Source organism: Pseudomonas sp. Eqa60, assembly GCF_018326405.1.
Lineage (GTDB): Bacteria > Pseudomonadota > Gammaproteobacteria > Pseudomonadales > Pseudomonadaceae > Aquipseudomonas > Aquipseudomonas protegens.
This window is the reverse complement of sequence record NZ_AP024342.1, coordinates 1,598,234-1,710,326: the sequence shown is the minus strand read 5'-3', so window position 1 is coordinate 1,710,326 and position 112,093 is coordinate 1,598,234. Positions and strand designations below refer to the sequence as shown.

Sequence of the window (112,093 nt, the reverse complement as noted above, 5' to 3'; positions counted from 1 at the left end):
TCTTGCTGTAGGACAGGCGCACGCTTTGGCCCTGCATGCTGCCGCCCCGGGGCAGCTCGGTTCTGGCCTGGGTCAGGTCCAGGCCAAAAGCCCCGAGGGAAGTATTCAGTGCGCTGCCGATCAGCGCCGACATGTAGCTGCCGGTGAGGGCCGTGCCGGCATAACCGGTCAATTGGTTATCCAGGCCGTAGTGCAGGGTGCCCTGGGCCACATATTGCTCGCTGCCACCGAGCCCGGGGTTCGCCACCTTGCCCGCCGTCAGGCTGTAGCGTGATGTGCCGGGGCGCAGGGTTTGCACGGTGGTGGCAAAAGGTACGGTAAAGCGGCTGGTCTGGCCGTTGGCCTCGGTGACCGTCACGTCCAGATCACCACCAAAGCTTGCCGCTTGCAGATCGGAAATCTCGAACGGCCCCGGTGCAACGGAGGTTTCATAGATCATGTAGCCGCGCTGATAGACCGAGACCTTGGCATTGGTGCTGGCCGTGCCGCGGATCTGCGGTGCGTAATAGCGCTGGCTCTCGGGCAACATGCGCGGGTCGCTGGCCAGCCGGACACCGCGAAACGATACCGAGTCGAACAGATCGGCTTCGGTCACGCTCTCTCCCACCAGCAACTGCGAGTGCCAGGCCGGCAGGTCGGTCTGGGCATAGATGTAACCGCGCTGATAATGGCCGCCCACCTCCGGCGACCAGGTGGCGGTGCCGCTGTGACGCAGACGCCAGTCACCCAGGTTGAGCCCCAGGTTGAGCCCGGCATAGCCATCGGTCTGGCTTCGCCCATTGCTCTGGGAACTGAACAGGCTGGTGTTGTAGTTGAGCGTGGCCGCGGACACGCCGTAATCCCAGCTCGCCGGATCGACATAGGTTTTCGACAGGTTCTGCTGCAGGAAAAGCTGCGGCACCGACAACTCGATCTTCTGTTCCGCAATTTTGACGCGGGTGGTCGCGCCAGGGATGTAGCTGCCCAGGTCGCCGCAAAACAGCCCATCGCCCATGAGAGGGTGAGAGGAATGGGTGCCCAGGCTCGCATCGGTCTTTTTCAAGTCGATACCCAACTGCTGCAACAACGAACGGTCGTAGCACGGCTGGCTGCCCTGGGGGTCATCGCTGGCGCGGAACTGGATTTCCTGCAACGCCCGCCACTGACTGCTCACCAGCACATCAAGCAAGTATGTGCCGGGCGCGACATAGCCCAATTGTTGAAAGCGCGAGGTATCGATGGGAGTGCCCTTACCTTGAAATAGCATCTGGCTGTCGAACAACACATCCTGGCTGGAGCCCGTATCCGCAGCCTCTGCCGTCGCCGGCGCGATGCCGTCCTGGTCGGCCACCAGCACCATGGAATTGCTCATCAGCACCGCCGCCAGACACAGTGACTGCGTCGCCGGAACCCGTCTGCGGCCGGATGAAGGCCCAGAACAGCTCGCACGCAAATGCCGATGGCACGGAATACGCGACATAACGAAGCCCCTGCCCCTCAAGAAAACCAAGCCACTGAAAAGCCCACAGAAGTGATGAGGAACCCCGTCAAAGAAGCGACTTTTTCAGCAGGCCTCGGCCGCCGAAATCATCGATCACCTCATATTCAATTGATGCCTTGGCCGGCTGTGACGGAGCGCCCGCTGGCCAGGAGAAAGACTCATATCCGAAGGGTGCGACCATGCCTGGCTTCAAATCGATTCGACGGCCTGACACAGCAACTTCCATGCGTCCGAAGGACACGTAATAAGGTGTTGGGTTGTACACTTTGATAACCGGCACTTGCGAAGCGCCTGCTCGACTTAATTCCCACTTGAGCTTTTCGCCAGCCATGCCCGCATTGCCAATCAAGTTGTCAGGACGGAAGAAAATCTTGATCCGAGTCCTGAATGCAAACTGCAATACGTTTTCGTCCTGTTTTCGCCGTGGTGGCGTTTCCAGTACATTCAGCCAGAACAATGATTCGCGATCTTTTGCCAAGGGTTCTTTTGAGTAAGACACACGCAATATCGCCGAGCCTCCCGCTTCCACCCGACTGACTGCAGGAGCCAGAAGAAAAGGAACCTTGATTTCCTCAGGAGACTTGTTGGCATCGCCTTCGTCGATCCAACTTTGCGCCAATAAGGCCACAGAGCCGGTGTTACTCAACTTCAATGTAACTTCACGAGCATCTGCTGGATAAACCAGGCGCGTACCTTCCAGTACTATCCCGGCATGCGCGGCCCCCGACAGTATCCCCAGGAACATGACACCGATAACGAGAGAATGAACAAAACGCGCAGTCGGCGTCATGACCTGCCCCTTAATAACTAACTGCTGTTATTGGTACGCAAGGGTGTAGCGGATGTAGGACACGCCCGAACCTGCACCGACGGTGGCTTCAGTAGATACGTAAGCGGCCTTGTACTTCAGGGTTGCCGCCTTGTCGGTGGAGATCGTAGCGATCTGCGGGGATGCTTCGGCTTGGCCCAGGACGATTTTCTGTGGCGTGGTGTCATGGTCGTTATAGACCTCGATCTGCACGCCCGTTGCAGGCTTGCTCCCGATCAGCTTGAGGTTGCCGGAGGCAGGGTCGACGTTACCGAGCTGATCGAACTCGATGGAAACCTTCTTACCGGCGGTGCAGTTGGCCCCCGAGAGTTGCAGTACGAACGGTACCAGTGGAGACCTCGCACCGATCTTGTCAAACACAGTAGGCTTGATAGTGCCGAGTTCAACGTTGGTTTCGTTACCTTCGCCCGGTGCCTTGCCGTTGATATCGCAGGTAGTGTCAGAGATGCTGCCACTGAACTTCACCACGCCATCGGTAGCTTGGGCAAAGGATGGAATCAATGCTGCCAGCATCAACCCGGAAGTTGCCATGGACAAGAGAGTCTTGCGTTTCATCTGATTTCCTTTTCCAAATGATTATAAGGAAGCAACAACAAAACACTTCCCTCCGAAAGCAACCGACAATAATACTGCCGCCAGCTTGGAAGAACGGATTTGCCTGACCTTATAAAAGTTAATTAATGCTGCTTGTTCCCGGCATCCCGGCCGGCTTGAACTACAAGTTCGGATCGGGTCTGCCAGCAGCGACCAAGCATATAGAAGAGTCGATTTATTTGGATCAAGATCACTACAGCATGATTTCCGGGAATGCTCGCGCAGAGAAACAGGAAATTTCTCGGAAGGGAAAACCGACTTAAACAACAGACAAACTAAAATTACTCGCTAATAACAACTTCCTGGAATATCAATCCAATAGCCGATAACAGCATCAAGTATTGTGGACTATTGATATTTGGCCACGCACCGCCGAATCGACCGGGCGCAGGACGCTGCTGATTCCGCCGGCGCTAACAGTTCGGCAGAAGGCGTTGCTGGAAAATAAGGAGGGGGGGCGCACGGCCCGGGGCGGCCGATTGCGGGCAACAAAAAAGCCCCGGAAATCGATGATTTCCGGGGCTTTCATTTGTATGGCGGAGAGATAGGGATTCGAACCCTAGGTACCGGTGAAGGTACAACGGATTTCGAATCCGTCCCATTCGGCCACTCTGGCATCTCTCCAACGGCGCGCATCATAACAGCACCTTTGCTCGAAGCGAAGCCCCCCGAGCAAATTTTTTCCGTGCTATCAGATGCTTGCGTCGATTACAGCGGTACGCCGAGGCGCTGGGCCACTTCTTCGTAGGCTTCGATCACATCGCCCAGGCCCTGGCGGAAGCGGTCCTTGTCCATCTTCTTCTTGGTGTCCTTGTCCCACAGACGGCAACCGTCCGGGCTGAACTCGTCGCCCAGGACGATGGAGCCGTCGCTGAACACGCCGAACTCCAGCTTGAAGTCCACCAGCAGCAGGCCGGCGTCATCGAACAGCTTGCTCAGCACTTCATTGACCTTGAGCGACAGCTCTTTCATGCGCGCCAGTTGCTCGGCAGTACCCCAGCCGAATGCCACCACGTGGGATTCGTTGATGAACGGATCGCCCTTGGCGTCGTCCTTGAGGAACAGCTCGAAGGTGTAGGGGTTGAGCTTCATGCCCTCTTCCACGCCCAGGCGCTTGACCAGGCTGCCGGCGGCGTAGTTGCGCACCACGCACTCCACCGGAATCATGTCGAGCTTCTTCACCAGGCATTCGTTGTCGCCCAGCAGCTTGTCGAACTGGGTCGGCACGCCGGCGGCTTCGAGTTTCTGCATGATGAAGGCGTTGAACTTGTTGTTCACCATCCCCTTGCGGTCCAGCTGCTCGATGCGCTTGCCGTCGAACGCCGAGGTGTCGTTGCGAAACAGCAGGATCAAGCGGTCGGCGTCGTCGGTCTTGTAAACCGATTTGGCTTTGCCGCGGTAGAGTTCTTCACGTTTTTCCATGATGGGCTCCGCTTGCTAAGTAGGTGGGCTAGGCGATGTGGCGCCAGTCGAGCCCTGAATCTTGATCGGCCAGTTGCAGCCAGTCCGGGTCGCACCCGAGGGTGTCGACAAAACATTGCCGGGCCAGCTGCGGCAGGTTGTTCTTGCTGCTCAGATGAGCCAGGACCAGGTGCTGCAGGTCCTGCCATCCCAATTCGGCCACCAGGCTTGCGGCCTGATGGTTGTTCAAATGTCCCAGGTCGCCGCCAACCCGCTGCTTGAGAAAGTACGGGTAATAACCCCGTGCCAGCCGATCCCGGCAATGGTTGGCCTCGATCATCAAGGCATCCAGGCCACGGTAGCCGTCCAGCACCCCGGCGCAGTAGGAGCCGAGGTCGGTCAGCAGGCCGAAGCGCCGCTGGCCATCACTGAAGACAAATTGCGTAGGTTCCTGGGCGTCGTGGGCCACGGCAATCACGTCGATGCGCAAGGCGCCGATCTGCAGCGACTCGCCACCGCGGACAAAACCCGCGACCTCCACCGGTTTGCGCATCCCGCGCAAGGTGCCCTGGCTGAGGTAGACCGGTAGATTGTAGCGCCGAGACAGCAAACCCACGCCATGCACGTGGTCGGCATGTTCGTGGGTTACCAGGATGGCGCTCAACTGCGCGGGATCGACTCCCAGACGCAGCAGGCGCCGCTCGGTTTCCCGCAGGGAGAAACCACAATCCACCAGAACGCAGGTGTCGGCACTGACGATCAGCGTGCCATTCCCTTGGCTACCACTGCCGAGAACGGCAAAACGCATCGGATCAGCCCAGGTTGTCCTGAATCACGCCCAACACTTTGCGTGCCACATCGGCCGGCGCCACGGTGTTGATGTTCTTCTCGACGGTGACCTGGACGTTCTCGCCTACCTTGCTCAGGCGAACCTGATAGCGCTCGGCACGGGCTTCGATCTCTTCCTTGGCCGGCTTGCTGCCGAACAACTTGCCGAAGAAGCCCGGCTCGTCGTCTTTCTTCTCGGCTTTTTCCGCCAGGTTGATGTAGTACAGGCCCAGGCTGCGGTTGATGTCCTCAACCCGCCATTCGCCCTGTTCCAGGGCACGGCCAACACTGGACCAGGCGCGATCGAGGTCGGCGCCCAGGTTCAGTACCGGGTTGCCGCTGCCATCCTCGCTGAGGCTGACTCGGCTCGGGGTATCGAAATCGCGGGCCGCCAGCAGAGACACCGAACCGCCCTTCTCGGAGGTGCGGCTCATGCTTGCCAGCATGTCGTCCACCAGCGCTGCGTCCAGGCCGGTGTTGACCGAACGGTTGGTGAACTCCACGTCGGCAGTGCTGCCGGCGGGACGCTCGGCACTGACCACGTAGACTTCACTGGTGTTGCGCTGCACGCCTGGCTCGATGCGTACCCGCACACGGGTTTCGCTGTCGGCGGCGACGCCGGCACTGCTCAGGCGCTTGGCCACAGCAGCGGAAAGCTCGTCGGAACGCTGCCAGCCGGTGGTGAACTCACCGGTTTGCGGGCGCTGCTGATCCAGGCGGAAACCGTTGTCCTGGAAGAACTGCACCGCCACTGGCCAGACTTCGGCCGGTGGATGCTGGGCCATGACCCAACGCGAATCGCCGCTCTTTTGCAGGGTGTAGTCGCTGGCATCGGCAATGGCCGACAGCGGCTGTGGACGAGGCACTTCGTACTCGCCCTTGACGTTGTCGTCGGCCACGTTGCGCGGAATCGGCAGCAGAGGGTCCAGACGCTTGGCGGTCTGTACATCCAGCGGCAATTGCATCGGTGCTGTTTGTTGCGCTTGCAGGTAATCGCTACCCCGGTCACGGAAGTAGCCTTCCGGGCCCCAGATCCAACCGCAGCCACTGGTGCTGGAGATAATCAAGGCAAGTGCGGAAAGTCCGGCCATTCGCTTCATGCGTTGTACTTCCTCAATTAAACCAAGACGCCGGACTGGCGCATGGCCTGCCGCAGCGGTTCGTGACAGGCGGCACTGAGCCAGGTGAGCGGCAGACGGATACCGTCCGGCATCAAGCCCATTTCGTGCAGGGCCCATTTCACGGGAATAGGGTTGGATTCGATGAACAGAGTCTTGTTCAGCGGCATCAGGGTCTCGTGGATCTCCCGGGCCTTGGCGGCATCGCCGGCCATGGCCGCGGCGCACATCTGGCTCATGGCCCGTGGCGCGACGTTGGCGGTCACCGAGATATTGCCCTTGCCGCCCAGCAGGATCAGCTCGACTGCGGTGGCGTCATCGCCGGAGTACACCAGGAAATCGCCGGGCACGCCGGCCAGGATGGCCTTGGCGCGCTGCAGGTCGCCGGTGGCTTCCTTGATGCCGATGATGTTCTTCACACTGGACAGGCGGATCACGGTCTCGGCCTGCATGTCGCATGCGGTGCGGCCCGGAACGTTGTAGAGGATCTGCGGGATGTCCACGGCCTCGGCAATGGCGCGGAAATGCTGGTACAGGCCTTCCTGGGTCGGCTTGTTGTAGTACGGGGTCACCAGCAGGCACGCATCGGCGCCGGCGATCTTCGCATTGGTGGTCAGCTCGATCGCTTCGCGCGTCGAGTTGGCGCCGGTACCGGCGATCACCGGAATGCGCCCTGCAACCTGGGTGACCACCCGACGAATCACTTCGATGTGCTCGTTCACATCCAGGGTGGCCGACTCACCTGTGGTGCCGACCGCCACGATGGCGTTGGTGCCCTCTTGCAGGTGGAAGTCCACCAGTTTGCTCAGGCTGTCCCAGTCGAGATTTCCCTGTGCATCCATGGGTGTGACCAGTGCCACCATACTGCCCGCAATCATGCAACCGCTCCTGCCGGAAAAAGAGAGCGGTAATGGTACTGGCGCCAAGTTCCTTGCACAAGCGAAGTCCCGCGCCATGAGCATTCCCCTGAGCGATGGTTTTCGCTACCCTTCAGGCTTTGATCGCTACTGATAAGCGTGTAGACCGGGTTATCGCCTGCCTGTTGGATCTGCAAAGCCCCATTCCCGCGTTGCCAGCCTGTGTTCCGAGCGTTTCGGGGCCAGTCGCCGGCTTGTGGTCCGAGGCCTTGAAGTTCCGCCGGCGACGCTTGCCCGGTACTGGCTTGTCAAAAAGTACCGACCGCTCATCGCTTTAGGAATGCTGCATGTCCACCCCCACAGTTCGCGAACAATTCCTTGTCATCAGTGCCCTCGGCGCCAACCCCATGGAGCTGACCAACGTCCTGTGCCGCGCCAGCCATGAAAACCGCTGCGCCGTGGTGACGTCGCGCCTGACCCGGCATGGCGAGTGCAGCGCGCTGGTTCTGGAGATTTCCGGCAGCTGGGACGCCCTGGCGCGCCTGGAAAGCAGCCTGCCGTTCCTGGCCAAGAAGCATGCCTTCACGGTCAACGTGGTGCGCAGCGCCGCCCTGGAAAGCCGCCCCCAGGCCCTGCCTTATGTAGCCTACGTCAGCGCCGCGTACCGCTCGGACATCGTCAATGAGCTGTGCCAGTTCTTCATCGACCATCAGGTCGAGCTGGAAAACCTCACCTGCGATACCTACCAGGCTCCACAGACCGGCGGCACCATGCTCAATGCCACCTTTACCGTGACCCTGCCCGCCGGCACTCAGATCAGTTGGCTGCGCGACCAGTTCCTGGACTTTGCCGATGCCATGAACCTCGACGCGCTGATCGAACCCTGGCGCCCACAGAACCCTATGTAAGGAAGCCCCATGGCCGTTGCTATCGATCAACCTATTGCCGATTTCCAGGCCCCCGCCACCAGCGGGCAGACCGTCAGCCTGTCCGACCTCAAGGGCAAGCAAGTGGTGATCTACTTCTATCCCAAGGACAGCACCCCGGGCTGCACCACCGAAGGCCAGGGCTTTCGCGATCAATACGCCGCCTTCCAGGCTGCCAACACCGAAGTCTTCGGCGTTTCCCGCGACAGCCTGAAGTCCCACGAGAACTTCAAGTGCAAGCAGGAGTTCCCCTTCGAGCTGATCAGCGACAAGGACGAAGCCGTCTGCCAGCTGTTCGACGTGATCAAGTTGAAGAAGCTCTATGGCAAGGAATACCTGGGCGTGGACCGCAGCACCTTCCTGATCGACAAGGACGGCGTACTGCGCCAGGAGTGGCGCGGGGTCAAGGTTCCGGGGCACGTCGACGCTGTCCTGGCAGCAGCCCAGGCACTGAACAAGGCCTGAAACCAACGGGGCGGCTGAATCAGCCGCCCCGCGTTATCTAGAGTAAAGGCGCCACCACCGGATCCTTCCTCGGCCAGGCATCCAGCACTGCCTTGAACAGGGTCGCCAGGGGAATCGCAAAGAATATCCCCCAGAACCCCCACAGCCCGCCAAACAGCAGCACCGCACAGATGATCGCCACCGGGTGCAGGTTCACCGCGCCGGAGAACAGCAGTGGCACCAGCACGTTGCCATCCAGGGTCTGGATGATCCCGTAGACCGCCATCAGGTAGATGAACTGATCGCTCCAGCCCCACTGGAACAGCGCAATCAGCGCCACCGGTACTGTTACCACCACGGCGCCGACATAGGGCACCACCACCGAGACCCCCACCAGCAGAGCCAACAGGGCCGCATAGTTCAGGCCCAGGGCGACGAAGGCGATGTAGGTCACCCCGCCACAGATGACGATCTCGATGACCTTGCCGCGAATGTAGTTGGCGATCTGCCGGTTCATTTCATGGGCCACGCGAGTAATCAGCGTACGTTCGCGGGGCAGATAGCTGATCACCCAGCGGCTGATCATCGCCCGATCCTTGAGGAAGAAGAACACCAGGATCGGCACCAGCACCAGGTAGATCATGATGTTCACCAGCAAGGGCAGGCTGGACAGGGAGAAGGTCAGCGCCCACTGGCCGAACTTGCCGATCTCGCCCCTGGCCACTTCGATGGCCTGCAGCACCTGCTCGTCGGACACAAGATGCGGGTAGCGCTCGGGCAACAGCAGCAACAGCGACTGCCACTTGGCGAGCATGCCCGGCAGCTCGTTGAACAGGGTGATCAACTGATGCCAGAGCAACGGCACCACCACCAGGATGAACACCAGCAGCAGCCCCATGAACAGCGCGAACACCAGCCCCACGGCCGCCCCGCCAGGCAGGCGCAGCCGCTCCAGGCTCACCACCAGCCCCTGCATCAGGTAGGCCAGGACCATCCCCGCCAGCACCGGCGCAAGCATGCCGCCCAGGGTCAGGACGGCAGTGAAGGCCAGAAACAGCAGAACGGCCAGCACCACCGCCTCTTCATCCGAGAAGTAGCGCTGAATCCAGTCACGTAGCACTTTGAACATCGATGTTCCTTAGATGAAGGCCCTCAAGGGCAGACTGCGCTCAGGCCTTTTTCAACCAGTAGCGATACACCCCGGCCTCATCCTCTTCACGCAGCAGGGTATGACCGGCCAGGCGGGCGAAAGTGCGGAAGTCACGCTGGGAGCCGGCATCGGTGGCAATGACCTTGAGTACCGCGCCACTGGCCAGGCGATTGAGTTCCATCTTGGCCTTGAGCAGCGGCAGCGGGCAGTTCAGGCCGCTGGCGTCCAGCTCGGCATCATGGGCGACAACATCGGTCATTGGGTTACTCCGATCATCAATTCAAGGCGTCTAGAATACCCTGCAAGCCAGGCCCGCCGGCAATAAAGAAGGCCGACACCAGAGCACTGCCGCGTGCTGCCGGAGCCACGATCAGGTAGACGCCGGAATTTACCCAAAAGCACTTTTTATCCTCAGAGTTTTCACTGGCTTTGTCTGGTCCCCGGCCAGGTGTCCAGCTACAGTAGAGCCTTTGTCGATTAAGGCTTTGTGCATGAATGTATTGCGCCCTACCCTGCTGACGCTCGCTTGCCTGCTCGCCTCACCGGGCTTCGCCGACGACCTGCCGTCACTTGGTGATGCCAGTTCAGCCATTGTCTCTCCGCAACAGGAATACCAACTGGGCCGTGCCTGGCTGGCGTTGCTGCGCAGCCAGGTTTCGCAGCTCAACGACCCGCAACTCAAGGACTATGTCGAAACCAGCGTCTACAAACTGGTGGAAACCAGCCAGGTCAATGACCGGCGCCTGGAGTTCATCCTGATCAACAGCCCGCAGCTCAACGCCTTCGCCGCTCCCGGGGAATCATCGGGGTCAATGGCGGGCTGTTCCTCAATGCCCAGACCGAAGGCGAGTACGCCTCGGTGCTGGCACACGAACTGGCGCACCTTTCCCAGCGCCACTTCGCCCGGGGGGTCGAAGCCCAGCAGCGCATGCAGGTGCCGATGATGGCCGCCCTGCTGGCCGGGATCGTGATTGCCGCCGCTGGCGCCGGGGACGCGGGGATCGCCACCATCGCCGGCACCCAGGCCGCAGCCATCCAGGAACAGCGGCGCTTCTCCCGGCAGAACGAGCAGGAAGCCGACCGCATCGGCATCCTCAACCTGGAAAAGGCCGGCTACGACCCGCGCTCGATGCCCACCATGTTCGAACGCCTGATGCGCCAGTACCGCTTCGATGCCAAGCCGCCGGAATTTCTCCTGACTCACCCGGTGACCGAATCGCGGATCGCCGACACCCGCAACCGTGCGGAACAGGCCCGGCAAGGCGGCACCGAAGACAGCCTGCGCTACCAGTTGATCCGCGCCCGGGTGCAACTGACCTATGAGGAATCGCCAGGGCTGGCCGCCAAGCGCTTTCGCGCGCAGCTCGATGAGAACCCGAAGAACGACATCGCTCGCTACGGCCTGGCCATCGCCCAGATCAAGGGCAGCCAGTGGAACGAAGCACGGGAAAACCTCAAGCCCCTGCTGGCCAAGTCGCCCAACGACGTGACCTACAACCTGGCTCAGATCGAACTGGACATGGCCAACAGCCGACTGCCAGACGCGCAGACTCGGGTCGAAAGGATGCTCAACCTGTACCCGGGCAACTACCCCTTGAACCAGATCCGCGTGGACCTGCTGCTCAAGCAGAACCGCCCGGCCGATGCCGAAAAGGCCCTGGAAGGCCTGCTGAAAAGCCGCCCGGACGACCCGGATGTCTGGTACCTGGTGGCGGAAACCCGCGGCCTGTCGGGCAATATCATCGGCCTGCACCAGGCCCGAGCCGAGTACTTCGCACTGGTGGGCGACTATCGCCAAGCCATCCAGCAGCTGGACTTCGCCAAGCGCCGGGCCGGCAGCAACTTCCCCCTGTCGTCGAGGATCGACGCTCGTCAGCGCGAGATGATGGACCAGGAACAGATGGTCAAGGACATGATGCGCTGACATTGACGCAAGCCACAAAAAAGCCCGCCTCTTACGAGGCGGGCTTTTTATTGGGCAACCTCAGGGGCTGGCGAATTACTCGGCCAGCTTGAAGGTGATGAAGCTGGCTCGCCCCTGACGCAGTACCCGCATGGACACCGAGCGGTTCTTCGGCAATGCCTTGGCGATTTCAGTGAACTCCTTCGCCGAAGTGATCGCCTGATTGTTCAGGTGAGTGATCACGTCGCCCGGCTGCAGGCCGATCAGCGCCGCAGGACCGTCCTGGACTTCCTTGATGACCACCCCGCCCTTGAGGTCGAAGGCTTTCTTCTGCTCATCGTTGAGCTCGACCACCGCTACACCCAGACGGTTGCTGCTGCGCTCGACACCCGACTTGGGCAGCATGCTCAGGTCTTTGTCTTCTTCAGGAATAGCGCCGACGGTCAGCTCGACATTCTTGCGCTTGCCGTCGCGGATCACTTCCAGGTTGGCCTTGGCCCCGGCCTTCAGCGCGCCTACCAGGTGCGGCAGGTCGGCCGACATGACGATGGGCTGGCCATTGAGGCTGAGGATCACGTCCCCCACTTGCAGGCCGCCCTTGGCCGCCGGGCCATCATCCTGGATCTGTGCCACCAGCGCGCCGGCCGGTTTCTCCAGGCCGAAGGATTCAGCCAGGTCCTTGTTGACCTCCTGGATTACCACGCCAAGCCAGCCACGGCTGACTTTGCCACCGGTTTTCAGCTGGTTGGAAACGTCCATCGCCACATCGATCGGGATGGCGAAAGACACGCCCATGAAACCACCGGAGCGGGTGTAAATCTGCGAGTTGATCCCCACCACTTCACCGGCCAGGTTGAACAGCGGGCCACCGGAGTTGCCCGGGTTGATCGGCACGTCGGTCTGGATGAACGGCACGTAGTTTTCGTTCGGCAGACTGCGACCGATGGCACTGACGATACCCTGGGTCACGGTATGGTCGAAGCCGAACGGCGAGCCGATGGCCACCACCCACTGGCCGGCCTTGAGGTCCTGGGATTTACCCAGTTTCAGCACCGGCAGGTCTTTGCCATCGATTTTCAGCAGTGCTACGTCGGAGCGTGGGTCGGTACCGATCAGCTTGGCTTTCAGCTCACTGCGATCGGCCAGACGCACAAGAATTTCGTCCGCATCGGCGATCACGTGGTTGTTGGTGAGGATGTAACCGTCCGCGGAGATGATGAACCCGGAACCCAGCGACTGCGCTTCGCGCTGACGATCCCCGCGCGGAGAGCGTGGCTGGGGCATGCCCCGCTCGAAGAACTCGCGCAGCATTGGCGGCAGGCCTTCGAGGTCGGGCATCTGCGCCGAGTTGGAAACCCGGCGGTCCGGCAGTTTCTGCGTGGTACTGATGTTCACCACCGCAGGCGAGGCCTGCTCGACCAGTTGGGTGAAATCAGGCAGCTCGGCCGCCTGGGCAGAAACGGCCTGCCCAAGCACCAGCACGGTGGCAAGAATGGTGAAGTAGGACTTCAAGCGTGGTATCGACATACGGCTCCCGTTACGACGAGCGTGGTTAAGCGATATGGAACAGCAAATACCGAAACTGCAGGGGCGGCATCTTTGTTCCAGGAACGACAAATAAGGTCAGAACCGAGGGGGTTCTGACCTATAGAAAAACTCTGGGAATTTTGCAAATGAAATTGCTGACCAAACATTTCATCTTCTCAATTGTGGAGCGGGCATCACTGACCTCTTACACAACCAACAAAGGCTCATTGCTTGGCAGTGGTATCGGAACGCATCGACAGCGCAATACGTTCAGCAGTACCAATGGGGATCTCCCCGACCACCGTGACCATCATCTCGCCATCGGGGGTAGTCAGGCGGCGTGATACAGCCACCGTAGGTCCGAGCTGAGTGCGGGTATCGGTGACCGATGCGCCGTTGAGCGGCTCGAGAAACACCGAAAAGCGCGCAAGACCATCGTCATACAGCAGGCTGTTGACCATGGATTTGGTTTCCGGATCCTTGCGGGCACTGCTGCTGGTCAATTCGAAGCCCGGAGGCAGCCAGTCGGAATGCCAGGTTTGCACAGTCTTGACCGCCGAGGCCTTGTCGCTGTCCAGAGACACCGGCTTGCAGCCAGCGCTGGGACGCAACTCGACGTCGTCAGGCACATCCGCAGTATCCAGGCGAGTGAACTGGAAGCGCTCCAGCAACTGCCCCTTGTCGTTGAGCAACAGGGACTTGAGCGGCAGCCCGGTCTCACGATCCAGGTGCAGCTCGAAACCATAGCGATGCTGGTCCTTGGGCGTGACCGAAACGATCACCGCCTGGCGACCGGCCACACGCGACTTGCCGATGACAGCAAGGTTGTACCAATTCTTGAGTTTTTGCGGGTCCAGGGCTCGGGCCGCACCGTCCGGGGAATCCCCGAGACCTGCCACCAACTCGCCACTGACGCACTGGGTACGACCATCGACACGCACCACCTCTTGAGCGGACCCATCGAGCTGGATCAACCGCTCACGGACCTTTCCATCCTGGACACGATGCCAGATGTTATGGGTAGAAAAACTACCGTTGCGCTCGTAAACGAAAGTGCCCTGAAAGCTTTGCTGCTGTTCCGCTTGCCCAAGACGCTGCAACCAGTCCTGGGCTTCGTCGGCATGGGCTGGAACCACAAACCAGCCACTGAGCAGAAGCGTTAATAGAGGTATGGCGCGCATGATCCTCCTTAGCGGTTTTCCAGGCTTGCCGCACGGGCGTAAGGCAGAGCGCTTTCAGTGCCTTTGAGTGCAGCTTGCTGGGCGTGCTGGCGCAAGTAGCTTGGCAGACGCTGATCGTGCCAGCCTGGCTGCCCTTGTAGTACGCCATTGGCCATGGGGCCAGTAGCTTCCGAGCTTTCATTGTAGCCGGCCAGTACTGCCGGCCCTTTGACTTGTGGAGTCGCCAGGGTGGGCTGGCCGGTTTGCTGTGCCAGTTCGACACCTGCGATCTCGTCCTGGTTGTACAGGCGAACACCGGCCAGCACGGCCACGGTCACCGAGGCAGCTACTGCCAGACGGCCCAGGCTGCGCCAAGGTCCGCGGGAGGCTTTGGCCGGTACGGCCTCATCAGCCAGAGCTGCAGAAACGGCAGCGGCGATGTCCAGACGCGGAAGCAGCAACTCCTTGTGCATGGCTGCCCGGGCGATTTGATAACGGGCCCAGGTCTCACGGGTTTCCACTTCGTCGACGGCATTCAATACCCGACGCAATTCCAGTTCGTCCGCTTCGTTATCCATCACCGCGGACAGCGATTCCTGCAGGGCTTCACGACTCATGGCGGTTCCTCTCTTGGCTGTCGCCGCTGTCTCAGGTTTCCTGCAACAACGGCTGCAGGGCTTTATCGATGGCTTCCCGAGCGCGGAAAATCCGGGAGCGCACGGTACCCACCGGACACTGCATGACGCTCGCAATGTCCTCGTAACTCAGACCATCGAATTCACGTAAAGTTAAGGCCGTACGCAAATCTTCAGGCAGTTGCTGGATGGTTCGATGGACGGTGCCCTCGATCTCATCCCGCAGCAACGCACGCTCCGGCGATTCGAGATCCTTCAGGCCATGATCGCCGTCATAGAACTCCGCATCCTCAGAACTTACATCGCTATCCGGCGGCCTGCGGCCGCGTGAAACCAGATAGTTTTTCGCCGTGTTGATGGCGATACGATACAGCCACGTGTAAAACGCGCTGTCACCCCGAAAATTACCTAGCGCACGGTAAGCCTTGATAAAAGCTTCTTGTGCAACATCCTGGGCTTCATGGGTGTCGTGCACGAAACGCACGATCAACCCGAGAATTTTGTGCTGGTACTTCAGCACGAGCAGATCGAACGCTCGCTTGTCGCCACGCTGAACGCGTTCGACCAGCTGCTGATCCTCTTCCTGGGTTAGCATGAACACTCCTCGATAAGCTCGGAGGAGGCTTGCATCACTAAACGATCAGGCTTGCAAACATAGACTCGGGCTTTTCGCAAAAGTTCTCCCCCTCCAAGCAAGTTTCCTGCGGGCTCTGATCCGGCACGCACGAAAAACGCAGCACGGGCGAGGCCGGCTGCGCGAATAATCCTGTCGTCGAATTCTGTCACAAGGGACACACTGTAAACCTTGGATATAACCGACGCTGTCCCTTCTTTCAGGCAACCTTCTATTGAGTTTGGGGCCTTGGCAAAAGTTCCCAATCTTTATAGCTGCGCCAGACGAAGATTGTGTAACGGTGGCAAGAAAAACCGCCCTATGTCTTCGATCAGCCGCTCCAGAGGCTGGAATGCTCCGAATATCGGACTGACCGAGAGCAACGCTTTTGCTCGGTGAAGTCGCACAATGCCATGAAGGCGCGACTATTGTGCCGATCCCCCCCTCTATATACTAGTGGGCTGTGTGGCTGCTTTGACTTGCCGATTCAGGCGTCTTGCGCCAACCCCTTCCCGGGTCGCTTTGAGCGGAATCCTTCAAATGAGCCAACAGTTTCAACACGATGTTCTGGTGATTGGCAGCGGTGCCGCCGGCTTGAGCCTGGCCCTGACCCTGCCCAGCCACCTGCGTATTGCCGTCTTGAGCAAAGGCGACCTCGCCAACGGCTCGACATTCAGGGCCCAGGGCGGCGTCGCGGCCGTTCTGGATGATACCGACACCGTAGAATCCCACGTCGATGACACCCTCAATGCCGGCGGCGGCCTGTGCCACGAGGATGCGGTGCGCTTTACCGTTGAACACAGCCGCGAGGCCATCCAGTGGCTGATCGACCAGGGCGTGCCCTTTACCCGCGACGAAGACTCCAGCAGCGACGACAGCGGCTTCGAATTCCACCTGACCCGCGAGGGCGGCCACAGCCACCGGCGGATCATCCACGCGGCGGATGCCACCGGTGCGGCCATCTTCAAGACCCTGCTGGCCCAGGCTCGGCAACACCCCAATATCGAATTGCTGGAACAACGGGTCGCCGTCGACCTGATCACCGAAAAACGCCTGGGGCTGGAAGGCGACCGCTGCCTGGGAGCCTACGTGCTCAACCGCAGCACCGGCCAGGTCGACACCTTTGGCGCACGCTTCGTGATCCTCGCCTCCGGCGGCGCAGCCAAGGTCTACCTCTATACCAGCAACCCCGACAGTGCCTGCGGCGACGGTATCGCCATGGCCTGGCGCTCGGGCTGCCGGGTGGCCAACCTGGAATTCAACCAGTTCCACCCCACCTGCCTGTATCACCCATTGGCCAAGAGCTTCCTGATTACCGAAGCCCTGCGTGGCGAAGGCGCCCACCTCAAGCTGCCCAACGGCGAACGCTTCATGCCGCGCTTCGACCCTCGGGCCGAGCTGGCACCACGGGACATCGTGGCCCGGGCCATCGACCATGAAATGAAGCGCCTGGGCATCGACTGCGTCTACCTGGACATCAGCCACAAGCCGGAAGCCTTCATCAAGAGCCACTTCCCCACCGTTTACGAGCGTTGCCTGGAGTTTTCCATCGATATCACCCGGCAGCCGATCCCGGTGGTGCCGGCCGCGCACTACACCTGCGGCGGGGTGATGGTGGACCAACAGGGCCGCACCGACGTGCCGGGCCTGTACGCCATTGGCGAAACCAGCTTCACCGGCCTGCACGGCGCCAACCGGATGGCCAGCAACTCGTTGCTGGAGTGCTTCGTCTACGCCCGTTCGGCGGCGGCCGACATCCTTCGGCAACTGCCCCAGGTGTCGATCCCCATCGCCCTGCCCGCCTGGGATGCCAGCCAGGTCACCGATTCCGATGAAGACGTGATCATTGCGCACAACTGGGACGAGTTGCGGCGGTTCATGTGGGACTACGTAGGCATAGTGCGCACCAACAAGCGCCTGCAGCGGGCCCAGCACCGGGTGCGCCTGCTGCTGGACGAGATCGACGAGTTTTACAGCAACTACAAGGTCAGCCGTGACCTGATCGAGCTGCGCAACCTGGCCCAGGTGGCCGAGCTGATGATTCTCTCGGCCATGGAGCGCAAGGAGAGCCGCGGCCTGCACTACACCCTGGACTACCCGCAGATGCTGCCCGAGGCCCGGGACACTATTCTGGTGCCGCCCACCTACGCCGGCTGAACTTGAGCCGCAGCCGCAGGCGCCGATGCTGGTCGGCGGCCTGCGCGTCCCGCGGTACACAGAGTGAGCGCACCCAGCGCTCGCCCCGCAGCCGAAAACGCAGCACCACGATCAATGGCAGCGCCAGGCTGTCGGGGCGCAACTGCACGGCCTGCCACCCCTCGGATCGACTCCACAGCTGCCAGCCTTCGGGCGAATGGCGCAACCCGGTGAAGGCCCGTGGATGGCTCAAGAGAATCTGCCGCGGCAACACCCAGCTGGCATGCAGCAGGCACAACCCTAGCCCCACGAGCCTGGCGACAGACGGAAGATCCAGCAGGAAAAACGCGCCCAGGGCGAACGCCTGGGCCAGCAGGTAGGCCGCCAGCAGTTGCCGTGAGGCACGCCAGCGGCATTCGAACAACCTACTTGGGTTGGACACGGTCCAGAATCATGCGGACCATGCGCTGCAGCTCGGGGTCCTCGGACTCGCTGCGCTCCATGAACCAGCCAAACATGTCCTGATCCTCGCACTCCAGCAGCTTGCGATAGCACTCGCGGTCGGTCTCATTGAGATGCGGGTACACCTCCCTGACGAACGGCACCAGCAATACGTCCAGCTCAAGCATGCCGCGGCGGCTGTGCCAGTAGAGGCGATTCAGTTCAACATCTTCAACCATGGAGCGCTCCTCAAATAGAGCGCAAGTATACAGCCCGGGGGAGACGAGAACAGTCGGCTTTGGTCGGTGGCCACCCATCCTTTGTGAACTATCCATTTCAGGGGCGCCCCCTTATGATGTGCTCCAGACTTTTTACCCTGCGATGAACCATGGCTGACTCCGCTTTTTTCTGCCCCCTCTCCCACGAAGGCGTGCTCGCTGTCCGCGGGCCTGACGCCAGCAAATTCCTTCAGGGTCAGTTGACCTGCAACCTCAATTACCTCAGTGACAGCCAGTCCAGCCTCGGCGCCCGCTGCAATCAGAAAGGCCGCATGCAATCGAGCTTCCGCATCCTTCTGGAAGGCGACGGCTGCCTACTGGCCATGGCCCGCGAGCTGATCGAGCCGCAACTGGCGGACCTGAAGAAGTACGCGGTGTTCTCCAAGGCCAAGCTTGCCGACGAAAGCGCCAGTTGGGCGCGTTTCGGCCTGGCCGATGCCCAGGTCGCCCTGAGCGGTCTGGGCCTTGAGCTGCCCGAGGAAGACGGCTCCGTGGCCCGCGCCGATGGCCTGATCGCCTTGCGCGTATCCAGCCAGCGCGCCGAACTCTGGGTGCCGGCCGAGCGCGTCGCCAGCCTGCGCCAGCAACTGGCCGCGCAACTGCCCGAGGGCGAGCTGAACCAGTGGCTGCTGGGGCAAGTCCGCGCCGGCCTCGGCCAAGTCATGCCCGAGACCCGTGAACTGTTCATTCCACAGATGCTCAACCTGCAGGCCGTTGGCGGCGTCAGCTTCAAGAAAGGCTGCTACACCGGCCAGGAAATCGTCGCCCGCATGCAGTACCTGGGCAAGCTCAAGCGTCGCCTGTACCGCCTTGCCCTGCCTGGCGACGCCCTCCCCGTTCCAGGCACTGCGTTGTTCGCTCCCAGCCACAACAGCGCCATTGGCGAAGTGGTCCTGGCCGCCCGGGCACAACAGGGCGTGGAACTGCTGGCCGTGCTGCAGGCCGAAGCGGTGGAAGGGGGCGAATTGCACCTGGAAACACTCGAAGGGCCGACCCTGCAACTGCTGGACCTGCCGTACCAGCTGGATCGCGACCGCGAGATCCAGCGCTGATTGCCTGCCTTTTCTTGCAACACCCTAGAGAACTTACATGACTGAGCTGGCGCAAAAGGTCCAACAGGATTTGCTGGAGGCCATCGGCAACGATGACCTGGTTCTGCCAACCCTGCCGGAGGTGGCCCTGCAGATTCGCCAGGCCGCCGAAGACCCGGAAATCAGCGTCAGTACCCTGAGCAAGGTGATAGGCCGCGATACCGCGCTGTCGGCGCGGCTGATCAAGGTGGTCAACAGCCCCTTGCTAAGGGCGGCCCAGGAAGTCACCGACCTGCACACGGCAATCACCCGCCTGGGGGTCAACTACAGCAGCAACCTGGCCATCGGCCTGGTGATGGAGCAGATCTTCAACGCCCGCTCCGAAGTGGTGGAACAGAAAATGCGCGATGTCTGGCGCCGCAGCCTGGAGGTGGCCGGGGTCAGTTATGCGCTGTGCCGCAGCTACAGCCAGCTCAAGCCGGACCAGGCGGCCCTGGGCGGCCTGGTGCACCAGATTGGCGTGCTGCCGATTCTTACCTACGCCGAAGACCACTACGAACTGCTCTCCGACCCGGTCAGCCTCAATCACGTGATCGAGCGCATCCACCCGTTGCTGGGAGACAAGCTGCTGCGGGTCTGGGAGTTCCCCGAGCAACTGGTGGAGATCCCCGGGCAATACCTGGACTTCAGCCGCCAGTCGAGCCGGATCGACTACGTCGACCTGGTCCAGGTGGCGACCCTGTACTGCCACAAGGACACCGAGCACCCGCTGTCGCGGATCGACGCCTTCAGCGTGCCGGCCTTCAAGAAGCTGGGGATAGACCCGGACAACAAGGCCATGTGCCTGGACCTGGAAGAATCCCGCTCCATGCTCTATTGAGCATCCCCTAGCCGGCTGTAAAGCTCACCCGCACCTTCAACCCCGACGGCTCGCCATCGTGCAGGCTGATCTGTGCCAGGTGCGCGCGACAGATCTCACCGACGATCGCCAGCCCCAGGCCCGAACCCGCACCCTGCTGATTGCGCCGGTAGAAGCGCTCGAAGACCCGGTCACGGTCTTCCAGGGGAATGCCCGGCCCATCGTCCTCCACCTCCAGCACCCCGGGCGGTGACACCCGCAGCACCACATTGCCACCCGGCGGAGTATGAGCCAGGGCGTTGTCCACCAGGTTGCTGAGCAGTTCATTGAGCAGGGTCGGTTCGCCCCTGAGCCACACCGGTTCGTCGGCCTCCAGGGCCAGGGCCACGCCCCGGGCGTGGGCCAGAGGCGCCATGGCCATGCCCAGTTCCCGGGCCAGCTGGCTGAGATCGAGCAACTGCGCCCCGCCCTCGGCGATCGCCCGGGCGCCGTTTTCCACCCGGGCCAGGGACAGCAACTGATTGGCCAGGTGGGTCAGGCGGTCGGTGCCCTGGGCAGCACTTTCCAGAGTGGCGCGCCAGGTATCCGGCTCACTCGCGCGCAAGCCCAGTTCCAGGCGGGCCTTGAGCGCAGCCAGCGGGGTGCGCAACTCATGGGCGGCCTCGGCGATGAACTGCGCCTGGCGCTCGAACTGCCCGCGCAGGCGCTCGGTGAAATGGTTCAAGGCGCGTACCAGCGGCCACAGTTCGCGCTGCACCGAGACCAGGGGCAGCGGCCGCAGGTCGTCCGGCTGGCGCTCTTCCACCGCCCCGCGCAGGCGTTCCAGGGGGCGCAAGGCCGCACTCACCGCAAACCACACCAGCACCAGGGCGCCGATGGCCAGCATGCCCAGGCGCAGCAGGGTATCGGCCATCAGGCTGCGGGCCATGGCCACCCGCGCCTCGTCGGTCTCCGCCACGCGGATTTCCGCCATGCCGTTCATGTTCGGCTCGCTGACCGCCTTGAGCAGGCTCACCACCCGTACGTTCTGGCCCTGGTAGCGGGCGTCGTAGAAGCGCGCCAGGGCCGGGTAATCATCGGTTCGCGGGGTGCCGGGCGGCGGCCCGGGCAGGTTCTCATAACCGGAAATCAGTGTCTGATGGATGTCGTTGACCTGGTAGTAGATGCGCCCGGCGCTGTCGTAGGCAAAGGTGTCCAGGGCCACATAGGGCACGTTGGCACTCAGGCTGCCATCGCGCTGGGACAAGCCGGCGGCAATGGTTCGCGCCGAAGCCAGCAAGGTCCGGTCATAGGCGGTATCGGCGGCCTCACGGCCGTTCCAGTAGGCGCTCAGGCCGCTGGCCAGCATCAGCACCACCAGCAGCAGTGCGAGGTTCCACAGCAAGCGCCAGCGCAGGCTGCTGGGCTTATGCATCGCGGCTTTCCAGCAGGTAGCCCAGGCCGCGGAAGGTGACGATGGCGACCGCATGGCCGTCGAGCTTCTTGCGCAGGCGGTGCACGTAGATCTCGATGGCGTCGGGGCTGGCCTCTTCGTCCAGGCCGAACACCTGGGAGGCCAGTTGCTCCTTGCTCATGACCCGGCCAGGGCGGGCGATCAAGGCTTCGAGCACCGCCTGTTCGCGGGAAGTCAGGGTCAGCAACTCCTCGCCCAGGGTGAAACGCCGGGTGTCCAGGTCATAGGCCAGCACTCCGCAACGCTGCTGGCGCTCGCCCCCCAGCACGCTGCGGCGCAACAGGGCCTTGACCCGGGCCTCCAGCTCGGTCAGCTCGAAGGGCTTGGCTAGGTAATCGTCGGCCCCCAGGTTCAGGCCGTGGACCCGGTCCTTGACGTCGCTGCGGGCGGTCAGCATCAGCACCGGCAGGTTCTTGCCGCGGGCCCGCAGGCGCGCCAGCACTTCGAAACCATCCATACGCGGCAGGCCGACATCAAGGATCGCCACGGCGTATTCCTCGCTGCCCAGGGCCAGGTCGGCCGCCACCCCATCGTGCAGCACATCCACGGTCAGGCCGGTGCTCTTGAGCGCCTGGGCGATACTTTCGGCCAGTTGCAGATGGTCTTCCACGAGCAGGACTCGCATGGCTGTTTACCTCGTTTCAGGGGGGATCGACGCCGCTCTTTGGCGCGGAGTGTACCGCCGCAACCGCCGCTGTGAAGCCCGAAAGCCACGAAAGTGCACTGAAAGGTTAGCGAAAGGTTGGCCCTTTAGAGTCCCGCCACGGACAGTCTCGACTGCCCTGGCCGTGAAGGCCGCTGACCCGCAAAACGCCTCGAAGCGTTTTCGTCAAAATAAGAACAATAACGGAGTACTCCAGGATGCCATCCACGCACCCTCAGGCTGTCCAGCCCGCGCGTTTTTCCCGTCTGACCCCGACTGCTCTTGCCAGCGCCGCCACCCTTGCCGGTTTCGCGCCCTTGAGCCAGGCCGCCTTTATCGAAGACAGCAGCGCCACCTTCGAAACCCGCAACATGTACTTCAACCGCGACTTTCGCGACGGCACCAGCGCCCAGCAGTCCAAGCGCGACGAATGGGCCCAGGGGTTCATGCTCAACCTGCAGTCGGGCTACACCGAAGGTACCGTGGGCTTCGGCCTGGACGCCCTGGGCATGCTCGGGGTCAAGCTCGACTCCAGCCCCGACCGCACCGGCACCGGCCTGCTGCCGACCCACGATGACGGGCGCGCGGCCAACGAGTACTCCAAGCTCGGCCTGACCGGCAAGGTGAAGATTTCCGCCACCGAACTGAAAATCGGCAGCCTGATTCCGGAACTGCCGATCCTCAAGCCCAACGACGGGCGCATCCTGCCGCAGACCTTCGAGGGCGGCTTGCTGACCTCCAGGGAGATCAAGAACCTGACCTTCACCGGTGGTCGCCTGGACAAGGCCAAGGACCGCGATGACAGCAACTACGAGGATATCCGCCTCAACAACAAGAACAGCCGCTTCGCCGGCACCGTGGCCGGCAAGCACTTCAATTTCGGCGGCCTGGACTACAAGTTCACCGACAAGATCACCGGCAGCTACCACTTCGCCCAACTGGACGATGTCTACAACCAGCACTTTCTCGGCCTGGTAGCCTCCCAGCCCATGGGCCCGGGCACCTTCGGCACCGACCTGCGCCTGGCCATCAGCGACGACCAGGGCCAGGCCCGCGGCGGCAAGATCGACAACAAATCCCTCAACGGCCTGGTGAGCTACGCCCTCAACGGGCATAAACTCAGCGCCGGCTACCAGCACATGTCCGGCGACAGCGCTTTCCCCTACGTCGATGGCAGCGACCCATACCTGGTGAACTTCGTGCAGATCAACGACTTCGCCGGGGCCGAGGAGCGCTCCTGGCAAGCCCGTTACGACTTCGACTTCGCCAAGCTGGGAGTGCCCGGCCTGAGCTTCATGACCCGCTACCTCAGCGGCGACAACATTGCCCTGAAGAACGGCGACACCGGCAAAGAGTGGGAACGTAACACCGAGGTCAAATACGTAGTGCAAAGCGGCACCTTCAAGGACGTCGCCGTGCGCCTGCGCAACGCCACCTACCGTTCCAACTATTCGGCACGCGATGCGGATGAAGTACGCCTGCTGGTGAGCTACAGCGTAGCGCTGTGGTAAGCCCCCCCTATCACGCTCCTACGAAAAACGGGTCGGGGATGACCCGGACATACCTACAACAACTCCTGTGGAGACGCTCATGGACCTTTCACTGCGCAAACTCGCCCTCGCCGCCGGCTGCATGTTGTTCGCCGGCCAGTTGCTGGCAGCCTCCGCCGAGCCCAAGCGCCCGGAATGCATCGCCCCGGCCTCCCCTGGCGGCGGTTTCGACCTGACCTGCAAGCTGGCGCAAAGCGCCCTGGTCAACGAGAAACTCCTGTCCAAGCCGATGCGCGTGACCTACATGCCCGGCGGTGTCGGGGCCGTGGCCTACAACGCGGTGGTGGCCCAGCGTCCGGCCGATGCCGGGACCCTGGTGGCCTGGTCCAGTGGTTCGCTGCTGAACCTGGCCCAGGGCAAGTTCGGCCGCTTCGATGAAAGCGCGGTGCGCTGGCTGGCGGCGGTGGGCACCAGCTACGGCGCCATCGCGGTGAAAAGCGATTCGCCCTACAAGAACCTCGACGATCTGGTCCAGGCCCTGAAGAAAGACCCGAGCAAAGTGGTGATCGGCTCCGGTGGCACCGTCGGCAGCCAGGACTGGATGCAGACCGCGCTGATCGCCAAGGCCGCCGGGATCAACCCGCGGGACCTGCGCTATGTCGCCCTGGAAGGCGGCGGCGAGATCGCCACTGCCCTGCTGGGCGGGCATATCCAGGTTGGCAGTACCGACATCTCCGACTCCATGCCGCATATCCTGGCCGGCGACATGCGCCTGCTGGCGGTGTTCTCCGAGCAGCGCCTGGACGAGCCTGAAATGAAAGACATCCCCACCGCCAAGGAGCAGGGCTACGACATCGTCTGGCCGGTGGTACGCGGCTTCTACCTCGGGCCTAAGGTCAGCGATGCGGAGTACGCCTGGTGGAAAGAGGCCTTCGACAAGCTGCTGGCCTCCGAAGAGTTCGCCAAGCTGCGCGACCAGCGCGAGCTGTTCCCCTTCGCCATGACCGGCCCCGAACTGGATACCTACGTGAAGAAGCAGGTAGCCGACTACAAGACCCTGGCCAAAGAGTTCGGCCTGATCCAGTGACCGTCCCTTTCTGACGGCCCGGCCCTCGCGCATCGGGGGCCGGGCCCGGGAGTTAGCCATGCTCGTTCAACGTCTCTTCGCCGCGGTGTTGCTGCTGGCCTGTGCCGGCCTGGCACTGATGGCCTGGCCCTACCAGGCGGCCTTTTCCTACGAACCGGTGGGCCCGCGGGCCTTCCCCCTGCTGATGCTCGGGCTGATGGGCCTGGCCCTGCTGTACATGCTGTTTCGCCCGGCACCGATCAAGCACAGCGAAGAAGAACCGCCCCTGGACCGGCAGACCCTGACCAAGATCGCCCTCTGCGTGGCCTTGCTGCTGGTCTTCGCCGGGGCCTTCGAGCCCTTGGGCTTCATCGTCGCCAGCATTCTCATCGGCGTGCCCATGGCCCGCCTGTACGGCGGCCGCTGGCTGCCCAGCCTGGTGATCATCTGCCTGCTCAGTGTCGGCCTCTACTGGTTGTTCGACCGAGTCATGGACGTCCCCCTGCCCCTCGGCCTGCTCGACGTTCTGGAGAATTGATATGGATACCCTCAGCTATCTGGGCCAGGGCTTCGGCGTTGCACTGACCCCCTACAACCTGGTCACCGCCCTGTCCGGCACCCTGATCGGCACCGTGGTCGGGCTGCTGCCGGGCCTTGGCCCGATCAACGGCGTGGCGCTGCTGATCCCCATCGCCTTCGCCCTGGGCCTGCCGCCGGAATCGGCGCTGATCCTCTTGGCGGCGGTGTACCTGGGCTGCGAATACGGCGGCCGGATCAGCTCGATCCTGCTGAACATTCCCGGCGAAGCCTCCACCGTGATGACCACCCTCGACGGTTACCCCATGGCACGCAAGGGCCTGGCGGGCGTAGCCCTGTCGTTGTCGGCCTGGAGCTCGTTCATCGGTGCCTTCATCGCCACCTGCGGCATGGTGCTGTTCGCCCCGCTGCTGGCCAAGTGGGCGATCGCCTTCGGCCCGGCGGAGTACTTCGTGCTGATGGTGTTCGCCATCGTCTGCCTGGGCGGCATGGCCGGCGACCGACCGTTGAAGACCTTCATTGCCGCGCTGATCGGGCTGTTCCTGTCGGCCGTGGGCATCGACGCCAACAGCGGCGTGTACCGCTTCACCGGGGACAACATCCACCTCACCGACGGCATCCAGTTCGTGGTGCTGGTGCTGGGCCTGTTCTCCATCAGCGAGATTCTCCTGCTGCTGGAAAAGACCCATCGCGGCCAGGAAGCGGTGAAGGCCACCGGGCGCATGATGTTCAACTTCAAGGAAGCGGCCTCGGTGTTCGTGGTGAACATCCGCTGCGGCCTGCTGGGCTTCATCATGGGCGTGCTGCCCGGAGCCGGCGCGACCCTGGCCAGCGCCGTGGCCTACATGACCGAGAAACGCATCGCCGGTGCCAGCGGCACCTTTGGCCAGGGCGACAAGCGCGGCCTGGCAGCCCCGGAAACCGCCATCGGCGCCTCGGCCTGTGGCGCCCTGGTACCAATGCTGACCCTCGGCGTGCCCGGTTCCGGCACCACCGCGGTGATGATCGGCGCCCTGTCGCTGTACAACATCACCCCCGGCCCGCTGCTGTTCCAGCAACAGCCGGATATCGTCTGGGGCCTGATCGCCTCGCTGTTCATCGCCAACATCATGCTGGTGATCCTCAACATTCCGATGATCCGCATCTTCACCCGCATCCTTGCGGTGCCGAACTGGGCCCTGGTGCCGGTGATCGCCATCATTACCGGGATCGGCGTCTATGCGGTACACGCCACCACCTTCGACCTGTTCCTGATGGTGGGCATCGGCATCTTCGGCTACATCCTGCGCAAGCTGGACTTCCCGCTGTCGCCAGTGCTGCTGGGCTTCATCCTCGGTGGCCTGATGGAGCAGAACCTGCGCCGGGCGCTGTCGATTTCCAACGGCGCCATGGAGATCCTCTGGTCGAGCCCGATCACCGTCGGGGTCTGGGTGCTGACCGTGATCATGCTGCTGATGCCGCTGCTGCGTATCTGGCGCAAGCGCGCGGCCCAGCAACGTGCCGTGGCCGATGTCTGAATCCACTTGGAAACAGTGGTGGGGCACGCCCCTGGTGGGCCTGGTTGGCGGCTACCTCGCCAGCCAGATCGGCTGGCCGCTGCCGTGGATGGTCGGCTCGTTGCTGGCGATCATCCTGGTGCGCTGCCTGACGCCCTGGCAACTGGCGGAAATCCCCGGCGGGCGCAAATGCGGGCAATGGGTGGTAGGCATCGGCATCGGCCTGCACTTCACTCCGCAGGTGATGGAGCAGGTGCTGAGCCATTTCGGCCTGATCTTCTTCGGTGCCCTGGTCACCAGCCTGTCCAGCGTGGTCGGGGTCTGGCTCTTGCGGCGCACCGGCGAGGACCGGGCCACCGCGTTCTTCTCCAGCATGCCCGGCGGCTCCGGGGAGATGGTCAACCTCGGCGCGCGCAACGGCGCGGTGCTCAGCCGGGTAGCGGCCGGGCAGAGCCTGCGGGTACTGACGGTGGTGCTCTGTGTGCCGGCGGCGTTCAAGTACCTGCTGGGGGAAGGCACGCCCGCCCTGCATGCCGCTACGGTGGACTGGCGCTGGCTGGCCCTGCTGTTTCCGGCCGGTGCCCTGCTGGCCTGGCTCTGGCAGCGCCTGCGCCAGCCCAACCCCTGGCTGTTCGGCCCCCTGCTGCTCAGCGCGACACTGAGCATCGCCTGGGACCTGCACATCGGCCTGCCCGACGGCGCCAGCCAGATGGGCCAGTGGCTGATTGGCAGCGGCCTGGGCTGCCACTTCAACCGCCAGTTCTTTCGCCGGGCCCCTTCGTTCATGGGCCGCACCCTGATCGGCACCGCCCTGACCATGCTGATCGCCGGCCTCGCAGCCCTGGGCCTGAGCGCCCTGACCCGCCTGGACCTGCGCTCGCTGACCCTGGGCATGATGCCCGGCGGCATTGCGGAAATGAGCCTGACGGCCGAGGTCCTGCAACTGTCGGTGCCATTGGTAACGGCGATGCAGGTCATGAGGTTGCTGTTCGTGCTGTTTCTCGCCGAGCCCCTGTTCCGCCACTGGAACAAAGGCCCCCTGTAGCCGCAGGCTGCGACAAGGTCCGCAGGACCTTCGGTGGCCGAACCACCGCCGCGTCCCCACGGGCCGTTCGCAGCCTGCGGCAGCGGCTACAGATATGCCTTGGTTCAAGTCGCGAGCGGGGTGGCCGCCAAGCAGCCTCCCCATCGAGCACTGGTTACAACGGCGGCAGGCGCCACTCGATCGGCGTCTCGCCGTTCTGCTCGAGGTATTTGTTGGTGCGGCTGAAGTGCCCGCAACCAAGAAAGCCGCGATAGGCCGACAAGGGCGAAGGGTGCACCGAGGTCAGCACCAGGTGCTTGGTGGCGTCGATCAGCTTCTGCTTGCTCTGGGCATGGGCGCCCCACAGCAGGAACACCAGGTGCGGCTGATGCTCGCTGACCACTTCGATGATCCGGTCGGTGAAGAACTGCCAGCCCTTGCCCGCATGGGAAGCGGCGTTCGCCCGCTCCACGGTCATGGTGGTGTTGAGCATCAGCACACCCTGGTCGGCCCAGCTCTGCAGGTAGCCATGGTTGGGGATGTCGATGTTCAGGTCGCGCTTGAGCTCTTTATAGATATTCACCAGCGACGGTGGCGCGGGCACCCCGGGCTGCACCGAGAAGCACAACCCATGGGCCTGACCCGGCCCGTGGTAGGGGTCCTGGCCGAGGATCACCACCTTGACCTTGTCCAGCGGCGTGGAGTTCAAGGCGTTGAAGATCATCGGTCCCGGCGGGTAGATTTCCTTGCCGGCGGCATGTTCCTGGCGCAGGAACTCCCGCAGTTCGCTCATGTAGGGCTGGTCGAATTCGGCACGCAGGGCCTCCTTCCAGCTCGGTTCGAGTTTGATACGATCGTCAGCAGTCATGGCCATGCCCGTGAAAAAACAATGGCCGCACCCTAGGAAAGCCCACTTCGCTTGTCAATTGATCTGACACAGAACCGGCACTTTCCCTTACAGCGATCATACTGACCGCTTAAATTTCCCATCGAGGTCACGATGAACCTGCACGTCGAAGAACTCACCGGCACCGATGGTGCACGCATCGCCATTGCCACCCTGGACGCGGAAAAATCCCTGAACGCCCTGTCCCTGCCCATGATCCAGCAGTTGAGCGAACACCTCGACACCTGGGCCAAGCACCCGCAGGTAGTGTGCGTGCTGTTGCGGGGCAACGGCGCCAAGGCTTTCTGCGCCGGCGGCGAAGTGCGCAGCCTGGCCCAGGCCTGCCTGGCCCATCCCGGCGAAGTGCCGCCGCTGGCCGGGCACTTCTTCGCCGCGGAATACCGCCTCGACTATCGCTTGCACACCTACCCCAAACCACTGATCTGCTGGGGCCACGGTTATGTCCTCGGTGGCGGCATGGGGCTGCTGCAAGGTGCTGGCATTCGTATCGTCACCCCCAGCAGCCGCCTGGCGATGCCGGAAATCAGCATTGGCCTGTACCCGGACGTGGGCGCCAGTTGGTTCCTGTCGCGCATGCCCGGCAAGCTCGGGCTGTTCCTGGGCCTTACCGGCGCCCATATGAACGGCCGCGACGCTCTGGACCTGAACCTTGCCGACCGTTTCCTGCTCGATGAGCAACAGGAAGCGCTGATCGAGGGCCTGCTGCAACTGAACTGGCAGGAACAGACCCCAAGGCAGCTCAACAGCCTGCTCAAGGCCCTGCAACAGGAAGCCCTGGAGCAGATGCCCGACGCTCAATGGCTGCCGCGCCGGCAACAGATCGACAGCTGGCTGGATGTCAGTGACGTGGGCTGTGCCTGGCGGGCGATCAGCCAATTGCACAACCACAGCGATGCCCTCTACAGCCGTGCGGCCAAGACCCTTGTCGAAGGCTGCCCGCTGACTGCACACCTTGTGTGGGAACAGATCCGCCGCGCCCGCTACCTGTCCCTGGCCGAGGTGTTCCAGATGGAGTACACCCTGAGCCTGAACTGCTGCCGGCATCCGGAATTTGCCGAAGGCGTGCGCGCGCGGCTGATCGACAAGGATCATCAGCCGCACTGGCACTGGGCGGATATCAACAGCGTGCCCGAGGCCGTGGTGGAGGCGCATTTCCACAAGGCCTGGGAAGGTCGCCATCCCCTGGCGGACCTGACGGATTACTAGATCGTCACAGGCTGCGCACTGCCCGAAGGGACCCGGCGACAGCGGATTCGCCGAAGGTCCTGCGGACCTGGTCGCAGCCTGCGGCAGCGGCTACGGGGTTCAGCTCAGTACCGGCTCAATGACCGCGGCCACCGTGGCCATGGTCGCCGCGCCCGCCATTGTCACGCCCGCCGTGGCCGCCCCAGTCCTGGTTGCTCCAGTTGTTCGGCCGGCCATGCCCACCCCAACCCTGGTTCGGATAAGGCCGGTATACCGCGCGCGGTGGCTGGTAGTAACGCGGGGCCGATTGGTAATAGCGCGGCGCGGGCTGGTAGTAGCGCGGTGGGTAGTAACTGCGCCCCGTGGAATAGTAGGAAGACCCGCCACCGTAGTAATAGGCCGGCGCGGGAGCGCTGTAGACCTCCGAGCTGTAGTAGCCGGAGCCTCCACCGTAATAAGGGGCACACGCAGCAAGGCTCGAACCCAGTAAGGCAATCAGTAGAAGTCGACGATACATGGCGGCCTCCTGGACCGCGAAGAAGCCTCGCCAGCGACGCTGGCAGGCGGCAATCAGCAACAGGCTGACTGACGCAATATCTGACCGCGAAAAGCGCTTGTGGTGCGATTTGCGCAACACTTTGAAACAAGTGCTGCTGACGTCCTTTCCCGCGGTTTTCCACGCCCACGAAAAAGCGCTGCCTCAGACAAAGGCAGCGCTGTGGGCAACGACTCTCGGCCCTTGGCCTCTTGTCATCCGAGGCGGTGGCCTGTTGTACGGGCCTTGGTGCCGGCTAGTGGTGCCAGCGTCGGTAGCCGCCGTAGTAGTGCGGCCCGTAGCCCCCGTGATAGTAGGGCCGGTAATAGTAGTGAGGCCTGTAGCCGCCTCCATAGTAGGGGTAGCCACCGTAGTAATAGGGGCCTGGAACTGCATACACGTCAGTGCGGTAGTACCCCGGCTCGACGTAATAGGGCACACAGGCGGACAGACTCAAACCAAGCACAACACCGAGCAAGATTCGACGGAACATGGCGGCCTCCCGGACCGCGTGCAAGCCGTACCAGCGACGCTGGACGACGCCAATCGAAACGGCATGACTGGCATTGCATAGGACCGCAAAACGCCTTTGCGGTGCGCCGCGTAGCAGCGCCCCGATGACTTCACCGACCAGTGGCAGGGCCCGCTTGGCGGCCCTGCAGGCCCCAACTGCGACGAGCCCCCCGCTGGCCTTCCAGCGCCTGGCAAACGTATCGAAGTCGAGACAATTCAGGCGCGTGATGAACGAGTTATTTGCGCGCCGTGCCACTAGAATGCGTCATCGGGCCACTATCACGGAATCACCATGCCGCGCCGCTCTCCCCTGTATTCCCAGCGCTCGCTGGTTCTGGTCCTGATCGCCCTGCTGGGCAGCGGTTTTCTCGCCACCTCGCTGCTCAGCTACTACGCCTCGCGGGATTCGATCCGCGACAGCATCGTCAATACCGAACTGCCCCTGACCTCCGATACCGTGTACTCGGAAATCCAGAAGGACCTGGTGCGGCCGGTGCTGATCTCCTCGATGATGGCCCGCGATACCTTCATGCGCGACTGGGTGGTGGCCGGCGAGCGCGACCCGAGCCAGATGACCCGCTACCTCAACGAGGTCATGACCCATTACGACGCCTACACCGCGTTCTTCGTCTCCAACACCAGCCTCACCTACTACCAGGCCAAGGGCGTGCTGAAGAAGGTCAAGGCCGATGAGCTCCGGGACGCCTGGTACTTTCGCGTACGCGACATGAGCACGCCCTACGAGATCAACGTCGACCCGGACCTGGCCAACCAGGACAAGCTGACCTTCTTCATCAACTACAAGGTCTACGACTACCAGGACCGCTTCATCGGCGCCGCCGGGGTCGGCCTGACCGTGGATGCGGTGATCAAGCTGATCGACAAGTACCAGCAGCGTTACCAGCGCAGCGTGTACTTCGTCGACGCCTTCGGCCGCATCGTCCTCACCGGTGCCGACGGTGGCCCCCAGGGCGCCCGCAGCGGCCAGTCGCTGCATGAACTGGGCAGCCTCAAGGAGCTGCTGAGCCAATTGCCCAAGCCCCACAGCGGCAGCTATGAATACAATTCCCAGGGCCAGGGGCACTTTCTCAATGTGCGCTTCATTCCCGAGCTGAACTGGTACCTGTTCGTCGACAAACGCGAAGACGGCGCCCTCAACAGCATCCGCCAGTCGCTGTACCTGAACCTGCTGATCTGCCTGGTGATCACCGCCATCGTGCTGGTCCTGCTCAGCGCCGTGGTGCGCCGCTATCAGCGCAAGATCGAAGCCCAGGCCACCCTCGATAGCCTTACCCGTCTGCCCAACCGCCGCGGGTTCGACCTGCTGGCGGCCCAGGCCCTGCAAGAGGCCTGGCGCGACCTGACGCCGCTGTGCGCCGTGCTGCTGGACCTGGACCACTTCAAGCGCCTCAACGACACCTACGGCCACCTGGCCGGGGACCAGGTGCTCAGTGGCTTCGCCCGGGACCTGCAGGGCTGCCTGCGCCAGTCCGACATCGTCTGCCGCTGGGGCGGCGAAGAATTCATCGTCCTGCTCAAGGACACCGACAGCAGCGTGGCCCTGGGCATCGCCGAGAAGATCCGCCTGCTCACCGAACAGCAGCGCTATCACTATGAAGGGCAACCGCTGCAACTGACCGTCAGCATCGGCTTGACCAGCCTGCAAGCCCAGGACACCCTGCACAGCCTGCTGTCCCGTGCCGACCACGCGATGTACCGTGCCAAGCACACCGGACGCAATCGAACCTGCGTGGAAATGCCTCACTCCAGCCATGAATGAACCTGAACTCTGCCCCGCCTGCGGTGCCCGCAACGACTGCACCCTGGCTGACCCGCGCCGCGCCGGCCAGGCCTGCTGGTGCTACAGCGTGGACATCGACCCGGCGATCATCGAAGCCCTGGCGCCGGAGCTGCGCAACCAGGCCTGCCTGTGCCCGCGCTGTGCCGGGGTCGACGCGCAGCTGCGCGCCGCCACCCTGCCCCGTCCCTGAGCCCCTCCAGCCGATAGCCACCGATCACCATGCGCATTGACCGTTTTCTCAGCAACCTGCCCCGTTTCAACCGCCAGCAAGTGCGCGTGCTGCTGGTGCAACGACGCATTCGCATCGATGGGCAGCCGGTCAGCGACCCCAAGGCCGAGGTCCGCGAGTTCAGCCGGGTGGAGCTGGACGACGAAGTGCTGCAGGCCGGCAAGCCGGCGCGCTACTTCATGCTGCACAAGCCCATGGGCTGCGTCAGCGCCACCCGCGACCCCGAGCACAAGACCGTGCTCGAACTGATCCATGAGCCGGACCCGCAGGATCTGCATATCGCCGGGCGCCTGGACTACAACACCACCGGGCTGATGCTGATCACCAACGATGGCAACTGGTCGCGGCGCCTGACCCAGCCCCAGACCAAACTGCCCAAGCTCTATTACGTGGAAACCGAGCAGGAGATCGGCCCCGAGTACGTCGAGACTTTCGCCCATGGCCTGTACTTCGCCTTCGAGGACCTGACCACCCTGCCCGCTCAACTGCAGATCCTCGGCCCCCGCAGCGCCCGGCTGAGCATCGTCGAAGGGCGCTATCACCAGGTCAAGCGCATGTTCGGCCACTTCAACAACAAGGTGCTGCGCCTGCACCGCGAACGCATGGGCCCGCTGCTGCTGGACGAACGCCTGGCCCCCGGTGAATACCGTGCTCTGAGCGACGCCGAAATACGCCTGATCTGAGCGTTGCGCCGCGCCACACGACCGCCGGGCAGAAGCTGTCGAACAATTTGCCCAATGACCTTGCAGGTTCCCGGTTGCCCTGCTTGAATCTGTCCGTCGGCCGAATTGTGACCGATGAGTCACAATCACACATCTAAGAAACCCTTTGCCGGCCTGAGCCCTGCCTGCTCTGCCTTCCCCCCGGCAAATCGCCCGCCTATAACAACACCCGTCGACCTGCCTTACCGGATCGACATGGGCTCCGATTCCAGGCGTATGCCTACCTGTCACATTGCCCGTGCACACTCACGTTGCGCGCATACCCGCTTGCCAGGAGTCTTATGACATGAGGCCAGAAATCGCTGTGCTGGATATACAGGGTCAGTATCGGGTTTACACGGAGTTCTATCGCGCAGATGCCGCAGACAAGACCATCATTCTGGTCAACGGCTCACTGGCCACCACTGCGTCCTTTGCCCAGACCGTGAAGAACCTCCACCCGCAGTTCAATGTGGTGCTCTACGACCAGCCCTACGCGGGTCGCTCCAAGGCCCACAACAGGCACGAACGGATGCTCACCAAGGAAGTAGAGGGGCAGATCCTGCTGGAGTTGATCGAGCACTTCGCCGCCGAACATGTGCTGTCGTTTTCCTGGGGCGGCGCCGCCGCCCTGCAAGCGCTCTCCCAGCGCCCGCGACGCATCGAGAAGGCGGTGATCAGCTCGTTCTCGCCGGTGATCAACGAGCCGATGCGCGACTACCTGGAACGCGGTGTCGACTACCTCGGCAGCCGCGATGGCCATCGCGTCGGCGACCTGGTCAACAACACCATCGGCAAGCACCTGCCGTCGCTGTTCAAGCGTTTCAATTATCGCCACGTCAGCAGCCTGGCGGAACATGAGTACGGGCAGATGCACTTCCACATCAGCCATGTGCTCCATGGTGATCGCCAGTGCTACCTCAGGGCCGCACGCAACATCCAGGTCCCGGTGCTGTTCATCAACGGCGAATGGGACGAATACACCTCGGCCAACGATGCCCGGCTGTTCGCCAACCATGTGCAGCAGTCGAGCTTCAGTACCATCCAGGCCACCGGGCACTTTCTCGACATGGAGCACAAGGCCGCCTGCCGCGACACCCGCCAGGCCCTGATGGGGTTCCTCAAACCGGGCCAGTACGACAACCGTTCGCGTGCCCCGCATGTCCAGGAGCAGCATGTACGAGCCCTCTGAAAAGCCCTCCTCGCAGGCCGCCTGCACACCGTGACAACCCCGGTTTTCACGGTATGGGGCGGGCTTGCGATGAAGGTCAGCGGCGCGCAAGCGCAAGTCAGCTAAAGAAAAACTTCAAATCCACGGCCACATCTGGTACAAAGTCAGCCGTTCGAGCGGGTGTCGTATAATGGCATTACTCCAGCTTCCCAAGCTGATAACGAGGGTTCGATTCCCTTCACCCGCTCCACTTCCCCAATCTGCGTGCCCACGCAGAAGCTCCAAGCAGTTTCCCAGTCGTTGAACCGCAACGATCTCTCCCTCCAGACCTGACCATTCAAGCCCAAGCCTTGTGCCTACCCGGGCCGATCGGTGCTGGCCAGAAAAGCTGCATAGCCATCGGCAACCACGGACGTGGCGCCAGTCTCATGGGACCAGAGCACCACCACCGGCTCACCGGCCTCCCCCAGTACGGCGTAATCGAAGCAGTAGTAGTCGCCCGTGCCGAACTGGGCGAACGGCAGCAGGTTGGAGAAACCCGCCGGGTCAGCGCAGACGTTGTCCTGCCAGGCCCGCCAGCCGCCTTCGAAATGGCGGACTATCGACTCCCAGGTCTTGCGCGGATCCCGGGCATCGAAGACCGGAAACACCTCCAGCGCCCCCAGTGCCTTGCCGTTGTGCTCCAGCAACCAGCGCGCGAACGAGCAGGGCAATGTACGCCCCAATGCCATCTCTGCCGCGCGGATCGCCTCGATCGTCGTGCCTGTCACTCTCGCTTTGCCCATGATGCCTCTCTTGGGGTACGAATTCGGGGCCGGGGACACTCGGTGTTCCCGGCCGGCGATTGTGCCGATGAAGATCCTGGCGTGCAAAGCATCCGGCGATGGCCCGGCCCGCAAAACTGGCTAAGATATCCGACCTGTTTTGCTGCACCGCCTGCCCGGCCATCGACGATACCTGCGTCGCGCCCTGCGAGGGAGAAGCCCCTCAGCTGTTTCAACTGCATGACATTCCCTGCCCACCAGGGCTGCACACGAACCTGATAGAGCCTCCCGACATGACTCAGAACATCTACGACGACCCGATTTTTTTCCAGGCCTACAGCCAGATGGGCCGCTCCCTCGGCGGCCTCGACGCCGCGCCGGAATGGCCGGCCCTGCAAGCCCTGCTGCCACCGATGAACGGCCTGCGGGTGCTGGACCTGGGCTGCGGCTATGGCTGGTTCAGCCGCTGGGCCAGCGAGCACGGTGCCCGCCAAGTAGTCGGCCTGGACGTTTCGCAGAAGATGCTGGCCACCGCCCGCGCCACCACCTCGGCACCCAATGTGCAGTATCAGCAAGAGGACCTGGAGCAACTGCGCCTGCCCGCCTGCAGCTTCGACCTGGCCTATAGCTCACTGGCCCTGCACTACATAAAGGATTTGCCCGGCCTGTTCGCCCAGGTCTATGCGGCCCTGGTACCGGGGGCGCGCCTGGTGTTCTCCATCGAGCACCCGATCTTCATGGCACCGCGCAACCCGGGCTGGCAGGTGGACGCGCAGGGCCGCCAGTCCTGGCCGGTGGACAGCTACCAGCAGGAAGGCGAGCGGGTGACCCACTGGCTGGCCGAAGGGGTGATCAAGCAGCACCGTACCCTGGGCACGCTGCTCAACACGCTGATCGATACCGGCTTCAACCTGCGCCATGTGCAGGAGTGGGGCCCCACGGCGCAGCAGATCGAGGACCTTCCGGCGCTGGCAGAGGAGCGGGTGCGGCCGATGCTGTTGCTGGTGGCAGCGCAGCGGTGAGGAGGTGCGGCGCCCTCAAGGTTTTTTAACGCCCCTTCGGGCCGCTCGCAGCCTGCGACAGCGGCTACAGAAGCCGCAGTCAGTAGCCTTGCTGTAGTGGAAAGCGCTGGGCCGCGCTGCGGGCCAGGAATTTTTCCTGGACCATGGGCCGGGCCAGGAAATAACCCTGGGCCTCATCGCAGCCGAAGGTGCGCAGCATCTGCAGGCACTTGAAGCTTTCAATGCCCTCGGCCACGGTGCGGTAGCCCAGTTCCCGGGCCAGGGCGATGACCGAGCGGGTGATCTTCTGGTGCTGGGCACTGCTCTCAAGGTCGGTGACCATGGATTTGTCGAGCTTCACCACATTGGCCGGAATCTGATGCAGATAGGCGAAGTTACTGTAGCCGGTACCGAAATCGTCGATGGCCACATCCATGCCCAGGGCGCGGATCTTGCTCAACTGGTCCAGCACCCGCGGGTTGGAACGCAACCAGGCACCCTCGGTGATTTCCACTTCCAGGCGATGGGGTTCGATGCCGTGGCGGCGACAGGCCGCCTTGAGCACATCAGCGATGTCCTGGTCCTCGAAATCCTGGGGCGAGAGGTTGATCGACAGGCGCTGCACTTCACCGTCGCTCCAGGCCTGCAGCTTGCCGAGCACCGCATTGATCACCCAGTGGGTTACCCGGTGGATCAACGCATTGCGCTCCATCACCGGAATGAACTCCGCCGGTGAAATCGGCCCCAGCCAGGGGTGATCCCAGCGGATCAGCGCCTCGGCGCTGACCTGGGCGCCGTCGGGCAGGGCGAAACGCGGCTGGAACATCAGGTAGATCTGCCCACTGTCCAGGGCTTCGCTGATATCCGAGGCCAGGTTGAAGGCTCGCCGGTAGGCCTGGTCCCGCACCACGTCGTAAGGCGCCCAGGTGCTGCGGTTGAGGGTCGCCAGTTCCAGGGCGAACATGGCCTTGCGCAACACGTCGGGCACGGCGTCGCGGTCCGTGGAGAACTCCACCGTGCCCGCGCACACCCCGGGAATCATCGGCAGTTCCAGCCCTGGCGGCTGACGCCGCAGGCGCCGCACCAGGCCTTCCAGGAAGCGCTCGATCCCGGGAGCCGCCGGCAGCAGGAAGCCGAAGCGCTTGACCGATACGTGATACACCCGCACATGGCGCCCCAGGTAGGCGAGCAGTTGCTGGGCCAGGAAACGCACGATGGTCTCGAACGGTGCCAGGCCCATGGCCAGGGTCAGCTCGTGGGCCACGGTCATGTCCACCGCGTCCACCAGCACCAGCACGCGCCGTTCTCCCGGGTTCTCATCCGCCAGGTCGTACAGGTCGCTCTGAAATTGCTCACGGTTGGGCAGCCTGCTCACCGGGTCGCGCCGGGTCAGGCGCTGACGCTGCTCCACCTGCTCCATCACCAGGGATGCCAGGTCGCGCAGTTGCTGACGCTCGGCAGCGTTCAGGCGCTGGGGCTGGCGATCGATGACGCACAGGCTGCCGATCGCATGCCCGGTGGAGGTAATCAGCGGCGCGCCGGCATAAAAACCGATGCCCGGGTCTTGGGTCACCAGTGGGTTGGCGTGGAAACGCACATCCTGGCGGGCGTTTTCCACCTCGAATACATCACCGGACTTGATGGTATAGGCGCAGAACGATTGCTCGATGGGGGTCTGCTCGGGCGCAAAGCCCACCCGCGACTTGAACCACTGCCGATCACGGTCCACCAGGGTGATCAGGGCCGTGGGCACCTTGAAGTACTCTGCGGCCAGCCGGCAGATGCGGTCAAAACGCTCGCACCGGGCCGTATCCAGCAGTTCCAGGGCATACAGGGCAGCCAGGCGCTGCTCCTCGGCCAGCGCCTTATCGGGCATATTGCGCCTCGGGCAGGATCAACACACTCATCACCAATCTATCTCACCAACGCAGGGATGGAACGACACCCGGAAACCGGGTCGGGCCTTGAAGTAGTGGCACTACGACATCCATCGACAGCATGACGCAGTGACTAGTGCTTGCCAATTCCATCCGTCGGACGAACGGTCGACGGCAAGCCCCCCAACCCTGCGTTGAAACACTTGTCCTAGAGCATTGCCGACTGAAAGCCGGAACAACCCTCTGGTAGCCTGCGACGCTATACCGCTGTGCTGCCCAGGGAGCCGGGACAGGCTTCACGCCCTGCCCTGAACCTGGCGACGGACGGCGAAAATCCCCATCGGCCGCGACCTCTCACTTCGGACCAACCGCCCATGCCAAGGCTTTCCCCGTTGCCCCGCTGCCTGTACCTGTCGACTGCCCTGGCTGTGCTGCTGCCAATCCTGGCCCACGCCGCACAACCTCAAGCGCCCAGTGCCGCCGACATCGCATGGCTGCGGCGTGACGGCTTCGACCTGGACGCGGCGCAACTCCAGCGCCTGCGCACCCTGGGGCGCAATGAGCTGCTGAGGGCGCAACTGGACGATCGCCTGCACGATCCGTTGCCACCGGCCATCGACACCCTGCTGCGCAGTTATCCGGCCCTGAACGATTCGCCCCGCTCCCTGCTGGAGGAGTTCCGGCAGCGCCAGGAACAGATCAAGGCAATGCCCGAGGGCGAAGCGCGCAACCAGGCGCAAAAAGACCTGCGCCAGTACGCCGCCCAACTGGCTGAACAGACCCAGTCCAGTGTGCTGTTGCAAGCTGTCTACGGCCCCAACCAGCTCAAGGAACAACTGGTGCTGTTCTGGCTCAACCATTTCAGCGTGTTCCAGGGCAAGGGCAGGGTGCGGCTGCTGACCGCCGACTACCTTGAAAACACCCTCCGCCCCCACGCCCTGGGCAAGTTCAAGGACCTGCTGCTGGCCACCCTGCAAAGCCCGGCCATGCTCGAATACCTGGACAACAGCAGCAACGCCAGGGGCAAGGTCAACGAGAACTACGCCCGTGAACTGATGGAACTGCACAGCCTGGGCGTCGACGCCGGCTACAGCCAGGAAGACGTGCAACAGCTGGCGCTGATCCTCACCGGAGCCGGGCTGGCGCCCCTGGACGGTCGCGAGCAGCACTTTCCCCGCAACCTGCAGCCCCTGGTGGTGCAACAGGGCCTGTTCCAGTTCAACCCCACACGTCACGACTTCAGCGACAAGCACCTGCTGGGCCATACCATCAAGGGCAGCGGGTATGACGAGATCACCCAGGCCGTGGACCTCATCACCCGGCAACCGGCCTGCGCGCGGTTCATCTCGCGCAAGCTGGCCCAGTACTTCGTCGCGGACGAGCCGCCGCCGGCGCTGGTGGCGCGCATGGCCAAGAGCTTCAGTGACAGCGATGGCGACATCGCCCAGGTCATGGCCACCCTGATGCAATCGCCGGAGCTGCTGCATGCGGCCGGCAGGAAATTCAAGGACCCGCAACAGTTCGTGGTCTCGGCGCTGCGCCTGACCTATGACGGCAAGCCCCTGGCCAACCCGCGACCACTGCTCAACTGGCTGAATCAGATGGGCCAGCCGCTGTTCGGGCGCATCACTCCCGACGGCTGGCCGCTGGTAGCCAGTGGCTGGTCGAGTTCCGGGCAGATGGCCAAGCGCTTTGAAATCGCCCGGGCCATGGGCTCGGGTAACAACCGGCTGTTCACCGCCGAGGGTAGCCAGGTCCCGGGGCCGGGGTTTCCCATGATCACCACGCCGATGTATTACCAGGCGATCGCCCCCTACCTCTCCAGCACCACCCGCAACGCCCTGGAGCAGGCCGTTTCCCCCCAGGAATGGAACACCTTCCTGCTGTCCTCGCCGGATTTCAACAATCGCTGAGAGCGCCCCACCTGACCAGGAGCCGTCATGAATCGTCGCCAATTGTTGATCGCAGCCGCCGCCCTGCCCAGCCTGACGTTTTGTGCCCGGCTATTCGCCGCACCGGCCTCGGCGCCGCGCACCCTGCTGGTGTTCCTGCGCGGCGGCTATGACTGCAACAACCTGCTGGTGCCCTACAGCAGCGACTTCTACTACGAGTCGCGCCCGACCCTGGCTATAGCCCGGCCCGATGGGCATAACCCGCAGAGCGCCATCGCCCTGGACAGCCACTGGGGCCTGAACCCGGTGCTGCGCGATTCGCTGTACCCGCTGTGGCAGCGCCAGGAACTCGCCTTCGTGCCCTTTGCCGGCACCGACGACCTGTCCCGCAGCCACTTCCAGACCCAGGACACTATCGAGGCCGGCCAGCCGAGCCAGCAGCACCGGCGCTACGACTCGGGGTTCCTCGCACGCCTGGCGCGGCAGGTGCCCGACAGCGCGCCTATCGCCTTTACCGACGCCCTGCCCCTGAGCTTCCAGGGCGGCCAGGAGATTCCCAACCTGTCCTTGCGCAGCGCCGGCAAGACGCCCTTCGATGAGCGCCAGGCAGCGATTCTGGCCTCCATGTACCAGCACACGCCCTATGCCGCCGCGGCCAGCGATGGACTGGCCCTGCGCCAGAAGGTCTCCCGGGAGCTGCAGCAAGAGATGCTCGCAGCCAATCGCGGGGCGGCCAATGCACAGAGCTTCGCCGCCCAGACCCGGCGCATGGCCGGCCTGATGCGCGAGCAGTATCGCCTGGGCTTCGTCGATGTCGGCGGCTGGGATACCCACGTCAACCAGGGCAGCACACAGGGCCAGTTGGCCAGCAACCTGGCCAACCTCGGGCAAGGGCTGGCGGCCTATGCCGAGGCCATGGGCGAGCACTGGAAGGACAGCCTGGTGGTCGTGGTCTCCGAATTCGGCCGGACCTTTCGCGAGAACGGCGCCCGGGGCACCGACCACGGCCATGGCACGGTGTACTGGGTGTTGGGCGGCAGCATTCGCGGCGGGCGCCTGGCCGGCGAGCAAGTGACGGTGAACGCGCAAAGCCTGCTGCAGAACCGCGACTACCCGGTGCTCAACAACTACCGGGATCTGCTCGGCGGCCTACTGGGCGCTACCTGGGGGCTTTCCAGCGCTCAGGTGCAGGCGGTGTTCCCCGGTTCCCGGCCCGCGACCCTGGGCCTGGTCTGATGCCATTGCTGAAACGCCCGGGTGCAGGCAAAAAAAGAGCGATCCCAGGGTCTGTACGAAAACTCGCCGAGCAAAGATCAGGCAAGGCAAAAACAGGCGAGGAAGCGGAGTTTAGGAACCTAAATGAGCATTCCGAGCCTGTTTTTAACGCAGTCTGATCGAAGCGCAGGTAGTTTTCGTACAGAGCCCACGATCGCTCTGCGGTTCGCAAACGGATGCACCGGGCCATTCGCCCCGGCAGACTCTTGGCAACCTGCCGTGAATCCGCTTGAAACCATTTGCCCCCTGTCACCGCCCGGCTCCTGCCCGGCGTGCCGATATTTTTACCAGTGCGCAACTGTCTGCTTGCTGAACCTGAAGCCAATCCCGCCATCGATGCTGTCCCCCCTCCTGCCCGAGCGCTTGCCAAGCCGGGGAAAAACCTGAAGCATTCGCAGCCCGCGCCCCTGGCGCCCCCCCACGGAAGGAGCCGTGCCTTGAAAACACTGCTGTTGCTGCTCTCCCTCATCCTGCTGATGGTGCTCAACCTCGGTTACTACACCGAGCTTGAAGAGGCTGAAACCCATACCCGCTGGTTTATCAAGACATCCCCGACCCTGCGCCTGGAATTCTTCAACATCCACGCCAATGACGGCGACTACCGGCGCGTGGAAAAGCTCACCGATGAACAGCGCCAGATGATCATCGACTATTGCAAATACCGCCTGGGCATCGACACCCAGGTCACCACCCAGGCCGATGTGGAGCGTTGCGCCAAGCTCTAGGGCCGCCCTGCCCCCCCTCTCTCCCAGCCTCCGACCAGGGCTACGACCGCGCTAAACAGCCCTGATGCGGCGCTCATTGGCCCCTGGGTACCGGAGCACCTGCGCCCGACACGGCTCCCAAAGTGCTATGGTGGCCGGCTGCCCTGCGTGCCAGGGCTCACTGGAGGAGCAATACGCTGAGCGCGTGGTCGCCACCTTGAGGAGGTCACTGAAGAGATATGTGTAACGCAAAAGATATCTATACCGCGGGTTGGGTCCTGGTGGTCATGGCCGGGCTGGTGTCCCTGGCGATCCAGGTCTACCTGGGCTATTTCAGGCTTGATGACATGGTCAAGCACCTGTCGCGCTGCCGGGTCATTGCCATCCGCATGCCGCTCCTAGGCAAGGACCCCCTTAGCCGTTTCTTCATGCTGCTGTGCATCGGCGCACTGTTCGCCATGCCCCACCTGTTCCTGCGCAACGGCGGCCTGAACGTGAAGGACTACAGGAAATTCCCCCTGGGCCTGAAGTGGCTGATCAATATGTTCCAGTTCGCGGCCCTGGTGGCCGTCATTGCCTTCCTGGTGCTGTGGTGGGTCAGCCGCCACCTCTGACGGCAGGCATGGACCATACGGGGCGCCGCCAACGGCGCCCCACGCTTGCCCCCCGCCTCAGCCAGCCGGCCGTTGCTGGCAAAAATCCTCACGGGTCATTGCAAAGAAGCGGCAGGGCAAGCCTTCGAAATCGGCATTGTGAGTGAAGCGAAAACCGACCTTGCGCGCCACCGCCAACGACGCCTCGTTGTCGACATGGGCATCGGCGACTATGCGCTGCACCGCCGGGTCGGCAAACGCATGCTCGACGATCCGCCGCGCGGCCTCGCTGGCAAAACCCCGCCCCCAGGCCCGCCGCACCAGGCGCCAGCCCATTTCCAGCTCGGGCCCCACAGCATCGAAGGGAATGAAGGAAACCCAGCCCAGCAACTCATCCGGCGCGTCCTTGGCGAAGATCGCCCAATACCCGCAGCGCGGGCCGAAATCCTGGGTCATGCGCCCCTGTAAAAAGTCCCTGTGCCACTGCCCGCCATCCCAGGTCCCGGGGATGAAGCGCGTGACTTCGGGATCCTGATCCATACCCAGGCACGCCTGGAAGTGCTCAAGGGTACGGGGGCGCAGCAACAGGCGGGCGGTTTCGAAATGCAGGTTCATCCGTGAGCTTCCTGAAAGGGGGCGCTCATGAAACCGCAACGCCGGAAAAAAAAGAACCCTCCGGTTCAGCAACAGGCCACGGCCCCTTGGTAGCGCTCCTGAAGAGGGGCCGGCTATCGCGCATACAACGACGCATACACTTTTCGACATGATTGTTCAGATAGTTCTGATTGAATGACATAAATTCGCATATGAGAATCACTTCCAAATAAAACGGAGGCTTTATCTGAAATGTCCAGTCCTGCCCGCCCACACCCATGGAAGTTGTGGTCCACATCCCTCGGTTTGATGGCCCTTAGCGAAGCCAGCCTAGGCGCCACCGAGCAATCCACCGAACGCCCATCCGACCCGGCATCCGTCACCCTCGGCACCACCCACGTCAAGGGCGAACACAAGCCGGGATACAAGCGCGAAACATCGGATTCGGTGAAGTTCACCGCACCGCTGCGCGAAACCCCGAAGTCGGTGACCATCATCACCGAATCCCTGATGCAGGAGCGTGCGGTGTCGACCCTGGCCGATGCCCTGCGCACCACGCCGGGAATCACCTTCGGCGCGGGCGAAGGCGGCACGCCGCTGGGCGACCGGCCCTTCATCCGTGGTTTCGAAGCCAGCACCGACATCATGATCGACGGCATTCGCGATGTCGGGCGCATGACCCACGAAGCCTTCAACGTCGAGCAGATCGAGATCGTCAAGGGCCCGGGCTCGGCCTACGCGGGGCGCGGTTCCACCGGCGGCACCATCAACCTGGTCAGCAAAGTGCCGCAGCAGGAAACCTTCGCCGCCGGCAGCCTGACCCTGGGCACCGATCAACTGCGCCGCACCACCGTCGACCTCAACCAGTACCTGCCCGAACAGAACATGGCGCTGCGCCTGAACGCCATGAAGCATGAAGCCGATACCCCCGGGCGCGACGATGTGGAAGTCACCCGCTGGGGCCTGGCGCCGAGCTTTTCCTTCGGCCTGAACACCGATACCCGCGGCACCCTCAGCTACTACCACATGCAGAGCGACGACATTCCCGACCAGGGTGTTCCGGTATCGGCCATCAGCGGCAAGCCGGTCAAGGTCGACCGGGACAATTTCTACGGCTTCAGCAAACGCGACTTCCGCAAGACCTCGGCCGACCTTTTCACCCTGCAACTGGAACACGACTTCAATGACCACCTGACCCTGCGCAACACCACACGCCAGGGGCGCAGCATGCAGGACTACATCATGAGCCGGCCGATTGCGACACCGGCCCAGGAGCGCAACAACCTCGCACAACGCACCGCTCGCCCACGTAACGTGGTCAATACCTCGCTGATCAACCAGACCGATATTTTCGGCAAGTTCGACACTGGCTCCATCGGCCACAGCTACAGCGCCGGCCTGGAATTCTCCCGGGAACGGATCGACGAGAAAAACCGCTATGGCAGCGCGGGCAGCGCCGACCTCGGTGACCTGAACAACCCCAACCCCAAGGATCCCTTCACCCCGGTGCCACGCGGCGATGGCCAGCATCGCGTTACCAAGCACAACAACCGCGCCCTGTACGTGATGGACACCCTGGCCCTGCATGAACAATGGGACCTGAACCTGGGGGCGCGCTTCGACAACTACCACGTGCGAGATGGTGTGCAGAGCAACCGCAGCAACCTCTGGACCTACCAGAGCGGCATCGTCTTCAAGCCGCTGCCGTACGGCAGCATCTACCTGTCCTACGGCACCTCGTTCAACCCATCAGGGGAAACCGCCGGGCAATCCGGGGGGGCCGACGGCGCCGCGGGCGGGCGGTTGAGCAACCTGGATCCGGAAAAGAGCCGCAGCATCGAGCTGGGCACCAAGTGGGACCTGCTGAACGAACGCCTGTCCCTGACCGCGGCCCTGTTCAAGACCGAGAAGACCAACGCCCGGACCTACGACCCGATCAGCAACGAGGTCACGCTGGACGGCGACGTCGAGGTGAAGGGGTTTGAAGTGGGAGCCACCGGCCATCTCACCGAGCAGTGGGAAGTGATGGCGGGCTACACCTACCTGGATGCCAAGACGGTCAAGTATGCGTCCGGAAAAAACACCAACTTCGATGGCAACCAGGCCAAGTTCATCGCCCCCAACAGCGGCTCGGTCTGGACCACCTACGCCCTCACCGACCGCTGGAAGGTCGGCGGCGGCGCCAACTATGTGGACAAGCGCTATACCAACGATGAAAACACCCGCAGCCTCGATTCCTACTGGCGCTACGACGCCATGCTCGCCTACCGGGTGAACAAGAACCTGGACCTGCAACTCAACGTGCTCAACCTCACCGACGAGACTTACTACGACGCCTCCCACGTGGGGATGTTCGCCACCGTCGCGCCGGGGCGCTCCGCCGAGCTGGCGGCCAACGTACGCTTCTGATGCCGTAAAGCCGGCTCCTGCACTCATCCGCAGGAACCGGCTGCCGGCGAACAGGCCTCAGAGCAACGCGCGAATATCCTCCAGCAGCCCTCGGGGAATCTGCACCCCGTGCTCCAGGCTGCGGGCCCGGGCCGCAAAACGCCGCTGTGACGGCAGCCGTGCGCCCTGTCGGGCAATCGCCGCGAACAACCCTTCCGCCCGTTCCAGCCCCTGCTCATAGCCCTCCCCCAAAAACACCCTGGGATCGAACGCCAGCACCAGTTCCCCATGGCAGGGCGTAGCCCCCACGCCTCCATCGAAGGCCATGGACTCGGCACTGGTCAGGTCGCCGATCAGGGCACCGGCCAGCAACTCGATCATCGCCGCCAGGGCCGAACCCTTGTGCCCGCCGAACGTCTGCATGGCGCCCTGCAACGCCGCCTTGGCATCAGTGGTGGGCTGGCCATCGGCGTCGATGGCCCAGTGCTCGGGAATCGGCTTGCCCTGGCGTGCATGCAGTTCGATATCCCCTCGGGCAATGGCACTGGTGGCGAAGTCAAAGACAAAAGGCTGGGCCCCCGGGCGCGGCCAGGCAAAGGCCAGGGGGTTGGTGCCGAACACCGGATGACGCCCGCCCGCCGGGGCCACCCAGCTATGGCTGGGGTTCATCGCCATCCCTACCAGGCCGTAGTCGGCAATCGCCTCGACCTCCGGCCACAGCGCGGAAAAGTGGAAGCAGCGCTTGATCACCATGGCGGCGATCCCCTGGCTGCGGGCCTTTTCCGCAAGGATCGGCAAACCGGTATGAAAACCCAGCAGGGAGTAGCCGTAATGGGCATCCACCTCCAGCACCCCGGGAGAAACATGCCGCAGGCTGGGTTCGGCCCGGGGGTCTATCCGGCCCTCGCGCACCGAACGTACGCAGCCCAGCAGACGATACACCCCATGGGAGTGGCACTCGTCACGCTGGCCCTGGGTGATGACCTCGGCGATCGCCCGGGCATGGGCGTCGGACAGGCCGTGACGAGTGAGGACCTGATAAGACAGGGCACAGACTTCATCCAGTGACAGGGTGATGTATTCAGACATGCAGGAACCTCTATGGCAGGTGGGGAACGCTCCTGTGGGAGAGTTTGCGGATAGGTAAGGCAAGAAGGATGAGCAGGCGCGCCTCGGGTCAGCCCGGGCCCTGGCCGTCGAGCAGCTGCGGCACCTGCAATGGATTGGCGCTGTGCAGTTCAGCCGGCAACAGCGACTCGGGCAGGTCCTGGTAGGACACCGGGCGCAGGAAGCGCTGGATCGCCAGGCTGCCCACGGAAGTGCTGCGGCTGTCGGAAGTGGCCGGGAACGGCCCGCCATGGACCATGGCATGGGCCACTTCGACACCGGTGCCGAAACCGTTGGCCAGCAGGCGCCCGGCCTTGCTCTCCAGCAGCGGCAGCAGCGCCCGCACCTGCGGCTGATCGCCCTCGCCCAGGTGAATGGCAATGGTCAGCTGGCCCTCCAGGCTGCGCAGTACCTGTTGCAGGACAGTCAAGTCGGCGCAGCGGACAATCAGCGAGGCCGGGCCAAAGATCTCCCCGCGCAACTCGGGGCACGCCATGAACGTCGCGGCCGAGGTGGCGAACAATGCCCCGCGCGCCTGCTGGCCCTGCCCTTCCGGGCCCTGGGCCAGGAGCTGCACCCGGGCATGCGCCGCGAGGCTGGCCACGCCTTGGCAGTAGCTGCGGTAAATGCCCGGCGTGAGCATGGTCTGCGCCGCCACGTGGCCGAGGGCCTCGGCGGCGGCCCGCTCAAAACGCTGCAACGCCGGCCCATCGACGGCCAGGATCAACCCCGGGTTGGTGCAGAACTGCCCGGCGCCCTGGGTCAGCGAGGCGACAAACGCCGGGGCGATCTGCTCGCCGCGCTCCTCAAGGGCATGGGGCAACAGCAGCACCGGATTGATCGAACTCATTTCCGCATACACCGGGATCGGCTCGGCGCGCGCCGCGGCGATCTGCATCAGGGCCATCCCGCCGCTGCGCGAGCCGGTGAAACCCACGGCCTTGATCCGCGAGTCCGCCACCAGCCCCTGGCCGATATCCCGGCCACTGTCGAACAACAGTGAAAACACCCCTTCGGGCATTCCCTGCTGCCGTGCCGCCCGGGCGATGGCCTGGGCCACCAGTTCCGAGGTGCCGGGGTGGGCCGAGTGCGCCTTGACGATCACCGGGCAGCCCGCCGCCAGGGCCGATGCGGTATCGCCGCCGGCCACGGAAAAGGCCAAAGGAAAGTTCGACGCACCGAACACCGCCACCGGCCCCAGACCCATCTGCCGCAAGCGCAGGTCGACCCTGGGCAAAGGCTGGCGCCCGGGCTGCGCCGGGTCGATCCGCACCCCGAGAAACCCGCCCTTGCGCACCACCGCGGCAAACAGCCGCAACTGGCCAACAGTGCGCCCGCGCTCGCCTTCCAGGCGGGCACGGGGCAGGCCGGTTTCCAGCAGGCAACGCTCGATCAGTTCATCCCCCAGCTCAAGAATCTGGCTGGCGATACTCTCCAGAAACGCCGCCCGCCGCTCCAGCGGCAACAGCCGATAAGGCTCGAACGCCGCCTGGGCCAGGGCACAGGCACGCTCCAGGTCGGCCGGTGCGGCCCCGCCAAAAGCCGGTTGCAGCACCTCGCCGGTGGCCGCGTTCAGCCCATGGATATGCCCGTGGGTGCCTAAGCCGGCTTGCTGGCCGATCAGCATCTGTCCAGTAACAGTCATGGTTTGCCTCGTCTGCTTGAAAGTGGGCACCCTCATTCCACCTCATCGCCGTCCAGCACCAGCTTGGCGCCGGGCACGCCGGTGTTGGCGCCCCAGTAGTAGATACACAGGGCCATGAGGGTGACGGTCAGGGTGTCGAAGGGGTGAGCCAGGGCGCCGATGCCGCCGAAGCTGCCCAGGTAGGAAATGACGATGGTCAGGGCATAGAACGCGATCAGCCACAGGGACGAACGCACCTGTTCGCCAAGGCTCAAGTGATCGGTGGGCACCAGGCGCTTGCACAACAGGTAGATCACGAACATCAGGATCTGCAGCCCCAGCAGCCAGGACACCGTGCCCCAGCCCGACCAGTAGACGATCAGCGCCGCGATCACGAAGGACACCGGCCCCAGCAGGGAAAAACCACGCACGCGGAACGGCCGCGCCAACTCCGGCGCGCTCTTGCGCAAGGCCGCGACACTGATGGGCGCCACTGCATAGCTCAGTACCAGGGCTGCCGAGACCACATTGATCAGGGCTTCCCAGGAAGGGAACGGCAAGGTCCAGAACACCGACAGGCCGAAGGTCAGCCACAGCGCCGGACGCGGAATGCCGGACTCTTCGTCGATGCGGGTGAAGATCTTGAAAAAGGTCCCGGTACGGGCCCAGCCGTAGACCACCCGCGGCGTGGCGTTCATGTAGATGTTGCCGCAGCCGCTGGGGGAGATCACCGCGTCGGCCACCACCAGGTAGGCCAGCCAGCCCACCCCGAGCGTCAGGGCGATATCGCGGTACGGCAGAGAGAACTCCTTGCTGATGCCGCTCCAGCCGTTGGCCAGCATTTCCGTGGGAATGCTGCCCAGGAAGGCCAGTTGCAGCAGGCCGTAGATCAGGGTCGAGAGCAGCACCGAAAGGATCAGGGCAATGGGAATGGTGCGCTGCGGATTGCGCACTTCGCTGGCCACGGAAATGATCGGGGTCAGCCCCAGGTAGGCAAAGATGATGCCCCCCGCCGAGACCGCCATCTCGATCCCCGAGAGACCGAACGGCGCAAAGCCCTGGACATGGAAGTTATCGGGCTTGAAGAAGGTGAACAGCACCCCGATCACCAGCAGCGGCACGATGAACTTGAACAGGCTGATGAAGTTGTTGGATTTGGCGAAGGTCTTGACGCTGTAGTAGTTGAGCCAGAAGAACAGGCACAACAGGGCGAACTGCACCAGCCAGCCGATGATCGTCGGGTTGCTCGAGCCCTCGTGGGTCAGCGCCGGGAACCAGGCCGCGGCGTACTGCCGGGCCGCCACCACTTCAATCGCCACCAGGCTGGAAAAGGCGATCAGGGTGATGAACCCCATCAGGTAGCCCAGCAGCGGCCCGTGGGAAAACACCGGATAGCGCACTACCCCGCCGGCCCGGGGCAGGGCTGCCCCCAGCTCGCAGTAGACGATGCCCAGCAGCAGTACGGCAAAGCCGCCCAGCAGCCAGGAAAAGATCCCCGCCGGCCCGGCAATCGCCGAAACGTGGCTGGCAGCGAACAGCCAGCCGGAACCGAAAATCGCACCCAGACCGATAAAGGTCAGGTCCACCAGAGAGAGTTGTTTCTTGAATTTGCCTTTGCCTGACATGGGGCTGCGCCTGTTTTGGATTATTGGAATGGGCAGATGGAATGTCACGTCGGCGGGGCCGTCCGACGCTTGCAGCACTGCACCCGGGCTGTGCCTTGTGGCTGCCCGGAGCTGTTGTTTGGAAGCGGGCGCCCTTCACCCTGGGCGCCCGTGAACGCCTTACAAGCCGACGTTGGGCAGGCTCGGGCGCGTGGCCAGGGCCTTGGCGACAATCGCCTTGACCTCGGCCAGGGTCTCGCCCTGCAGCGGCAAGCGCGGCGGCCGGGTAATGGACGAACCACGCCCTACCAGTTCCTCGCAGAGCTTGATGCACTGCACCAGGTCCGGACGGGCATCCAGGTGCAGCAGCGGCATGAACCAGCGGTACAGGGCCAGGGCTTCCTCGAAGCGCTTTTCCTTGGCCAGGCGGAACAGCGTCTCGCCCTCCTTGGGGAAGGCCACGGACATCCCGGAGACCCAGCCCTCGGCGCCCACCGCAACGCTTTCCACCACCACGTCATCGAGCCCGGCGAACAGCACGAAGCGGTCGCCGACGGCATTGCGCAGGTCGATGAAGCGCCGGGTATCGCCGGAGGAATCCTTGAAGCAGACGATGTTCTCGCAGTCCTGCAGGGCGATCAGTACGTCGGGGGTGACGTCGTTCTTGTAGATGGGCGGGTTGTTGTAGACCATCACCGGCAGGTCGGTGCCGGTGGCCACGGCGCGAAAATGCGCGGCGGTCTCATGGGGCTTGGCCGAGTACACCAGGGCGGGCATCACCATCACCCCGTCGGCCCCGGCCCTGGCGGCCTCGCGCACGGTGTTGCGGGCAAACTCGGTGGTGAATTCGGCCACCCCGGCAATCACCGGCACCCGGCCGCCGGCGGCGTCCTTGGCCACTTCGATCACCGCGAGTTTTTCCGCGGTGGTCAACGAGGTGTTCTCCCCCACGGTGCCGCACACCACCAGCCCCGAGACGCCATCGTCCACCAGGCTGCGCATGACCTTGTGGGTGGCTTGCAGGTTCAGGGAAAAATCGGCGTTGAACTGGGTGGTCACTGCGGGGAACACACCGCTCCACTGGATGGCTTTACGGCTCATGGTCTTGTCCTTGTATGAGGTCGGCCGGGCCGACAGGCGTTGGATACGAAATCCAGAGTCGCCTTTTATCCCCGTCGCAGCTTGAGACTTTTCACCCCGAAGGAGACGAAATCGGCACACTTGCCCGACGCTCGCGGCTCACCGGCGCGTTCCTCGCACACCGCCTCTACAGCCGAACGGACTGTGCCGATTTCGTCATCCACGACAGCGAAAACCCACAAGCGGCAGCGCCCCCGCCAAGGCCACTCTGTAGCTCTTTGCCCTCAGGTGCCCTCATGAAAAAAATAACCGTGATCGACTCCCACACCGGGGGTGAACCCACCCGCCTGGTCATCGACGGCTTTCCCGACCTGGGCCGCGGCTCCATGGCCGAACGCTTGCAGATCCTGGAGCGCGAGCACGACCAGTGGCGCCGGGCCTGCGTCCTCGAACCCAGGGGCAGCGACGTGCTGGTGGGGGCCCTGCTGTGCCAGCCGCAGGCCAGCGATGCCTGTGCCGGAGTGATCTTCTTCAACAACAGCGGCTACCTGGGCATGTGCGGCCACGGCACCATTGGCCTGGTGCGCTCGCTGTATCACCTGGGGCGCATCGACCAGGGCGTGCACCGTATCGAAACCCCGGTGGGCACCGTCGAGGCCACCCTGCACGAGGACCTGTCGGTGAGCGTGCGCAACGTCCCCGCCTACCGCTACCGCACCCAGGTGATGCTGCAACTGCCCGGCCACGGCAAGGTGCACGGCGACATCGCCTGGGGCGGCAACTGGTTCTTCCTGATCAGCGACCACGGCCAGCGCATTGCCCTGGACAATGTCGAAGCCCTGACCCACTACACCTGGGACGTGCGCCAGGCCCTCGAAGCCGCCGGCATCACCGGCGCCGAGGGCGGGGTCATCGACCACATCGAACTGTTCGCCGACGACCCGCAGGCCGACAGCCGCAACTTCGTGCTCTGCCCCGGCAAGGCCTACGACCGTTCGCCCTGCGGCACCGGCACCAGCGCCAAGCTGGCGTGCCTGGCGGCGGACGGCAAGCTCGCCCCGGGCCAGGCCTGGCGCCAGGCCAGTGTCATCGGCAGCCAGTTCAGCGCCCACTATGAGAAGGTCGGCGAGCAACTGATTCCGATCCTTCGCGGCAATGCCCACATCAGCGCCGAAGCCACTCTGCTGCTGGACGACAGCGATCCGTTCGCCTGGGGCATCGGCTCGTGACGCCGGTGGCCGAGGCCGAGGTGATAGTGGTGGGCGCTGGCATCATCGGTGCCGCCTGCGCCCATGAGCTGGCCCGGCGCGGCCTGCGGGTGCAGGTGCTCGACGATGGTCGTGGCGGTGCCACCGGGGCCGGCATGGGCCATCTGGTGGTGATGGACGACAACCCGGCGGAACTGGCCTTGAGTCACTACTCCCTCGGCCTCTGGCGGCAGCTGCGCGAACGCCTGCCCGAGGCCTGCGCCTACCGGAACTGCGGCACCTTGTGGTTGGCCGCCGACCACCACGAGAGGGACCTGGCGCGGACCAAGCAGCAGGCCCTGGCCGACCACGGCATCAGCGGCGAGCTGCTGGACAGCACCCGGCTGGCGAGCCTGGAACCGATGTTGCGCAAAGGCCTGGCCGGTGCGCTGAAGATCCCCGGCGACGCGATTCTCTACGCCCCGGCCACTGCCCACTGGCTGCTCGGCAACGCTTCGCTGATCAGGCGCCAGGCAGCCCGGGTGCGCAGCGTCGCCGGGGACCAGGTGGAGCTCGCCGACGGTCGCGTGTTGAGGGCACAACGGGTGCTGCTGGCCAACGGCTTCGCTGCCCGGGAACTGTTGCCGGCCCTGCCCCTGCGCCCGAAGAAGGGCCATCTGCTGATCAGCGACCGCTACCCGCAACAGGTCGGCCACCAACTGGTGGAGCTGGGTTACGCCGCCAGCGCCCACGCCAGCCACGGCACCTCGGTGGCGTTCAATGTCCAGCCGCGGCCCACCGGCCAGTTGCTGATCGGCTCGTCCCGACAGTTCGACACCCTCGATCCGGCCATCGACCCCAGCGTACTGGCGCCCATGCTGCGGCGCGCCGTGGACTACCTGCCGGCGCTCGCCGAGCTCAACGGCATCCGCGCCTGGACCGGCTTTCGCGCCGCCACGCCGGATGGCCTGCCGATCCTCGGCGAACACCCGCGGCAACCGGGCCTGTGGCTGGCGGTCGGGCATGAAGGCCTGGGAGTCACCACCGCCCCCGGCAGCGCGCGACTGCTGGTGGACCTGATGCTGGGCGAATGCCCGGTGCTCGACCCGCGCCCCTATCTGCCCGGGCGCTTCGCCGCCCTGACTGGAGACTTGCCATGATCATCTACCTGGACCAGCAGGCCCTGCAGGTGGCCGACGGCCTCAGCGTGGCCGCCGCCGTGGCCGGCAGCGCCGACCCGCGCACCCGCACCTCCTGCGGTGGCCAGCCGCGGACCGTGTTCTGCGGCATGGGCATCTGCCAGGAATGCCGGATGACCATCGATGGCCGCCGCCAGCTGGCCTGCCAGACCCTGTGCCGGGACGGCATGCAGGTGGAGCGCAGCCAATGACCGCCCGCCACCTGCAGTGCCAGATCCTCATCGTCGGCAGCGGCCCGGCGGGGCTGGCCGCCGCCCAGGCCGCCAGCCACAGCGCCAGCTCGATCCTGATCGTCGATGACAACCCGCGCCCCGGCGGCCAGATCTGGCGTCACGGCCCCCAGCATCCGCCCAGCGCCGCCCAGGCCGAGCACTTCAAGGTGCTGCAGCACCCGGCGGTGCGCTACCTCAGTGCCACCCGCATCATCTCGACCCTGGGCACCCACAGCCTGTTGCTCGAAGATGCCCGGCAGGCCTGGCACGTGGAATTCGAACAACTGATCCTGTGCTGTGGCGCCCAGGAACTGCTGCTGCCCTTCCCCGGCTGGACCCTGCCCGGGGTGACCGGGGCCGGCGGCCTGCAAGCGCTGCTCAAGAACGGCCTGGCGGTGGCAGGAAAGACCCTGGTGATCGCCGGCAGCGGTCCCTTGCTGCTGGCCAGCGCCGCCACCGCGCGCCGCGCCGGCGGCCGGGTGGTGCGGGTGCTGGAACAGGCCCCGGCGGCCTCGCTGCTGGGCTTTGCCGCCCAGTTGTGGCGCTGGCCGAACAAGCTGGCCCAGGCCCTGAGCCTGGCCACCCCGAGCTATCGCTGCAACGCCCACGTGGTCGAGGCGCTGGGCGAGCAGCACCTGCAGGCCGTGCGCATCCGCCAGGGCCGGCGCACCCTGGAAATCCCCTGCGACTACCTGGCCTGCGGCTTCGGCCTGGTGCCCAATGTGCGCCTGGCCAACCACCTGGGCTGCCGCCTGGAACAGGGCGCCATCGCGGTCGATCAGCAACAGCGCAGCAGCCTGCCCCAGGTCCTGGCCGCCGGCGAGTGCACGGGCATCGGTGGCAGCGAACTGGCGCTGATCGAAGGTCGGATCGCCGGCTGTGTGGCCAGCGGGCAGGCAGACCAGGCCGCCGAACTGATCCAGCAGCGCCGTCACTGGCAGCATTTTGCCGAGCGCCTGCTGCGGCATTTCGAGCTGCAACCGCAGGTCCTGCAACTGGCCCGAGCTGATACTCTGCTGTGCCGGTGCGAGGATGTGCCCTACGCCGCCGTGGCCGCAGCCCCCGACTGGGCCCAGGCCAAGCTGCAGAGCCGCTGCGGCATGGGCGCCTGCCAGGGCCGGGTCTGTGCCAGCGCGGCCCACCGCCTATTCGGCTGGGCACCCACCCCGCCACGGGCACCCCTGGTGCCGGCGCGGATCGCCACGCTGCTGCTCGACAGCCAGCAGGCACGCCCCGGCGCCGACAATGCAAACGGCGGCCCCTGAACCCCTTGGCTTTATCGACCCAGATCCATCCCCCAAGCCCCCATAGAGAGAGGCAGACGATGATCGATGGCGCACAGCTGCACCACTTGCCCCGGGCCATCGCCGCCCATGCACCCCGGGACCTCAATGGCCTGCTGGCCAATATGGCGCCGATCACCCCGCTGCTGGACTGCATCCCCAGCGCGGTGTTCTTCATCAAGGACCTGCAGGCCCGCTACCGAGTGGCGAACCTGACCCTGGCCCAGCGCTGCGGTTTCAAGAATGTGCGGCCCCTGCTGGGCAAGACCTCCGCCGAAGTCTTCCCGGCGGTGCTCGGCCCGGTCTACACCGAGCAGGACCAGCGCGTGCTGCGCCAGGGCATCACCATCAAGGGCCAGCTGGAACTGCATCTGTATGGCAGCCGCGAGCCCGGCTGGTGCCTGACCCACAAACTGCCGCTGTACGGGCGTGACGGGCAGATCATCGGCATGGCCGGAATCTCCCTGGACCTGCAGGCCGCCCATGACACCCATCCGGCCTATGAACGCCTGGCAGCGGTGGACCGGCATATCCGCGAGCACTACAGCGAGGCCATCCGCCTGGACGACCTGACCCGCATCGCCAGCCTGTCCACTGCCCAGCTGGAGCGCTACTGCAAGCGCATCTTCCACCTCACGCCACGGCAGATGATCCACAAGGTCCGCCTGGAACACGCTTCGCAGTTGCTGCTCACCGAAGAACCCATCACCGAGGTGGCGCTGCAATGCGGCTACACCGACCACAGCGCCTTCAGCCGCCAGTTCAAGGCCCTGACCGGGCTCAGCCCGCGCCAGTTCCGGCAGAACGCTGCCCGCTAGGGCGGGCTCATTCCTGGCAGAAGGTGCGGTAGTCGAACAGCGGTTCGAAGCCGGCCTTGCGGTAGATCGACAGGCCATCGAGGGAGGCTTCCAGCACGCAGGTCCTGGCGCCCCTGGCCCGGGCGAACGCCAGCACCGCTTGAATCAGCGCCGTGGCATAGCCCTGGCCCTGGCAATCCTGCACGGTGCCGATGTCATCCAGGCGCGCCAGCCCCGGCAGCAGCGAGAGGGTCAGGGCACTCACCGGGCGCTCCTCGACATACAGGGTGAAATGGCTCAGGGCCCGGCCCGCCGACAGCGCCGCCCGATGCCGGGCCAGGTACTGCTCGATCCCTCCCTCGCCGGACTCGAATGCACTCTGCACGGGCTGCGCCCAATCCTCCAGGCGCAGGTCGCTACAGCGCACCTGGGCCTGCGCCGCAAGCGCTTGCCGGGGCTCATGGCGCGTCAGATCGAGCACCATGCAGGTGGTCTTGTCCGCCGCCAGCAGATGCTGCTGGTGCAATTGCCCGCTGACCCGGGGCACCAGCGCCTCGGGCACCACCACACAGAACGGCATGCCCGTGCGCTGCAGGAACGCCACGCCTTCGGCCAACGCCCCCGGCTCGTCGACGGCGCAGACATTCATCATCAACAGGTTCAGGCTGCTGGCTTCGACCCCGGTGCAATAGGCACTCAGGCCACTGCCGAAACGTCGATAGAACTGGGAGATGGAAACGAAGAAATAGTCTTGCGCCTGGTGATACAGGTCGATGACCGAAGCACCGGTACTGGCCGACATAAGCTGCCTCCTTGAGCGTCGTGGCGCCCCATGGGGCACCTGGCCCGGGCCACGTTAAGCCCAGCGCCCCGACAGCTCCAGCACAATCCTGTTTTATTGTGCGAAGGAGTGTTGTGAGGTGTAAGCGGGCACTGGAAAAAAAGCACTTTCGCCAGAGCCCTGCTGTCACACCTTCAGACACCTCCCCATAAGGAACACGGCCATGAAGTTCTCGAAGATTTCGCAAGCGCTGTCGATGTGGGCCGGCAGCCCGAAAACCTTTCTCGGCGCGCTGTTGCTGATTCTGATCTGGGGGCTCAGCGGGCCGGTGTTTCACTTCAACGACACCTGGCAGTTGATCATCAATACCTCCACCACCATCATCACCTTCCTCATGGTGTTCCTGATCCAGAACACCCAGAACCGCGACAACGACATTCTGCACTTGAAGATCGACGAGCTGCTGCGGGCCACCAAGGCGGCCCACAACGCCATGCTCAGCCTGGACGGGCTGGACCTCAAGCAGCTGGAGCAGATGCGCCGCGAATACCGCGAGATCGGCCAGGGCGGCGATTCCGAGCTGTCCGTCAGCACCTCCAGCCAGCAGGACAAGACCGATCTCAACCAGTGCTGAGATCGGCTCGGCGAAGGCAGGCCCCTGCGTCGATCATCCTAGGGCAAAGGGTTGCCGCCGGTGACCCCGAACACTTCGCCGGTGATGTAGCTCGATTCCTGCGACGCCAATAGCACGTACAGGGGAGCGCATTCGGCCGGCTGCCCCGGACGCTTCATGGGGGTTTGCAGGCCGAACTGCGGGATCTTTTCCCGAGGCTGGCCACCACTGGGTTGCAGTACGGTCCAGATCGGCCCCGGCGCCACGGCGTTGACCCGGATCCCCCGCCCGATCACCTGTTTGGCCAGGGCCTTGGTGAAAGCCACGATCGCTGCCTTGGTGGTGGCGTAATCCAGGAGGCTGGCCGAAGGCTGGTAGGACTGGATCGACGCGGTGTTGATCACCGTGGCGCCAGCCGGCATCAGCGGCAAGGCCGCCTGACAGATCCAGAACAAGGCATACACGTTGGTCTTCAAGGTGGCGTCGAACTGAGCGGTGCTGATGTCGGCGATGTCCTCCTGCGCCACCTGCTTGCCCGCCACGTTGACCAGGATGTCCAGCCCACCCAGTTGCTCATGGGCGCGGCGCACCAGGTCGCGGCAGAAACGTTCGTCGCTGATATCGCCGGGAAGCGCAACGGCCTTGCGCCCGGCGGCCTTGATCAGCTCTATCACCTGGCGGGCGTCACGCTCCTCCTCGGGCAGGTAGTTGATGGCAACGTCCGCGCCTTCACGGGCATAGGCAATGGCCGCCGCGCGGCCGATACCCGAATCGCCGCCGGTGATCAGGGCCTTGCGCCCCAGCAACCGGCCAAAACCGTGATAGCTGTGCTCGCCGTGGTCGGGACGGGGAATCATGTCCTGGTCGATGCCCGGCGCCGTTTGCGGCTGGTCGGGAAATTCCGGCTGGGGGTACTGGGTCAGGGGATCCTGCATCGCGTACTGATTGGATACGGGTTGAGTCGACATGGTGCTCTCCAACTAAAGGGCAAGGATGGGGCAACGGCGGGCTCAACCGTCCAGCCGGTCGGACCGGCGCCCGGCCTGCAGGGCCTTGGCCATCTGCAGGTGGTTTTCCAGCTTGGGCAGGGTCTCTTCGGCAAATGCCTTGAGCTCCGGCACCTCACTGGTCTGCGCCTGCTGCTGGATCTGCTCGATGGCTTCTTCGGTGGCCTTGACCTGGCTGGCGGCGTAGGCGCGATCGAAGTCCTCGCCCTCGGCTTCAGGTACGCGGGGCATCAGGCGCTTGGCCTGGTCCATCACCTGTTCCCGGGGGGCGACCGGCAAGTCCAGCTGCTTGGCGATCTTGGCCAGGTGCTGGTTGGCGGTGGTGCGGTCGTTGATCACCTGGATGGTGTATTCCTTGACCGCCTTGGATGAGGTCTGCTGGTGGGCCAGGCGGCTGGCTTCGATATCGGCCATGCCCTTGGCCGAGGCGTCGTCGATGAAATCCGCGGGGGACTGGGCCAGGGCGCTGGTGGCGCCAAGGCCCAGGAGCAGTGCCAGTCCGGCACCGCGCATGACTGTGGCCATGGGGTTCATGAGGTGGCTCTCCGCTTGCAAATTGATCTGCCGGAAGCCATGGCTCCCGTCTGCATAGGGAAAGGTGGGGGGCGCAAAGGTTTAGAAAAACCCTCGCTTGCACGACGAACGGTGAACCCCGGCACGGCCGGGCCAGGGCTTCATCCGGTGCCTGCCGGCTCAGGCGTTGGAGCGGCTTTTCTGTGCCCGCTTGACCGCGTACATGGCTTCGTCGGCGTGCTTGAACAGCTGTTTTTCCTCCAGGCCATGCTCGGGATACAGGCCGATGCCGATGCTCGGCAGGATGTTCAACGAGTGGCCGTCCAGGCGCAGCGGCTCGCCCAGCGTCCGCCGGATCTTCTCCGCTACCCGCTGGGCATCCTCGCTGTGCTGCACGCTCTCCAGCAGGATCACGAACTCGTCGCCGCCGATCCGCGCCACGGTGTCGGTTTCCCGCACGCAGCCCTTGAGCCGGTTGGCCACCGCTTGCAGCAGCATGTCCCCCACCGCGTGCCCGCAGGTGTCGTTGACCTCCTTGAACTTGTCCAGGTCGACATACAGCAGGGCCATGCGCCCCGACTCGCGCCGGGCCCGGGCCAGGGCCGAACGCAGGCGCTCGCGCAGCAGTTCGCGGTTGGGCAGGTGAGTCAATTGATCGTATTCGGCCATGTAGTGCAGGCGTGCATGCAGCTGCTTGCGTTCGATGGCCGCGGCCAGCTGCGCGCTGACGTACTGCAAGAGTTCCTGGTCCTGTTCGCTGTAGCTTTCGGTGCCCGGGGCGCTCTTGACCATCAGCACGCCGATGGTGCCCTTTTGCGAATTCAGCGGCACGCCCAGCCAGCAGCGCGAACCCTGGATAGCCGCGAACTCGCTCCAGAGCACCCGGTTCACCGGGCACTCCGGCGCCAGCAGCAAGGGCTGGCCGCATTGCAGCACCTCGACACAGAAGCGTTCGATCAAGGTGCCCGGCAGTTCCGGGCTGCCCTCGCAGTCATCGACGTGATAGGGAAAACTCAGGCTGGCGCTGCGCTCGTCGTAGAGCGCCAGGGAACAGTTCAGCGCCGGCAGCCATTCGCCGATGATCCGATGCACATGCCGGAACAGCACCAGCAGGTCTTCGGTGGCATGGGCCGCCTCGGAAATCGCGTACAGCGCCGCCTGCCGGGATTCCGCCTGCTTGCGCTCGGTGATGTCGCGGGCCACGGCGATGCGCAACTGGTCCACTTCCGACCAGCGCGCCGACCAGAGAATATGCGCCACCCGCCCGTCCTTGCGCACGTAGCGGTTCTCGAAATTCGGCTTGGGCACCCCGCCCATGATTTCCCGGGCGGCCTGCAAGGTACGTTCACGATCGGCCGGGTGCACCAGCTCGATCATCGGGCGGCCGATCAGCTCGTCGGCGGTGTAGCCGAAGACCCGCTCACAAGCGGCGCTGACGAACACGAAGCGACCCTCGACATCCACGGCGCACACGGCGTCCAGGAGCAGGTCGATGAAACTGGCCAGAGGCGCGGAGTTCTTGGTTGCCATCAGAGAAAGCTACTACCCATGAAAAATGCACTGAGTACCCATCCCTTGAGCCCGGTCGCAGGCCGAAGCCTGCAACTGCACACCGTCGCAACCCGCGCGGCGCGTCACGCCTTGTTGCCGACCAACCCTGGCACTGCGTGCAGCAGGGCATTGATCGCGAAACCGATGAACATCACCCCGCAGACCCGGGTGATCGCCAGCTCGTGGCGCTGGTACCAATTGCGTACCTTACGCGCGCCGACGATGCCGATGAGGATAGCGTATGCGCCAAGGCCGCCAAGGAAACTCAGGGCAATCAGCCCCGGCAGCATCGACCAGGTCAACAGCTCCGCGCGGCTGGAGAGCAGCGCGGTGAAGGTTGCCACCGCCACCGGATAAGCCTTGGGATTGGTCAGGCCGAACAGGATCCCGTGCCAGAACGGGTTGCGCGCCGGGCCCTGAGGTTCATCGCCATCGCGCGGTTTACTGCGGATGGCCCGCAAGCCGAGCCAGAACAGGTACAGGCCGCTGAGCACGCCAAGGATATTGAACGCATCGCTGCCGATCTCCCGGGCCCCGACAATGGCGATCAGCGCCGTGCTGCACCAGACCACGTCGCCCAGCATGTGCCCGCAGAGAAAACCGGCCCCCGCCTGCCGCCCGCGGGCCGCGCCGATGCCGAACACCGCCAGCACTCCGGGCCCGGGGGTGATTGCATAAATGAAACCCGAGGCGATAACGGCCAGCAACAGCGATGAGGTCATCAGCAAGACTCCAGGACGATGCGCCTGACAAAAACGCCAGGCACAGGGGGAATGTGGCGGATTCTGCACGATCAAGGCACCTTGCCACCAGCCGCTTTCGTCAGCTGCCCCTGTGGAACAGTCTCTCAATCGGCGGAGTAAAAGCGCATTCCCGGGTAAGGATGATCGCGCCAGGCCAGCAATCGCGAGGCCAGATCGCTGACGGCCAGGCTCAGGTGGTTGAGCCCCTTGTGCATGGTTCACGCCCCCGTCAAGGTTTTCGGCAAGGGGTAGCGCTGGCCGTCGTAGTGCAAGGTGACACGGCTGTCCCTGGGCGCCAGGTCGCGGCTCTCGCAACCGGCCGGCCCCTTGAAATGCTCGGTGTCGACGATTCGCGTACGCACCAGCAGGTCGGCATGGCCGTTGCGCTGGCCGTTGCCCAGTTCCAGGGTCCGGTGCAGGGTCCGGCTGCGCCCGACACACTCACCGCCACGACCGAGCTCAGCGCGGCGCTCATCCACCACCAGCCCTTCGAGCCTAGGCGGAAGGCCCTTGCCATCACGCACGAACAGGGTCAGTACGGTTTTCTCATGGGGGTGGGTGCTTGAGGCGCGGCGGTAGGTGGCCCGCAGGCCAAAGGCCCGCTCCTCCTCGCTCAACTGATAACGCCCGGTATCGATCTGCAACCCCTGCAAGGCCAAGCCATCGGAACGCCGTGCCAGGTCCTTGTTGTAGCTGGCCACGGCCCAGCCGCTGTCGTCGAGCAGCAGCGCCACATCCAGGTTGTAGCGAGGTACCTTGGCGTTTTCTGCCCCTTGCATCGGCGATGCTCGAACCCCGATGTTGATGCCGTCTTCCGCCGGCCAGGGTTTGCAGACATGGAGTTCTCCCGGGGAATTGGGGCTGTTGTCGCACTCGGCCAGCGCCATCGTCGCCACACCCAGCAACGCGCACAGCACCAGCCCACGGGTCGATTGTTCAAGCAGGTTCATCAAGCTTCCTTATCGATCGCCGGTATCAGATGCCACTGAAGCCATTGGGCAGGACGTAGCGTTGGCCATCGTAGTGCAGGGTGCTGACCACCGGTTTGGCGGCCACGGAGGTGGACTGGCATTCTTCCCCGACTTTTTTGCTCTGGGTACTGACGCTGACCGAACGCACGATCAGGTCGGCGTAACCGTGGCTGCGGGTCTTGGCGATATCCAGGGTGCGCGTGGTTTTAGTGCCCTCGCCGGCGCACTGGCCATCCCATTCGCCGTTGTAGGAATGGGCCACGAACTTCTCCAGCACCGGGCGCAGGGTACTGCCCTCGCGCACGTAGAGGCTGAGCCAGGTCTGATTGAACGGGTTGACCCGGGACGAGCCCTCGAACGCGGCCCGGACCCCGAACGCTCGAACCTGAGGCGTCAGTTGGAAGCGCCCGGTATCGAGCTTCACGCTCTCCAGGCGAAAGGCGTCGGAGACAAAGGCGGCAGGCTGCTCATAGCTGGCCAGGGCCTGTCCGCTGCTGCGGTCCAGCACTGCCAGTTGCAGGTTGTAGGTGCCGTCATCGGTGCCGGTGTCGCTGGGGTCCGGAACCTGCTCGGACAGCAGGCTGATGCTCTGGTCGGCAAAGGCCGGCCAGTCCTTGCACAGGGAAAAGCCCGGGACTTCGGCATTGCGTGGCGGCGGCAGGCACTGGGCGGCGGCGGATGTGGCACCGGCCAGCAGGGCCAGGCTGCCCAGAAGCGGGGCCAGGGAAGAGCAACGGATCATTCACGACTCCTTGTGACAGGCGGATAGAGCGCCATTTCAGGTCGCACTATCCTCCGCGGCGCGGGCGCTTTCAACGCCGGGAGCAGTTGCTCGGGAGTCTGTGGTGCCGGGCGCGCGGATGAACCCTTCGCTGGCTTGCCAGCGAAGGGTCCCGTCCCTCAGAACGCGTTGCGGAAAATCTCCTCGATCTGCCGCTGATCCGCCGGACGCGGGTTGGTCAGGCCGCAGGCATCCTTGAGGGCATTGGCCGCCAATAGCGGAATGTCCTGCAACTTGGCGCCCAACTCGCGCAAACCGGCGGGAATCTCCACATCACGGGCCAGGGTGCGGATCGCCGCGATGGCCGCCTGGGCGCCCTCTTCCGGGCTGAAACCGCGAATGTCCGCTCCCAGCGCGTGGGCCACATCGGTCAGGCGCTGGGCGCATACCGTGGCGTTGAAGCTCTGCACATGGGGCAACAGCACCGCGTTGCACACGCCATGGGGCAGGTCGTAGAAGCCGCCCAGCTGGTGGGCCATGGCGTGCACGAAACCCAGGGACGCATTGTTGAATGCCATGCCGGCGAGGAACTGCGCATAGGCCATGTTCTCCCGTGCCAGCAGATCGTTGCCGTCGTGCACCGCCTGGCGCAGGTTGGCGCTGATCATTTCCACGGCCTTCAGGGCGCAGGCGTCGGTAATGGGGTTGGCCGCGGTGGACACATAGGCTTCCACCGCGTGGGTCAGGGCATCCATGCCGGTGGCGGCGGTCAGGCCCTTGGGCATCGCCACCATCAGTGCCGGATCGTTCACCGACAGCAACGGCGTGACGTTGCGGTCGACGATGGCCATTTTCACGTGGCGCGATTCGTCGGTGATGATGCAGAAACGGGTCATTTCGCTGGCAGTGCCGGCGGTGGTGTTGATGGCAATCAAGGGCAGTTGCGGCTTGGTCGACTGGTCGACGCCTTCGTAATCGCGGATCTGCCCGCCATTGGTGGCACACAGGGCAATGCCCTTGGCGCAGTCATGGGGCGATCCGCCGCCCAGGGAGATGACGAAATCGCACTGTGCCTGCTGCAATTGCGCCAGGCCCTGCTCGACGTTGGCAATGCTGGGGTTGGGCTTGGCACCGTCGAAGATCACCGAATCGATGTCCTGCATGGCCAGCTTCTCGGCCACCATGCTGGCCACGCCAGCCTTGGCCAGGCCCGTGTCAGTGACGATCAGCGCCTTGCGAAATCCATAGTTGCGGATGGCGCTCATGGCCTCGTCGAGACAGCCGATGCCCATGATGTTCACGGCTGGAATGAAAAAGGTGCTGCTCATCAGAAGATCTCCCGGCGAATGCCGATTTCACGGTGTCGATGCAATGTTTGCCAAACAGGATCGACCGATCGGTCACCGGCGTTGTTGATCTGGCTCAAGGGTCGGTCGTGATAAAGTCGCCAGCCGAAATACCTCCAGCCTTGAGACCGATGACCGCGATGATGGATTTCCAGGAATTTGATGCCGAACTTGAAGACTGGAACGCCCTGGGTGCCAGCACACCGTTCAGTGGCCTGCTGATCGGCAACGGCGCCAGCCGTGCCGTGTGGGAAGACTTTGCCTACGACTCACTGTTCGAAAACGCTCGCACAGTGGAAGAAAAACCCCTCAGCCAGTCCGAGCTCAGCGTATTCGAGGCCCTGCAGACCCGCAGTTTCGAGCAGGTACTGGGCGCCCTGAAAACCACCAGCCGAGTCAACAAGGCCCTGGCAGTCAGCTCGGCGGCGCCGCGCAATCGCTACTACGCCATCAAGGAAGCGCTGATCAACACCGTGCACGCGGTGCACATTCCCTGGCGCCTGGTCCAGGAGCAGAGCCTGGTGGCGATCAACCAGGAACTGCGGCGCTATCCCACGGTGTTCACCAGCAACTATGACCTGCTCAACTACTGGGCCGTGCAACAGGACAGCCAAGGCATCGACGACCTGTTCCACGGTGCCGATCCGGCCTTCGAACTGGGCAGCGCCCCTAGCGCCCCAACCCGCATTCTCTACCTGCATGGCGGCCTGCACCTGGTGCGCAACCTGGACGGCAGCGCGCGCAAGCTGACCTCCACCGAAGGCACCCTGCTGGGCAGCTTCGCCATCAACAACACCCTCAAGACCCTGGACGACGTGCCGCTGTTCGTCAGCGAGGGGCCGCTGGCGGACAAGCTCAAGACCATCCGCAGCTCGGATTACCTGTCGTTCTGCTACCAGCAGTTGCTGGATCACAGCGGCGCGCTGTGCATCTTCGGCCACAACCTGGGGCCCCAGGACAGCCACCTGGTCCAGGCGATCCGCCAGTCGGCGACCCAGACCCTGGCGATCTCCATCTACCCGCGCAGCGCCGCGTTCATCCAGCACCAGAAACGCCACTACGCCAAGCTGTTCGAAGGCCTGGACCTGAGTCTGCGTTTCTTCGACTCCAAGACCCACGCCCTGGGCAACCCGGCCCTGTCGGTGCCCGTGGAGCGCTGAGCACTCCCGCCCTGTAGGAGCTGGCTTGCCAGCGAAGATGTCCGCCGGGGCGATGCATGTCTTGGTGCTCATTCGCCAACCAGCCGGCTCCTGGCGGCGCTGAACGCCTTCAGTCCTCGCTGCTGTGCACCACCACCAGCAACTGCGCCTGCTCGTCCCCCACGGAACGGATGCGGTGGGGTTTCTGCGCATTGAAGTGCAATGCATCGCCACGGTTGAGAATCACCCGCTCGTTCATGAAATCCACTTCCACCTGGCCTTCGTGGACGAACAGGAACTCCTCCCCCAGGTGTTCCTTGAAGGTCTTGTCACTGAATTCCCGGGCCGGGTAGATGATGAACGGCAGCAGGTTGCGCTCGCTGACCTGATGGGCCAGCACCGCATAACCCGGGACCTGCCCATTGGCCGCCAGTGACTGGCGCTGGTCGCTGCGCACCAGGCTGTAGCTGTCGAGGCTGATGCTGTCCTCGGCGAACAGTTCCTCGACCTTGACGTTCAGCGCCTTGGCCAGCTTCAACGCGGCAGCGATCGACGGCGTGTTCAGCCCGCGCTCGACTTTCGACAGATAGCTCTTGGTCATCCCGGATTTCTCGGCCAGGGCTTCCAGGGTCACGCCCAGTTTTTTTCTAAGTAATTTCAAACGGATAGACATGTAGAGCGGTTAATCCATCTAGAAAACAACGATTGGCGCTTGCCAATGACACAAAGTGTCATATAGCCTCTTAAGTGTCATCGCGATTCACCCAGCGCCGTCGCAAGCAGCAGGTGAAGCGCAGATCCGACGTCCATTGCACTTCTCAAAGGACCTTCGACATGGCCAAGACATTAGCATTGCCCAAAGACCAACTGGTCAAGCAAGCCCTGACCCAGATGCAAAATACCCTGGCGGATAATACGTGGACCGACCGACAAAAGCTGGCCCTGACCTGCCGCATTCTGTTCGAGAACGGCCACGACTCGGGCCTCGCCGGGCAGATCACCGCCCGCGGCCCGCAACCCGGCACCTACTACACCCAGCAACTGGGCCTGGGCTTCGATGAAATCAGCGCCAGCAACCTGCTGCTGGTCAACGAAGACCTGGAGGTCCTCGAAGGCCACGGCATGCCCAACCCGGCCAACCGCTTCCACAGCTGGGTGTACCGCGCCCGGCCAGACGTGAACTGCATCATCCACACCCACCCGACCCACGTCGCCGCGCTGTCGATGATCGAAGTGCCGCTTGCGGTGTCGCACATGGACCTCTGCCCACTGTACGAGGACTGCGCCTTTCTCGAAGCCTGGCCGGGGGTGCCGGTGGGCAACGAAGAAGGCGAAATCATCTCCGCCGCCCTGGGCGACAAGCGCGCGATCCTGCTTTCCCACCACGGCCAGCTGTCCACCGGCGCGAGCATCGAGGAAGCCTGCGTGATCGCTCAACTGATCGAGCGTGCGGCCAAGCTGCAACTGCTGGCCATGGCCGCCGGCACCATCAAGCCGATCCTCCCGGAGCTGGGCCGCGAAGCCCACGACTGGATTTCCAAGCCCAAGCGCCACAGCGCCGCCTTCAACTACTACGCTCGGCAAAACCTGAAAAAACACGCCGACTGCCTGAACTGATCCACCCCTTATGCCTTGCAGGAGTTGCACCATGCCTACTACCCAGATCCACGGCATCATCGGCTACACCGTCACCCCCTTCGGCCCCAACGGCGAAGGCCTGGACCTGGACGCCCTCGGGCGTTCCATCGACCGCATGATCGACGCGGGCGTCCACGCCATCGCCCCCCTGGGCAGCACCGGCGAAGGCGCCTACCTGAGCGACGCCGAATGGGACCAGGTCAGCGAGTTCAGCATCCGCCACGTGGCCAAGCGCGTGCCGACCATCGTCAGCGTCTCCGACCTGACCACTGCCAAGGCCATCCGCCGCGCGCGTTTTGCCGAAGCCAAGGGCGCCGACGTGGTGATGGTGCTGCCCGCCTCCTACTGGAAGCTCAGCGAAGCCGAGATCCTCGCTCACTACCAGGCCATCGGCGCCAGCATCGGCGTGCCGATCATGCTCTACAACAACCCGGCCACCAGCGGCACCGACATGTCGGTGGAACTGATCCTGAAGATCTTCCACGCCGTGGAAAACGTCACCCTGGTCAAGGAAAGCACCGGCGACATCCAGCGCATGCACAAGCTGCAACTGCTGGGCGAAGGCCAGGTGCCGTTCTACAACGGCTGCAACCCGCTGGCCCTGGAAGCTTTCGCTGCCGGTGCCAGTGGCTGGTGCACAGCGGCGGCGAACCTGATCCCGCAGCTCAATCTCGACCTCTATCAGGCCGTGCTGAGCAACGACCTGGCCCGCGCCCGGGCGCTGTTCTACCGCCAGTTGCCGCTGCTGGACTTCATCCTCAAGGGCGGTTTGCCGGCCACGGTCAAGGCCGGGCTGGAACTCGCCGGGCTGCCCACCGGCGAGCCGCGCAAGCCGGTATTCGCGCTGAACGAGAGCGGTCGCCAACAGTTGCAGACGCTGCTGCAGAGCCTGGGTTGATTTCCTGAAAAAAAAGCCCGGACGGCTGACACCGTTCGGGCTTTGGCATGGGCCGCGTCCAAGCGTGGCTCAGTGACTGTCCAGCGCCACCGGGGCCTGGGCCTTGAACTGCGGGTCCTGCAGCATCTGCGCAATGAAGTCGTCGGTGATGCGCCGCACATGCTGGTATTGGCCGCCATCAGTGTTGGCCCACCCACGCCAGGAGCGGGTCTGGTTGCTGACCCGATACTTGGCCACCTCCTGGTCACCGCGGCTGACATGGAACATCACCTGGCTGTCCCAAGTGGTCCGGCCCGGTACGATAAACAAGGTCATGGCACTGAGCAGCCCCATGGGAATGTTCTGCCAGCCAAAGTAATCACTGTTGGCCATCACGATCACGTTGTAGCCATCGGCACTGAACCCCGGCTGCACCTGCTCGAAGGTGCCGCGACGACGCAGTTCGTCACGGATCAGGCCGGCAGGGATGGCCCCCATCACACTGACGCTGATCGCCGGTAGCCGCTGCTGATAATCCACCTCGGCCGGCTTGAGACTGTGGCTGGTCTGGCAACCGCCAAGCCCCAGCATCAGCACCATCAAAAACCACAATTGATTACGCATTAGAGATCCCCCGACAGCATGGCCTTGAGCATCGACGCCTTGGGCCCCTGCTCCCTGACGATCAACGACGTGACCTCCTCCATCTTCTCCAGATCGACCCGTTGCAGGTCCGGCACCTGCGGGTATTTGGCGCGCACCAGGGCGGCGTCGCGCTCCAGGTGGTCGCTGTGCAGAAACACGCACTTGGCCCCCGACGCCGACAGGCAGCCGGCGCGAAAATCACCCAGGTAATAAGCCTTGCCGGCTTCCAGTTCCAACGGGATGGAGAAGTCTTCGCGGCTCCAGGCGGTGGCGTTGCCGCGGTCGAAATGCAGGTTGTAGATCTCGTAGCGCCCGGGTTTGAGCGGCATCACGAACAGGCTGCCGATGCCGTGCCAGGTCTCGCGCACATCCCGTGGCGTGCGGCCGTAGATCTGGTTGTACAAGCGCGCCGAGGCGAACCCGTCACCGCCGCGCGGGCGAATCAGCAGCATTTGTTCGTTGGCGGTGTGCACCGCCTTCGGCCAGATGCCGACCACCCCCACCACATAGGCCACCCCCGACTGCGAGTCGGGGCGCATGCTCTCGGCAACTTTCGTGGAAGACAGGCTGTAGCAACCGCTCAACGCCAGCAGCGCGGCGAGTAATACGAGAGGGCGAATCATGAGGTCGCAGATCCCTTGGACAATGATTGATAACGTCAACCAGAGTGCCAGGCCTGCCGAGCGCCCGGTGACGGGCGCGGAGGATAAGGCAAATGATGGCATTGCGCCATAACTCCGTCGCCAATCGGCTGGCGGCCTGCCAGATCACAATACGCTGCCCTCGCCCGGCCTCCAGGCAAATGCCAGGTGCTTGTGAAAACCCGCTGGCAGCACAAAGCCCGAACGCTGCTTGGGTTCGGGCCTTGTGCTGTCGAGGGTGTGTGGAGCCGGGCCTAAACGGACGTCAGGTCCTTGATGTTGTGGCTGGGGCCGTTGGCCTTGACGCTGGCGATGCCCTTTTCCCGGGCCGCTTCCGAGGAATAGGTTTCACTGTTGCCGATGATCTGGTGGTTGGCCGCCTTGAGGTTGAAATAGGGTTTGCCATCCTTGGCGCTCTTGCGCTCGTAGCGCTCTTCCAGGGGACTGTTGGCCTGCACCAAGGCGATGCCGTTCTCGGCTGCGGCGCGGGTGGTGTACTGCTCGCTGCTGAGAATGACCTCGGCATTGGCCGCCTTGAGCACGAAGCGAAACTGGCCGTTGCTGCTTTTCTTCAACTCATACCATCCGGACATGCTGTAGCTCCTGGGTTGATCGATGGGCGTTGCGCCTTGAGAGTAAAGACTCTTTCAGCCATTCAGCCATTGCCCCGGTGGCTGAAGAAACGGTTTTCCACCCGCGCCAGCCCCAGGTGTTCGCGCAGGCTGTGGCCGGTGTAGCGCTGGCGAAACAAACCCCGGCGCTGCAGCTCGGGGGTGATCAGTTGCACGAAATCGTCGATGGCCCCCGGCAGATGGGTGAACAGCACATTGAAGCCGTCGGCGGCGTATTCCTGGTACCAGGTAGCCAGCTCATCGACGATCTGCCCCGGCGTGCCCACCAGTACCTTGTGCCCGCTGGCCGACAGGCTGCGCAGCAGTTGCGCCAGGCTCGGCCGCTCACGGCGGATCAGTTCCTGCACCAGGTGCCGGCGGCTTTTATGCCGCTCGGTGGGGGCGGCGTCGTCCAGCAACGGCACCTGCGCATGCAGGGGCAGATGCGACAGGTCGATACCCAGGTCCAGCAGGTAGGACAGGGCCTTGAGCTGTGCCTGGGGGTCCTGCAGTTCCTGCAATTGCTGGTACTTCTCCTCGGCTTCGTTGAGGGTGCGGCCCACCGTGGGGGCGATGCCGGGGAAGATTTTCAACTGCCCGGCATGTCGCCCGTAAGCGGGAAGCCGTTCCTTGAGTTCGCGATAGAAAGCCTTGGCCTGCTGCAGGTCGGTCTGGGCGGTGAACACCAGCTCGGCGCAGCGCGCCGCCAGCTCACAGCCCGGCCCGGACGACCCGGCCTGGGCGATCACCGGCCAGCCCTGCAATGGCCGCGGTGCATTCAACGGCCCCTGTACCTGGAAGTGCCGCCCCCGGTGCTGCAACAGGTGCATGCGCTCCGGGCGCAGCCACTGGCCGCTGGCCTTGTCCCGGGGAAAGGCGTCGTCGGCCCAGCTGTCCCACAGCCCGCTGGCCACACTGAAGAACTCCTCGGCCCGGGCGTACCGCTCGGCGTGGCTCAGGGGTTCGGGGTGGTTGAAGTTCTCGCCGCCGACCAGCCCGGTTACCAGGTTCCAGCCAGCCCGGCCCTCACTCAGGTGGTCCAGGGAGGCGAACTTGCGCGCCAGGTTGTAGGGCTCGTTGTAGGAGGTGCTGGCGGTGGCGATCAGGCCGATATGCCGGGTCACCACCGCCAGGGCCGGCAGCAGGGTCAGCGGGTCCCAGCGCAGGCTGTAGGAACTGCGGGCCAGTACCCGCGGGTCCAGGTCCCCCACCGCCACGTTGTCGTTGAGAAACAGGGCGTCGAAACAGCCCCGCTCCAGGGTTTGCGCGTAGTGCCGGTAGCGCTGGAAATTCAACGAAGCATCGGCATCCGCCTGGGGATGGCGCCAACTGCCGCCATGGGCGCCGGAGCCGGAGAGAAAGGCCCCCAGCCCCATCTGCCCGCCGCGCTCAGCCACGGCTGGTGCCCTCCTCGGCCGTCGGCACCGGCGCCGGGGCCGTGCGCAAGAGCAGGCTCACCGAGGCCCAGACCAGCAGCGTGACCACCGCCAGAAAGCCCATCACCGCGCGGTAACCATTGAGAAAGGCGCCCTGGGCATCGTCCAGCGGCGTGGCGGAAAAGTGATGGAACAGCCCCACCCCCACCGCCAGCCCGACACCGCCACCGACGTTGTGCAAGGTCATCAGCGAGCCCATGGCCACCGAGCCCACTTCCTGGGGCACCGAGGAAATCCCCAGCACCGTGGACGGCCCGAGAATGCTGGCCCACCCCAGGCCCATGACGACAAAGGCGCCCAGCAGATAAGGCAGCGAAGTCTGGCCATCGAAACCGGCCTGCAACAGCGCCGACAGCACGAACAGCAGCAGCCCGGTCTTGATCAGCAGCGCCGGCCCCTTGCGATCCACCAGGCGCCCCACCAGCGGTGACAGCAGCGCCACCCCCAGGGTGGTGGGCAGCAACAGCAGGCCGCTGGCCTGCACCGTTTCGCCGCGGATCTGCGCCAGGTACAGCGGCATGACGAAAAACGCCACGCAGTAGAACAGCGCCAGGCCGAAACTGGCCGCCACCCCGGCAACGAAACGCCGGTTGGCGAACAGCTTGAGGTCGATGATCGGCGCGGCCACCCGCCGCTCCACCGCCAGGAATGCGCCCAGGGCCAGCACCGCCAGCGCCACCAGGGCCAGGGTCAGGGGTGAGCCCCAGCCCCAGCTGCCGCCCTGGACGATCACCAGCACCAGGCTCGGCAGGCCGATCAGCAACAGCAGCGCGCCCCAACCATCCAGGCGCGCCCCGGTCTCGGCCGAACGCGACTCCTTCACGCTGAAGCTGCAAATGCCCAGGCTCAGCAGTACGAAGGGCACGTTGATGAGAAAGATCCACTGCCAGCCGAAGGCACTGGTTATCAGCCCGCCCAACACCGGGCCGACCGCCAGCCCCACTCCATTGACCCCGAACAGCACCCCGAAGGCCCGACCCTGCTCGGCGGTCTCGAAGGTGCTGGAGACAATCGCCCCCGAGGCGGTATAGAGCACCGCGCATGCCAGCCCCTGGGCCACCCGCGCGCCGATCAGGGTATCGATCTGCCCCGCCAGCCCGGCCGCCAGGGAGGCCAGGCCGAACACCGTCAGGCCGATGAACAGCACCCGCTTGCGCCCGTGCAGGTCGGCCAGGCGCCCCACCAGCACCATGAAGCTCGACAGGGCCAGGATGAAGCCGTTGATCACCCATTGCAGGGCGTCCACCGAGGCCCCGAGGTCGGCCTGCAGGGCCGGTAACGCGGTGTTGACGATGGTGAAATCCACACAGCCGAGAAAACTGGCGATGCTCACACCGAGCAATGCCCACCATTTGCGTTGCTGTTGCGCAAAAACGCTCATGGAAACTCCTTGTCAGTCATAAAAAAAACGCTCTGTAGGAGCCCGCTTGCCGGCGAACAGCCCCTTGAGTCCGGCATCGCCGGCAGGGGCGCTTTCGCTGGCAAGCCAGCGCCTACATTGATCGCGGCGGATCAGATGGCGATGGCGCCGCTGGTCCAGTTGGGGTGAATGGCGCCGGGCAAGGTGAAGGGAATCGGGATCCCCCGCTTCTTGAACTTCAGGGGCAGCCAGCGCACCCGGTCCGGGCTGTGGGGTTCGATCAGCAACTCGCGGCTGGTGGCCATGGCCGTGGTCATCTGCTGCGGGTAGAGCACGTAGTGGTAACCCTCGTCGGCCCACAGCGGCAGGATGATCGGGATCTCTTCCAGGATGTACTCCCGGCACTGGGCCGCCGCCCGCTCGATGTCCGCGTGTTCGTCACGCAGGCGCAGGCGCTCGGTGAATACGCCGATGGTGCTGTCGATGGCGTCGCGCAGTTCCTCGCGCTGCTGGTAGACCTGGTTCAGTTGCTGGCGCAGCTCGGCATAGCGGTCGCTGGCCAGTTCCTGGTTCCAGCGGGTGATGTGGTACGGCACCCGCAGGCCGTCGAGGATGCTCTGGTTGCGCGCCAGCCAGGCATCGCCATCGCGGATCGCCGCCGACAGCGCCTCCCCGGGGGACTTGCCGTGCTTGTTGTGGCGTTGCAGGGTATCGGCCACCACCACCTTGACGTGGCTGAAACCGGACTGGTTGATCAAGTGAATGGTGGACCGCAGCTTCTGGTCCTCGTGATATTCCTGGCCGACGCTGACCGCCAGTACCACGCGCTTGCCGTCGAATTCGTGCTCCTCGCCGCCCTTGTTGAAGTAGGCCTTGAGGTTGATTTCCTGCACCTTGCTCATGAGTTCAGCTCCAGTAGGCCAAAGGCTGGTGTTCGCCGTAGTAACCGATAAAGACCCCGAGGGTGACCCGGGTGCTGCTGGCCGAAGGGCGCACGGCGTGGATCAGCCGCGGGTTGAGGAGGATCAGGTCGCCGGGCTCGGGCTTGACCACGAAATCCGGCGGCGGCAGCAGGTGGCGTTCGATGCCGTAGGCCCGTTCGCCCTTGAGGCGGTTGTACTCCTGCTCGTCCGGCTCGATGCCCCAGATCTCCAGCTCGCCGCCATCCTCGGGGATCTCCAGGTAGATGTTGGTGGACAGCTGGGTCAGCAACTGCGGGCTGTGGCCCTCGGGGGCATTACGTTCAAGCTTGTCGGTGTGGGGCGTGAGATCGACCCCCGAACCCTGGAAGCGGGCAATGCCGACGAAACACTTCTGCCCGTCCACCTGCAACAGGTGCGCGCCCTGCGGCCAGACTTCGTCCAGCAGCAGGCGCAGTTCGTCGATGGGCGAGGCCAGTGGCCGGAACAGATTGCGGATCTTGCGAATGTTGGGCAGGGCCAGGGCGTGGTATTCGGCCCGGCTCTGCTCATCCTGGATCTCGATATAGGCCTTGCCGACCCGGACGAATTCCTGCTGCTGGCTGAAGGCACTGCGCAGTTCCTGCTGATACAGATGATCCCGCGCCACCTGCAAGGTATCCGGTGGGCAGAAACCTTTGAGCTGGACGCCGTAAGAGCGTTTTTCCACAACATCGAGGATATGCCGCGCTTCAAGTTTGTCGGCCGTAGTGACTGTGAACATGCAAGCTCCCTTAATTCCCTGGAAGTAGCGACGAAGAACAACATCGGTAGAACGTAATAATTTGTTTCAGGGCCACCTTAGGCAGTTGCGATGGCCTTGTGAAATATCCTTTATCTCTAATATCCAAACTTAAAAATGTATCGAAAATCAGGCAAATAGCGGCCACCACAGGCACTTTGAAAGTGCTGCGAGAAGATTATGAAATTTGCTGATAGTTAAATTAAGCGAAGGACATTATTGCTCTTTATTTATTTAAAACCTCCCGAGATCAATTAATAAAACTGCCACACACTCATTCAACTTCATTGAATTGAGCATCCATGTAAGCTGCGGCATCGAAAGTCTTCTGAATAATGCCCTCCTCGCGGTAGAGATCGGCGGTGTGCTGCACGTCCTCCACCACGGCCGGGCCTACGGCGATACGCCGGGGCACCGAGTAGCGATTGGAACGCTCATGCACCTCCACCGGCAAACCGCTGTAGCCGGCCTGGATCTTTGAAAACTCGCTCTGGTGCTGGTTGGCCCAGGCATAGGCACGATCCAGGCGCTGCAGGAAGTCGGCGATCTGCTGCGGCTTGTCGCGAATCGCCTGGTCGTTGGCCACCAGCAGCATGTGCCCGGCGAACAGCCCTTCGCCACTGACCAGCACCCGGCTGCCGCCCTCCATCTGCACCATGCTGGTATAGGGGTCCCAGGTCGACCAGGCATCGGCCTGGCCGTTGCTCAGCAGGCTGCGGGATTCGGCCGGCTGGAGAAAGATGAACTGCGCATCCGCGCCGTGCAGGCCCACCGACCGCAGGGCGGCCAGGGCCAGGAAATGGCCGATGGAGCCCCGGGTGGTGGTGATGCGCCGGCCCTTGAGGTCGGCGGCCTGCTTCAGCGGCGAATCCTCCTTGACCACGATCGCCACCGCGGTCGGCGTGACCTTGAGCTTGATCACCCCCACGGTCTTGAGCGGCGCCCCGGCCGCGGCGGCAAACACAAAGGGCGCATCCCCCAGGCTGCCGATATCCACCGCCCCGGCGGCCAGGGCCTCGGCGGTGGGGGCCGCGGCAGCGAAGGAGGCGAACTCGATGGGGTACGGCACCTGCTCCAGCTCGCCTGCCGCCTGCAGCAGAATCTTCAGCGACTGCTTCTGGCTGGACACCCGCAGCGCCGGCTGCGCCAGTGCACTACCCAGCCACAAACACAACACCAGCCCTTGCAGGAGCCGGCCTGCCGGCGAACCGCCCCTGCCCCCTGCGCCCTTCATGCCGCCTTCGCTGGCAAGCCAGCTCCCACCAGGTAAACGACCTGCAGGACGCCACGGGTGTAGGAGCCGGCTTGCCGGCGAATGGCCCTTGAACCCTGCGCCGGTCATGCCGCCGCCTTCGCTGGCAAGCCAGCTCCCACCAGGTAAACGACCGGCAGGACGCCACGGCTGTAGGAGCCGGCTTGCTGGCGAATGGCCCTTGAACCCTGCGCCGGTCATGCCGCCGCCTTCGCTGGCAAGCCAGCTCCTGCGAGAGTGATCGTGGTCATGCTCAGAACGCCAGGCTGACGCGGCTGTAGTAGTAGCCGCCGCCCAGGCCATAGGGCGAGAACATTCCGTATTCATAGGTTCCCGCCCAGGCCTTGAGGCCGATCTTGTCCGGGTATACGTCGAACAGGTTGTTGGCGCCCACGGCCACGGTGAGGTTCTGGGTCACGTCGTAGGCCACGTCCAGGTCGGTGATCCACTTGGCGCTGTAGGTGCGATCGTTGCTCGGGATGTTCGAGCCTTCGGTGTACTCGCCAAAGCGGGTCAACTGCAGATTGGTGGTCCAGTCGCCGACCTTGTAGTTGCCGGAGAGGATCCACTTGTCCTTGGGCGTGGATTTAGTCAGGTCGATCTGCTGCTGGCGGTCGAACAGCACATACCCCGCCCCCAGGCGCGACAGGGCCGCCGGGGTGTCCGCCAGATCGCGGATGGTGGTTTTGTTGTGGTTGTAGGCGACGCTCCATTTCGCCGTGCCGTACTCGCCGAAGGACTGGCGGTAGTCCGCCACCAGGTCCACGCCCTTGGTCCGGGTGTCGGCAGCGTTGGTGTAGTACTGCCCGGCGAGGTTCGGCGAGAGGCCGTTCTCCACCAGGATCTGCGACACCGCCGGGCCCTTGAGGATGCCGGTCTGGAGAATGCGCTTGTCGATGTCGATCAGGTAGAAGTCGGCCGTCAGGCGCAGCCGATCGGTGGGCTCGGCGGTGAACCCCAGGCTGTAGTTGCGCGAGGTTTCCGGCTCCAGGTCCTTGGCGCCCAGGGCCACCGCTTCCGGCGAGTTGGGGCGCATCTGCTTGGTACGCACCGAGGTGGTGGTGCCACCGGCGCCGAATTCGGTGACCGTGCTGGTGGTGGAAAAGACGCTCTGGGCCAGGGACGGTGCACGGAAGCCGTTGCTCACCGCAGCCCGCACCGCGTACCCGGGGAGGAACTCGTAACGGGTGGTGAGCTTGCCGCTGGTGGTGTCGCCTACCCCTAGGTTGTACTTCTCGTAGCGCGCCGCCGCGCCGACGTACCAGTTGGGGGTGATGTTCAGGCCCAGGTCGATATAGGCCGCCTCACTGTGGCGCTTGAGGCTGTAGGCATCTTCCGGGGTCGTGCCGTTGACCGAGAACAACCCCGGGTCCGGCACCACACCGGCGAAAGGCCCGGTGTTGGGGACATAGCTGCCCTGGTTGTAGGAGTTGGCCTCGCCCTCCTCCAGCGCATATTTCTCCCAGCGGTATTCCACGCCGAAGGAGGTTTCCAGCGGGCTGCTCCAGCCGATGTCCAGGGCCCGGGAGAAGTCCAGGTTGTTGGTCCACTGGTCGAACACCAGGTTGCCCAGGTGGAAGTCGTGCTGGCTGTAGGGGCCATTGGAAATGTTCAGGTTGTTGGCCGTGTCGAGCACGCCGCGATCCTTGCCGTAGGTGCTCGACAGGTCCCAGTCCCAGCCACCGAGCAGGCCCTTGGCACCACCGGCGACCTGGAAATCGGTCTCGTGGATTTCCCGCCGCGCCTGGCCGCCGTTGGGGTAAGGCGCATTGGGAATGCCCGCCAGGCTGGTGATGTCGGTGGGCTTGCGGTGCCCCAGGTCCTTGTTGCTGTTGCGGTAGCTCAGGGTCGAGAACGAGTACAGCTTGAGGTCGTCCTCCAGAGGCAGCTCGGCGTTGTAGGCCAGGCTGGTGGTGCGATCGCGGCCCAGGCCGTACTCGGTGCCCCAGCCCTGGCGATTGCTTTCCCGGGGGTCCGGCGAGCCGTCGGCCTGCTTGAAGTACAGCTGGCCGCTGGCGGCACTGGAGCGCTCGTAGGGTTCCTGCAGCTTGGCGTCCCAGGACAGGTTGATGAAGCCGCCGTTCTCTCCCAGTTTGTTGCCCCAGTTGAAGGCTTCGTGGCCGGTGGTGCCGTCGCCGTCGTAGTACTGGCCCAGGGTGGTGTCGGAGGTCAGGCCTTCGGCATTGCGCTTGAGGATGATGTTGATCACCCCGGCGATGGCGTCGGAGCCGTACTGCGCCGCCGCGCCGTCGCGCAGCACTTCGATGCGCTCGATGGCGGCGGTGGGAATCAGGTCCAGGTCCACCGGCACCGAGGCGTTGCCGACCCGTGCGCCGTTGTTGATCAGCGCCGAGTTGTGCCGGCGCTTGCCATTGATCAGCACCAGCACCTGGTCGCCGCCCAGGCCGCGCATGCTCACCCCGCGCACCAGGAACGCCGTGCCGCCGCCGTTGATGGTCGGTACGTTGAACGACGGCAGCAGGCGCCCGAGCATCTCTTTCAGGCCGTTCTGGCCGATGCTGCGCAACTGCTCGCTGTCGATCACATCGATCGGCGCCGGGCTGTCGGTCACCGTGCGTTGCTGGCTGCCGCGCACCCCGGTGACCACCACCGTGCCCAGGGTTTCGTCGGCCGCCAGCAGTTCGGCGGGCAGCGCCAGGCCCAGCAGGCCAAGGCTCAGGGGGGCCGCGCCGAAGAGGATTTTATGCAAGGAAATACTCATGACTTCAGATCCTTTGACAGGCGGTTCAGCGCGCTCGGGCGGCAACGGTTTCGACTTCGATCAAGGCGCCGGGCAGCACCAGCCCCGCCACTTGCACCGTGGTCCGGGCGGGCTTGAGCGGCTGCTTCTGGGTGCCGAAGAACTCGCGGAAGGCCACTTGCAGGCCGTCGAAATCCAGCTTGCCGCCCAGGGCCGGGTCCCCTACCAGGTAGATGCGCAGTTGCACCACGTCCCCCAGGGTCAGGCCCTGGCTGGCGAGGATCGTCTCCACCTTGCGCAGCACCACCCGGGCCTGGGCCTCGGTGTTGCCCTCGGCGTGGATCTGCTCCTTGGACGCCTTGGGATCCACCGGGTCCGGCAGCAGCCCGGAGAGGTAGGTCACCTCGCTGTTGGCGGGCAGGGTCACCGATTGCAGGATCGGCGAATTGGGGTAGCTGGACGGCACGCGCTGGATTCCCGCGGCCCAACTGCTGCTGGCGGCGAACAACAGCCCCAGCCCTACGACGGTGTTTTTCAAAGACATGCAAAGACGCTCCCAAGGTTGTGTGTGCCAGCCTCGGAGGTCCGCTACCCGGCATGGGTTACCGCTGTTGTGTGAATGCTCGGCTTTTTCAGGCCGTTTGCTGTAGCGACGAGCCTTGCGCCCGTTGGAAAAGTTGCCGCACCACCCGCCGCGCCGCGCCGGCGGCGGCTTCCTGCCAGATGCCCACGCCGCTGTGGGCCAGGCCGTCGCTGGTGAGGTAGACCCGGCCCTGGGGCTGGTTGAGCAGGCCGTAGTCCGGCTCGGCCACTTCATGGCTGATCCAGGGGCCGAAGTTGTAGGGGATCTTGCTCCAGGCAATCACCAGCGGATTGCGCAGTTCCTGGCTGTGCCCGGGGTGCAGGAGCTCCACCGCCTGACGGGAAATCTCGATCTGCTGGGCCAGGGTTTTCTCCCCGAACCGTCGGGCGGTTTCGCCGTTGTTATAGGCCGCCACCAGCACCCCTTCGGCCTGGTTGAAACCGCCGCTGGGGTACCACAGCCCGGAGGCTTCCTGGTTGATGAACGACAGCCCGCCGTAGATCTGGTACTGGCTTTCCCAGAAGCGCCGCGACTGCCAGGCCACCTTGTTGGCGTAGCCGAACTGCACCGCGCCGATGGCCTGGCGCACCGGGGCGCTGAAGTTGTTCTGCACCTTGGCCAGCAGCGGCAGGGGCAGGCTGCTGATCACGTAGTCGGCCTTGAGGCTGTGGGTGCGGCCGGTGCGCCGGTCCAGATAGACCACTTCGGCGCTGTCGGCCTGGTTGCTGATGGAGCGCACCTCGCTGTGCAGCCGCAACTGGCCTTTCAGGCGCCGGGCAAAGGCCTGGGGAATGCGGTCCATGCCCCCCACCGGCTGGAACATGGTGGGCGAGAACTCCGGGTATTCGTCGATCATCAACGCCGTGGTCAGCGCCGGGTTGAGCAGGGTCTGCAACGGCAGCGGATCATTCTTCTGCGCCAACTGGTCGCCGGCGCCGGGCCAGACCTTGTAGCCGGAGCGGGCCGAACCCAGGTACTCCAGCTTGTCGGAAAGATCACCCCAGGTTTTCAGGAAACTCAGCAGGTTGCTGCGATCGGCTGGTGTCAGCTCCTGATCCAGGGCATGGCGATTGACGGCCTTGGCCAGCAGCTCGGAAAAATGCCCGCGGCTGTCATTGACCGCCTGGCGGATCTGCAACGCCGGCTGGTCAAGGTCCGGACGCACCAGGGCGTTGCGGCTGGTATTGACCAGCACCTCCAGCTCCACCCCCAACTCGCGGCAGTAGCCGAGCATCAACTGATGGTGGCTGGGCAGGCGGCCGGCCCCGGCATTGAGGTAGAACCCCTCCCCGAATTGCGCGACCTGGGTGCTGCCGTCGCTGTACTCCACCCGATCGCCACCACGCACCGTCCAGTTGCGCCCGCCGACCCGGTCCCGGGCTTCCAGCAAGGTCACCTTGAACCCGGCCTTGCTCAACTCGTAGGCGCTGACCAGGCCACCGATCCCGGCGCCGATCACCACCACGCTGGCGCCCTTGCCCAGTGCCGCCGTGGGCAGCGCCGCGTAGTTTTCCTCGAACGCTTCGGCCGTTGCGCTGGCGCCGAACAGGCCCATGACCGCGCTCGCCGCCTGGACCCCGCCGACAGCGGCAATACGGGCGATCAATTGTCTTCTGGTCAGTGGCATGCAAGCGCTCCCTGCTGCGGATGGATAGTGCGTTCGGTTATAGATCGGCGACTTATGCAGTCACTTGGGTCTATGTGAAGCCATCCTAGGGGCGCTCATTTAATAAGAGAAATACATTTTAAGCATATGCAAATATTACTTTGTTTCATATTCAAGCCAAAAGATTCTGCGCTCCGCGCATAGCCCTGCGCCTGGCCGTGCCTGGCCATACTCGCCCCGCCAGGAACCGGCTTGCCAGCGAAGAAGCCCCACGGCTCGCGCCGGCATCAGCGCCCCTTCGCCGGCAAGCCGGCTCCTACGGCCTGGGCGGCGTCGAGAACGCGCAACAAGTTGCCGCCCCAGATCTTCGCCAGGTCCGCTTCGCTGTAGCCCGCCGCCAACAGGCGCTGGGTAATCCGTGGCAGTTGCGCGACATCTTCGAGCCCCTGTACCCCGCCACCGCCGTCCCAGTCGGCGCCGATGCCCACATGATCCGGGCCGACCACTTCCAGGATGTGCAGCAGGTGGCGCAGGTAATCGTCCAGGCTGGCCCTGGGCTGCGGGTAGCGGGCTTCGACCTGGCGAATGCGTTCGGCCAGGTCCGCCACCTGTTCCGGGCTCATGCTCGCCGCCAGACGGAACTCGCGGTACAACGGCCCCAGGGCCTTGTCCCGCTCGGGATTGGGCGCAAGGTTGATCAGGTCGCTGGGAAAGCTGTTGACCTGCACCACACCGCCCCTGGCAGCCAGTTGCCGCAGGCGCCGGTCATCCAGGTTGCGTGGATGGGCGGTGATTGCACGGCTGCTGGAATGGGAGGCAATGATCGGCGCCCTCGACAGCGCCAGGACCTGGTCGAACACCTGGTCCGAGGCATGGGAGACATCCAGCAGTATCCCCAGGCGATTGGCCTCGGCCACCAGCTCCCGGCCCGCCGGGCTCAGGCCGCGCCACTGCGGCAGGGCGGTGGCCGAGTCGGCGAAATCGTTGTTGGCCGAGTGCACCAGGCCGAGCATGCGCAGGCCCTGGCGGTAATAGGTGTGCAAGCGTGCCGGATCGGCGGCCAGGGGCTGGGCGTTTTCCATGCTGATGAAAACCACACGCTGGCCACGGGCGACAATGGCCGGTACATCGCCAGCCGTCAGGGCCAGGGCGAAATCATCGGGGTGGGCGCCCAGCAGGTCGCGGATCCGCGCCAGCACCGCCAGCCCATGTTCGCTGGCCAGGGTCCGGTCTTCGGCGGTGAGCGGCCCCTGGGGGGTGAAAATGGCCCAGAAACCGCCGTCCAGGCCGCCCTCTTTCATCCGTGGCAGATCGACCTGGGACAGGTCGTCCTGGTAGCGATGGCGCTGGGTGATGTCCCAACCGGGGCGGGCCAGTTGCATGGGGGTATCGAGGTGGCTGTCGAGCACGATCAGGCGCTGGTGCAGGGCTTGGGCGGGGCTGTCGGCCAAGGCCCAAGGGCTGGCCAGCGCCAGGCACAGCAAGGTTCGGGTAAACATGCGGCCTCCTGGTCAATGAAAGAATTTCCCCCCGGATCGCAAGAGCTGGCTTGCCAGCGAAAGCGTCATCCTGGCCAGCGCAAGGCTTGAGGGCCTCTTCGCCGGCAAGCCGGCGGCTACAGGCTCAGGTCCAGTGGAAGCTGCGGTCCCACAGGCCGGATACATCCAGTTGCTGGGGCAGTACGCCGGCCTCGAAGAACAGGTCGGCCACGTCCTGCTGGGATTTCACCGCTGCGTCGTCCACCGGTTGCAGCAGGCGCGGGCCGCTCTGGGCCCGATACTGGGCAAGGAACACTTCCCGGGGCATGCCGAGAATCTGCGCGCTCCTGGTCGCCCATTCCTCGGGGTGGCTGGCAATCCACTGCCAGGAGCGGTACTCGCGCAGGATGTAGTCGGTGATCGCCGCGTGCTTGGCCGGGTCGGCGATGCTCTGCTGGTTGGCGGCGATCACGTAGTTGCCGGACAGGTAGCCCTGGCCGGTCTTCAATACCCGGGCCCCGGCCCGCAGTTCCGCCAGCTGGATGAAGTAGCCGAAGCTGACCCAGGCATCCAGGGCACCGTTCTGGAACGCGGCGAAACCGTCCTGCGCAGTCAACGCCATGGGCACGATATCGGCAAAACCCAGGCCCTGCTCCTTCAGCGCCTTGAGCAGAAAGTAATGGGAACTGGTGGAGCGAATATAACCGATGCGCTTGCCCTTGAGCTCGGCCACCGACTGCACTGCAGAGCCCTTGGGCACGATGAAGGCCTGGTTGTTGACGTCGCCGGTGAGCACCGCGATCAGCTTCACCGGGGCGTGGTTCTTGATCCCGAAGATCGGCGGGATCTCGCTCATCGGCGAGATGTCCAGGGTGCCGCTGACCAGGGCCTCGAAGCTCAGGTTGCCGCCGGTGAACTCAGCGTACTTGACCTTGTAGGGCGGCGGCTCGATGCCCGCCTCGGCAAAGAAGCTCGGCGCCGCCCCCTTGTAGGTGGCGACGTTCAGGGTGACCCCGGACAGGTCCACGGAGGCTCCCAGGCCCAGGCGCGGCAAGGCGGCGGCCAGACCGGCCAGGGCCGAGAGTTGGAGAAAATGACGACGCTGCATGGGCAATGGTCCTTAATCGAGAAAGTCCGGTTCTTCGCGCACGATCCGCTCGCGGTAAGGCTGGAAACTGAACCAGCCGCCAAACTCGGTGCCGACCTGGCGTGCGGTGTGGCGCGCCACCTCATGGGGAATGGGCCGCGGGGTGCCGGCAGCTTCCGCCAGCAGTTGAGTCTGGGCGGCGTTGTCCATGGCGATGAAGCGCCACACCGCCGCCTCGACGGTTTCACCCACGGTGAGCAGGCCGTGGTTCTGCAGGATCAGCGCCTTGCGCCCCGCCAGTGCGGCGGCGATCCGCGCGCCCTCGCTGGCCTCCAGCACCACCCCGGAAAAGTTGTCGAACAGCCCGTGCCTTTCATAGAAAGCGCAGGCGTCCTGGGTCAGCGGATCGAGCAAGCGCCCCAGGCTCGACCAGGCCTTGCCGTACAGCGAATGGGCATGGGCCGCGGCGACCACCTCGGGATGGGCTTCATGCAGCGCCGCATGGATGGCGAACGCCGCCAGGTTCAACGCGCCCTCGCCTTCGATCACTGCCCCTTCGGGGTTGACCAGCAACAGGTCGCGGACCCGTACATGGCCGAAATACACCCCCACCGGGTTGACCCAGAAATGGTCCGGGCGCCCCGGGTCACGCACCGTGATATGCCCGGCGCCGCCCATGTCGAACCCCAGCCGGGCGAACACCCGGAACGCCGCGGCCAGGCTCTGCTTGCGCTGCAGGCGCTCCAGCTCGACGGTGGCCTGCTGGGGCGGATGCTCCCAGCGAAAAACCGTATGGCCATCGCGGGGCAAGTCATACACCGCGGGGCGAAAATGTGCGGTCATATCCGCTCTCCTTGAAATTGTCGAAAAGGCCCGCTGGGCCTTGCTTGGCGACCGCCCGCCGAACCTTCAGCGGCCTTGAGAACCCCGGCGCCCCTTCGGGCCGTGCGCTGCCTGCGGCAGCGGCTACACGAAGCGCTGCCGGCCAAGGCTGGAACCGCGCGTTAGTAGCCACGCTGGATCTCCACCGGGTTTTCCAGGGGTAAACCATCGCCCCAGCGCTGGAGATTGCGTCCCAGCAGGCGCGCGATATTCAGGTAGACCCGGGGCGAATTGGCCGAGGTGTGGGGCGACAGGCGAATACCCGGGTGGCGATAGAAAGGATGCCCCTCGGGCAACGGCTCGGGGTCGGCCACGTCCAGGCTGGCCAGGGCGATGCGCCCGGTGTCCAGGGCCTGCAACAGCGCCGGCTGATCGATCAGCGCACCGCGAGCGATATTGATCAGGTGCAACCCTGGCTTGGCCGCTGCCAGTACATCGGCATCAATGATGCCCCGGGTCTGCTCGGTCAACGGCACCGCCAGCAGCAGGTGATCGGCGCGGGCAAACAGCTCCTGCAGGTCGGCCACCGCCTCCACCCCAGGCACCTCGAACGGCTGCGCCGAACGCCGCAGGGCCAGTACCTGCATGCCCAGGGCCTGGGCCTTGGGCGCCAGCTCCCGGGCGATGCTGCCAAAGCCGAACAGCCCCAGGGTGCTGCCGGCCACCGAGGCCAGCGGCCGTTGCTGCCAGTGCTCGGCGCGCTCGATCCACACCTGGGGCAGTTGCTTGGCGGCGGCGAAGATCGCCGCCAGGGCAAACTCGGCAATGCTTTCGGCGGTGCTGCCTCGGGCACTGGCCACCGGCAGGTCCTGGAACAGCCAGCGAGGAAAATAATCCAGGCCCGAAGTCACCAGTTGCACGAAGCGCAGGCCAAACGGCCAGCCCGCCGGTGGCACTGGCGCGTTGCGAAAATCGGCGTGGGGCGCGGCCAGCAGCACTTCGATATCGGCGGGCAAGCCACACGGCAGGCCCCGAGGCAGGCTCAATACTTCCACCCCCGGCAGCCACTGGCGCAACTGCTGGTTGAAGTGCTCGTCGAGCTGGCTGGCGATGCGCGTCACGCCTGGGCTCCGCGGCTGGGCAAGGCAAAGGCGGCGCGCCCCACGGCACCGAGAATCGCGTCGTTCTGCGGGGTATGAATGCGGCTGCACAGCACATCGCGGTAATGCCGCTCGATGGGGTTGCCCCGGGCCAGCCCGGGGTTGCCGATGGCTTCGATGCCCAGCTCCACGGCGCTGATGGCGTTGCTGGTCACCAGGTATTTGATCTGGGTCGCCTCCCCCGGGGCGATCCGCCCTTCGGCGGCGGCATCGAGCAGCACCCGGTTGTTGAGCAGCAAGGCGTCGATGCGCCCGATCAGTTCCTGAAAGCGCGGCAGGCTCGACAACGGTGCGCCAAGGTTGGCCGGGGCACGCTGGGCCAGCCAGCCCAGCAGCCAGTCGCGCGCGGCCCGGGCCACGCCGTCGTAGATGGCCGAGAGCAGCACCGCCAGCCAGAGCACGCCCTTGCTGTCCAGCTCGGAGGGCCGGGGCACGTGGGCCGGTTGGATATCCACCGCCTGTTCCTCGGGCACGAACACCTCATCGAAGATCACGTCGTGGCTGCCGGTGGCGCGCATGCCCAGGTGGTCCCAGGTTTCCTCGACGCTGATCCCGGGGCTGTCACGGTGGACCAGCCAGGTACCCACTTGCGGCTCGGCCTCGTCACTGCGGGCCCAGACCGCCAGCCAGGTCAGCCCGGGAATGCCGGTGGAGTAGATCTTGCGCCCGCTGAGCAGCCAGCCACCCGCGACCCGTCGTGCCAGGGTCGCCGGCAAACCGCCCCGGGCCGGCGTACCCAGGTCCGGCTCGACCCGCAGGGCGTTGATCAGGGCACCCTCTTGCACCGCCTCCCGGGCCACGCGCTGGCGCAGGTGCAGCGGCCAGGCCGTGTTCTGTTGCAGGCGCGTGTGCTGCAGATACTGCATCACCAGCACCAGCGCGGTGGAAGGCTCGCCCCGGGCCACGGCGCCTATCACTCGTCGCGCCTGGGCCAGGGTCGCCTCGCTGCCGCCCAGGGCCCGGGGCACGGTCAGGGCCAGCAGGCCATGCTGGTGCAGGCGTTGCAGGTTGGCGTGGGGAAATTCGCTGTGACGGTCGTAGTGCGCTGCGGTGGCGGCGAATTCTTCACTCAGTTGCTGCAGCAGGTCGGCGAACTCGCTGGAGTCTGGATCAGGGACGGGACGGGACACGGACGGAGACGGTTGCACGCTGGAAAGGCTCATCGGCTGGCGGTCCTGCTCAAGGGAAGGGAGATGTCGACGGCCGGCTCGGCCTCGGTTTCCACACCCAGCAGTTGCAGCAACCGCGCGCGCAGTGCCTGGAACCCAGGGGTGGAGGCCTGACGCGGACGCGGCAGGCGGATTGGCAATTGCTCGGCGATTTGCCCGTTGGCCAGCACCAGCACCCGATCGGCCAGCAGCAGCGCCTCGTCGACATCGTGGGTCACCAGCAGCACCGCCGGGGTGTGCACCCGCCACAGGCGGATGATCAGTTGGTGCATGCGGATCCGGGTCAGGGCGTCCAGAGCGGCGAAGGGCTCATCCAGCAGCAACAGGTGCGGCTCGCGTACCAGGGCCCGGGCCAACGCCACTCGCTGGGCCTCGCCGCCGGACAAGGTGCCTGGCCAGGCATTGAGCCGGTGGGCCAGCCCGACCTCCTCCAGCGCTGCCTCGGCCCGCTCCCGGGCCCCGGCCCCACGCACGCCCAGGGCAACGTTGCGCCACACGCGCTTCCAGGGCATCAACCGTGGCTCCTGGAACACTGCGGCCATGGCCGAAGGCACCTGCAACTGGCCCTGGTCGATGGGTTCCAGCCCGGCCAGGGTTCGCAGCAAGGTGGTCTTGCCCGAACCGCTGCTGCCCAGGAGGGCCACGAACTCCCCAGGAGCGATGTCCAGATCCAGGCCATCGAGCACCGCCTGCCCGGCAAAACGCCGGGTGATCCGGCGGCATTCGACGGCAGCGCGCAGGCGGCCCTGCTGGGGCAATGACAGAGTCATGGGTCAGTTCCTGATAAAGGTCGGGCGCCAGGCCAGGGCGCAACGTTCGAGGCCGCGCACCAGCCCGTCGATGCCCAGGCCGAGCACGCTGTAGACCAGGAGGCAGATGACGATCACGTCGGTGCGCATGAAGTCCCGCGCGTCGTTGACCAGGTAGCCGATACCGGCGCTGGCGTTGATCTGCTCCACCACCACCAGCCCCAGCCAACTGATGCCGAAGGCATAGCGCAGGCCGACGAAGAACGCCGGCAGGGCCCCGGGCAGGATCACGTGGACGATCAGTTCCCAGCGTTTGAGGCCCAGCAGGGTCGCGGCCTCCACCAGCTTGGGATCGAGGCTGCGAATGCCGGAAAACAGCGTGAGGTAGATAGGAAAGGTAGTGCCCAGGGCGATCAGCGCGATCTTCGGCGTCTCGCCCACGCCGAACCAGAGAATGAACAGCGGCACTATGGCCAGGAACGGCAGGGTGCGCAGCATCTGCATGGGGGAATCGATGGCGAGCTCGCCGCGCCGGGACAACCCGGCCACCAGGGCCAGGAGCGTGCCCAGGCTGACACCGATGGCCAGGCCACTGAGGGCGCGCTTGAGGGACACCCACAGGTGCCCGGCCAGTTCGCCGCTGCCGAGCATCTGCCACAGGGTGCCGCCGATGGTACTGGGAGCGGCGATGATCCGCGCCGGCAACAGCCCGCTGCGCGAGGCCAGTTCCCACACCAGTAGAAGCAGCAACGGGCTGACCAGGCGCAGCAGCAGATTACCCAGGAGCTGGTATCCGGGGCGCTCGGCCCAGCGACGGGACGAGGTGAGGGGGCTGGCGCAGGCATCGCAACATCCTTATTTCAACGCGTTCGAGCCCCATGCTAACTACATAAAAAACGTCCGTGAAATTCGTTTTGGTTCTAACTTAATATACAAAAATTGCATTCAATGATTGCCAAGACATGCAAATCAATAATCAAAAACAATCCGAAGGAGCCGGCTTTCCGGCGAACAGCCCCCTGAGGTTTGCGCCGGCCTAGAGGGCGCCTTCGCTGGCAAGCCAGCTCCTACGGCGCAGCCTTGCCGACGCGGGCGGCGACCATCTCGCCGAACATGCTCACCGGCTCTTGCAGGTTGCCGAGGAACCGCGGGTGGACCAGCCACAGGTCGATCACCGGCTTGAAGTCGCTGACCGGGACGATCTCCAGCTTGTCCCGATGGCTGCTGTTTTCCAGCAGCGGCAGCGGCACCAGGCCATAGCCCAGGCCATTGGCGATCAACCCCAGTTGCAGCTCGGTGCCGAAGGTTTCCAGGTTGATCTGCAACGACAGCCCCTGTGCGCTCAGCGCCCGTTGCAGGCCGGCACGAAAGCCGCAGCCGTCCGGGTTCAGCACCCAGCCGCGCTGGTAACAGTCGGCCAGTTTGCACGAGCGCTTGCGCACCTCGCCCTTGGCCGCCACCACCACCAGGTTCATGCTGCCCAGGGAACGGCCCACCACCCCTTCGGGGAAGACCTTGCCAGCGGGAAACAGCGCCGCCACCACATCCAGCTCACCGTTCTCGACCTTGCTCAACAGGTGGCTGCCCCAGCCCGTGGCCACCGAGGTCTGCAACTGCGGATACAGCGCCTTCAACTGGCTCAGGGCATCGAGCAGCACCACATCGCCGATGGTCTGCGGCACGCCGATGCGCAGGGCACCACTGGGGGCGCCGTCATTGGCCACCAGTTCATTCAGCGCGTCGATGCTGCGCAGCACTTCCAGGCACTGGCCATAGACCCGCAAGCCCATGCTGGTGGGCTTGAGCGGCTTGGTGTTGCGGTCCAGCAATTCCACCCCCAGGGCTTCCTCGAAATTCTGCACCCGGCGGGTAATGGCTGGCTGGGTCAACTGCAGGGCATCGGCCGCCTGGCTGATGGTCTGGCAGCGGATTACCGCCACGAACGCATTCAGATCATCTATCTTCATTCTTTTTTCGCATAATAAATGACTGGAAAAATGTTCGATAAGAATAATACCTTTTAGCTCGCCCGTGTAGTTCGCGTCATTTGCCTTGTGTCCACGGAGGGAGCCCATGCCCCACAACGCCACGACAGTCGCCATCGAATCAGCCAACTTCGCCCGCCTGCGGGACTTTATCGCCGCTCTGGCCGAGCTGCTGGACAGCCATCCCGATGAAGCCCGGGTGCTGGACCAGGGCGCCGCGCTGCTGCACCAGCTGGTGAGCCAGGACGACTGGCTGCCCGCGGCCTTCGCCCAGCCGGATCCGCAGCGCTACCAGCAGTTCCTGCTGCATGCCGACTCGCGCCAGCGCTTCTCCATCGTCAGCTTCGTCTGGGGCCCTGGGCAGCGCACACCGATCCACGACCACCGGGTCTGGGGCCTGATCGGCATGCTGCGCGGCGCCGAGGACAGCCAGGGGTTCGAACGCCTGGCCGACGGCCGCCTGCTGCCTGCCGGCGCGCCGCTGCGCCTGGTGCCGGGCCAGGTGGAAGCGGTGTCGCCACGCATTGGCGACATCCATCAGGTGAGCAATGCCCATGCCGATCGGGTATCCGTCAGCATCCATGTGTATGGCGCCAATATCGGTGCCGTGCAGCGCGCCGTGTACGACCTCGACGGCCAGGAAAAACCCTTTGTCTCCGGCTACTCCAACCATTTGCTGCCTAACCTCTGGGACTTGTCGAAGGAGCCCCTGCAATGACCGATTTCCCGACCCGCAGCCCGGCACAGATCCGCCAGGCCCTGCTCGACCGCCAGGAGCTGGCACTGATCGATGTGCGTGAAGAAGCGCCCTTCGCCGAGGCCCACCCGCTGTTCGCGGCCAACATCGCGCTGTCGAAACTGGAGCTGGAGGTGTATGCGCGCATCCCCCGCCGCGACACCCCGATCACCCTCTACGACCAGGGCGAAGGGCTGGCCCAGCGCGCCGCCACGCGCCTGCGGCAACTGGGCTACAGCGATGTCGCCCTGCTGGCAGGCGGCCTGGAGGGTTGGCGCAGCGCCGGCGGCGAGCTGTTCAAGGACGTCAACGTGCCGAGCAAGGCCTTTGGCGAACTGGTGGAAGCCGAGCGCCACACTCCGTCCCTGGCCGCCGAGGAGTTCCAGGCACTGCTCGACCAGCAGGCCGACCTGGTGGTGCTCGATGCCCGGCGCTTCGACGAATACCAGACCATGAGCATCCCCGGCAGCACCAGCGTGCCCGGGGCCGAACTGGTGCTGCGGGTGCGTGAGCTGGCCCCCGATCCCCGCACCCGGGTGGTGGTCAATTGCGCCGGGCGCACCCGCAGCATCATCGGCACCCAGTCCCTGGTGAATGCCGGCATCCCCAACCCGGTGGCGGCACTGCGCAATGGCACCATCGGCTGGACCCTGGCCGGGCAGAAGCTCGAACACGGTCAGAGCCGGCGCTTCAAGGCCATCAACGAGGCCCAGCGGGCCCCAGCCCAGGACGCCGCTCGGGCCGTGGCCGACCGCGCCGACGTGGCACGCATCGACCTGGCCCAGTGGCGGCGCTGGCAGGCCGACCCCAAGCGCACCAGCTACCTGTTCGATGTGCGCACCCCGGAGGAATTCGCCGCCGGCCACCTGCCCGGCGCCCGCTCCACCCCCGGTGGGCAACTGGTGCAGGAAACCGACCACTTCGCCAGCGTGCGCGGTGCGCGCCTGGTCCTGGTGGACGACGACGGCGTGCGCGCCAACATGAGCGCTTCCTGGCTGGCCCAGATGGGCTGGCAGGTGGCGGTGCTGGACGGCCTGCGCGACAGCGACTTCAGCGTGCGCGGCCCCTGGCAGGCGCCACTGCCGGACACCTCGCCGGCCGAAGAAATCAGCCCCCGCACCCTCGCCACCTGGCTCCAGGAGCCCGGCACCCTGGTACTGGACTTCACCGCCAGCGCCAACTACGTGCAGCGCCACATCCCCGGCGCCTGGTGGGCATTGCCCAGCCAGTTGCAGGAAGCCCTGGCCCAGTTGCCACAGGCGGAGCGCTATGTCCTGACCTGCGGCAGCAGCCTGCTGGCGCGCTTCGTGGTGCCGCAGCTGCAGGCCCTGACCCAGCGTCCGGTGTTCCTTCTCAGCGGTGGCACCGCGGCCTGGATCGAAGCCGGCCTGCCCGTGGAAGAAAGCCGCCAGCAACTGGCTTCACCCCGGATCGACCGCTACCGGCGCCCCTATGAAGGCACCGACAACCCGAAAGAAGCCATGCAGGGCTACCTGGACTGGGAGTTCGGCCTGGTGGCGCAGTTGGGCCGGGATGGCACCCACGGCTTCTTCGTCATCTGAACCGCTTCGCTGGCAAGCCAGCTCCTACAGACCCCGCCTCTGCACTGTAGGAGCCGGCTTGCCGGCGAAGAGGCCGCAGGCCTGGCATCGCTCGCAAGGGCACCCTCGCGGGCAAGCCCGCTCCTGCGAGGAGGGGTATTTCGGGCGCGTAGGCGGTGCTGGTGGATCATCAATCGCCCGGATGACAAATAGCAATAATTCTCGATATCATTCGCGACCTTGTGCTCACCGCGTCGTCAAGAAGGATATCCATGTCTCGCTCCAAGCCCGACTCTGCGTCGGCGGACTCTGTTCGCGGGTTCTATGCGGACATCCTGCATTTCCTGCGTAAACGCACGGACAACGCCAGCGACGCAGCGGACATGACCCAGGACGTGTTCACCCAATGGCTCGACTACCGTGACCGGGCCCAGGTCGAACAGCCCCGGGCCTTCCTGTTCCAGATGGCACGCAACCTGCTGCGTGATCATTGGCGGCGCCAGCAAGTACGCTCCCGGGCTCATCAGGACGGGCACCACGAGCAAAGCCTGGACAACGAACCCCTGGCCGACGAGCAGCATGAGCCCCTGCCCGCGGCCCAGCGCCTGCAACGCCTGGAACAGTTGAAAGAAGTGCTCGCCCAACTCTCGCCGCGCCGCCGCGAAGCCCTTATGCTGCACCGCTTCGAAGGGCTGAGCCAGACGCAGATAGCCGAGCGCATGGGCATTTCCGTGAGCATGGTGGAAAAACACATCGCCTTTGCCCTGCTGCACTGCAAGCAGCACCTACAACGAGAAAACGGCAAGGAGCAGCCTGAATGACCCGCTTTTCCGGCACCCACAACGACCTCGACAGCGAGCAGATCGACGCCGAGGCCGCCAGCTGGTTCGCCCGCAACCGCAACGACCCGGACCGCGCCACGCGCAAGGCCTTCGATGCCTGGGTCAGCGAGCCGGCCCACGCCCGGGCCTATGCCGAGTTCGAAGAACTGTGGGTCGATCTTGCGCAATTGCAGCAACTGAGCCGGCCCATTCCCCTGCCCCGGCGCAAGCCCGCCCCCTGGCGCCCGGCCCTGGCGGCGGCCGCGGCGGTGCTCTGTGCGGTGCTGGCAGTCAACCTGGGCACGCCCCAGGGACCCTACATCCAGCAGGTGGCGCCCCAGGAAAAGGGCGCCCGCGCCTTCAAGCTGCCCGATGGCAGCACCCTGTACGTCAACGCCAACACCCAGGTGAAAGTGGATTTCAGCGCCCAGCAGCGTGATATCTACCTGCAACAGGGCCAGCTGTACCTGGAAGTGGCCGCCGACAAGGAGCGCCCGCTGTGGGTGCACAGCGGCGCGGCCAAAGTGCGGGTGGTGGGCACCGCCTTCGACGTGCGTCGTGGCCAGCGCCAGCTGGTGGTCAGCGTCGCCCACGGCCAGGTGGCCTTCAGCCCGGACGGCAAGCCCGGGGAGTTGACCCTGCTCGGCGCCCGCCAGCAAGCCACCTATGACCTGCACAAAGGCACCCTGCGCCAGCAGACCCTGGACAGCGATGAGGTCGCGGACTGGCGCAGCGGGCACCTGGCCTTTCGCAACCGCGACCTGGCCAGCCTGGTGGATGAGTTGAACCTGTATCGGCGCCAGCCGGTGCAACTGGCCGAGGGTTCGCTGGGGGCCTACAAGGTCTCGGGCAACCTCGATGTCAACGACCCCGACGCCCTGATCAAGGCACTGCCCGTGCTGATTCCGGTAAAAGCCGTACCCCTGGCCGACGGCCAGCTGAGGCTCGAGGCTCGTTGATCCAACTCATATGAGAATATTTTGCATTCGCATATGAGGTTTTTTTTCACTGCCGCGTCTTCCTCCCGTCTGCGATCTGTACGCAGCGCTTTTTTTGGCCTTTAAGCCGCTCTGGGGGAAGTCATGTTTCGCGCGCTCTTGCCTGTTCCGTTAGTCCGTACCCGCCCTACCCTGCTCGCCGCCTGCCTGGCATTCAGCCTGCAGGCCTACGCCGGGCCGCTGCATTTCCAGTTGCCGGCGCAGCCTCTGGCCGCGTCCCTGAGCCAGATCGCCCAGCAGGCGAAGATCCAGCTGCTGTTCGATGAGCAACTGCTGCGCAACGCCAAGGCGCCGGCCCTGCAGGGTGACTACAGCCCGGAAGAGGCGATTCGCACCTTGCTGCAGGACGGTCGGTTCAACCTGGTGAAGGTCGACAACACCTACATCGTGCGCCCTGCCGACACCAACCTGAGCAGTGGTTCGGCCCTGCAACTGGGGGCCATGAGCGTGATCGGCAACGGCACCGAAGTGGACTCCTCGAGTGTCGGCCGCTCGACCCTGAACCAGGCGGAAATCGATCGCCACCAGGCCACCAACGTGGTCAGCCTGATCGACACCCTGCCCGGCGTGAGCCTGGGCGGCTCGCTCAAACCCGGCGGCCAGACCATCAACATCTGGGGCCTGGGGGATGCCGAAGACGTACCGATGAGCGTTGATGGCGCCACCAAGAGCGGCTTCGAACGCTACCAGCAGGGTTCGGTGTTCATCGAGCCGGAGCTGATCAAGCGCATCGAAGTGGAAAAAGGCCCGCACTCCCCCGAGACCGGCAACGGTGGTTTCGGCGGCACCGTGCACATGGAGACCAAGGACGCCCCGGACCTGCTGCAGGAAGGTCGCAACGCCGGCGCCATGGTCAAGTACGGCTACAGCAGCAACAGCCATGAACAGGCCTACACCGGCGCGGTGTACGGCCGTACCGATGATCACCGCTTCGATGCCCTGGCCTACTGGACCAAGCGCGACGGCGACGACATGAAGATCGCCAGCGCCCAGCCCGACCCGCGCAACGCCTACCCGATCAACCCCAAGCGCCTGCCCAATACCGCCCAGGACATGGAAGGCGAGCTGTTCAAGCTGAACATGCAACTGACCGACGAACATCGCCTGGGCTTCAGCTACATGCGCTCCAACAGCGACATCTGGGCGCCCTTCTCGGCCAAGAGCTACCCGACGCCACCGAGCCAGAGCGACATCAACAAGTACGGTTATGACGGCGCCACCCGCCGCTTCCTGGCCCAGCGCAATACCATCGACACCACCTGGATCGCCAAGTACCAGTACACCCCCGTGGACAATCCATGGATCGACTTCGAGGCCAAGTACTCCGATTCCACCACCGACCAGACCGACGAACGCGGGCCGAACGCCTTCTTCCAGCCGGCCTCCGGTGGCCGCAAGATCACCGTGGGCTATGACGACAAGATCCTGGCCCTGAAAAACACCAGCCGCTTCAGCACCGGCCCGCTGGAACACGCGCTGACCAATGGCATCCAGATCCGCAAGCACACTCGCGAAGTGGACATGTGGATGCCGGGCAAGACCTATGAAGTGCCCAAGTACAACTACGGCCACTACCAGCCTGGCTTCATGCCCCACGGCAAGGTCGACAACAATGCCTTCTACATCCAGGACGCCATCACCCTGGGGAATTTCACCCTGACCCCGTCCCTGCGCTACGACCATGTGCGCAACCGCGGCGAGAAGAACGACGCACCGTTCTACAACAGCCCCGACCCGGTGGCGGGCCACGATTACGGCGACAAGACCTACACCGGCTGGTCGCCTCGGCTGTCGGCGTTCTGGACAGTGACCCCGCAATTCGCCCTGTTCGCCGACTACAGCAAGACCTGGCGCGCGCCGGTGATCGACGAGCAGTACGAGGTCCAGTCGGCTGCCTCCACCCGTTCCGCCACCAGCCGAGACCTCGACCCGGAACGCATCACCGCGTTGCGCGCCGGTAACATCACCAGCTTCTCCGACGTGTTCACCCAGGCCGACCGCGTACAGGTGCGTACCACGCTGTTCCACAACACCATCAAAGACGAAATCATGAAGAACCTCGGGATCGGCTGCCCCGAGCAACTCAGCAGCGGCAAGAGCATCGGCCAGGTGTGCAACCAGCCGACCATAGGCGTCTACCGCAATATCGGCGACCTGACCATCAAGGGCTTCGAGGTGGAAAGCTTCTACGACTCGACCTACCTGTTCGGCTCGCTGTCCTACTCGTGGATTACCGGTAAGCATGAAGGCGCCTACACCAACCCCTGGGGGCCGAACGTCTGGGCCCGGGACATCCCGCCACGCAAGTGGGTGGCCAGCCTGGGAGTGAAGATTCCTCAGTGGGATGCGCAAGTGGGCTGGCAGGGCCAGTGGGTGCGCCAGACCGACCGGGTGCCCAGCGACATCTATGCCGGCGGTCCGGGCAGCGCCCTGGGCGACTCCTATTGGGACCAGTACAAGAACGACCGCTACAACGTGCACGGCCTGTTCGCCAACTGGAAACCCCAGCAGCCTTACCTCAAGGGCACCGAAGTCAACTTCACCCTGGACAACATGTTCAACCGTGACTATCGCCCACCACTGAGCGGCGATAACGCATCCAGCCTGGGGCGCAACGCCAAGATCAGCGTGACCCGCTTCTTCTGACGGCAACTGGCTGCGGTGCATCGGACGCACCGCAACAGGCCAGCCGTTGGCCATCACGGATGTATTGCAAACCGTTAGCCAAGCCCTGCCGCCCGCACCTGCCGGGCTAAGATCGACTCCCCTCTGAACACCGCTGAAATGCCTTTGGGCGCTTTCGGTCAACTTCCCATTGATTCCGTACGACACTTGTCGTACAAACGAGAAGACGTCATGGACAGAGGCTTCAGGAAGGTCAGGCGGGACCTGATCAATGCCTTACAAAGCGGCCACTATCTGCATGCCGCGCGCGGCTCGATCGAGGTCAAGAACCTGCTGGCCACCGGCGAGATCTCGACCAGTCAACTGATCGAGGTCATCAATGCCTGCAAGGGCCAGGACCACAGTTGCAGCGCACATCACAGCGTCCCGGGCATCGCGGTCCACGTGCTGAAAAAGGCCGGCTGGTACATCAAGTTCTACTTTATCGAGCCAGATGCGTGGTTCATCAGCGTTCACCGATGAGGGCAACCCATGAAACTTTTTCTGCAAGGCGACCGGGGCAAGGCGCTCTGCGAGCATTGCCAACAGGTCGTCGGCATTACCCACCTGCGGCGCGACGTCCCTTTCAGCGACGGCCATGGCCTGGCCCGGGACATCCTGGTGGGGGTTTGCGACCTCTGCGCCACGGTGGTGGCCATCCCGCCCCAGTCCACACCGGCGATCAAGGAAGCGCGCAAGCAATCATTGACCTCCATCGAGGCGCGGCTGCCGGCGGTCTACCTCGATGTCCTCGATGCGGCGATGCACTGCGTGGCCCCGGATGCCGGAGTGCAGATGCGCAAACTGTTCCTCGGCTACTACTTCAGCGCCCCCGCGGCGTCTTCCCTGGAGCAAGTGCACAGCGGCTTCGTCGCGTACCTGGCCGAGCAGGCCAAGGCCCGCCAGTTGCCTGCCGTGCATGTCATGAAACGCCTGTCGCTGAAGGTCAACCACTATGTGGCCGAGGATCTTGCGCGCCTGCTGCAAGCCACCCAGATGACCCAGACCAAGCTGCTGAAAGCGCTGATCGCGCAGATGCGCCTGGATGTGCTCGAAGGCGGCAACCCCGCGGTGATCGCCGACCTGCGCCAGCTGGCGCGCCTGGGGCTTTGACCTTCAGCCTTTGCCCCGGCCCGCGACCCGCCCCGCCCGCAGGAAATCCCCCCAGCGCCGCACCAGGTAGTTGTGCTCGTCCATCACCGAGTTCCACACGGCGATATGCCCCATGCGCTGCTGGTAGGAACCGCCATCGCGGGTCTCGCCGATATCGATCAGCGGTTCGCCGTCGCTGCCCGGCAACTCTTCCCGGGCCGGTTTGCCGGCGTACCAGTAATCCCACTCGGCGCTGCTCAGGTGATCGCGGGTACGCGCCGGGTTGCCGATGTAGTAGCCCTGGCGTGCCATCACCGCACCGGGCCAGCCCGACAGCCACCAGTTGAGGTAGGCATAGGCTGCATCCAGCACCGCGCCCTTGGCGTGGCGCGACAACGACAGCCCGCCGAACCAGGCGCGGTAGCCTTCCTTCGGCACTGCCAGGCGGTATTTGACCCCCGCCCGGTGCAGGCGCATCAGCGTCGGCGACCACAGGCTCTGGATATCGATGCGCGGGCTGAGCATCAGTTGCGCGGCCTCTTCATCGTCCGACCAGAACGCCGCGAAGTGCCCTTCACGCTGCTTGCGCACCAGGATCCCTGCCAGCCGGTCGATCTCTTCGATGCTCAGGTTGCCGATGTCCTTGAAGGATTCCAGGCCACAGCCCTGCACCGCCAGGGCGGCGTCCAGGGCACCGATCGCCGCATCGCTCTGCAAGGCAATGCGCCCGCTCCAGGCCGGCTCCAGCAGCCAGCCCCAGCTTTCGTTGGCGCTGGAAAAACCCGCCGGCAGGCGCTCCGGGCGGTAGGCGAAACTGTCGGCGTTGTGGGTCAGCGGCAGCATGCTGATGCGCTCGCTGGCCGTACTGCCCAGGCTACCGTCGTGCTGCACATAGAGCCGTTCGCTGGGCACGCTGCCACTGCCCAGGCGATCGTCCGGCGACAGGCGCCCGCGCTTGGGCAGGTCGTTGATCTCGTGCCACAGGGCAATGCGCCGGGTATCGATGGGCTGGATCGCCTGGGCCGGCCAGACAAAATCGACGTTGTGAAACCACTGGTCATAGAGGTCGTAGCTGTCCGGCTGCATCACCGCGATGCGCTGGGCCTGCTCCACATCGTGTACCTGATACACCAGGCGGATGCCCAGGTCCTGCTCGGCGCGCACCCGCAGGGATTCGAGCAGGGTCACCGAGGTGCCCAGCACCCGCAGGGTGACCGGTTGCGTCGCCGCCATCAGGCACCCTCCCCGGCGGCCGGGGCGAAACTGCGGGCGAACACTTCGAAGGAACGGCGCAGTTGTTCGGGCTCCAGCCCGCGCAGGATAAACACCAGCCGCGAGCGATGGTCGGCACTGGGCCAACGGGGCAGATGCACGGGGGCGTGCAGGCAATGCTGCACGCCATGGATGACGATGGGGGCCTGGTTGGCGTTGATGTTGAGCAATCCTTTCACCCGCAGAATTCGTTCGCCGTGGCATCTTAGCAGCATCGACAACCAGACCCCGAAGCCCACCCAATCCAGGGCTTGCTCGAACTCCAGGCTGCACACTTGCGCCGCGCCATGCTGTGGCGCAGCCGCTTTGAGTGGCCCCTGCAACTGCCAGCGCGCCACTTCCCGCTCTGCCGTCGCACCACGCAGCCCCTCCCCCAGCAACAGCTGATCGCCACTCTGGATCGCCTGGGTCAGCAACAGGGGCGCCCCAGGATTGAGCTGCTGCAAATGCTCGCGCAACGCTGCCTGGGTTGCTTCGTCGACACAATCGGTCTTGCTCAGCAGCAAGCGATCCGCGGCCGCCACCTGGGCCAGCCACTCCGGGTGCAGGCGCTCCTGCAACGCCGCGTGGCTGGCGTCCACCAGGGTCACCAGCAGGCCGATGTGCACCCGCCCGCGCAATTGCGGATCGTTGTTCACCGTGGCCAGGATCGGCGCCGGGTCGGCCAGCCCGGTGGTTTCCAGCAGCACCCGGCGAAAGGCCGGAACCTCGCCCCGGCTACGCCGCGCCAGGAGCGCCAGCAGCGCCTCTTTCAGTTCGCCGCGAACCGAACAGCAGACACAGCCGCTGGGCAGCAGCACGGTGTCCGGCGCCACCTCCTGCACCAGCAAATGATCGATGCCGATATCGCCGAACTCGTTGATCAGCAGCGCCGTGTCCCCCAGGCTCTGGTCCTGCAACAGGCGGTTGAGCAAGGTGGTCTTGCCACTGCCGAGAAACCCGGTGATGACGTTCAGGGGCAGGCTCATGGCTGTTGCTCCAGGTGCTTGAGGATCACAGGGTCGAGAGGATCGAGGGGCCGGCCGAGCATGGATTCGGCCAGGCTCCACAACTGCTCCAGGCCGCTGGCCAGTTCCTGGCGGCCGGTAGCCCCCAGCAGCAGATAGGCCGAGCCCTGGAAGTCTTCGACCTTGAGCCGCAACGGCACCAGTACCCGGTTGATCGCGGCGATTCTGCGCAAGCGTTCGCGACGCCGGGGCAGTTGATCCCCCAGCGGATCGCTCCAGTGCACGTCTTCGCCCAGCAGCCCGCATAACCCGCACATGTTCAGCCCTCCTTCATGGCATCACGTCCCCGGAGTTCGGGCCCAGGGTCTGGCCGACGAACAGGTTGCCCCCCGGCTCGCTGGCCAGCAGCACCGCGGTGGGCGCCACTTCATCGGCCAGGCCGAAGCGCCCCAGGGGCAGCTCGGCGGCCTTGGCGGTTTTCCAGGCGCTGCTGATGCCAGACACCAGCGGCGTCTCGATCGGCCCCGGGGCGATGGCGTTGACCAGCACATTGTCCATGGCCACTTCCAGGGCCAGGGACTTGGTGAAGCCGATGACGCCGGCCTTGGCCGCGGCGTAGTGGGTCAGCTCGGCGCCGCCCTTGATTCCCAGCTGCGAGGCGACGTTGATGATCCGCCCCCAACGCTGCGCCAGCATATGGGGCAAGGCCCGCTGGCTGGCGACGAAGACGCTGGTGAGATCGACCCGCAGCATGTCGTTCCACATCTCGATGGACAGATCGACGCAGCGCGCCTGGGTCAGCATGCCGGCGTTGTTCACCAGGATATCGATACCGCCGAAATGCTCGACACAGGCATCGACTCCGGCCTGGGCCCCTTCGACGCTGCCGACATCGGCCACGCATTCGACGACTACAGCGCCCAGCTCGCGGCAGGCTTGGGCGCTCTCGGCCAGGCGCGCGGGGTCGCGGTCAGCCAGCAGCAGGCGTGCTCCCGCCACCGCGTAGGCCCGGGCGATAGCGGCGCCGATACCGCTGCCGGCGCCGGTGATCACGGCGCGGCGGTTGTGCAGGTGTTGCATGGGACTTTCTCCTTCAAGGGTGTGCGGTTCGCTGGCCAGCCAGCTCCTACGGAGGCGGTGAGCCGCCTGCACGAGCCGGCTGGCTGGCGAAGGGGTTCAATCCGGCCAGCGCACCGTCAGGCCGCCATCGATGACGATGCTCTGCCCGGTGAGGTAGCTGGACTCCTCGCTGGTGAGAAAGCGCACCAGGGACGCCACTTCATCGGCCCGCCCGACCCGGCCCAGGGGGATGGCCCGGGCCGCCTTGGCCAGGCCTTCCGGGCCCAGGGAGTTCTGGCTGTCCAGCGACTGCGGGGTCTCGATCAACCCCGGGATCACCGCGTTGCAGCGAATGCCCCTGGCCGCCAGTTCCACCGCCAGCGAGCGGCACAACCCCGGCACCCCGGCCTTGGCCGCTGCATAGTGAGCGTGCTCCTGCCAGCCGTAGACGCCACCGGCAATCGAGGAAATCGCCACCAGGGCACCGCCCTCACCCATGTGTTTGACCGCCGCGCGGAAGGTGCGCATGACCCCGGTCAGGTCCACATCGAGCATGGCGTTCCAGGCCGCGTCGGTCATGTCCAGCAAGGGTGCGCGGCGCAGCAGGCCGGCATTGGCCACGGCGTAATCGAGGCGGCCAAAGTGCGCCACGGCCTGCTCGGCCAGGGCGTCCACCGAGGCGCTGTCGGTCACGTCCAGGGGCAGCATCAGGCAGTGCCCGCCCGCCTCGGCCACGAGGTCGCGGGTGGCTTGCGGGTCATGGGGGTCGGCAGGGAAATACCCGCCCACCACCGCCACACCGGCCCGTGCATAGGCCACGGCCAGGGCCTGGCCGATGCCGCTGGCGGCACCGGTGATCACGGCGACTTTTTGAGTCATGGATAACTTTCCTTATTGAACGGATTCAGGACGCACATGGCGCGCGGCGAACATCAGCGCACCGGAGAGGAAACAAGGCAGCGCGCCGAAATACAGCGCCGAGGTCTGCCAGTCGCCACCGGCGGACAGCACCTGGGTGGCGCCAAAACCCGCCACCACCGCGCCGATCGGCCCCATGGCGTGGATGATCGCGCCGCCGGTGGCGCGGATGCTGGTAGGGAAGCTTTCGCTGATGAAGAACAGCGCCGCCGAGTACGGGCCGATCAGGAAGAACAGGCCCAGGCTGTAGAGACCCACCACCATCGGCATGTTGCTCGGGCCGTAGAGCATGCCGGCGAACGACAGGCCGCCGAGCATCCAGCCCAGGCCGATGACATTGCGCCGGCCGATCTTGTCGCCCATCCAGCCGTGGCTCAGGTAGCCGCAGTAGCCCACCAGGTTGGAGAGCACCAGGATGATCAGCGAGTTCTCGAAGGAGATGTGGTGCACGCTGACGATCACCGACGTGCCGAGCACGCTGAACACCTGGATCGCCGCCCAGTTGAGCAGGATCGCCGCGCCGATCACCAGGGTCGCGCGCCGCGCCGGGCCACGAAAGGCCGCAGCCAGGCCGGCCTTGCTGTGCTCGTCATAGTCCACGCCATAGGTCAGCGCCACCGCCTGGGCCTCGCTCACCGAACCACTTTTGCGCAGCTGGCTGATGCGCTGGTGGATCTGGAACTGCGGGCTCTCCTTGAGCTTGCGCGCCATCACCGCAATGACGATGGCCGGGATCGCGGCGAAGATGAAGCAGCCTTGCCAGCCGATGATCGGCAGCAGCACCGCGGTCAACCCGGCGGCGATCAGCGCCCCCACCGGCCAGCCACCCTGCACCAGGCTGTAGATGAAGCCCCGGCGCTTGGCCAGTTGCGGGTCGTCGGATGCCGCGTACAACTCGCTGAGGTAGGTGGCGTTCACCGTTTCCTCGGCATAGCCCAGGCCGCCCAGGGAGCGGATCAGGATCAGCGGCGACTTGCCCCAGGCGCCGCCGATGGCGGTCAGCGCCGAGCAGATGGCCGAGCCGCTGACGGTGAAAATGATGCCCATGCGCCGGCCCAGCTTGTCCACCAGCGGCCCGATGGCCAGGGCCACCACCGCGGTGCCCACCGCCACCCAGGTGGCGATCTCGGCCTGCTCGACCTCGCCCCAGCCGAAGTGCCGGCCGATCTCCGGCAGCAGGGTGCCAAACAGAATGAAGTCGTACACCGCAAACACCCAGGCGAAGAAGGCGATCCAGGTGGCGAAGCGCACTTGGGCCGGGGTCAACTGCTGGGGTTTCCAGCCAGTCAGGTCGAGCTTGTTATAGATAGACATCAGTCACGCCTCGATGAAGTGGCCGGGGTCAGCGGTTGCGCGGGTGGCGGCGGATAAAGTCGTCGGCGATCTCGTCGAAGGTGACGAAGCGCACGCCGGCATGGCTCTGGATGTGTTCGATCAGGCGTTCGAGCATCAACAGCACTTGCGGGCGGCCGGAGACGTCGGGGTGGATGGTCATGGTGAACACCGCGTGCTCATGCTCGCGGTAGACCCAGTCGAACTGGTCGCGCCACATTTCCTCCAGGTGCCGCGGGTTGACGAAACCGTGGCTGTTGGGCGCCTTCTTGATGAACATCATCGGCGGCAGGTCGTCCAGGTACCAGTTGGCCGGGATCTCCACCAGGTCGGTTTCCTGGCCCCGCACCAAAGGTTTCATCCAGGTGTCGGGGTGCTGGCTGTAGTCGATCTTGGTCCAGCTGTCGCCGACCCGCACGTAGTAGGGATGGAAGTCGTTGTGCATCAGGCTGTGGTCGTACTTGATGCCCTTTTTCAGCAGCAGCTCGTTGGTCACCTTGCTGAATTCCCACCAGGGCGCAACGTAGCCGGTGGGGCGCTTGCCGGTGACCCGGGTGATCAGCTCGATGGATTTGTCGAGGACGATCTCTTCCTGTTCCGGGGTCATGGCGATGGGGTTTTCGTGGCTGTAGCCGTGCACGCCGATCTCGTGGCCGGCCTCGGCAACCGCCTTCATCTGCTCGGGAAAGGTCTCCATGGAGTGGCCGGGAATGAACCAGGTGGTGCGCAGGCCATAACGCTCGAACAGCTTGAGCAGGCGCGGCGCGCCGACCTCGCCGGCGAACAGGCCGCGGGAGATGTCGTCCGGCGAATCCTCGCCGCCGTAGGAACCGAGCCAGCCGGCCACCGCGTCCACATCGACACCAAATGCACAGAGAATTTCTTTAGCCATGAGCGGCCTCCAGTGATTGCTTGTGGTTGAAAAAAATCGTCGGAGCTAGCGCGGCAACGCCGCCTCCAGCGCCAGGGCCGCATCCAGCAGTTGCCGGTCATGGCCCTGGGGCAGGCTCAGCAACAGCCCGGTGGGCAAGCCCTGGGCATCGCGGCCGCTGGGCAGGGCCACGCCGGGCATGTCGAGGAAACTGCCGGGCATGGTCAGGCGCAGGGTCGCCAGGTTGGTCCGGGCAAAGAGCTCTTCGTCCTGCTCCAGGGGCGCCAGGGGCGGCGCCACATGGGCCACGGTGGGGGTAATCAGCACCGCGCCGTCCAGTTCGTCCTGCACCTGTTGCTGCAACTGGCGCCGCGCCTGGTACAGCCGCAGCAACTGGCTGGCGGGCATCTGCCGGGCGCTTTCCAGGCGCCGTCGCACCCGCGGATCGAGCTGTTCGGCGTACTCGCTGTCGAGCAACGGCTGGTGCAGGGCGAAGGCTTCGGCGGCGCCGAGCCAGCCTTGTTCCTGGATCAGTTGCAGGGTGGCTTGCAGGCTGTGCAGCGGCCGTTGCTCCACCAGCGCCCCGGCCTGTTGCAGGCTTTCGATGACCACCAGCAGATTGGCCCGCACGGCGGCCTGGGTACGGCTGTCGTCAAGCACTTGCGAATCGACCCAGAAGCGTTGCCCCGCCAGGCTGCGGGGCGGCGGCAATTGCCGGGGGTCGCCACCGCGCAACAGCCCGTCGATCAGCCAGGCATCGCGCACGCTGCGGGTCAGCGGCCCGAGGCTGTCGAGGCTTTCGGCCAGGGGAAACACCCCCTCGCGGTCATAGCGCAGGGAGGTGGCGCGGTAACCCACCAGGCCATTGAAGGCTGCGGGAATGCGGATCGAACCGGCAGTGTCGGTGCCCATGGCGATCGGCACGATACCGGCCGCCACCGCCACCGCGGAACCTGCCGAGGAACCACCAGGAATCCGTGGCTGGGCATCACTGTGGGGGTTGATCGGAGTGCCGAAGTGCGGGTTCAGGCCGAGCCCGGAATAGGCGAACTCACTGAGGTTGGTCTTGCCCAGGCTGACCAGCCCGGCCCGGCACAGCTGCCGTACGCTGGGCGCATCCACCTTGGCCAACGGCGCCTCGCGACGCACCTGGGCGGCGGCGGTGGTGATACTGCCGGCCAGGTCGAACAGGTCCTTCCAGGCCAGGGGCACGCCATCCAGCAGGCTCAGCGGCTGGCCGGCCCGCCAGCGGGCAGCCGCCGCCTCAGCCTCGCGCCGGGCCCGGGCCGGGCACAGGGAAATGAACACATGGGGCGTTGCCTCGGCCAACGCCAGGGCCTGCTCCAGAACCTGGACCGGATCGGTGCGGCCCGAGGCAAAGGCTTGCGCCATGGCCGTGGCGTCGTTCAGCGAATCAGGGGGCATGGCTCACTCCGCAAAAATCTAAAAATGTACTAAATATTAAAATGTACATTTTATGCAGAGCAGATTCCGTGCCAGCTCAAAACGCAGGGAGCACCGCGTGCTTTCGGAAAATGCCCCAGATTCGCCTGTAATAGCGAGCCAGAGTGGGTTACTGACAGAGATCGCGCGACGACCGACGGAGAAAATCCTCGCCCAAGGGGCTGCCATTGAAATAATGTATCTTTTATTAAAAAGTACATTTTGGTGCAGAAAGGTAACAACCCACCCAGGGCGGCCCCAGGACGGGGCAACCAAACGTGGCACTCAGTGACACTTGGCAACTGTGAGAGAATCCCCGGCCACCGCGGCCCGGCAACGGGCTCGTCACCCACCGGCAACAGCCCCTAGAGGAACCGATGAAAGCAGTGTCAGCAGAGGACCCGCGCACCGCATCGCGCTACGCCATGATCCGTCAGGTCTTGCGCGACGCCATCCTCCAGGGCACCGCCCTGCAGGGCCTGGTGCTGCTGGAAGCGCCCCTGGCGGAACTGTTCGGCACCAGCCGAGTGCCGGTGCGCAAGGCCCTCGATCTGTTGCACGGCGAAGGGCTGATCAGCCGTTTTGACGGCCGCGGCTACCTGATCAACCCCCAGGGCCTGGAGATCGAACCGCTGCGCCTGCCCCTGAGCCATGCCCACCTGGGGCTGGCCAGCGACGAAGAACTGGTGGACACCCGGCCCCTGGGGGAACGGATCTACGAAGAACTGGGCAGTGCCCTCTCCACCTGCATCGCCTTCGGTCACTTTCGCCTCGACGAACAGGCCGCAGCCGAGCACTACGGCGTCAGCCGCGCGGTGGTCCGCGAAGCACTGATGCGCCTGCGCGATCGCGGCCTGGTGGAAAAGGAACCCTACTCCCAATGGCTGGCCGGACCGCTGACCGCCCGGGAAGTCACCGAAGACTACGAACTGCGCGCCTGCCTGGAACCCGAAGCCCTGCGCCAGAGCGCGCCGGGCCTGGGCCGCGAACGCCTGGAACAGATGCTGGAACGGGTGACCCAGGCGCAACAGGCCGAGCACTGTGGCCTGGAGGCCCTGGAACGCCTGGAAGAAGACCTGCACCAGCAATGCCTGGGCGGCTTGCAGAACCGCAAGATGGCGGCGCTGATCCGTCAGGCCCAGAGCCCGATGATCATCAACCGGATCTTCTACCGCCTGCTGGGCATCGGCGCCGACCCGGCGATGCTCGCCGAGCACCGACTGATCCTCGAACTGCTGCTGCACGGTGCCTACGACGCTGCGGCCCTGAACCTCAGAGAACACCTGCAACGCGCCCGCCAGCGCATGTTGCAACGCCTCAAAGTGCTGTCGGTGCTCCCGGAACCGGAACTACCCGGCTTCCTCAGCAAAATCAGCTGAGCCCTATAGCCGCTGCCGAGCCCGCGAGGCTGCGCAAAGGTCCGCAGGACCTTGCCTGGCGATCGCCTGCCAAACCTCCGGTGGCCTTCAGAATCCCGCGTCCCTGCGGGCCGTTCGCAGCCTGCGGCAGCGGCTACAGTGCGTTGCGCTTTACCAGGCTGAGGTCGGGGACGGTGCTGCGGCGCTGGCTCAGGTAGCGGGTGCAACTGACCCGCAGGAAGGAGGCGAAATTCACCACTTCGCCGCGGTAGTCCATGACCTCCTCATACAGCTTGGCAATCAGCTGGTTGGTGGTCATGCCGTCCACTTCGGCGATCTCGCTGAGAATGTCCCAGAACTGGTTTTCCAGGCGCAAGGTCGTGACCACGCCACAGATGCGCAACGAGCGGGAACGGGATTCGTAGAGAATCGGGTCGGCTTTGACGTACAGCTCGCACATGGCGTGGCCCTCGCTTACAGGGTGATTTTGGTGCCCAGCAGGCCCAGGAAACCGGCCAGCCAACTGGGATGCGCCGGCCAGGCCGGGGCGGTGGCCAGATTGCCTTGAACATGGCCTTGAGTCACGGGGATATCGATATAGGAGCCCCCCGCCAGCCGAACTTCCGGGGCGCAGGCCGGGTAGGCGCTGCATTCGCGGCCTTCGAGGATGCCGGCCGCCGCCAGCAGTTGCGCACCGTGGCACACCGCGGCAATCGGCTTGCCAGCCTGGTCGAATTCCCTGACCAGTTGCAGGACCTTTTCGTTCAGGCGCAGGTATTCCGGGGCACGGCCACCGGGGATCAGCAGGGCGTCGTAATCGCTGGACTTCACTTGGGCGAAATCGAAGTTCAGGGCAAACAGATGGCCCGGCTTTTCGCTGTAGGTCTGGTCGCCCTCGAAGTCGTGGATCGCCGTGCGCACGGTCTGCCCGGCGCTCTTGTCGGGACACACCGCATGCACGTTGTGACCGACCATCAGCAGGGCCTGGAACGGCACCATCACTTCGTAGTCTTCGACGTAATCGCCAACCAGCATGAGAATCTTTTTCGCGGCCATGGAGTGGACTCCTTTCAGTGAAAGACGGGGGCGCAAGGAGTATTCAAGGTAGCCCCAATCCACCGGCGCGGGTAATAACCCGGTACTACAGCGACAACTGTACGGACAACTCTGCACCCAGCTGTAGCACCAGGATCGCGCGGCTTTATGGCTAGATGCAGGCACCTGTGTCCCTGTACGAATTCTGGTAGCCATCATGTCCTCGCGCGAAAACACCGGCATGGCCCTCGGCCTGCTGGGTGTCATCATTTTCAGCCTGACCCTGCCCTTCACCCGGATAGTGGTAGAGCAGATGCACCCCTTGCTCAACGGCCTGGGCCGCGCGCTGTTCGCGGCGATCCCGGCGGCCTTGCTGCTGCTCTGGCGCCGGGAAAGATGGCCGACCTGGAAACAGGTCAAGGGCCTGAGCGTGGTGATTCTCGGGGTGATCCTCGGCTTTCCAGTGCTTTCGGCCTGGGCCATGCAGACCCTGCCCGCGTCCCACGGCGCGCTGGTCAATGGCCTGCAACCGTTGTGCGTGGCACTGTATGCGGCGTGGCTGTCCCACGAACGGCCGTCGAAGGCCTTCTGGGCTTGCGCCGCCCTGGGCAGTGCGCTGGTGCTGGGTTATGCGCTGCTCAGTGGCGCGGGCAGCATCCAGGCCGGTGATGTGCTGATGCTCGGGGCGATTGCCGTGGGCGGCCTGGGTTATGCCGAAGGGGGCCGGCTGGCGCGGGAGATGGGTGGCTGGCAGGTGATCTGCTGGGCTCTGGTGCTATCCACGCCGCTGCTGATCGGACCGGTGTGGTACCTGGCGGCGCAGCACCAGGGGGCGATTTCCATGAGGACCTGGTGGGCCTTCGGCTACGTTGCGCTGTTCTCGCAGTTCCTGGGTTTTTTCGCCTGGTATGCCGGGCTGGCCATGGGCGGAATTGCTCGGGTGAGCCAGATCCAGCTACTGCAGATCTTCTTCACCATCGCCTTTTCCGCCCTGTTCTTCGGTGAACAGGTGCAGCCCATTACCTGGGTGTTCGCGGTGGGCGTGATCCTTACCGTGGTCCTGGGGCGCAAGACCGCGGTGCGCCCGGCCACACCGCTGCCCACGCCGCCGGCCAGCCCTCAGCCGAGGTAACCGTCGGCCTTGAGCAGGGTTTCCAGGCAATGTTCGCTGATCTGGTAGAAGGCCTTGAGCTCTTCGATCCTGGCCAGCAGCTGGCTGGGATCCTGCGGTTCGGCACGCTTGACCGCCAGAATCATCTTGTTCTTGTTGGTGTGCTCCAGGGAGATGAATTCAAAGACCTTGGTTTCATAACCGCAGGCTTCGAGGAACAGCGCCCGCAGGCTGTCGGTGACCATTTCCGCTTGCTGCCCCAGGTGCAGGCCGTATTGCAGCATCGGCTTGAGCAGCAGCGGGCTCTGGATCTGCTGGCGGATCTGCTTGTGGCAGCACGGCGAGCACATGATGATCGCCGCGCCGGAGCGGATACCGGTGTGGATCGCGTAGTCGGTGGCGATGTCACAGGCGTGCAGGGCGATCATCACTTCCAGCTGGCTGGGGGCCACGCTGCGCACGTCACCGCACTTGAACACCAGGCCCGGGTACTCCAGGCGCTGCGCGGCGGCGTTGCACAGGATCACCATGTCTTCACGCAACTCGACGCCGGTGACTTCGCCCTCGGCCTTGAGGGTGTTGCGCAGGTAGTCGTGGATGGCGAAGGTCAGGTAGCCCTTGCCGGAGCCGAAGTCCGCCACCCGCACCGGCTGGTCGAGCTTGATCGGCGAGCTGCCCAGGGCGTGGCTGAAGACCTCGATGAACTTGTTGATCTGCTTCCACTTGCGTGACATCGCCGGAATCAGCTCATGCTGCTTGTTGGTCACCCCCAGGTCGGCGAGAAACGGCCGGCTGAGGTCGAGGAAGCGGTTCTTCTCCCGGTTGTGCTCGGCGGACGGCGCATCGCGCTGGGTTTGCGGCTTGCCCTTGAACAGCGAACTCTTGCCCTTCTTGCTGTATTCGAGCTGCACCTCGTCGGTGAGGGTCAGCAGGTGGGCGTTCTTGAACGCAGCCGGCAGCAGCTCGGCGATGGCGGCGATGCCTTCGTCCAGGGAGAAGTTCTTGGTGATGTCCCGGGTCTTGTAGCGATAGACGAAGGACAGGCACGGCTGCTCCTTGACCGTCAGTTGCTTGATGATCAGGCGTTGCAGGTCCGCCTCCGGGCCCACGTGCTTGGCCAGTACCAGCTTGATAAAGGCGTTCTGCGTGAGGCTGGTGTCGAGCAGTTGCAGGAACTGGGCGTGATGATCCGGCGCGGGGCGGGCGGAAGGTGCGGTAACAGACATGGGGGCGGGAGCCTCGGGCGATGCGCGGTGTCGATCAGGGAATGGCGGGTATTTTAGGGGGGGATGGCCCCTCAGGGCACGGAGTTATTGACCCGAGGATAAAATTTTGTCGCCCCCCGGAAAAATCCCCTCCAATCCCGCCCCGTAGGAGCTGGCTTGTCAGCGAAGGCGTCCCCAAGGGCGGTGCAAGGCTCACGGGCCTCTTCGCCGGCAAGCCGGCTCCTACACAGGTAGCACGCCATAGTCCCCAGCTGGGTGGGTCAGTTGAGCACCACCAGGCGGTTGGGCAATTCGTTGCGTACCTGGGTCAGGGGCACATGGGTCTTGAGCAACTCGCCGCTGGCTTCAATGCAATCAAGGAAGCCCTGCAGGGTCTGGCCTTGCCGGACCTGCTGGGTAAAGGCCTGGACAATCGCGTTCCAGTTCTTGTTGTCCAGGCGCCTGGAGATGCCCTCGTCCACCAGGATCTCCACATAGCGCTCGGCTTCGCTGACAAAGATCAACACCCCGGTGCCGCCCACGGTGTGGTGCAGGTTCTGTTCGAGGAACTGGCGCCGGGCCAGGTTGGAAGCGCGCCAGTGACGCACCGATCGCGGAATCAGCCGGGTGGTGACCCGCGGCAGGCGGAACACCAGGCACAGCACGATAAAGGTCGCCCATTGCGCCAGCAGCAACAGGTGCATGTTCAGCCAGCCGGTGGCGTAATGCACCAGCCCCGGCACCACCAGCGCCAGCAGGCTGGCCCAGAGCAGCGGGATATAGGCGTAGTCGTCGGCCCGGGCGGCCAGCACCGTCACCAGTTCGGCGTCGGTCTGCTGTTCCACCCGGGCGATGGCTTCGGCCACCTGCCGTTGTTCGAATTCACTGAGTAATGCCATGTCGTTGGATTTCCGCTTTTTATTGTCAGTTACCAGCCGCCGGAGGAACCGCCGCCGCCAAAGCTGCCGCCGCCACCACTGAAGCCGCCCCCGCCGCCGGAGCCACCACCAAAACCGCCGAAGCCACCGCCTCCGCCACCGCCGCGCCCACTGGTGGTGGTGATCAAGCCGAGCGCCTGCGCCACCATGATCACCAGGATGAACAGCAGCACCAGGAAGATGAACAGCAACGGGTGACGCTGGACAAAGTCGTCCTGGCTGCTGCTATCACCGCTGTCATACACCGTGGTCGGCTCGTCCAGCGGCGTGCCGCCCAGCACCAGGAGCATGGCCGAGACCCCGTCGCTGATGCCCTTGCTGAACTGCCCGGTCTTGAACGCCGGGGTGATCACCTGGTTGATGATCACCGAGGCCTGGGCGTCGGTCAGGCGATCCTCCAGGCCGTAGCCCACTTCGATGCGCAGCTTGCGCTCGTCCCGGGCGACGATCAGCAGCGCGCCGTTGTTCTTGTCCTTCTGGCCGATGCCCCAGTGGCGCCCCAACTGGTAGCCGTATTCCTCGATGCTGGCGCCTTGCAGGTCCGGCAGGGTTACCACCACCAGCTGTTCGCCGGTGGCCTGTTCGTGGGCTTGCAGTTGCCGGGTCAGCAGAGCGCTGGTGGTCGGCTCGATCATCTGCGCGTCGTCCACCACCCGCCCGCTCAGGGCCGGGAACTTCAGCTCGGCCTGGGCCGAGACCGCAAAGACCCAGAGCAACAGCACCAGGCCAATTTTATAGAGTCGCATCAGCACCTCGTCCTTAATGATTGTCCGCTTGTGCTACCAACTGCCGGACGCCCCGCCACCGCCAAAACTGCCACCGCCCCCACTGAAGCTGCCCGAGCTTGAACTGGAGCTGGAACTGCTGGAGTCGAACCAGTCGAACGAACTGCTGCTCGAACCGGTGTCGCGCTCGGCCCTGGTTTCGCGCCTGGCCGAATCGCCGCTGGCAACAACCGGCGAGTCATCGCCGCTGCGCCATTGGGTCAGGAACCCGAACAACGGTACGCCGACGAACACCAGGTAGAACAACCTCTCGAACCACCACATCCACTCGATGTTCTGGTACCAGCTTTTCTCCACCGAGCGGTACACCAGCATCGGCCGGTCGGTGGACGACAATACGTTCACGATGGACGTGGCCCCGGCAATGATCCCCGAGGAATACAGGTCGTCCTTGAAGTACGGAATGATCGAACCATCGATGATGAAGTGGGCCACCACGTCGTTGAGCCGCCCCTCCAGGCCGTAACCGACCTCGATCCGCACCTTGCGATCGTCCTTGGCCACCAGCAGCAGGACGCCGTTGTTCTTGTCCTTCCGGCCGATCCCCCAGTGCCGGCCCAACTGCAGGCCGAACTCCTCGATGCTATAGCCACCCAGGCTCGGCACCGTGGCCACCACGACCTGGTCGGTGGTGGTCTGCTCGAGCCGCTCCAGCATCTGCGCCAGGTAGACCTGCGCCGATGGCGTGAGCAACTGCGCGGTGTCCACCACCCGCCCGGTCAGCTTGGGAAACAGGCGTTCAATCGGTGCCGCTGTCGCAGTGGTCGGTGCGGGCTCGACCTGGACAGCGGGTTGCGACGAACGCAACGGCACCCCATCCGTGGGTGTGGGCCCGGGTGTTTGCGCCAGTACGGCGCCACCCACCAGCCAAAGCCACAGCAGCGCGCCTTGCAGCACGCGCCGCCCATGGCTCATCAGAATTTGACTTGCGGCGCTTTG

General features: G+C 64.5%; 107 protein-coding genes, 2 tRNA genes and 2 pseudogenes (2 of these 111 cut by a window edge). 41 read left to right on the top strand and 70 right to left on the bottom strand.

The features are described from left to right. From KI242_RS07690 to dapA, 8 genes are all read right to left on the bottom strand, one after another. A protein-coding gene (locus KI242_RS07690) for a fimbria/pilus outer membrane usher protein (RefSeq protein ID WP_169892597.1) crosses the window boundary here: on the bottom strand, nt 1–1,351 show its 5' portion. Its footprint begins 1,232 nt before the window's first position; the window shows 1,351 of its 2,583 coding nt (coding positions 1–1,351); it begins with the start codon at nt 1,349–1,351; its stop codon lies beyond the left edge, outside the window. A 175-nt stretch (nt 1,352–1,526) separates the two neighbouring features. Next, nucleotides 1,527–2,270 (bottom strand): fimbria/pilus periplasmic chaperone, encoded by a 744-nt coding sequence (locus KI242_RS07685; RefSeq protein ID WP_015634521.1) that lies wholly within the window; start codon nt 2,268–2,270, stop codon nt 1,527–1,529. A gap of 27 nt (nt 2,271–2,297) precedes the next feature. After that, nucleotides 2,298–2,864 carry a fimbrial protein gene (locus KI242_RS07680; protein WP_015634520.1) on the bottom strand — a complete coding sequence of 189 codons (567 nt, stop codon included), beginning with the start codon at nt 2,862–2,864 and terminating at the stop codon, nt 2,298–2,300. Nucleotides 2,865–3,437: 573 nt separating this feature from the next. Continuing rightward, nucleotides 3,438–3,527: transfer RNA gene (locus KI242_RS07675), tRNA-Ser, on the bottom strand. Nucleotides 3,528–3,611: 84 nt separating this feature from the next. After that, the gene (gene purC / locus KI242_RS07670; RefSeq protein WP_011059799.1) at nt 3,612–4,325 is read right to left on the bottom strand and encodes a phosphoribosylaminoimidazolesuccinocarboxamide synthase; all 714 of its coding nucleotides are present in this window, start codon (nt 4,323–4,325) and stop codon (nt 3,612–3,614) included. Nucleotides 4,326–4,353: 28 nt separating this feature from the next. Next, a complete protein-coding gene (locus KI242_RS07665; protein ID WP_011059798.1) occupies nt 4,354–5,112 on the bottom strand; it encodes an MBL fold metallo-hydrolase in 759 nt (252 codons plus the stop codon). 4 nt (nt 5,113–5,116) lie between these two features. Then, nucleotides 5,117–6,232, bottom strand: a complete 1,116-nt coding sequence (gene bamC / locus KI242_RS07660; protein ID WP_212806028.1) for an outer membrane protein assembly factor BamC — start codon at nt 6,230–6,232, stop codon at nt 5,117–5,119. A gap of 17 nt (nt 6,233–6,249) precedes the next feature. Further along, nucleotides 6,250–7,128, bottom strand: a complete 879-nt coding sequence (gene dapA, locus KI242_RS07655) for a 4-hydroxy-tetrahydrodipicolinate synthase (RefSeq protein WP_011059796.1) — start codon at nt 7,126–7,128, stop codon at nt 6,250–6,252. Nucleotides 7,129–7,454: 326 nt separating this feature from the next. On the opposite strand from dapA, the gene KI242_RS07650 reads away from it, so the two are divergent. Further along, nucleotides 7,455–8,015, top strand: a complete 561-nt coding sequence (locus tag KI242_RS07650; RefSeq protein ID WP_011059795.1) for a glycine cleavage system protein R — start codon at nt 7,455–7,457, stop codon at nt 8,013–8,015. A gap of 9 nt (nt 8,016–8,024) precedes the next feature. Beyond that, nucleotides 8,025–8,498, top strand: a complete 474-nt coding sequence (locus tag KI242_RS07645) for a peroxiredoxin (RefSeq protein WP_011059794.1) — start codon at nt 8,025–8,027, stop codon at nt 8,496–8,498. A gap of 37 nt (nt 8,499–8,535) precedes the next feature. Here the strand turns inward: KI242_RS07645 and KI242_RS07640 are convergent, their stop codons facing one another. Both KI242_RS07640 and KI242_RS07635 read right to left on the bottom strand, forming a co-directional pair. Beyond that, complete coding sequence (locus tag KI242_RS07640; protein WP_011059793.1) at nt 8,536–9,606, bottom strand: AI-2E family transporter; 1,071 nt, start codon at nt 9,604–9,606, stop codon at nt 8,536–8,538. Nucleotides 9,607–9,646: 40 nt separating this feature from the next. After that, nucleotides 9,647–9,886, bottom strand: a complete 240-nt coding sequence (locus KI242_RS07635) for a sulfurtransferase TusA family protein (RefSeq protein WP_011059792.1) — start codon at nt 9,884–9,886, stop codon at nt 9,647–9,649. A 232-nt stretch (nt 9,887–10,118) separates the two neighbouring features. Here KI242_RS07635 and KI242_RS07630 point away from each other — a divergent pair. Next, nucleotides 10,119–11,551, top strand: a pseudogene (locus tag KI242_RS07630) (M48 family metalloprotease). Nucleotides 11,552–11,626: 75 nt separating this feature from the next. On the opposite strand, the gene KI242_RS07625 reads toward KI242_RS07630, so the two are convergent. The 4 genes from KI242_RS07625 to rpoE all read right to left on the bottom strand — a co-directional run bounded on the left by KI242_RS07625 (nt 11,627) and on the right by rpoE (nt 15,447). Next, a complete protein-coding gene (locus KI242_RS07625) occupies nt 11,627–13,057 on the bottom strand; it encodes a DegQ family serine endoprotease (protein ID WP_011059790.1) in 1,431 nt (476 codons plus the stop codon). A 224-nt stretch (nt 13,058–13,281) separates the two neighbouring features. Continuing rightward, nucleotides 13,282–14,238, bottom strand: a complete 957-nt coding sequence (locus KI242_RS07620) for a MucB/RseB C-terminal domain-containing protein (protein ID WP_015634518.1) — start codon at nt 14,236–14,238, stop codon at nt 13,282–13,284. An 8-nt stretch (nt 14,239–14,246) separates the two neighbouring features. Then, nucleotides 14,247–14,834 carry an anti sigma-E factor RseA C-terminal domain-containing protein gene (locus tag KI242_RS07615; protein ID WP_011059788.1) on the bottom strand — a complete coding sequence of 196 codons (588 nt, stop codon included), beginning with the start codon at nt 14,832–14,834 and terminating at the stop codon, nt 14,247–14,249. 31 nt (nt 14,835–14,865) lie between these two features. Further along, entirely contained in the window at nt 14,866–15,447 is a 582-nt protein-coding gene (rpoE, locus tag KI242_RS07610; RefSeq protein WP_007930230.1) for an RNA polymerase sigma factor RpoE, read from the bottom strand. Nucleotides 15,448–16,005: 558 nt separating this feature from the next. On the opposite strand from rpoE, the gene nadB reads away from it, so the two are divergent. Next, complete coding sequence (nadB, locus tag KI242_RS07605; RefSeq protein WP_011059787.1) at nt 16,006–17,622, top strand: L-aspartate oxidase; 1,617 nt, start codon at nt 16,006–16,008, stop codon at nt 17,620–17,622. Here nadB and KI242_RS07600 read toward each other — a convergent pair. Beyond that, entirely contained in the window at nt 17,591–18,043 is a 453-nt protein-coding gene (locus KI242_RS07600) for a protein YgfX (protein WP_125062242.1), read from the bottom strand. The genes nadB and KI242_RS07600 overlap by 32 nt on opposite strands. Further along, entirely contained in the window at nt 18,027–18,281 is a 255-nt protein-coding gene (locus KI242_RS07595; RefSeq protein WP_011059785.1) for a succinate dehydrogenase assembly factor 2, read from the bottom strand. Before KI242_RS07595 ends, KI242_RS07600 begins: the two co-directional genes overlap by 17 nt. A gap of 149 nt (nt 18,282–18,430) precedes the next feature. Here KI242_RS07595 and KI242_RS07590 point away from each other — a divergent pair, with 149 nt between their 5' ends. After that, nucleotides 18,431–19,372 carry a folate-binding protein YgfZ gene (locus KI242_RS07590; protein ID WP_041116481.1) on the top strand — a complete coding sequence of 314 codons (942 nt, stop codon included), beginning with the start codon at nt 18,431–18,433 and terminating at the stop codon, nt 19,370–19,372. Between the two features lie 37 nt (nt 19,373–19,409). After that, entirely contained in the window at nt 19,410–20,231 is an 822-nt protein-coding gene (locus KI242_RS07585) for an HDOD domain-containing protein (RefSeq protein ID WP_011059783.1), read from the top strand. A gap of 7 nt (nt 20,232–20,238) precedes the next feature. Here KI242_RS07585 and KI242_RS07580 read toward each other — a convergent pair whose 3' ends face one another. After that, nucleotides 20,239–21,624 carry a sensor histidine kinase gene (locus KI242_RS07580; RefSeq protein ID WP_011059782.1) on the bottom strand — a complete coding sequence of 462 codons (1,386 nt, stop codon included), beginning with the start codon at nt 21,622–21,624 and terminating at the stop codon, nt 20,239–20,241. After that, nucleotides 21,617–22,288, bottom strand: coding sequence for a response regulator (locus KI242_RS07575; protein ID WP_011059781.1), 672 nt, complete (start codon nt 22,286–22,288; stop codon nt 21,617–21,619). The genes KI242_RS07580 and KI242_RS07575 overlap by 8 nt, the downstream gene beginning before the upstream one ends. Before the next feature lie 236 nt (nt 22,289–22,524). Between KI242_RS07575 and KI242_RS07570 the strand changes: the two genes are divergently transcribed. From KI242_RS07570 to KI242_RS07550, 5 genes are all read left to right on the top strand, one after another. Next, nucleotides 22,525–23,817, top strand: coding sequence for an OprD family porin (locus KI242_RS07570; RefSeq protein WP_015634513.1), 1,293 nt, complete (start codon nt 22,525–22,527; stop codon nt 23,815–23,817). Between the two features lie 79 nt (nt 23,818–23,896). Continuing rightward, nucleotides 23,897–24,883: a tripartite tricarboxylate transporter substrate binding protein gene (locus KI242_RS07565; RefSeq protein ID WP_011059779.1), complete on the top strand. Its 987-nt coding sequence runs from the start codon at nt 23,897–23,899 to the stop codon at nt 24,881–24,883. Nucleotides 24,884–24,941: 58 nt separating this feature from the next. After that, a complete protein-coding gene (locus KI242_RS07560) occupies nt 24,942–25,400 on the top strand; it encodes a tripartite tricarboxylate transporter TctB family protein (RefSeq protein WP_011059778.1) in 459 nt (152 codons plus the stop codon). Between the two features lies 1 nt (nt 25,401). Further along, on the top strand, nt 25,402–26,916 hold the full coding sequence (locus KI242_RS07555) for a tripartite tricarboxylate transporter permease (RefSeq protein ID WP_011059777.1): 1,515 nt from the start codon (nt 25,402–25,404) through the stop codon (nt 26,914–26,916). Then, nucleotides 26,909–27,940, top strand: a complete 1,032-nt coding sequence (locus KI242_RS07550) for an AbrB family transcriptional regulator (protein ID WP_011059776.1) — start codon at nt 26,909–26,911, stop codon at nt 27,938–27,940. Before KI242_RS07555 ends, KI242_RS07550 begins: the two co-directional genes overlap by 8 nt. Before the next feature lie 154 nt (nt 27,941–28,094). On the opposite strand, the gene ung is transcribed toward KI242_RS07550, so the two are convergent. Further along, nucleotides 28,095–28,787: a uracil-DNA glycosylase gene (ung, locus tag KI242_RS07545; protein ID WP_041120579.1), complete on the bottom strand. Its 693-nt coding sequence runs from the start codon at nt 28,785–28,787 to the stop codon at nt 28,095–28,097. A gap of 132 nt (nt 28,788–28,919) precedes the next feature. Between ung and KI242_RS07540 the strand changes: the two genes are divergently transcribed. Beyond that, the gene (locus KI242_RS07540; RefSeq protein ID WP_212806027.1) at nt 28,920–30,032 is read left to right on the top strand and encodes an enoyl-CoA hydratase/isomerase family protein; all 1,113 of its coding nucleotides are present in this window, start codon (nt 28,920–28,922) and stop codon (nt 30,030–30,032) included. 115 nt (nt 30,033–30,147) lie between these two features. Here KI242_RS07540 and KI242_RS07535 read toward each other — a convergent pair whose 3' ends face one another. Beyond that, nucleotides 30,148–30,528: a hypothetical protein gene (locus KI242_RS07535; RefSeq protein WP_169892609.1), complete on the bottom strand. Its 381-nt coding sequence runs from the start codon at nt 30,526–30,528 to the stop codon at nt 30,148–30,150. 823 nt (nt 30,529–31,351) lie between these two features. On the opposite strand from KI242_RS07535, the gene KI242_RS07530 reads away from it, so the two are divergent. From KI242_RS07530 to KI242_RS07510, 5 genes are all read left to right on the top strand, one after another. Beyond that, nucleotides 31,352–32,839, top strand: a complete 1,488-nt coding sequence (locus KI242_RS07530) for a sensor domain-containing diguanylate cyclase (protein ID WP_212806026.1) — start codon at nt 31,352–31,354, stop codon at nt 32,837–32,839. Then, nucleotides 32,832–33,050: a cysteine-rich CWC family protein gene (locus tag KI242_RS07525; protein WP_011059771.1), complete on the top strand. Its 219-nt coding sequence runs from the start codon at nt 32,832–32,834 to the stop codon at nt 33,048–33,050. The genes KI242_RS07530 and KI242_RS07525 overlap by 8 nt, the downstream gene beginning before the upstream one ends. 29 nt (nt 33,051–33,079) lie before the next feature. Next, nucleotides 33,080–33,772, top strand: a complete 693-nt coding sequence (locus KI242_RS07520; protein ID WP_011059770.1) for a pseudouridine synthase — start codon at nt 33,080–33,082, stop codon at nt 33,770–33,772. A 325-nt stretch (nt 33,773–34,097) separates the two neighbouring features. Beyond that, nucleotides 34,098–34,982 (top strand): alpha/beta hydrolase, encoded by an 885-nt coding sequence (locus tag KI242_RS07515; RefSeq protein WP_015634505.1) that lies wholly within the window; start codon nt 34,098–34,100, stop codon nt 34,980–34,982. 155 nt (nt 34,983–35,137) lie between these two features. Next, nucleotides 35,138–35,211, top strand: a tRNA-Gly gene (locus tag KI242_RS07510). Between the two features lie 106 nt (nt 35,212–35,317). Here KI242_RS07510 and KI242_RS07505 read toward each other — a convergent pair. After that, on the bottom strand, nt 35,318–35,746 hold the full coding sequence (locus KI242_RS07505; protein WP_015634504.1) for an SMI1/KNR4 family protein: 429 nt from the start codon (nt 35,744–35,746) through the stop codon (nt 35,318–35,320). A gap of 272 nt (nt 35,747–36,018) precedes the next feature. Between KI242_RS07505 and KI242_RS07500 the strand changes: the two genes are divergently transcribed. Then, nucleotides 36,019–36,747 carry a class I SAM-dependent methyltransferase gene (locus KI242_RS07500; protein ID WP_041752001.1) on the top strand — a complete coding sequence of 243 codons (729 nt, stop codon included), beginning with the start codon at nt 36,019–36,021 and terminating at the stop codon, nt 36,745–36,747. A 79-nt stretch (nt 36,748–36,826) separates the two neighbouring features. Here the strand turns inward: KI242_RS07500 and KI242_RS07495 are convergent, their stop codons facing one another. Continuing rightward, nucleotides 36,827–38,602 carry a sensor domain-containing phosphodiesterase gene (locus KI242_RS07495; RefSeq protein ID WP_053149541.1) on the bottom strand — a complete coding sequence of 592 codons (1,776 nt, stop codon included), beginning with the start codon at nt 38,600–38,602 and terminating at the stop codon, nt 36,827–36,829. Between the two features lie 375 nt (nt 38,603–38,977). Here KI242_RS07495 and KI242_RS07490 point away from each other — a divergent pair, with 375 nt between their 5' ends. From KI242_RS07490 to KI242_RS07475, 4 genes are all read left to right on the top strand, one after another. Then, the gene (locus KI242_RS07490; protein WP_212806025.1) at nt 38,978–40,516 is read left to right on the top strand and encodes a DUF1800 domain-containing protein; all 1,539 of its coding nucleotides are present in this window, start codon (nt 38,978–38,980) and stop codon (nt 40,514–40,516) included. Nucleotides 40,517–40,543: 27 nt separating this feature from the next. Next, nucleotides 40,544–41,731: a DUF1501 domain-containing protein gene (locus KI242_RS07485; RefSeq protein WP_072443248.1), complete on the top strand. Its 1,188-nt coding sequence runs from the start codon at nt 40,544–40,546 to the stop codon at nt 41,729–41,731. Between the two features lie 476 nt (nt 41,732–42,207). After that, entirely contained in the window at nt 42,208–42,495 is a 288-nt protein-coding gene (locus tag KI242_RS07480; RefSeq protein WP_015634499.1) for a hypothetical protein, read from the top strand. Between the two features lie 218 nt (nt 42,496–42,713). After that, nucleotides 42,714–43,088, top strand: a complete 375-nt coding sequence (locus KI242_RS07475; RefSeq protein ID WP_053156763.1) for a hypothetical protein — start codon at nt 42,714–42,716, stop codon at nt 43,086–43,088. 57 nt (nt 43,089–43,145) lie between these two features. Here the strand turns inward: KI242_RS07475 and KI242_RS07470 are convergent, their stop codons facing one another. Next, on the bottom strand, nt 43,146–43,682 hold the full coding sequence (locus KI242_RS07470) for a GNAT family N-acetyltransferase (protein WP_053156760.1): 537 nt from the start codon (nt 43,680–43,682) through the stop codon (nt 43,146–43,148). Between the two features lie 231 nt (nt 43,683–43,913). On the opposite strand from KI242_RS07470, the gene KI242_RS07465 reads away from it, so the two are divergent. Then, nucleotides 43,914–46,070 carry a TonB-dependent siderophore receptor gene (locus KI242_RS07465; protein ID WP_053156757.1) on the top strand — a complete coding sequence of 719 codons (2,157 nt, stop codon included), beginning with the start codon at nt 43,914–43,916 and terminating at the stop codon, nt 46,068–46,070. A 57-nt stretch (nt 46,071–46,127) separates the two neighbouring features. Here the strand turns inward: KI242_RS07465 and KI242_RS07460 are convergent, their stop codons facing one another. The 4 genes from KI242_RS07460 to KI242_RS07445 form a co-directional block, all read right to left on the bottom strand. Next, complete coding sequence (locus KI242_RS07460) at nt 46,128–47,138, bottom strand: Ldh family oxidoreductase (protein WP_210457458.1); 1,011 nt, start codon at nt 47,136–47,138, stop codon at nt 46,128–46,130. Nucleotides 47,139–47,226: 88 nt separating this feature from the next. Then, nucleotides 47,227–48,801 (bottom strand): aldehyde dehydrogenase (NADP(+)), encoded by a 1,575-nt coding sequence (locus KI242_RS07455; protein ID WP_015634494.1) that lies wholly within the window; start codon nt 48,799–48,801, stop codon nt 47,227–47,229. A gap of 32 nt (nt 48,802–48,833) precedes the next feature. Next, complete coding sequence (locus KI242_RS07450; protein WP_053156751.1) at nt 48,834–50,405, bottom strand: APC family permease; 1,572 nt, start codon at nt 50,403–50,405, stop codon at nt 48,834–48,836. A gap of 159 nt (nt 50,406–50,564) precedes the next feature. Then, the gene (locus tag KI242_RS07445) at nt 50,565–51,485 is read right to left on the bottom strand and encodes a dihydrodipicolinate synthase family protein (protein WP_011059755.1); all 921 of its coding nucleotides are present in this window, start codon (nt 51,483–51,485) and stop codon (nt 50,565–50,567) included. A gap of 275 nt (nt 51,486–51,760) precedes the next feature. Here KI242_RS07445 and KI242_RS07440 point away from each other — a divergent pair, with 275 nt between their 5' ends. From KI242_RS07440 to KI242_RS07420, 5 genes are read left to right on the top strand one after another with little or no spacing between them, the layout of a single operon-like run. After that, on the top strand, nt 51,761–52,693 hold the full coding sequence (locus tag KI242_RS07440) for a 4-hydroxyproline epimerase (RefSeq protein WP_065364415.1): 933 nt from the start codon (nt 51,761–51,763) through the stop codon (nt 52,691–52,693). Continuing rightward, complete coding sequence (locus tag KI242_RS07435) at nt 52,690–53,811, top strand: FAD-dependent oxidoreductase (RefSeq protein ID WP_212806024.1); 1,122 nt, start codon at nt 52,690–52,692, stop codon at nt 53,809–53,811. Before KI242_RS07440 ends, KI242_RS07435 begins: the two co-directional genes overlap by 4 nt. Beyond that, nucleotides 53,808–54,041, top strand: coding sequence for a 2Fe-2S iron-sulfur cluster-binding protein (locus tag KI242_RS07430; RefSeq protein ID WP_011059752.1), 234 nt, complete (start codon nt 53,808–53,810; stop codon nt 54,039–54,041). Before KI242_RS07435 ends, KI242_RS07430 begins: the two co-directional genes overlap by 4 nt. Continuing rightward, entirely contained in the window at nt 54,038–55,327 is a 1,290-nt protein-coding gene (locus KI242_RS07425; protein WP_053156745.1) for an FAD/NAD(P)-binding oxidoreductase, read from the top strand. The genes KI242_RS07430 and KI242_RS07425 overlap by 4 nt, the downstream gene beginning before the upstream one ends. A 59-nt stretch (nt 55,328–55,386) precedes the next feature. Continuing rightward, nucleotides 55,387–56,163, top strand: a complete 777-nt coding sequence (locus KI242_RS07420; protein WP_011059750.1) for an AraC family transcriptional regulator — start codon at nt 55,387–55,389, stop codon at nt 56,161–56,163. Between the two features lie 7 nt (nt 56,164–56,170). Here KI242_RS07420 and KI242_RS07415 read toward each other — a convergent pair whose 3' ends face one another. Next, a complete protein-coding gene (locus KI242_RS07415) occupies nt 56,171–56,944 on the bottom strand; it encodes a GNAT family N-acetyltransferase (RefSeq protein WP_019096079.1) in 774 nt (257 codons plus the stop codon). A 202-nt stretch (nt 56,945–57,146) separates the two neighbouring features. On the opposite strand from KI242_RS07415, the gene KI242_RS07410 reads away from it, so the two are divergent. Further along, entirely contained in the window at nt 57,147–57,557 is a 411-nt protein-coding gene (locus KI242_RS07410) for a low affinity iron permease family protein (RefSeq protein WP_072451069.1), read from the top strand. A 38-nt stretch (nt 57,558–57,595) separates the two neighbouring features. On the opposite strand, the gene KI242_RS07405 is transcribed toward KI242_RS07410, so the two are convergent. The 7 genes from KI242_RS07405 to yiaY form a co-directional block, all read right to left on the bottom strand. Beyond that, complete coding sequence (locus KI242_RS07405; RefSeq protein ID WP_011059747.1) at nt 57,596–58,504, bottom strand: SDR family oxidoreductase; 909 nt, start codon at nt 58,502–58,504, stop codon at nt 57,596–57,598. Nucleotides 58,505–58,546: 42 nt separating this feature from the next. Further along, nucleotides 58,547–59,077 carry a DUF4142 domain-containing protein gene (locus tag KI242_RS07400; RefSeq protein WP_011059746.1) on the bottom strand — a complete coding sequence of 177 codons (531 nt, stop codon included), beginning with the start codon at nt 59,075–59,077 and terminating at the stop codon, nt 58,547–58,549. A 159-nt stretch (nt 59,078–59,236) separates the two neighbouring features. After that, nucleotides 59,237–60,586 (bottom strand): GGDEF domain-containing protein, encoded by a 1,350-nt coding sequence (locus KI242_RS07395; RefSeq protein WP_011059745.1) that lies wholly within the window; start codon nt 60,584–60,586, stop codon nt 59,237–59,239. 104 nt (nt 60,587–60,690) lie between these two features. Continuing rightward, nucleotides 60,691–61,329 (bottom strand): LysE family translocator, encoded by a 639-nt coding sequence (locus KI242_RS07390; protein ID WP_011059744.1) that lies wholly within the window; start codon nt 61,327–61,329, stop codon nt 60,691–60,693. A 239-nt stretch (nt 61,330–61,568) separates the two neighbouring features. Further along, nucleotides 61,569–62,300: a hypothetical protein gene (locus tag KI242_RS07385; protein ID WP_212806023.1), complete on the bottom strand. Its 732-nt coding sequence runs from the start codon at nt 62,298–62,300 to the stop codon at nt 61,569–61,571. 25 nt (nt 62,301–62,325) lie between these two features. Then, nucleotides 62,326–63,063: a hypothetical protein gene (locus KI242_RS07380; protein WP_053149500.1), complete on the bottom strand. Its 738-nt coding sequence runs from the start codon at nt 63,061–63,063 to the stop codon at nt 62,326–62,328. Nucleotides 63,064–63,221: 158 nt separating this feature from the next. Continuing rightward, nucleotides 63,222–64,370 (bottom strand): L-threonine dehydrogenase, encoded by a 1,149-nt coding sequence (yiaY, locus tag KI242_RS07375; protein WP_212806022.1) that lies wholly within the window; start codon nt 64,368–64,370, stop codon nt 63,222–63,224. Between the two features lie 158 nt (nt 64,371–64,528). Here yiaY and KI242_RS07370 point away from each other — a divergent pair, with 158 nt between their 5' ends. Further along, complete coding sequence (locus tag KI242_RS07370) at nt 64,529–65,548, top strand: DUF4917 family protein (RefSeq protein ID WP_041774553.1); 1,020 nt, start codon at nt 64,529–64,531, stop codon at nt 65,546–65,548. Nucleotides 65,549–65,657: 109 nt separating this feature from the next. On the opposite strand, the gene KI242_RS07365 is transcribed toward KI242_RS07370, so the two are convergent. Beyond that, nucleotides 65,658–66,200, bottom strand: a complete 543-nt coding sequence (locus tag KI242_RS07365; protein ID WP_015634479.1) for an XRE family transcriptional regulator — start codon at nt 66,198–66,200, stop codon at nt 65,658–65,660. A 161-nt stretch (nt 66,201–66,361) separates the two neighbouring features. Here KI242_RS07365 and KI242_RS07360 point away from each other — a divergent pair, with 161 nt between their 5' ends. Both KI242_RS07360 and KI242_RS07355 read left to right on the top strand, forming a co-directional pair. Continuing rightward, a complete protein-coding gene (locus tag KI242_RS07360) occupies nt 66,362–67,144 on the top strand; it encodes an aldolase (RefSeq protein WP_011059738.1) in 783 nt (260 codons plus the stop codon). 31 nt (nt 67,145–67,175) lie between these two features. Next, nucleotides 67,176–68,063 carry a dihydrodipicolinate synthase family protein gene (locus KI242_RS07355; protein WP_011059737.1) on the top strand — a complete coding sequence of 296 codons (888 nt, stop codon included), beginning with the start codon at nt 67,176–67,178 and terminating at the stop codon, nt 68,061–68,063. A gap of 69 nt (nt 68,064–68,132) precedes the next feature. On the opposite strand, the gene KI242_RS07350 is transcribed toward KI242_RS07355, so the two are convergent. The 19 genes and pseudogenes from KI242_RS07350 to KI242_RS07260 all read right to left on the bottom strand — a co-directional run bounded on the left by KI242_RS07350 (nt 68,133) and on the right by KI242_RS07260 (nt 89,010). Then, complete coding sequence (locus tag KI242_RS07350; RefSeq protein ID WP_041116411.1) at nt 68,133–68,666, bottom strand: hypothetical protein; 534 nt, start codon at nt 68,664–68,666, stop codon at nt 68,133–68,135. Then, a complete protein-coding gene (locus KI242_RS07345; RefSeq protein ID WP_053156731.1) occupies nt 68,666–69,310 on the bottom strand; it encodes a hypothetical protein in 645 nt (214 codons plus the stop codon). Before KI242_RS07345 ends, KI242_RS07350 begins: the two co-directional genes overlap by 1 nt. A 272-nt stretch (nt 69,311–69,582) precedes the next feature. Then, a complete protein-coding gene (locus KI242_RS07340; protein ID WP_212806021.1) occupies nt 69,583–69,921 on the bottom strand; it encodes a YegP family protein in 339 nt (112 codons plus the stop codon). A gap of 62 nt (nt 69,922–69,983) precedes the next feature. Further along, the gene (locus KI242_RS07335) at nt 69,984–71,315 is read right to left on the bottom strand and encodes an LLM class flavin-dependent oxidoreductase (protein ID WP_019094811.1); all 1,332 of its coding nucleotides are present in this window, start codon (nt 71,313–71,315) and stop codon (nt 69,984–69,986) included. 13 nt (nt 71,316–71,328) lie between these two features. Further along, entirely contained in the window at nt 71,329–72,756 is a 1,428-nt protein-coding gene (locus tag KI242_RS07330; protein WP_026020181.1) for an MFS transporter, read from the bottom strand. A 131-nt stretch (nt 72,757–72,887) separates the two neighbouring features. Continuing rightward, on the bottom strand, nt 72,888–73,637 hold the full coding sequence (locus KI242_RS07325) for a tRNA-dependent cyclodipeptide synthase (RefSeq protein ID WP_011059731.1): 750 nt from the start codon (nt 73,635–73,637) through the stop codon (nt 72,888–72,890). Nucleotides 73,638–73,641: 4 nt separating this feature from the next. Next, entirely contained in the window at nt 73,642–74,418 is a 777-nt protein-coding gene (locus tag KI242_RS07320; RefSeq protein WP_011059730.1) for a 2OG-Fe(II) oxygenase, read from the bottom strand. A gap of 292 nt (nt 74,419–74,710) precedes the next feature. Next, nucleotides 74,711–75,613, bottom strand: a complete 903-nt coding sequence (locus KI242_RS07315) for an aliphatic sulfonate ABC transporter substrate-binding protein (protein WP_225368869.1) — start codon at nt 75,611–75,613, stop codon at nt 74,711–74,713. Between the two features lie 328 nt (nt 75,614–75,941). Further along, on the bottom strand, nt 75,942–78,410 hold the full coding sequence (locus tag KI242_RS07310) for a TonB-dependent receptor (RefSeq protein ID WP_015634472.1): 2,469 nt from the start codon (nt 78,408–78,410) through the stop codon (nt 75,942–75,944). A gap of 25 nt (nt 78,411–78,435) precedes the next feature. Continuing rightward, complete coding sequence (locus KI242_RS07305; RefSeq protein ID WP_015634471.1) at nt 78,436–78,933, bottom strand: RidA family protein; 498 nt, start codon at nt 78,931–78,933, stop codon at nt 78,436–78,438. An 88-nt stretch (nt 78,934–79,021) separates the two neighbouring features. Beyond that, nucleotides 79,022–80,599 carry an FAD-dependent oxidoreductase gene (locus KI242_RS07300; RefSeq protein ID WP_077933474.1) on the bottom strand — a complete coding sequence of 526 codons (1,578 nt, stop codon included), beginning with the start codon at nt 80,597–80,599 and terminating at the stop codon, nt 79,022–79,024. 266 nt (nt 80,600–80,865) lie between these two features. Then, entirely contained in the window at nt 80,866–82,077 is a 1,212-nt protein-coding gene (locus KI242_RS07295) for a dipeptidase (RefSeq protein ID WP_212806019.1), read from the bottom strand. 124 nt (nt 82,078–82,201) lie between these two features. Further along, nucleotides 82,202–83,164 carry an ABC transporter substrate-binding protein gene (locus tag KI242_RS07290; protein WP_011059724.1) on the bottom strand — a complete coding sequence of 321 codons (963 nt, stop codon included), beginning with the start codon at nt 83,162–83,164 and terminating at the stop codon, nt 82,202–82,204. Between the two features lie 12 nt (nt 83,165–83,176). Continuing rightward, nucleotides 83,177–83,986 (bottom strand): class II aldolase/adducin family protein, encoded by an 810-nt coding sequence (locus KI242_RS07285; protein WP_015634468.1) that lies wholly within the window; start codon nt 83,984–83,986, stop codon nt 83,177–83,179. A gap of 161 nt (nt 83,987–84,147) precedes the next feature. Further along, on the bottom strand, nt 84,148–85,086 hold the full coding sequence (locus KI242_RS07280) for a D-isomer specific 2-hydroxyacid dehydrogenase family protein (protein WP_011059722.1): 939 nt from the start codon (nt 85,084–85,086) through the stop codon (nt 84,148–84,150). After that, entirely contained in the window at nt 85,083–86,288 is a 1,206-nt protein-coding gene (locus KI242_RS07275) for an acyl-CoA dehydrogenase family protein (protein ID WP_212806018.1), read from the bottom strand. Before KI242_RS07275 ends, KI242_RS07280 begins: the two co-directional genes overlap by 4 nt. Continuing rightward, nucleotides 86,285–87,064, bottom strand: coding sequence for an ABC transporter ATP-binding protein (locus KI242_RS07270; RefSeq protein WP_011059720.1), 780 nt, complete (start codon nt 87,062–87,064; stop codon nt 86,285–86,287). Before KI242_RS07270 ends, KI242_RS07275 begins: the two co-directional genes overlap by 4 nt. Before the next feature lie 3 nt (nt 87,065–87,067). Then, nucleotides 87,068–87,814 (bottom strand): annotated as a pseudogene (locus KI242_RS07265) (ABC transporter permease subunit); the annotation flags it as partial. Nucleotides 87,815–88,110: 296 nt separating this feature from the next. After that, nucleotides 88,111–89,010: a LysR family transcriptional regulator gene (locus KI242_RS07260; protein WP_011059718.1), complete on the bottom strand. Its 900-nt coding sequence runs from the start codon at nt 89,008–89,010 to the stop codon at nt 88,111–88,113. A 106-nt stretch (nt 89,011–89,116) separates the two neighbouring features. On the opposite strand from KI242_RS07260, the gene KI242_RS07255 reads away from it, so the two are divergent. From KI242_RS07255 to KI242_RS07225, 7 genes are all read left to right on the top strand, one after another. Continuing rightward, the gene (locus KI242_RS07255) at nt 89,117–89,746 is read left to right on the top strand and encodes a cysteine dioxygenase (RefSeq protein WP_212806017.1); all 630 of its coding nucleotides are present in this window, start codon (nt 89,117–89,119) and stop codon (nt 89,744–89,746) included. Further along, nucleotides 89,743–91,326: a rhodanese-related sulfurtransferase gene (locus KI242_RS07250; RefSeq protein WP_212806016.1), complete on the top strand. Its 1,584-nt coding sequence runs from the start codon at nt 89,743–89,745 to the stop codon at nt 91,324–91,326. Before KI242_RS07255 ends, KI242_RS07250 begins: the two co-directional genes overlap by 4 nt. A 251-nt stretch (nt 91,327–91,577) precedes the next feature. Continuing rightward, on the top strand, nt 91,578–92,126 hold the full coding sequence (locus KI242_RS07245) for an RNA polymerase sigma factor (RefSeq protein ID WP_011059715.1): 549 nt from the start codon (nt 91,578–91,580) through the stop codon (nt 92,124–92,126). Next, a complete protein-coding gene (locus KI242_RS07240; RefSeq protein WP_212806015.1) occupies nt 92,123–93,085 on the top strand; it encodes a FecR domain-containing protein in 963 nt (320 codons plus the stop codon). Before KI242_RS07245 ends, KI242_RS07240 begins: the two co-directional genes overlap by 4 nt. Nucleotides 93,086–93,208: 123 nt before the next feature. Continuing rightward, nucleotides 93,209–95,770, top strand: a complete 2,562-nt coding sequence (locus tag KI242_RS07235; protein ID WP_212806014.1) for a TonB-dependent receptor — start codon at nt 93,209–93,211, stop codon at nt 95,768–95,770. Between the two features lie 210 nt (nt 95,771–95,980). Further along, entirely contained in the window at nt 95,981–96,271 is a 291-nt protein-coding gene (locus tag KI242_RS07230; protein WP_225368733.1) for a hypothetical protein, read from the top strand. A gap of 9 nt (nt 96,272–96,280) precedes the next feature. Then, on the top strand, nt 96,281–96,901 hold the full coding sequence (locus KI242_RS07225; RefSeq protein ID WP_212806013.1) for a hypothetical protein: 621 nt from the start codon (nt 96,281–96,283) through the stop codon (nt 96,899–96,901). Between the two features lie 3 nt (nt 96,902–96,904). Here the strand turns inward: KI242_RS07225 and KI242_RS07220 are convergent, their stop codons facing one another. The 8 genes from KI242_RS07220 to KI242_RS07185 form a co-directional block, all read right to left on the bottom strand. Then, nucleotides 96,905–98,113, bottom strand: a complete 1,209-nt coding sequence (locus KI242_RS07220) for an extracellular solute-binding protein (RefSeq protein WP_011059710.1) — start codon at nt 98,111–98,113, stop codon at nt 96,905–96,907. Further along, the gene (locus KI242_RS07215) at nt 98,113–99,120 is read right to left on the bottom strand and encodes a GTP-binding protein (protein WP_065364433.1); all 1,008 of its coding nucleotides are present in this window, start codon (nt 99,118–99,120) and stop codon (nt 98,113–98,115) included. Before KI242_RS07215 ends, KI242_RS07220 begins: the two co-directional genes overlap by 1 nt. Next, the gene (locus KI242_RS07210) at nt 99,117–99,416 is read right to left on the bottom strand and encodes a hypothetical protein (protein ID WP_123473834.1); all 300 of its coding nucleotides are present in this window, start codon (nt 99,414–99,416) and stop codon (nt 99,117–99,119) included. The genes KI242_RS07215 and KI242_RS07210 overlap by 4 nt, the downstream gene beginning before the upstream one ends. 13 nt (nt 99,417–99,429) lie before the next feature. Further along, complete coding sequence (locus tag KI242_RS07205) at nt 99,430–100,179, bottom strand: SDR family NAD(P)-dependent oxidoreductase (protein WP_077933469.1); 750 nt, start codon at nt 100,177–100,179, stop codon at nt 99,430–99,432. Between the two features lie 96 nt (nt 100,180–100,275). After that, the gene (locus tag KI242_RS07200; protein ID WP_019094798.1) at nt 100,276–101,037 is read right to left on the bottom strand and encodes an SDR family NAD(P)-dependent oxidoreductase; all 762 of its coding nucleotides are present in this window, start codon (nt 101,035–101,037) and stop codon (nt 100,276–100,278) included. A gap of 12 nt (nt 101,038–101,049) precedes the next feature. Beyond that, complete coding sequence (locus KI242_RS07195; protein WP_011059705.1) at nt 101,050–102,390, bottom strand: MFS transporter; 1,341 nt, start codon at nt 102,388–102,390, stop codon at nt 101,050–101,052. Between the two features lie 28 nt (nt 102,391–102,418). Next, the gene (locus KI242_RS07190) at nt 102,419–103,300 is read right to left on the bottom strand and encodes a polysaccharide deacetylase (protein ID WP_011059704.1); all 882 of its coding nucleotides are present in this window, start codon (nt 103,298–103,300) and stop codon (nt 102,419–102,421) included. Nucleotides 103,301–103,345: 45 nt separating this feature from the next. After that, entirely contained in the window at nt 103,346–104,704 is a 1,359-nt protein-coding gene (locus KI242_RS07185; protein WP_212806012.1) for an amidase, read from the bottom strand. A 395-nt stretch (nt 104,705–105,099) separates the two neighbouring features. Between KI242_RS07185 and KI242_RS07180 the strand changes: the two genes are divergently transcribed. After that, the gene (locus KI242_RS07180) at nt 105,100–106,101 is read left to right on the top strand and encodes a GntR family transcriptional regulator (protein WP_011059702.1); all 1,002 of its coding nucleotides are present in this window, start codon (nt 105,100–105,102) and stop codon (nt 106,099–106,101) included. A gap of 133 nt (nt 106,102–106,234) precedes the next feature. Here KI242_RS07180 and KI242_RS07175 read toward each other — a convergent pair whose 3' ends face one another. Continuing rightward, a complete protein-coding gene (locus tag KI242_RS07175; protein WP_011059701.1) occupies nt 106,235–106,540 on the bottom strand; it encodes a ribbon-helix-helix domain-containing protein in 306 nt (101 codons plus the stop codon). Between the two features lie 14 nt (nt 106,541–106,554). Beyond that, complete coding sequence (locus KI242_RS07170) at nt 106,555–107,136, bottom strand: DJ-1/PfpI family protein (RefSeq protein ID WP_212806011.1); 582 nt, start codon at nt 107,134–107,136, stop codon at nt 106,555–106,557. Nucleotides 107,137–107,332: 196 nt separating this feature from the next. Between KI242_RS07170 and KI242_RS07165 the strand changes: the two genes are divergently transcribed. Next, nucleotides 107,333–108,247 carry a DMT family transporter gene (locus KI242_RS07165; protein WP_072443213.1) on the top strand — a complete coding sequence of 305 codons (915 nt, stop codon included), beginning with the start codon at nt 107,333–107,335 and terminating at the stop codon, nt 108,245–108,247. Here the strand turns inward: KI242_RS07165 and KI242_RS07160 are convergent. The 5 genes from KI242_RS07160 to KI242_RS07140 form a co-directional block, all read right to left on the bottom strand. Continuing rightward, on the bottom strand, nt 108,235–109,452 hold the full coding sequence (locus tag KI242_RS07160; RefSeq protein ID WP_212806010.1) for an SAM-dependent methyltransferase: 1,218 nt from the start codon (nt 109,450–109,452) through the stop codon (nt 108,235–108,237). The two genes, KI242_RS07165 and KI242_RS07160, sit on opposite strands and share 13 nt — an antisense overlap. A gap of 260 nt (nt 109,453–109,712) precedes the next feature. Beyond that, complete coding sequence (locus tag KI242_RS07155; protein ID WP_041116364.1) at nt 109,713–110,330, bottom strand: TPM domain-containing protein; 618 nt, start codon at nt 110,328–110,330, stop codon at nt 109,713–109,715. Between the two features lie 29 nt (nt 110,331–110,359). Beyond that, a complete protein-coding gene (locus KI242_RS07150; RefSeq protein WP_015634452.1) occupies nt 110,360–111,115 on the bottom strand; it encodes a TPM domain-containing protein in 756 nt (251 codons plus the stop codon). Nucleotides 111,116–111,148: 33 nt separating this feature from the next. Then, nucleotides 111,149–112,069 (bottom strand): TPM domain-containing protein, encoded by a 921-nt coding sequence (locus KI242_RS31955; RefSeq protein ID WP_212806009.1) that lies wholly within the window; start codon nt 112,067–112,069, stop codon nt 111,149–111,151. Further along, nucleotides 112,069–112,093: the 3' end of a LemA family protein gene (locus KI242_RS07140; RefSeq protein WP_011059694.1), read on the bottom strand. The gene runs 584 nt beyond the window's last position; 25 of the gene's 609 nt are visible here — the last part of the coding sequence; its start codon lies beyond the right edge, outside the window — the gene reads right to left on this strand; the stop codon is at nt 112,069–112,071. The genes KI242_RS31955 and KI242_RS07140 overlap by 1 nt, the downstream gene beginning before the upstream one ends.

What these genes read in the sequence shown, in the direction of transcription:
- KI242_RS07400 (WP_011059746.1), bottom strand. Translation starts at nt 59,077, where the DNA reads ATGAACCCCATGGCCACAGTCATGCGCGGTGCCGGACTGGCACTGCTC.
- KI242_RS07475 (WP_053156763.1), top strand. Translation starts at nt 42,714, where the DNA reads ATGTGTAACGCAAAAGATATCTATACCGCGGGTTGGGTCCTGGTGGTC.
- KI242_RS07320 (WP_011059730.1), bottom strand. Translation starts at nt 74,418, where the DNA reads ATGTTCACAGTCACTACGGCCGACAAACTTGAAGCGCGGCATATCCTC.
- KI242_RS07215 (WP_065364433.1), bottom strand. Translation starts at nt 99,120, where the DNA reads ATGAGCCTGCCCCTGAACGTCATCACCGGGTTTCTCGGCAGTGGCAAG.
- KI242_RS07150 (WP_015634452.1), bottom strand. Translation starts at nt 111,115, where the DNA reads ATGCGACTCTATAAAATTGGCCTGGTGCTGTTGCTCTGGGTCTTTGCG.
- KI242_RS07385 (WP_212806023.1), bottom strand. Translation starts at nt 62,300, where the DNA reads ATGAACCTGCTTGAACAATCGACCCGTGGGCTGGTGCTGTGCGCGTTG.
- KI242_RS07255 (WP_212806017.1), top strand. Translation starts at nt 89,117, where the DNA reads ATGCCCCACAACGCCACGACAGTCGCCATCGAATCAGCCAACTTCGCC.
- KI242_RS07195 (WP_011059705.1), bottom strand. Translation starts at nt 102,390, where the DNA reads ATGTCTATCTATAACAAGCTCGACCTGACTGGCTGGAAACCCCAGCAG.
- KI242_RS31955 (WP_212806009.1), bottom strand. Translation starts at nt 112,069, where the DNA reads ATGAGCCATGGGCGGCGCGTGCTGCAAGGCGCGCTGCTGTGGCTTTGG.
- KI242_RS07200 (WP_019094798.1), bottom strand. Translation starts at nt 101,037, where the DNA reads ATGACTCAAAAAGTCGCCGTGATCACCGGTGCCGCCAGCGGCATCGGC.
- KI242_RS07240 (WP_212806015.1), top strand. Translation starts at nt 92,123, where the DNA reads ATGACCCGCTTTTCCGGCACCCACAACGACCTCGACAGCGAGCAGATC.
- nadB (WP_011059787.1), top strand. Translation starts at nt 16,006, where the DNA reads ATGAGCCAACAGTTTCAACACGATGTTCTGGTGATTGGCAGCGGTGCC.
- KI242_RS07595 (WP_011059785.1), bottom strand. Translation starts at nt 18,281, where the DNA reads ATGGTTGAAGATGTTGAACTGAATCGCCTCTACTGGCACAGCCGCCGC.
- KI242_RS07440 (WP_065364415.1), top strand. Translation starts at nt 51,761, where the DNA reads ATGAAAAAAATAACCGTGATCGACTCCCACACCGGGGGTGAACCCACC.
- KI242_RS07305 (WP_015634471.1), bottom strand. Translation starts at nt 78,933, where the DNA reads ATGTCTTTGAAAAACACCGTCGTAGGGCTGGGGCTGTTGTTCGCCGCC.
- KI242_RS07335 (WP_019094811.1), bottom strand. Translation starts at nt 71,315, where the DNA reads ATGGGGCTGGGGGCCTTTCTCTCCGGCTCCGGCGCCCATGGCGGCAGT.
- KI242_RS07155 (WP_041116364.1), bottom strand. Translation starts at nt 110,330, where the DNA reads ATGGCATTACTCAGTGAATTCGAACAACGGCAGGTGGCCGAAGCCATC.
- KI242_RS07460 (WP_210457458.1), bottom strand. Translation starts at nt 47,138, where the DNA reads ATGTCTGAATACATCACCCTGTCACTGGATGAAGTCTGTGCCCTGTCT.
- KI242_RS07270 (WP_011059720.1), bottom strand. Translation starts at nt 87,064, where the DNA reads ATGACTCTGTCATTGCCCCAGCAGGGCCGCCTGCGCGCTGCCGTCGAA.
- KI242_RS07425 (WP_053156745.1), top strand. Translation starts at nt 54,038, where the DNA reads ATGACCGCCCGCCACCTGCAGTGCCAGATCCTCATCGTCGGCAGCGGC.
- KI242_RS07520 (WP_011059770.1), top strand. Translation starts at nt 33,080, where the DNA reads ATGCGCATTGACCGTTTTCTCAGCAACCTGCCCCGTTTCAACCGCCAG.
- KI242_RS07365 (WP_015634479.1), bottom strand. Translation starts at nt 66,200, where the DNA reads ATGTCTATCCGTTTGAAATTACTTAGAAAAAAACTGGGCGTGACCCTG.
- KI242_RS07665 (WP_011059798.1), bottom strand. Translation starts at nt 5,112, where the DNA reads ATGCGTTTTGCCGTTCTCGGCAGTGGTAGCCAAGGGAATGGCACGCTG.
- KI242_RS07260 (WP_011059718.1), bottom strand. Translation starts at nt 89,010, where the DNA reads ATGAAGATAGATGATCTGAATGCGTTCGTGGCGGTAATCCGCTGCCAG.
- KI242_RS07300 (WP_077933474.1), bottom strand. Translation starts at nt 80,599, where the DNA reads ATGCCACTGACCAGAAGACAATTGATCGCCCGTATTGCCGCTGTCGGC.
- yiaY (WP_212806022.1), bottom strand. Translation starts at nt 64,370, where the DNA reads ATGAGCAGCACCTTTTTCATTCCAGCCGTGAACATCATGGGCATCGGC.
- KI242_RS07185 (WP_212806012.1), bottom strand. Translation starts at nt 104,704, where the DNA reads ATGCCCCCTGATTCGCTGAACGACGCCACGGCCATGGCGCAAGCCTTT.
- KI242_RS07575 (WP_011059781.1), bottom strand. Translation starts at nt 22,288, where the DNA reads ATGCGAGTCCTGCTCGTGGAAGACCATCTGCAACTGGCCGAAAGTATC.
- KI242_RS07350 (WP_041116411.1), bottom strand. Translation starts at nt 68,666, where the DNA reads ATGCGTAATCAATTGTGGTTTTTGATGGTGCTGATGCTGGGGCTTGGC.
- KI242_RS07570 (WP_015634513.1), top strand. Translation starts at nt 22,525, where the DNA reads ATGCCATCCACGCACCCTCAGGCTGTCCAGCCCGCGCGTTTTTCCCGT.
- KI242_RS07370 (WP_041774553.1), top strand. Translation starts at nt 64,529, where the DNA reads ATGATGGATTTCCAGGAATTTGATGCCGAACTTGAAGACTGGAACGCC.
- KI242_RS07550 (WP_011059776.1), top strand. Translation starts at nt 26,909, where the DNA reads ATGTCTGAATCCACTTGGAAACAGTGGTGGGGCACGCCCCTGGTGGGC.
- KI242_RS07175 (WP_011059701.1), bottom strand. Translation starts at nt 106,540, where the DNA reads ATGTGCGAGCTGTACGTCAAAGCCGACCCGATTCTCTACGAATCCCGT.
- KI242_RS07285 (WP_015634468.1), bottom strand. Translation starts at nt 83,986, where the DNA reads ATGACCGCACATTTTCGCCCCGCGGTGTATGACTTGCCCCGCGATGGC.
- KI242_RS07555 (WP_011059777.1), top strand. Translation starts at nt 25,402, where the DNA reads ATGGATACCCTCAGCTATCTGGGCCAGGGCTTCGGCGTTGCACTGACC.
- KI242_RS07180 (WP_011059702.1), top strand. Translation starts at nt 105,100, where the DNA reads ATGAAAGCAGTGTCAGCAGAGGACCCGCGCACCGCATCGCGCTACGCC.
- KI242_RS07230 (WP_225368733.1), top strand. Translation starts at nt 95,981, where the DNA reads ATGGACAGAGGCTTCAGGAAGGTCAGGCGGGACCTGATCAATGCCTTA.
- KI242_RS07680 (WP_015634520.1), bottom strand. Translation starts at nt 2,864, where the DNA reads ATGAAACGCAAGACTCTCTTGTCCATGGCAACTTCCGGGTTGATGCTG.
- KI242_RS07650 (WP_011059795.1), top strand. Translation starts at nt 7,455, where the DNA reads ATGTCCACCCCCACAGTTCGCGAACAATTCCTTGTCATCAGTGCCCTC.
- KI242_RS07495 (WP_053149541.1), bottom strand. Translation starts at nt 38,602, where the DNA reads ATGCCCGATAAGGCGCTGGCCGAGGAGCAGCGCCTGGCTGCCCTGTAT.
- KI242_RS07245 (WP_011059715.1), top strand. Translation starts at nt 91,578, where the DNA reads ATGTCTCGCTCCAAGCCCGACTCTGCGTCGGCGGACTCTGTTCGCGGG.
- KI242_RS07645 (WP_011059794.1), top strand. Translation starts at nt 8,025, where the DNA reads ATGGCCGTTGCTATCGATCAACCTATTGCCGATTTCCAGGCCCCCGCC.
- KI242_RS07625 (WP_011059790.1), bottom strand. Translation starts at nt 13,057, where the DNA reads ATGTCGATACCACGCTTGAAGTCCTACTTCACCATTCTTGCCACCGTG.
- KI242_RS07405 (WP_011059747.1), bottom strand. Translation starts at nt 58,504, where the DNA reads ATGTCGACTCAACCCGTATCCAATCAGTACGCGATGCAGGATCCCCTG.
- KI242_RS07515 (WP_015634505.1), top strand. Translation starts at nt 34,098, where the DNA reads ATGAGGCCAGAAATCGCTGTGCTGGATATACAGGGTCAGTATCGGGTT.
- ung (WP_041120579.1), bottom strand. Translation starts at nt 28,787, where the DNA reads ATGACTGCTGACGATCGTATCAAACTCGAACCGAGCTGGAAGGAGGCC.
- KI242_RS07355 (WP_011059737.1), top strand. Translation starts at nt 67,176, where the DNA reads ATGCCTACTACCCAGATCCACGGCATCATCGGCTACACCGTCACCCCC.
- KI242_RS07620 (WP_015634518.1), bottom strand. Translation starts at nt 14,238, where the DNA reads ATGCGCGCCATACCTCTATTAACGCTTCTGCTCAGTGGCTGGTTTGTG.
- bamC (WP_212806028.1), bottom strand. Translation starts at nt 6,232, where the DNA reads ATGAAGCGAATGGCCGGACTTTCCGCACTTGCCTTGATTATCTCCAGC.
- KI242_RS07330 (WP_026020181.1), bottom strand. Translation starts at nt 72,756, where the DNA reads ATGAGCGTTTTTGCGCAACAGCAACGCAAATGGTGGGCATTGCTCGGT.
- KI242_RS07525 (WP_011059771.1), top strand. Translation starts at nt 32,832, where the DNA reads ATGAATGAACCTGAACTCTGCCCCGCCTGCGGTGCCCGCAACGACTGC.
- KI242_RS07360 (WP_011059738.1), top strand. Translation starts at nt 66,362, where the DNA reads ATGGCCAAGACATTAGCATTGCCCAAAGACCAACTGGTCAAGCAAGCC.
- KI242_RS07450 (WP_053156751.1), bottom strand. Translation starts at nt 50,405, where the DNA reads ATGTCAGGCAAAGGCAAATTCAAGAAACAACTCTCTCTGGTGGACCTG.
- KI242_RS07455 (WP_015634494.1), bottom strand. Translation starts at nt 48,801, where the DNA reads ATGACTGTTACTGGACAGATGCTGATCGGCCAGCAAGCCGGCTTAGGC.
- KI242_RS07275 (WP_212806018.1), bottom strand. Translation starts at nt 86,288, where the DNA reads ATGAGCCTTTCCAGCGTGCAACCGTCTCCGTCCGTGTCCCGTCCCGTC.
- KI242_RS07345 (WP_053156731.1), bottom strand. Translation starts at nt 69,310, where the DNA reads ATGATTCGCCCTCTCGTATTACTCGCCGCGCTGCTGGCGTTGAGCGGT.
- KI242_RS07565 (WP_011059779.1), top strand. Translation starts at nt 23,897, where the DNA reads ATGGACCTTTCACTGCGCAAACTCGCCCTCGCCGCCGGCTGCATGTTG.
- KI242_RS07225 (WP_212806013.1), top strand. Translation starts at nt 96,281, where the DNA reads ATGAAACTTTTTCTGCAAGGCGACCGGGGCAAGGCGCTCTGCGAGCAT.
- KI242_RS07470 (WP_053156760.1), bottom strand. Translation starts at nt 43,682, where the DNA reads ATGAACCTGCATTTCGAAACCGCCCGCCTGTTGCTGCGCCCCCGTACC.
- KI242_RS07410 (WP_072451069.1), top strand. Translation starts at nt 57,147, where the DNA reads ATGAAGTTCTCGAAGATTTCGCAAGCGCTGTCGATGTGGGCCGGCAGC.
- KI242_RS07295 (WP_212806019.1), bottom strand. Translation starts at nt 82,077, where the DNA reads ATGTTTACCCGAACCTTGCTGTGCCTGGCGCTGGCCAGCCCTTGGGCC.
- KI242_RS07210 (WP_123473834.1), bottom strand. Translation starts at nt 99,416, where the DNA reads ATGTGCGGGTTATGCGGGCTGCTGGGCGAAGACGTGCACTGGAGCGAT.
- KI242_RS07340 (WP_212806021.1), bottom strand. Translation starts at nt 69,921, where the DNA reads ATGTCCGGATGGTATGAGTTGAAGAAAAGCAGCAACGGCCAGTTTCGC.
- KI242_RS07540 (WP_212806027.1), top strand. Translation starts at nt 28,920, where the DNA reads ATGAACCTGCACGTCGAAGAACTCACCGGCACCGATGGTGCACGCATC.
- KI242_RS07640 (WP_011059793.1), bottom strand. Translation starts at nt 9,606, where the DNA reads ATGTTCAAAGTGCTACGTGACTGGATTCAGCGCTACTTCTCGGATGAA.
- KI242_RS07500 (WP_041752001.1), top strand. Translation starts at nt 36,019, where the DNA reads ATGACTCAGAACATCTACGACGACCCGATTTTTTTCCAGGCCTACAGC.
- KI242_RS07560 (WP_011059778.1), top strand. Translation starts at nt 24,942, where the DNA reads ATGCTCGTTCAACGTCTCTTCGCCGCGGTGTTGCTGCTGGCCTGTGCC.
- KI242_RS07395 (WP_011059745.1), bottom strand. Translation starts at nt 60,586, where the DNA reads ATGGCAACCAAGAACTCCGCGCCTCTGGCCAGTTTCATCGACCTGCTC.
- KI242_RS07635 (WP_011059792.1), bottom strand. Translation starts at nt 9,886, where the DNA reads ATGACCGATGTTGTCGCCCATGATGCCGAGCTGGACGCCAGCGGCCTG.
- KI242_RS07235 (WP_212806014.1), top strand. Translation starts at nt 93,209, where the DNA reads ATGTTTCGCGCGCTCTTGCCTGTTCCGTTAGTCCGTACCCGCCCTACC.
- KI242_RS07250 (WP_212806016.1), top strand. Translation starts at nt 89,743, where the DNA reads ATGACCGATTTCCCGACCCGCAGCCCGGCACAGATCCGCCAGGCCCTG.
- KI242_RS07380 (WP_053149500.1), bottom strand. Translation starts at nt 63,063, where the DNA reads ATGATCCGTTGCTCTTCCCTGGCCCCGCTTCTGGGCAGCCTGGCCCTG.
- rpoE (WP_007930230.1), bottom strand. Translation starts at nt 15,447, where the DNA reads ATGCTAACCCAGGAAGAGGATCAGCAGCTGGTCGAACGCGTTCAGCGT.
- KI242_RS07220 (WP_011059710.1), bottom strand. Translation starts at nt 98,113, where the DNA reads ATGGCGGCGACGCAACCGGTCACCCTGCGGGTGCTGGGCACCTCGGTG.
- KI242_RS07530 (WP_212806026.1), top strand. Translation starts at nt 31,352, where the DNA reads ATGCCGCGCCGCTCTCCCCTGTATTCCCAGCGCTCGCTGGTTCTGGTC.
- KI242_RS07590 (WP_041116481.1), top strand. Translation starts at nt 18,431, where the DNA reads ATGGCTGACTCCGCTTTTTTCTGCCCCCTCTCCCACGAAGGCGTGCTC.
- KI242_RS07430 (WP_011059752.1), top strand. Translation starts at nt 53,808, where the DNA reads ATGATCATCTACCTGGACCAGCAGGCCCTGCAGGTGGCCGACGGCCTC.
- KI242_RS07615 (WP_011059788.1), bottom strand. Translation starts at nt 14,834, where the DNA reads ATGAGTCGTGAAGCCCTGCAGGAATCGCTGTCCGCGGTGATGGATAAC.
- KI242_RS07505 (WP_015634504.1), bottom strand. Translation starts at nt 35,746, where the DNA reads ATGGGCAAAGCGAGAGTGACAGGCACGACGATCGAGGCGATCCGCGCG.
- KI242_RS07160 (WP_212806010.1), bottom strand. Translation starts at nt 109,452, where the DNA reads ATGTCTGTTACCGCACCTTCCGCCCGCCCCGCGCCGGATCATCACGCC.
- purC (WP_011059799.1), bottom strand. Translation starts at nt 4,325, where the DNA reads ATGGAAAAACGTGAAGAACTCTACCGCGGCAAAGCCAAATCGGTTTAC.
- KI242_RS07580 (WP_011059782.1), bottom strand. Translation starts at nt 21,624, where the DNA reads ATGCATAAGCCCAGCAGCCTGCGCTGGCGCTTGCTGTGGAACCTCGCA.
- KI242_RS07420 (WP_011059750.1), top strand. Translation starts at nt 55,387, where the DNA reads ATGATCGATGGCGCACAGCTGCACCACTTGCCCCGGGCCATCGCCGCC.
- KI242_RS07445 (WP_011059755.1), bottom strand. Translation starts at nt 51,485, where the DNA reads ATGAGCCGTAAAGCCATCCAGTGGAGCGGTGTGTTCCCCGCAGTGACC.
- KI242_RS07170 (WP_212806011.1), bottom strand. Translation starts at nt 107,136, where the DNA reads ATGGCCGCGAAAAAGATTCTCATGCTGGTTGGCGATTACGTCGAAGAC.
- KI242_RS07390 (WP_011059744.1), bottom strand. Translation starts at nt 61,329, where the DNA reads ATGACCTCATCGCTGTTGCTGGCCGTTATCGCCTCGGGTTTCATTTAT.
- dapA (WP_011059796.1), bottom strand. Translation starts at nt 7,128, where the DNA reads ATGATTGCGGGCAGTATGGTGGCACTGGTCACACCCATGGATGCACAG.
- KI242_RS07165 (WP_072443213.1), top strand. Translation starts at nt 107,333, where the DNA reads ATGTCCTCGCGCGAAAACACCGGCATGGCCCTCGGCCTGCTGGGTGTC.
- KI242_RS07685 (WP_015634521.1), bottom strand. Translation starts at nt 2,270, where the DNA reads ATGACGCCGACTGCGCGTTTTGTTCATTCTCTCGTTATCGGTGTCATG.
- KI242_RS07585 (WP_011059783.1), top strand. Translation starts at nt 19,410, where the DNA reads ATGACTGAGCTGGCGCAAAAGGTCCAACAGGATTTGCTGGAGGCCATC.
- KI242_RS07490 (WP_212806025.1), top strand. Translation starts at nt 38,978, where the DNA reads ATGCCAAGGCTTTCCCCGTTGCCCCGCTGCCTGTACCTGTCGACTGCC.
- KI242_RS07310 (WP_015634472.1), bottom strand. Translation starts at nt 78,410, where the DNA reads ATGAGTATTTCCTTGCATAAAATCCTCTTCGGCGCGGCCCCCCTGAGC.
- KI242_RS07325 (WP_011059731.1), bottom strand. Translation starts at nt 73,637, where the DNA reads ATGAGCAAGGTGCAGGAAATCAACCTCAAGGCCTACTTCAACAAGGGC.
- KI242_RS07465 (WP_053156757.1), top strand. Translation starts at nt 43,914, where the DNA reads ATGTCCAGTCCTGCCCGCCCACACCCATGGAAGTTGTGGTCCACATCC.
- KI242_RS07290 (WP_011059724.1), bottom strand. Translation starts at nt 83,164, where the DNA reads ATGCAGCGTCGTCATTTTCTCCAACTCTCGGCCCTGGCCGGTCTGGCC.
- KI242_RS07415 (WP_019096079.1), bottom strand. Translation starts at nt 56,944, where the DNA reads ATGTCGGCCAGTACCGGTGCTTCGGTCATCGACCTGTATCACCAGGCG.
- KI242_RS07190 (WP_011059704.1), bottom strand. Translation starts at nt 103,300, where the DNA reads ATGGCTAAAGAAATTCTCTGTGCATTTGGTGTCGATGTGGACGCGGTG.
- KI242_RS07535 (WP_169892609.1), bottom strand. Translation starts at nt 30,528, where the DNA reads ATGTATCGTCGACTTCTACTGATTGCCTTACTGGGTTCGAGCCTTGCT.
- KI242_RS07205 (WP_077933469.1), bottom strand. Translation starts at nt 100,179, where the DNA reads ATGCAACACCTGCACAACCGCCGCGCCGTGATCACCGGCGCCGGCAGC.
- KI242_RS07485 (WP_072443248.1), top strand. Translation starts at nt 40,544, where the DNA reads ATGAATCGTCGCCAATTGTTGATCGCAGCCGCCGCCCTGCCCAGCCTG.